General features: G+C 71.1%; 104 protein-coding genes and 4 pseudogenes (1 of these 108 cut by a window edge). 56 read left to right on the plus strand and 52 right to left on the minus strand.

Annotation, left to right across the window (positions count from 1 at the left end):
• Positions 1-461 carry the 5' end (the start) of an FAD-dependent monooxygenase gene (locus ACIQM3_RS27815; protein WP_401628777.1) on the minus strand. 715 nt of this gene lie to the left of the window's left edge, so the window shows 461 of its 1,176 coding nt (coding positions 1-461); its start codon is at positions 459-461; the stop codon falls past the left edge of the window.
• Between the two features lie 180 nt (positions 462-641).
• Positions 642-870 (minus strand): annotated as a pseudogene (locus ACIQM3_RS27820) (hypothetical protein); the annotation flags it as partial.
• Between the two features lie 20 nt (positions 871-890).
• Here ACIQM3_RS27820 and ACIQM3_RS27825 point away from each other — a divergent pair.
• Positions 891-1,067 (plus strand): hypothetical protein, encoded by a 177-nt coding sequence (locus ACIQM3_RS27825; protein ID WP_401628779.1) that lies wholly within the window; start codon positions 891-893, stop codon positions 1,065-1,067.
• Between the two features lie 97 nt (positions 1,068-1,164).
• Here ACIQM3_RS27825 and ACIQM3_RS27830 read toward each other — a convergent pair whose 3' ends face one another.
• Positions 1,165-1,932 (minus strand): chaplin, encoded by a 768-nt coding sequence (locus ACIQM3_RS27830; protein ID WP_401628782.1) that lies wholly within the window; start codon positions 1,930-1,932, stop codon positions 1,165-1,167.
• Positions 1,933-2,208: 276 nt separating this feature from the next.
• Between ACIQM3_RS27830 and ACIQM3_RS27835 the strand changes: the two genes are divergently transcribed.
• The 6 genes from ACIQM3_RS27835 (at position 2,209) to ACIQM3_RS27860 (ending at position 5,170) form a co-directional block, all read left to right on the plus strand.
• Positions 2,209-2,610 carry a rodlin gene (locus tag ACIQM3_RS27835; protein ID WP_401628784.1) on the plus strand — a complete coding sequence of 134 codons (402 nt, stop codon included), beginning with the start codon at positions 2,209-2,211 and terminating at the stop codon, positions 2,608-2,610.
• 221 nt (positions 2,611-2,831) lie between these two features.
• Complete coding sequence (locus tag ACIQM3_RS27840) at positions 2,832-3,065, plus strand: chaplin (protein ID WP_401628786.1); 234 nt, start codon at positions 2,832-2,834, stop codon at positions 3,063-3,065.
• A gap of 190 nt (positions 3,066-3,255) precedes the next feature.
• Positions 3,256-3,558, plus strand: a complete 303-nt coding sequence (locus ACIQM3_RS27845) for a hypothetical protein (RefSeq protein WP_401628789.1) — start codon at positions 3,256-3,258, stop codon at positions 3,556-3,558.
• A gap of 185 nt (positions 3,559-3,743) precedes the next feature.
• Entirely contained in the window at positions 3,744-4,154 is a 411-nt protein-coding gene (locus ACIQM3_RS27850) for a rodlin (RefSeq protein WP_401628792.1), read from the plus strand.
• Positions 4,155-4,421: 267 nt separating this feature from the next.
• Positions 4,422-4,646 (plus strand): hypothetical protein, encoded by a 225-nt coding sequence (locus tag ACIQM3_RS27855; RefSeq protein WP_401628795.1) that lies wholly within the window; start codon positions 4,422-4,424, stop codon positions 4,644-4,646.
• A gap of 116 nt (positions 4,647-4,762) precedes the next feature.
• A complete protein-coding gene (locus ACIQM3_RS27860; protein WP_401628797.1) occupies positions 4,763-5,170 on the plus strand; it encodes a rodlin in 408 nt (135 codons plus the stop codon).
• 131 nt (positions 5,171-5,301) lie between these two features.
• Here ACIQM3_RS27860 and ACIQM3_RS27865 read toward each other — a convergent pair whose 3' ends face one another.
• Positions 5,302-5,802, minus strand: a complete 501-nt coding sequence (locus ACIQM3_RS27865) for a DUF5949 family protein (protein ID WP_401628799.1) — start codon at positions 5,800-5,802, stop codon at positions 5,302-5,304.
• A gap of 316 nt (positions 5,803-6,118) precedes the next feature.
• Here ACIQM3_RS27865 and rsgA point away from each other — a divergent pair, with 316 nt between their 5' ends.
• Positions 6,119-7,282, plus strand: coding sequence for a ribosome small subunit-dependent GTPase A (rsgA, locus tag ACIQM3_RS27870; RefSeq protein ID WP_401628802.1), 1,164 nt, complete (start codon positions 6,119-6,121; stop codon positions 7,280-7,282).
• 55 nt (positions 7,283-7,337) lie between these two features.
• Here rsgA and ACIQM3_RS27875 read toward each other — a convergent pair whose 3' ends face one another.
• Both ACIQM3_RS27875 and ACIQM3_RS27880 read right to left on the minus strand, forming a co-directional pair.
• A complete protein-coding gene (locus tag ACIQM3_RS27875) occupies positions 7,338-7,820 on the minus strand; it encodes a DUF456 domain-containing protein (RefSeq protein ID WP_401628805.1) in 483 nt (160 codons plus the stop codon).
• A 70-nt stretch (positions 7,821-7,890) separates the two neighbouring features.
• Entirely contained in the window at positions 7,891-8,877 is a 987-nt protein-coding gene (locus ACIQM3_RS27880) for a helix-turn-helix domain-containing protein (RefSeq protein WP_401628807.1), read from the minus strand.
• 311 nt (positions 8,878-9,188) lie between these two features.
• Here ACIQM3_RS27880 and ACIQM3_RS27885 point away from each other — a divergent pair, with 311 nt between their 5' ends.
• Together ACIQM3_RS27885 and ACIQM3_RS27890 are read left to right on the plus strand one after the other, a co-directional pair.
• The gene (locus tag ACIQM3_RS27885; protein ID WP_401628809.1) at positions 9,189-10,565 is read left to right on the plus strand and encodes a protein phosphatase 2C domain-containing protein; all 1,377 of its coding nucleotides are present in this window, start codon (positions 9,189-9,191) and stop codon (positions 10,563-10,565) included.
• A gap of 60 nt (positions 10,566-10,625) precedes the next feature.
• Positions 10,626-12,368 (plus strand): pyruvate dehydrogenase, encoded by a 1,743-nt coding sequence (locus tag ACIQM3_RS27890; RefSeq protein WP_401628812.1) that lies wholly within the window; start codon positions 10,626-10,628, stop codon positions 12,366-12,368.
• A gap of 16 nt (positions 12,369-12,384) precedes the next feature.
• On the opposite strand, the gene ACIQM3_RS27895 is transcribed toward ACIQM3_RS27890, so the two are convergent.
• Positions 12,385-12,774 (minus strand): barstar family protein, encoded by a 390-nt coding sequence (locus ACIQM3_RS27895; RefSeq protein WP_401628816.1) that lies wholly within the window; start codon positions 12,772-12,774, stop codon positions 12,385-12,387.
• Positions 12,775-12,871: 97 nt separating this feature from the next.
• Positions 12,872-13,270: a ribonuclease domain-containing protein gene (locus tag ACIQM3_RS27900; RefSeq protein ID WP_401628819.1), complete on the minus strand. Its 399-nt coding sequence runs from the start codon at positions 13,268-13,270 to the stop codon at positions 12,872-12,874.
• Positions 13,271-13,523: 253 nt separating this feature from the next.
• Here ACIQM3_RS27900 and ACIQM3_RS27905 point away from each other — a divergent pair, with 253 nt between their 5' ends.
• Positions 13,524-13,934, plus strand: a complete 411-nt coding sequence (locus tag ACIQM3_RS27905; protein ID WP_401628822.1) for an ATP-binding protein — start codon at positions 13,524-13,526, stop codon at positions 13,932-13,934.
• A gap of 3 nt (positions 13,935-13,937) precedes the next feature.
• On the opposite strand, the gene ACIQM3_RS27910 is transcribed toward ACIQM3_RS27905, so the two are convergent.
• Positions 13,938-15,023 (minus strand): DUF2637 domain-containing protein, encoded by a 1,086-nt coding sequence (locus tag ACIQM3_RS27910; protein ID WP_401628824.1) that lies wholly within the window; start codon positions 15,021-15,023, stop codon positions 13,938-13,940.
• 204 nt (positions 15,024-15,227) lie between these two features.
• Positions 15,228-16,076, minus strand: a complete 849-nt coding sequence (locus ACIQM3_RS27915; RefSeq protein WP_401628826.1) for a (2Fe-2S)-binding protein — start codon at positions 16,074-16,076, stop codon at positions 15,228-15,230.
• 143 nt (positions 16,077-16,219) lie between these two features.
• Here ACIQM3_RS27915 and ACIQM3_RS27920 point away from each other — a divergent pair, with 143 nt between their 5' ends.
• Complete coding sequence (locus ACIQM3_RS27920; RefSeq protein WP_401628829.1) at positions 16,220-16,966, plus strand: GntR family transcriptional regulator; 747 nt, start codon at positions 16,220-16,222, stop codon at positions 16,964-16,966.
• Between the two features lie 8 nt (positions 16,967-16,974).
• Here ACIQM3_RS27920 and ACIQM3_RS27925 read toward each other — a convergent pair whose 3' ends face one another.
• Positions 16,975-17,760, minus strand: a complete 786-nt coding sequence (locus ACIQM3_RS27925) for a hypothetical protein (protein WP_401628832.1) — start codon at positions 17,758-17,760, stop codon at positions 16,975-16,977.
• A 194-nt stretch (positions 17,761-17,954) separates the two neighbouring features.
• Positions 17,955-19,670, minus strand: coding sequence for a PucR family transcriptional regulator (locus ACIQM3_RS27930; protein ID WP_401628834.1), 1,716 nt, complete (start codon positions 19,668-19,670; stop codon positions 17,955-17,957).
• Between the two features lie 271 nt (positions 19,671-19,941).
• Here ACIQM3_RS27930 and ACIQM3_RS27935 point away from each other — a divergent pair, with 271 nt between their 5' ends.
• The 6 genes from ACIQM3_RS27935 (at position 19,942) to ACIQM3_RS27960 (ending at position 30,557) form a co-directional block, all read left to right on the plus strand.
• A complete protein-coding gene (locus ACIQM3_RS27935) occupies positions 19,942-20,832 on the plus strand; it encodes an FAD binding domain-containing protein (protein ID WP_401628837.1) in 891 nt (296 codons plus the stop codon).
• A gap of 2 nt (positions 20,833-20,834) precedes the next feature.
• Positions 20,835-21,431 carry a (2Fe-2S)-binding protein gene (locus tag ACIQM3_RS27940; protein ID WP_401628839.1) on the plus strand — a complete coding sequence of 199 codons (597 nt, stop codon included), beginning with the start codon at positions 20,835-20,837 and terminating at the stop codon, positions 21,429-21,431.
• Positions 21,432-21,433: 2 nt separating this feature from the next.
• Positions 21,434-23,851: a xanthine dehydrogenase family protein molybdopterin-binding subunit gene (locus tag ACIQM3_RS27945; RefSeq protein WP_401628842.1), complete on the plus strand. Its 2,418-nt coding sequence runs from the start codon at positions 21,434-21,436 to the stop codon at positions 23,849-23,851.
• 215 nt (positions 23,852-24,066) lie between these two features.
• Complete coding sequence (locus tag ACIQM3_RS27950) at positions 24,067-25,524, plus strand: NCS2 family permease (RefSeq protein ID WP_401628845.1); 1,458 nt, start codon at positions 24,067-24,069, stop codon at positions 25,522-25,524.
• Positions 25,525-25,565: 41 nt separating this feature from the next.
• Positions 25,566-26,705, plus strand: a complete 1,140-nt coding sequence (locus ACIQM3_RS27955; protein ID WP_401628848.1) for an XdhC family protein — start codon at positions 25,566-25,568, stop codon at positions 26,703-26,705.
• 207 nt (positions 26,706-26,912) lie between these two features.
• On the plus strand, positions 26,913-30,557 hold the full coding sequence (locus ACIQM3_RS27960; protein ID WP_401629777.1) for a S8 family serine peptidase: 3,645 nt from the start codon (positions 26,913-26,915) through the stop codon (positions 30,555-30,557).
• An 84-nt stretch (positions 30,558-30,641) separates the two neighbouring features.
• Here ACIQM3_RS27960 and ACIQM3_RS27965 read toward each other — a convergent pair whose 3' ends face one another.
• The 6 genes from ACIQM3_RS27965 to ACIQM3_RS27990 all read right to left on the minus strand — a co-directional run bounded on the left by ACIQM3_RS27965 (position 30,642) and on the right by ACIQM3_RS27990 (position 35,382).
• On the minus strand, positions 30,642-31,475 hold the full coding sequence (locus tag ACIQM3_RS27965; protein WP_401628850.1) for a DUF3626 domain-containing protein: 834 nt from the start codon (positions 31,473-31,475) through the stop codon (positions 30,642-30,644).
• Positions 31,476-31,537: 62 nt separating this feature from the next.
• Positions 31,538-31,681 carry a hypothetical protein gene (locus ACIQM3_RS27970; RefSeq protein ID WP_401628852.1) on the minus strand — a complete coding sequence of 48 codons (144 nt, stop codon included), beginning with the start codon at positions 31,679-31,681 and terminating at the stop codon, positions 31,538-31,540.
• Between the two features lie 131 nt (positions 31,682-31,812).
• Positions 31,813-32,238 carry a DUF3291 domain-containing protein gene (locus ACIQM3_RS27975; RefSeq protein ID WP_401628855.1) on the minus strand — a complete coding sequence of 142 codons (426 nt, stop codon included), beginning with the start codon at positions 32,236-32,238 and terminating at the stop codon, positions 31,813-31,815.
• 163 nt (positions 32,239-32,401) lie between these two features.
• Positions 32,402-33,946, minus strand: coding sequence for a peptidoglycan-binding protein (locus ACIQM3_RS27980; RefSeq protein WP_401628857.1), 1,545 nt, complete (start codon positions 33,944-33,946; stop codon positions 32,402-32,404).
• A 214-nt stretch (positions 33,947-34,160) separates the two neighbouring features.
• The gene (locus tag ACIQM3_RS27985; RefSeq protein ID WP_401628860.1) at positions 34,161-34,892 is read right to left on the minus strand and encodes a nitroreductase family protein; all 732 of its coding nucleotides are present in this window, start codon (positions 34,890-34,892) and stop codon (positions 34,161-34,163) included.
• 76 nt (positions 34,893-34,968) lie between these two features.
• Complete coding sequence (locus ACIQM3_RS27990; protein ID WP_401629780.1) at positions 34,969-35,382, minus strand: nitroreductase family deazaflavin-dependent oxidoreductase; 414 nt, start codon at positions 35,380-35,382, stop codon at positions 34,969-34,971.
• A 269-nt stretch (positions 35,383-35,651) separates the two neighbouring features.
• Between ACIQM3_RS27990 and ACIQM3_RS27995 the strand changes: the two genes are divergently transcribed.
• The 3 genes from ACIQM3_RS27995 to ACIQM3_RS28005 are packed head-to-tail and all read left to right on the plus strand — an operon-like array spanning position 35,652 to position 38,113.
• The gene (locus tag ACIQM3_RS27995; protein ID WP_401628863.1) at positions 35,652-35,885 is read left to right on the plus strand and encodes an acyl carrier protein; all 234 of its coding nucleotides are present in this window, start codon (positions 35,652-35,654) and stop codon (positions 35,883-35,885) included.
• A gap of 41 nt (positions 35,886-35,926) precedes the next feature.
• On the plus strand, positions 35,927-37,156 hold the full coding sequence (locus ACIQM3_RS28000) for a beta-ketoacyl-[acyl-carrier-protein] synthase family protein (protein WP_401628866.1): 1,230 nt from the start codon (positions 35,927-35,929) through the stop codon (positions 37,154-37,156).
• Positions 37,157-37,174: 18 nt separating this feature from the next.
• Positions 37,175-38,113 (plus strand): alpha/beta fold hydrolase, encoded by a 939-nt coding sequence (locus ACIQM3_RS28005; protein ID WP_401628868.1) that lies wholly within the window; start codon positions 37,175-37,177, stop codon positions 38,111-38,113.
• Between the two features lie 45 nt (positions 38,114-38,158).
• Here ACIQM3_RS28005 and ACIQM3_RS28010 read toward each other — a convergent pair whose 3' ends face one another.
• The 3 genes from ACIQM3_RS28010 to ACIQM3_RS28020 form a co-directional block, all read right to left on the minus strand.
• Positions 38,159-40,573 carry an endonuclease/exonuclease/phosphatase family protein gene (locus ACIQM3_RS28010; RefSeq protein ID WP_401628870.1) on the minus strand — a complete coding sequence of 805 codons (2,415 nt, stop codon included), beginning with the start codon at positions 40,571-40,573 and terminating at the stop codon, positions 38,159-38,161.
• Positions 40,574-40,699: 126 nt separating this feature from the next.
• Positions 40,700-41,872: a DUF1266 domain-containing protein gene (locus ACIQM3_RS28015; protein WP_401628872.1), complete on the minus strand. Its 1,173-nt coding sequence runs from the start codon at positions 41,870-41,872 to the stop codon at positions 40,700-40,702.
• On the minus strand, positions 41,869-43,071 hold the full coding sequence (locus ACIQM3_RS28020; RefSeq protein WP_401628875.1) for a DUF1266 domain-containing protein: 1,203 nt from the start codon (positions 43,069-43,071) through the stop codon (positions 41,869-41,871). Before ACIQM3_RS28020 ends, ACIQM3_RS28015 begins: the two co-directional genes overlap by 4 nt.
• Before the next feature lie 413 nt (positions 43,072-43,484).
• Here ACIQM3_RS28020 and ACIQM3_RS28025 point away from each other — a divergent pair, with 413 nt between their 5' ends.
• The 7 genes from ACIQM3_RS28025 (at position 43,485) to ACIQM3_RS28055 (ending at position 50,776) form a co-directional block, all read left to right on the plus strand.
• Entirely contained in the window at positions 43,485-44,738 is a 1,254-nt protein-coding gene (locus tag ACIQM3_RS28025; RefSeq protein WP_401628878.1) for an ROK family protein, read from the plus strand.
• A gap of 343 nt (positions 44,739-45,081) precedes the next feature.
• On the plus strand, positions 45,082-45,639 hold the full coding sequence (locus ACIQM3_RS28030; protein WP_401628881.1) for a flavin reductase family protein: 558 nt from the start codon (positions 45,082-45,084) through the stop codon (positions 45,637-45,639).
• Between the two features lie 13 nt (positions 45,640-45,652).
• Positions 45,653-46,717, plus strand: coding sequence for an ABC transporter substrate-binding protein (locus ACIQM3_RS28035; RefSeq protein WP_401628884.1), 1,065 nt, complete (start codon positions 45,653-45,655; stop codon positions 46,715-46,717).
• Positions 46,714-47,598 carry an ABC transporter permease gene (locus ACIQM3_RS28040; protein WP_401628887.1) on the plus strand — a complete coding sequence of 295 codons (885 nt, stop codon included), beginning with the start codon at positions 46,714-46,716 and terminating at the stop codon, positions 47,596-47,598. Before ACIQM3_RS28035 ends, ACIQM3_RS28040 begins: the two co-directional genes overlap by 4 nt.
• Entirely contained in the window at positions 47,574-48,320 is a 747-nt protein-coding gene (locus ACIQM3_RS28045; protein WP_401628889.1) for an ABC transporter ATP-binding protein, read from the plus strand. Before ACIQM3_RS28040 ends, ACIQM3_RS28045 begins: the two co-directional genes overlap by 25 nt.
• 21 nt (positions 48,321-48,341) lie before the next feature.
• Positions 48,342-49,730 (plus strand): LLM class flavin-dependent oxidoreductase, encoded by a 1,389-nt coding sequence (locus ACIQM3_RS28050; RefSeq protein WP_401628891.1) that lies wholly within the window; start codon positions 48,342-48,344, stop codon positions 49,728-49,730.
• Positions 49,727-50,776 carry an aldo/keto reductase gene (locus ACIQM3_RS28055; RefSeq protein ID WP_401628893.1) on the plus strand — a complete coding sequence of 350 codons (1,050 nt, stop codon included), beginning with the start codon at positions 49,727-49,729 and terminating at the stop codon, positions 50,774-50,776. Before ACIQM3_RS28050 ends, ACIQM3_RS28055 begins: the two co-directional genes overlap by 4 nt.
• Here ACIQM3_RS28055 and ACIQM3_RS28060 read toward each other — a convergent pair.
• The gene (locus ACIQM3_RS28060; RefSeq protein ID WP_401628894.1) at positions 50,773-51,177 is read right to left on the minus strand and encodes a VOC family protein; all 405 of its coding nucleotides are present in this window, start codon (positions 51,175-51,177) and stop codon (positions 50,773-50,775) included. The two genes, ACIQM3_RS28055 and ACIQM3_RS28060, sit on opposite strands and share 4 nt — an antisense overlap.
• A gap of 130 nt (positions 51,178-51,307) precedes the next feature.
• On the opposite strand from ACIQM3_RS28060, the gene ACIQM3_RS28065 reads away from it, so the two are divergent.
• Entirely contained in the window at positions 51,308-52,804 is a 1,497-nt protein-coding gene (locus ACIQM3_RS28065) for an MFS transporter (RefSeq protein WP_401628897.1), read from the plus strand.
• Positions 52,801-53,832, plus strand: a complete 1,032-nt coding sequence (locus tag ACIQM3_RS28070) for a glutathione S-transferase family protein (RefSeq protein WP_401628900.1) — start codon at positions 52,801-52,803, stop codon at positions 53,830-53,832. The genes ACIQM3_RS28065 and ACIQM3_RS28070 overlap by 4 nt, the downstream gene beginning before the upstream one ends.
• Before the next feature lie 9 nt (positions 53,833-53,841).
• Here the strand turns inward: ACIQM3_RS28070 and ACIQM3_RS28075 are convergent, their stop codons facing one another.
• Positions 53,842-54,711 (minus strand): DMT family transporter, encoded by an 870-nt coding sequence (locus ACIQM3_RS28075; protein WP_401628903.1) that lies wholly within the window; start codon positions 54,709-54,711, stop codon positions 53,842-53,844.
• A 105-nt stretch (positions 54,712-54,816) separates the two neighbouring features.
• On the opposite strand from ACIQM3_RS28075, the gene ACIQM3_RS28080 reads away from it, so the two are divergent.
• The gene (locus ACIQM3_RS28080; protein ID WP_401628906.1) at positions 54,817-55,935 is read left to right on the plus strand and encodes a winged helix DNA-binding domain-containing protein; all 1,119 of its coding nucleotides are present in this window, start codon (positions 54,817-54,819) and stop codon (positions 55,933-55,935) included.
• Positions 55,936-55,959: 24 nt separating this feature from the next.
• Here the strand turns inward: ACIQM3_RS28080 and ACIQM3_RS28085 are convergent, their stop codons facing one another.
• Positions 55,960-56,811 (minus strand): response regulator transcription factor, encoded by an 852-nt coding sequence (locus ACIQM3_RS28085; RefSeq protein WP_401628909.1) that lies wholly within the window; start codon positions 56,809-56,811, stop codon positions 55,960-55,962.
• A 116-nt stretch (positions 56,812-56,927) separates the two neighbouring features.
• On the opposite strand from ACIQM3_RS28085, the gene ACIQM3_RS28090 reads away from it, so the two are divergent.
• Together ACIQM3_RS28090 and ACIQM3_RS28095 are read left to right on the plus strand one after the other, a co-directional pair.
• Positions 56,928-58,604, plus strand: a complete 1,677-nt coding sequence (locus ACIQM3_RS28090; RefSeq protein WP_401628912.1) for an AMP-binding protein — start codon at positions 56,928-56,930, stop codon at positions 58,602-58,604.
• Positions 58,601-60,208 carry an AMP-binding protein gene (locus ACIQM3_RS28095; protein WP_401628914.1) on the plus strand — a complete coding sequence of 536 codons (1,608 nt, stop codon included), beginning with the start codon at positions 58,601-58,603 and terminating at the stop codon, positions 60,206-60,208. Before ACIQM3_RS28090 ends, ACIQM3_RS28095 begins: the two co-directional genes overlap by 4 nt.
• A gap of 9 nt (positions 60,209-60,217) precedes the next feature.
• On the opposite strand, the gene ACIQM3_RS28100 is transcribed toward ACIQM3_RS28095, so the two are convergent.
• Together ACIQM3_RS28100 and ACIQM3_RS28105 are read right to left on the minus strand one after the other, a co-directional pair.
• On the minus strand, positions 60,218-60,439 hold the full coding sequence (locus ACIQM3_RS28100) for a hypothetical protein (protein ID WP_104784478.1): 222 nt from the start codon (positions 60,437-60,439) through the stop codon (positions 60,218-60,220).
• 71 nt (positions 60,440-60,510) lie between these two features.
• Positions 60,511-61,248 (minus strand): hypothetical protein, encoded by a 738-nt coding sequence (locus ACIQM3_RS28105; protein ID WP_401628917.1) that lies wholly within the window; start codon positions 61,246-61,248, stop codon positions 60,511-60,513.
• Between the two features lie 257 nt (positions 61,249-61,505).
• On the opposite strand from ACIQM3_RS28105, the gene gcl reads away from it, so the two are divergent.
• Complete coding sequence (gene gcl / locus ACIQM3_RS28110; RefSeq protein ID WP_401628919.1) at positions 61,506-63,290, plus strand: glyoxylate carboligase; 1,785 nt, start codon at positions 61,506-61,508, stop codon at positions 63,288-63,290.
• Between the two features lie 165 nt (positions 63,291-63,455).
• Positions 63,456-63,974, plus strand: coding sequence for a hypothetical protein (locus tag ACIQM3_RS28115; RefSeq protein ID WP_401628922.1), 519 nt, complete (start codon positions 63,456-63,458; stop codon positions 63,972-63,974).
• A 277-nt stretch (positions 63,975-64,251) separates the two neighbouring features.
• On the opposite strand, the gene ACIQM3_RS28120 is transcribed toward ACIQM3_RS28115, so the two are convergent.
• The 8 genes from ACIQM3_RS28120 to ACIQM3_RS28155 form a co-directional block, all read right to left on the minus strand.
• Positions 64,252-65,709, minus strand: a complete 1,458-nt coding sequence (locus ACIQM3_RS28120; RefSeq protein ID WP_401628924.1) for a catalase — start codon at positions 65,707-65,709, stop codon at positions 64,252-64,254.
• A 185-nt stretch (positions 65,710-65,894) separates the two neighbouring features.
• Entirely contained in the window at positions 65,895-66,788 is an 894-nt protein-coding gene (locus tag ACIQM3_RS28125) for a 2-hydroxy-3-oxopropionate reductase (protein ID WP_401628927.1), read from the minus strand.
• 44 nt (positions 66,789-66,832) lie between these two features.
• Positions 66,833-67,672 carry a TIM barrel protein gene (locus ACIQM3_RS28130; protein WP_401628929.1) on the minus strand — a complete coding sequence of 280 codons (840 nt, stop codon included), beginning with the start codon at positions 67,670-67,672 and terminating at the stop codon, positions 66,833-66,835.
• Between the two features lie 157 nt (positions 67,673-67,829).
• Positions 67,830-69,260 carry a cellulose binding domain-containing protein gene (locus tag ACIQM3_RS28135; RefSeq protein WP_401628932.1) on the minus strand — a complete coding sequence of 477 codons (1,431 nt, stop codon included), beginning with the start codon at positions 69,258-69,260 and terminating at the stop codon, positions 67,830-67,832.
• 34 nt (positions 69,261-69,294) lie between these two features.
• Entirely contained in the window at positions 69,295-70,857 is a 1,563-nt protein-coding gene (locus tag ACIQM3_RS28140; RefSeq protein WP_401628935.1) for a beta-N-acetylhexosaminidase, read from the minus strand.
• Positions 70,858-70,911: 54 nt separating this feature from the next.
• Entirely contained in the window at positions 70,912-71,751 is an 840-nt protein-coding gene (locus tag ACIQM3_RS28145; protein WP_401628938.1) for a carbohydrate ABC transporter permease, read from the minus strand.
• Entirely contained in the window at positions 71,748-72,716 is a 969-nt protein-coding gene (locus tag ACIQM3_RS28150) for a carbohydrate ABC transporter permease (protein ID WP_401628941.1), read from the minus strand. Before ACIQM3_RS28150 ends, ACIQM3_RS28145 begins: the two co-directional genes overlap by 4 nt.
• Positions 72,717-72,756: 40 nt before the next feature.
• On the minus strand, positions 72,757-74,022 hold the full coding sequence (locus ACIQM3_RS28155) for an extracellular solute-binding protein (RefSeq protein WP_401628944.1): 1,266 nt from the start codon (positions 74,020-74,022) through the stop codon (positions 72,757-72,759).
• A gap of 249 nt (positions 74,023-74,271) precedes the next feature.
• Here ACIQM3_RS28155 and ACIQM3_RS28160 point away from each other — a divergent pair, with 249 nt between their 5' ends.
• From ACIQM3_RS28160 to ACIQM3_RS28200, 9 genes are all read left to right on the plus strand, one after another.
• Positions 74,272-75,114 (plus strand): GntR family transcriptional regulator, encoded by an 843-nt coding sequence (locus ACIQM3_RS28160; RefSeq protein WP_401628947.1) that lies wholly within the window; start codon positions 74,272-74,274, stop codon positions 75,112-75,114.
• Between the two features lie 114 nt (positions 75,115-75,228).
• Positions 75,229-75,480 (plus strand): hypothetical protein, encoded by a 252-nt coding sequence (locus ACIQM3_RS28165; protein WP_401628950.1) that lies wholly within the window; start codon positions 75,229-75,231, stop codon positions 75,478-75,480.
• Positions 75,477-75,854, plus strand: a complete 378-nt coding sequence (locus tag ACIQM3_RS28170; RefSeq protein ID WP_401519506.1) for a helix-turn-helix domain-containing protein — start codon at positions 75,477-75,479, stop codon at positions 75,852-75,854. The genes ACIQM3_RS28165 and ACIQM3_RS28170 overlap by 4 nt, the downstream gene beginning before the upstream one ends.
• 155 nt (positions 75,855-76,009) lie before the next feature.
• Entirely contained in the window at positions 76,010-76,516 is a 507-nt protein-coding gene (gene uraD / locus ACIQM3_RS28175) for a 2-oxo-4-hydroxy-4-carboxy-5-ureidoimidazoline decarboxylase (RefSeq protein ID WP_401628953.1), read from the plus strand.
• 50 nt (positions 76,517-76,566) lie between these two features.
• The gene (gene uraH / locus ACIQM3_RS28180; RefSeq protein WP_356715292.1) at positions 76,567-76,959 is read left to right on the plus strand and encodes a hydroxyisourate hydrolase; all 393 of its coding nucleotides are present in this window, start codon (positions 76,567-76,569) and stop codon (positions 76,957-76,959) included.
• A 6-nt stretch (positions 76,960-76,965) separates the two neighbouring features.
• Positions 76,966-77,889 carry a factor-independent urate hydroxylase gene (gene pucL, locus ACIQM3_RS28185; protein WP_401628957.1) on the plus strand — a complete coding sequence of 308 codons (924 nt, stop codon included), beginning with the start codon at positions 76,966-76,968 and terminating at the stop codon, positions 77,887-77,889.
• A 64-nt stretch (positions 77,890-77,953) separates the two neighbouring features.
• Positions 77,954-79,354: a nucleobase:cation symporter-2 family protein gene (locus tag ACIQM3_RS28190; protein ID WP_401628960.1), complete on the plus strand. Its 1,401-nt coding sequence runs from the start codon at positions 77,954-77,956 to the stop codon at positions 79,352-79,354.
• Positions 79,355-79,399: 45 nt separating this feature from the next.
• Positions 79,400-80,788, plus strand: a complete 1,389-nt coding sequence (locus tag ACIQM3_RS28195; protein ID WP_401628963.1) for an 8-oxoguanine deaminase — start codon at positions 79,400-79,402, stop codon at positions 80,786-80,788.
• A 228-nt stretch (positions 80,789-81,016) separates the two neighbouring features.
• Complete coding sequence (locus ACIQM3_RS28200) at positions 81,017-82,471, plus strand: nucleobase:cation symporter-2 family protein (protein WP_401628966.1); 1,455 nt, start codon at positions 81,017-81,019, stop codon at positions 82,469-82,471.
• 67 nt (positions 82,472-82,538) lie between these two features.
• Here ACIQM3_RS28200 and ACIQM3_RS28205 read toward each other — a convergent pair whose 3' ends face one another.
• Positions 82,539-83,405: a chitosanase gene (locus ACIQM3_RS28205; RefSeq protein ID WP_401628968.1), complete on the minus strand. Its 867-nt coding sequence runs from the start codon at positions 83,403-83,405 to the stop codon at positions 82,539-82,541.
• A 106-nt stretch (positions 83,406-83,511) separates the two neighbouring features.
• Positions 83,512-84,315, minus strand: a complete 804-nt coding sequence (locus ACIQM3_RS28210) for a chitosanase (RefSeq protein WP_401628971.1) — start codon at positions 84,313-84,315, stop codon at positions 83,512-83,514.
• Positions 84,316-84,379: 64 nt separating this feature from the next.
• On the opposite strand from ACIQM3_RS28210, the gene ACIQM3_RS28215 reads away from it, so the two are divergent.
• Entirely contained in the window at positions 84,380-85,063 is a 684-nt protein-coding gene (locus ACIQM3_RS28215) for an alpha/beta fold hydrolase (RefSeq protein ID WP_401628973.1), read from the plus strand.
• 78 nt (positions 85,064-85,141) lie between these two features.
• Here the strand turns inward: ACIQM3_RS28215 and ACIQM3_RS28220 are convergent, their stop codons facing one another.
• The gene (locus ACIQM3_RS28220; protein ID WP_401628976.1) at positions 85,142-85,750 is read right to left on the minus strand and encodes a TIGR03086 family metal-binding protein; all 609 of its coding nucleotides are present in this window, start codon (positions 85,748-85,750) and stop codon (positions 85,142-85,144) included.
• 116 nt (positions 85,751-85,866) lie between these two features.
• Here ACIQM3_RS28220 and ACIQM3_RS28225 point away from each other — a divergent pair, with 116 nt between their 5' ends.
• Positions 85,867-86,859: a fibronectin type III domain-containing protein gene (locus ACIQM3_RS28225; protein WP_401628978.1), complete on the plus strand. Its 993-nt coding sequence runs from the start codon at positions 85,867-85,869 to the stop codon at positions 86,857-86,859.
• Positions 86,860-86,874: 15 nt separating this feature from the next.
• Here the strand turns inward: ACIQM3_RS28225 and ACIQM3_RS28230 are convergent, their stop codons facing one another.
• The gene (locus tag ACIQM3_RS28230; RefSeq protein WP_401628981.1) at positions 86,875-87,480 is read right to left on the minus strand and encodes a GPP34 family phosphoprotein; all 606 of its coding nucleotides are present in this window, start codon (positions 87,478-87,480) and stop codon (positions 86,875-86,877) included.
• A 168-nt stretch (positions 87,481-87,648) separates the two neighbouring features.
• On the opposite strand from ACIQM3_RS28230, the gene ACIQM3_RS28235 reads away from it, so the two are divergent.
• On the plus strand, positions 87,649-88,242 hold the full coding sequence (locus ACIQM3_RS28235; RefSeq protein WP_401628984.1) for a QsdR family transcriptional regulator: 594 nt from the start codon (positions 87,649-87,651) through the stop codon (positions 88,240-88,242).
• A gap of 91 nt (positions 88,243-88,333) precedes the next feature.
• A complete protein-coding gene (locus ACIQM3_RS28240; RefSeq protein ID WP_401628987.1) occupies positions 88,334-89,680 on the plus strand; it encodes a hypothetical protein in 1,347 nt (448 codons plus the stop codon).
• Between the two features lie 68 nt (positions 89,681-89,748).
• Here ACIQM3_RS28240 and ACIQM3_RS28245 read toward each other — a convergent pair whose 3' ends face one another.
• The 6 genes and pseudogenes from ACIQM3_RS28245 to ACIQM3_RS28270 form a co-directional block, all read right to left on the minus strand.
• Positions 89,749-90,411, minus strand: coding sequence for a lysophospholipid acyltransferase family protein (locus tag ACIQM3_RS28245; RefSeq protein ID WP_401628989.1), 663 nt, complete (start codon positions 90,409-90,411; stop codon positions 89,749-89,751).
• A gap of 134 nt (positions 90,412-90,545) precedes the next feature.
• Entirely contained in the window at positions 90,546-91,718 is a 1,173-nt protein-coding gene (locus ACIQM3_RS28250; protein WP_401628992.1) for a VWA-like domain-containing protein, read from the minus strand.
• Positions 91,711-92,952, minus strand: coding sequence for an AAA family ATPase (locus ACIQM3_RS28255; protein ID WP_401628994.1), 1,242 nt, complete (start codon positions 92,950-92,952; stop codon positions 91,711-91,713). Before ACIQM3_RS28255 ends, ACIQM3_RS28250 begins: the two co-directional genes overlap by 8 nt.
• The gene (locus tag ACIQM3_RS28260; RefSeq protein WP_401628996.1) at positions 92,916-94,655 is read right to left on the minus strand and encodes an ankyrin repeat domain-containing protein; all 1,740 of its coding nucleotides are present in this window, start codon (positions 94,653-94,655) and stop codon (positions 92,916-92,918) included. Before ACIQM3_RS28260 ends, ACIQM3_RS28255 begins: the two co-directional genes overlap by 37 nt.
• The gene (locus tag ACIQM3_RS28265; RefSeq protein WP_401628999.1) at positions 94,652-95,788 is read right to left on the minus strand and encodes a gala protein; all 1,137 of its coding nucleotides are present in this window, start codon (positions 95,786-95,788) and stop codon (positions 94,652-94,654) included. The genes ACIQM3_RS28260 and ACIQM3_RS28265 overlap by 4 nt, the downstream gene beginning before the upstream one ends.
• A gap of 94 nt (positions 95,789-95,882) precedes the next feature.
• Positions 95,883-95,958: pseudogene (locus tag ACIQM3_RS28270) on the minus strand.
• 542 nt (positions 95,959-96,500) lie between these two features.
• Between ACIQM3_RS28270 and ACIQM3_RS28275 the strand changes: the two are divergent.
• Both ACIQM3_RS28275 and ACIQM3_RS28280 read left to right on the plus strand, forming a co-directional pair.
• A pseudogene (locus ACIQM3_RS28275) lies at positions 96,501-96,722 on the plus strand (YqcI/YcgG family protein); the annotation flags it as partial.
• Positions 96,723-96,852: 130 nt separating this feature from the next.
• A complete protein-coding gene (locus ACIQM3_RS28280) occupies positions 96,853-96,996 on the plus strand; it encodes a hypothetical protein (RefSeq protein WP_401629782.1) in 144 nt (47 codons plus the stop codon).
• A 93-nt stretch (positions 96,997-97,089) separates the two neighbouring features.
• On the opposite strand, the gene ACIQM3_RS28285 is transcribed toward ACIQM3_RS28280, so the two are convergent.
• A complete protein-coding gene (locus ACIQM3_RS28285; protein ID WP_401629785.1) occupies positions 97,090-97,950 on the minus strand; it encodes an MBL fold metallo-hydrolase in 861 nt (286 codons plus the stop codon).
• 268 nt (positions 97,951-98,218) lie between these two features.
• Here ACIQM3_RS28285 and ACIQM3_RS28290 point away from each other — a divergent pair, with 268 nt between their 5' ends.
• On the plus strand, positions 98,219-101,002 hold the full coding sequence (locus ACIQM3_RS28290; RefSeq protein ID WP_401629001.1) for an AAA family ATPase: 2,784 nt from the start codon (positions 98,219-98,221) through the stop codon (positions 101,000-101,002).
• A 33-nt stretch (positions 101,003-101,035) separates the two neighbouring features.
• Here the strand turns inward: ACIQM3_RS28290 and aceB are convergent, their stop codons facing one another.
• A complete protein-coding gene (gene aceB / locus ACIQM3_RS28295; protein WP_401629004.1) occupies positions 101,036-102,655 on the minus strand; it encodes a malate synthase A in 1,620 nt (539 codons plus the stop codon).
• A gap of 255 nt (positions 102,656-102,910) precedes the next feature.
• On the minus strand, positions 102,911-103,516 hold the full coding sequence (locus ACIQM3_RS28300) for an NTP transferase domain-containing protein (protein ID WP_401629007.1): 606 nt from the start codon (positions 103,514-103,516) through the stop codon (positions 102,911-102,913).
• Positions 103,517-103,707: 191 nt separating this feature from the next.
• Between ACIQM3_RS28300 and ACIQM3_RS28305 the strand changes: the two genes are divergently transcribed.
• Entirely contained in the window at positions 103,708-104,028 is a 321-nt protein-coding gene (locus tag ACIQM3_RS28305) for a DUF5955 family protein (RefSeq protein ID WP_401629010.1), read from the plus strand.
• A gap of 169 nt (positions 104,029-104,197) precedes the next feature.
• On the opposite strand, the gene ACIQM3_RS28310 is transcribed toward ACIQM3_RS28305, so the two are convergent.
• The 4 genes from ACIQM3_RS28310 to ACIQM3_RS28325 all read right to left on the minus strand — a co-directional run bounded on the left by ACIQM3_RS28310 (position 104,198) and on the right by ACIQM3_RS28325 (position 107,354).
• On the minus strand, positions 104,198-104,875 hold the full coding sequence (locus tag ACIQM3_RS28310; RefSeq protein ID WP_401629013.1) for a hypothetical protein: 678 nt from the start codon (positions 104,873-104,875) through the stop codon (positions 104,198-104,200).
• A 4-nt stretch (positions 104,876-104,879) separates the two neighbouring features.
• Positions 104,880-106,403, minus strand: coding sequence for a hypothetical protein (locus ACIQM3_RS28315; protein ID WP_401629016.1), 1,524 nt, complete (start codon positions 106,401-106,403; stop codon positions 104,880-104,882).
• A gap of 19 nt (positions 106,404-106,422) precedes the next feature.
• On the minus strand, positions 106,423-107,046 hold the full coding sequence (locus ACIQM3_RS28320) for a hypothetical protein (RefSeq protein ID WP_401629019.1): 624 nt from the start codon (positions 107,044-107,046) through the stop codon (positions 106,423-106,425).
• 122 nt (positions 107,047-107,168) lie between these two features.
• Positions 107,169-107,354, minus strand: a complete 186-nt coding sequence (locus ACIQM3_RS28325) for a hypothetical protein (RefSeq protein WP_401629022.1) — start codon at positions 107,352-107,354, stop codon at positions 107,169-107,171.
• Positions 107,355-107,359: 5 nt separating this feature from the next.
• On the opposite strand from ACIQM3_RS28325, the pseudogene ACIQM3_RS28330 reads away from it, so the two are divergent.
• Positions 107,360-107,525, plus strand: a pseudogene (locus ACIQM3_RS28330) (ABC transporter ATP-binding protein); the annotation flags it as partial.
• A gap of 36 nt (positions 107,526-107,561) precedes the next feature.
• Here ACIQM3_RS28330 and ACIQM3_RS28335 read toward each other — a convergent pair.
• Entirely contained in the window at positions 107,562-108,365 is an 804-nt protein-coding gene (locus ACIQM3_RS28335; protein WP_401629024.1) for an IclR family transcriptional regulator, read from the minus strand.
• A 345-nt stretch (positions 108,366-108,710) separates the two neighbouring features.
• Here ACIQM3_RS28335 and allB point away from each other — a divergent pair, with 345 nt between their 5' ends.
• The 3 genes from allB (at position 108,711) to ACIQM3_RS28350 (ending at position 111,589) form a co-directional block, all read left to right on the plus strand.
• A complete protein-coding gene (gene allB / locus ACIQM3_RS28340) occupies positions 108,711-110,054 on the plus strand; it encodes an allantoinase AllB (RefSeq protein WP_401629027.1) in 1,344 nt (447 codons plus the stop codon).
• Between the two features lie 3 nt (positions 110,055-110,057).
• Entirely contained in the window at positions 110,058-111,173 is a 1,116-nt protein-coding gene (alc, locus tag ACIQM3_RS28345) for an allantoicase (RefSeq protein WP_401629030.1), read from the plus strand.
• A gap of 86 nt (positions 111,174-111,259) precedes the next feature.
• Complete coding sequence (locus ACIQM3_RS28350; protein WP_401629033.1) at positions 111,260-111,589, plus strand: putative quinol monooxygenase; 330 nt, start codon at positions 111,260-111,262, stop codon at positions 111,587-111,589.
• Positions 111,590-111,601 lie beyond the last annotated feature (12 nt).

Genomic DNA, 111,601 nt, shown 5'->3' on the forward strand with positions numbered 1-111,601 from the left:
GCACCCACGACGATGTCGTAGGTGTCCTCACTCCGTTCCGTACGGACGACGGCGCCGCCGCCGGAGGGCGCCCGCTCGACAGAGGTGACGGGGCGTCCGCGGTGGTGGCTCGCGCCGGCGGACGCGGTGCGCAGCGCCTGCCACAGCAGACCCCAGTTGCACGGGGTCACGGGGCTGGGCTGCCGGGCGAACTCGCGGGCCGAGCGGCCACCGGGGCCCCGGGTCAGCCAGACGCGGGTCACCACGGGTGCGGTGGGCATGGCGGCGTCGAGATAGCCCGTGGCGACCAGCCGCTCGTGCAGGGCGGGCGGGATGACGATGCCGAGCCCCCGGTCCTGGAGCGCGCCCGAGCTGCGCTCGTACACGGTGACGTCGGCCCCCGCCCGGAGACCCGCGACCGCCATCGCGCACCCGGCGATGCTTCCGCCGACGACGCCCATCCGTAAGCCTGTTGCCGCCATGCCGCTACCGCCCGTCCGTCGTCCCGCGTCAAGGGAGATGCCGTCCCCCATCGTCGCAGCCGGGGGGCGCGGACGGGGGAACAACACCCCCCCCGGGGACGGGGCGTCGATGTGGTCGGCGAAGCCGTCGGGCAGGAACGCCTCACCTGCCGGCCGGACTGCCGCTGTTGCGGCCGGCCGTCAAGGGTGGGGCGGCGCCGGGCCCCCGCCCCCGGGTTGGGGCGGGAGGCGCGGGACCCGCGGTCGGATCGGGTCCGCTCCGTGCGACCTGGCTCGGGTGATACGTCGCCTGACAGGTGCGTAGTGCTTGCCGAGCTTCCAGGAACGCGGTGGTGTCGCCCGCGCGGGCCGAATCCACGATGTTCTGGTGGGCGGTGCTCGTCGCCGCCTCGTCGGCGTGCGTGAATCCGTGGCCTGCCGGGAACCGCCGTGCCCGGCCTGGGCGATGGGGACCCGCACGGCTACGTCCGTCTGCGCGAGGCCGCCGGGCTGGGGCCCCAGGAGGGCCCTGATGCTGCTCGGCTCATCGCGACCGATGTGATGAGCCCGTCGATGCGCTGCCTGGACGCCGACGAGACGAAGGTGATCGCGGCGATCCTGGACTAGGCGGGCCTGTGCCGCGTCCGACACCGCGTCCCCGCACAGGAGGAGGGGCCGCCCGGCGGCAGAGATGCTGCCGGGCGGCCCCTCCTCCTGTGCCGGACTAGTTACGCGAACCGCGGGTGCGGCGCAGGAGCACCGCACCGCCCAGCAGCAGTGCGGCGCTGGCGCCTGCGGCCATGCCGATGTCACCCGCGCCGGTCTGGGCCAGCTGCGTGTCAGGCGTGTTCGGACCGGGGTTGCCGGCCGGCGGCTCCATGGCCGGGGGCTCCTCGGCCGGGGGCTCGACCGGCGGCTTCGAGGTGGGCGGCTCGACGGTGGGGGGCTCGACGGTCGGCGGCTCAACCACCGGCGGCTCGACCGGCGGGTGCTCGTAGCCACTGTCGTTGACGCAGGTGTTGCCGAAAGCCGGGTTCAGCAGGCCGACCACATCGACGCTGTTGCCACACGCGTTCACCGGGACGTGGACCGGGGCCTGGACCACGTTGCCGGACAGGACGCCGGGCGAGCCCACGGCCTGTGCGTCCGCGCTCGCGCCGGAGCCCTGGTGGCCGTGCCCGCCGCCGTACGCGTCGCCGTGCTCGTCACCGTAGGCGCCGCCGTGCTCCTCCTTGTGCTCGTCGCCCGAGCTGACATTCGCGCAGGTGTTGCCGAAGGCCGGGTTGAGCAGGGCGATCACGTTCACGGTGTTGCCGCAGAGGTTGACCGGAACGTGCACCGGGACCTGCACGGCGTTGCCCGAACCGACACCGGGGGAGTTCGCGGCGACACCGTCGGCCGAGGCGTCGGCGTGTGCGTAACCGCCCGCGGCGGTCAGGATGCCCGACGCCGCCGCCATGACGATCATGCTTTTGTTCAGAACCTGTCGCATTACATGCCCTTCTCCGGGAAATTCGCGTGGTCGGTGACCCTGATGGCGGTCATTCCATCGACGCGGACGCATCCATAACGACGCGGAGGATGCGGGGGAAACTTGGAGATCGGTGGAAATCGTGTAACCACCCGAAAGGGTCACGTACGCGTGTTCGTCCAGCAGCGGAGTTTCTGGCATTCGGGTGAACGCGGTGATCAGGGGGGAACCAAACGCCCGGAGGCGAGTTGATCAGGGTGCTCCGCTGCGGGGCACTCGGTACAAGAAGGGTTCATCGTGATCAAGAAGGTTCTGGCCACGGGCGCCGTCGCCGCCTCCATCCTCGGTCTCTCGGCGACCAGCGCCATGGCGATCGGTGACGACACGGGCACGACGTCGATCAACGGCAACGGCGCCGAGGCGGAGTACGGCAACAGCGAGACCAAGGGTGACCAGAGCCCGCAGCTCACGCTCGTCCAGGGCTCGCTCAACAAGCCTTGCGTCGCTCTGCCGGTGAAGGCCAACGTGGGCTCGCTGATCGGGCTCGTCCCGATCGCGGTCCAGGACGTCAACGTCCTGTCCAACCCGCAGAACCAGCAGTGCGCGGACAACTCCACCCAGGCCAAGGGCGACGAGCCGCTGTCGCACATCCTGTCGGACATTCCGGTTCTCTCCGGCAACGGTGCCGGCAACAGCTGACCGGGCCTCAACGACCGGCCCGGGCCGCCGACACTCCTCCATCGCGCGGCCCGGGCCTGCAGCATTCGGGCGGTTTTCCGAGAAACGGGTCCCATAGCGTTTCGATGTCGCCCGCCGATCGTTACGGATTACAGCTCCGGAGTTACGAGCGCATTCAGGTAATCGCTCGTGCGGCACGAAAGACGTGTCCGCCCAGGACTCCGCTGCAGAAAGGGATGAAAGTGAAGTACACCAAGGTTGCCGCCGTCGCCGCCGGAACCCTCATGGCGCTCGGTGCCGCCGCCCCGGCCATGGCTGACGCCGGCGCCGGTGCCGCTGCCGTCGGTTCCCCGGGCGTCCTGTCCGGCAACGTCGTGCAGGTTCCGGTCCACGTGCCGGTGAACGTCTGCGGCAACACGATCAACGTGATCGGTCTGCTCAACCCGGCCTTCGGCAACACCTGCGTCAACGACTGATCTTCTGTCGTTCGAGCCGACGGCTCGTCATGAGAAGGCCCCGGAGCGCATATGGCGCCCCGGGGCCTTCCCGCTTTTCCGTCCGGAGTCCGGAGGCGGAAAACCCGGCGCGCGCAGTTTCCCCGCGTGGGACTTGATCGTTGTCCCGTTCAGAGGCGGCGGACGCCGCCCGCAGAAGGGATTTGAGAAAGTGAAGTACGCGAAGACCGTCGCCGTTGTCGCAGGTTCCGTGGCCGCTCTCGGAGCGGCTGCTCCCGCCTTCGCCGCCACCACCCCCACGGCCCCCAAGCTCAGCCTCACCACCGGCGTGAACGAGCTGACGTCCACCGCGCCGCAGATCCCCGACCAGGTGGTGAACCCCGTGGTGGACGCGGTCGGGCAGACCGCCGAAGCAGTCAGCGAGGACGGGACGATCAGCAAGTCGGCCGACGCGGTGAACGGTGTGGCCGATGCGGCGGGGCCGCTCCTGGGCGGACTTCCGCTGGGCGGCTGAACCACCGCGTGACGCCTGGCCCGCCCCTTCACTCCGCACTGTTCCTATGACCGGATACCGCGCATTGCGCAACGGTCCGGCCGAGAAAATCGTTCGAGTGAAATGGCGCAACCATTCCCCCCGGGCGGAGTTGAACAGAATGCTCCGGACAGGCGGGCAACAGAAATACCAGAAGGGCACGTTTCATGATGAAGAAGATTCTGGCGTCGGCGGCAGTCGCCGCCTCCGTCGCCGGCGTTTCCGCCGCCGCGGCCCCCTCGGCCATGGCGATCGGCAACGACCACGGCACGACGTCGGTCAACGGCAACGGTGCCGACCAGTACTACGGCAACAGCAGCACGCACGGTGACATGAGCCCGCAGATCGGCCTGATCCAGGGCTCGTTCAACAAGCCCTGCATCGCGCTGCCCGCGAAGGCCAATATCGGCTCGCTCCTCGGGCTCGTCCCGATCTCGGTCCAGGACATCAACGTCCTGTCCTCCCCGCAGAACCAGCAGTGCACCGAGAACTCCACCCAGGCCAAGGGGGACGAGGCGCTGTCGCACATCCTCAACGACATTCCGGTGCTCTCGGGCAACGGCGCGGGCAACAACTGACACCCTGCGACTCCGGCTCCCCCTGCGCCATTCCGGCCAGGGTGCACCGTTTCCCGCCTCTTCGTAGTTCGTGAAGACACGTGGGGCTGTTCCGTCCATGCAGCTGCCGACCTCGGTCGGCCACAGGGACGGAGCGGCCCCGCGCGTCTGTCCGCGCCCGGCCGGCCTTCCGCCGGTCTGCACGTCGGGTAGCCCGATAGTGCGGGGATTGGGCCGGTTGCCTTACGCGCGGCCAACGCCGCACGCACGGCCGGGTAGATGCGCCTCATGGACCCGTACGACAGTCATCACGCCCCCGGCCGCGACCGGTTGCCCGAAAGCTCCACGCCCATCTACGACCGGCTGCTCGCCGAATGGCAGGAAGCGGCACGGCGCGATGCCGGGACGGCCCCGGTGGACGCGTCCACCGGTCCGCCGGTGACCGGGGGCTCCGCGCGACGCCGTAAGGCCGCGTTCGTCCCCGCCGCCCGTACGGAGGAGGGGCGCGGGTAGCTGCCGCGTCGACCGGGAACGTGATCCAACTCGTTCGAGTGGTGAAGCGGAACCAAACCCTCCGTTCTTGGTTAACAGTACGTTCCACAACGGGACGCTCCGAAAGGTGAAGCGCAATGAAGAAGATGACCGCCGCCGCCGCTGTGGCTGTGTCCCTTATCGGTCTTTCCGCCGCCGCGGCCCCCTCGGCCATGGCGATCGGCGACGACCACGGCACCACCACGGTCAACGGCAACGGTGCCGAGGCGGAGTACGGCAACAGCGAGACCAAGGGTGACCAGAGCCCGCAGCTCAGCCTCGTCCAGGGCTCGCTGAACAAGCCTTGCATCGCACTGCCGGTCAAGGCCAACGTGGGCTCGCTGATCGGTCTCGTTCCGATCGCGGTCCAGGACATCAACGTCCTGTCCAACCCGCAGAACCAGCAGTGCGCGGACAACTCCACCCAGGCCAAGGGTGACGAGCCGCTGTCGCACATCCTGAACGACATCCCGGTGCTCTCGGGCAACGGCGTCGGCAACAACTGACACCATCGAATGCGGGCGGCTCCCGGGCGTATCGCCTGAGGGCCGCCCGCATTCGGCTGTGTGGCGCACACGTCGGTGCCCACCACTCCACGGGGGGTGGTGGGCACCGTTCGTAGGCGAGGGGGGGCGGGTCAGCCCAGGCTACGTACCGGCATGAGGCAGTGCGCGGAGGTGCTGATGACCTCGGGGTCACCCACGAAGGACCGCAGCAGGTCCTCACCGACCGGCTGCCCGGGTACGGCCGCGGGCCAGGGGCGCGTGGCGAACATCCCGTGCACCTTGCCCTCCGACCGCGCCACGGCCAGCCACTCCGGCGGGACGGTGTACTGCGCCGTGAAATGAGGCAGCGTCAGGACGGCCTGGCCGGCCTGGATGAGCAGCTTCACCGGAAGGTTCGGCAGATCCGAGGCGTCCAGGGTCTCGCCCCCCACCCGCAGGCCGCTGCGCTCCAGTGCGGTGCGCATGGCCCTTTCGCCGGCCTCCGGTCCGCCCGGAGCGTCGCCGAGGGTGTAGGTGAGCAGGAAGGCGGTCTCACGCCCCGTTCCGGGATTCGACCCGCTCCAGCCGATCAGGATCTGGGTGCCCAACTGGGCAGGGGAGAAAGGGGCGGTGGGGGCTTTGGGTGAGGTCATGTCCGGCACCCTAACGGCCCGAGACCGGTCCTTGTGCACGCGTATCACCTGATCGGGGAATATCTCTGCCAACCCGGTCCAATCCGTCGCGCGCGGAGGGCTGTCCGGAAAACCCGTTGACCGCCCGGGGAGCCCCCGGGCTAAGGTGTGCGCAGTTGAAGGAACCAGGAGGTGAGGACATTGATGACTGTCGTCGCGGTGGGCGCTGCCCACGACCCGAAGTGCATCGTTCCCACCCCCGTGGCCGCCGGCTGACCTTCACTTTCCTCCGCGCCTGAAGGCGCGGTGCCGGGGCCGCCCTTGTGAAGGGTTTCCCTTGTCTCTCTCCATCTCTCAGGCCTCCACCCCGTCGCACCCGCTGGCCCCGTACGGCTGGGACGACGCATGGGCCGAGACCTTCGCACCGTACGCCGAGCAGGGTCTCCTGCCGGGACGCGTGGTGCGGGTCGACCGCGGTCAGTGCGACGTGGTCACTCCGGACGGCACCCTCAGGGCGGACACCGCCTTCGTGGTGCCCCGCGACCCGATGCGGATCGTCTGCACCGGGGACTGGGTGGCCGTCGATCCCGACGGTGACCCGCAGTTCGTCCGTACGCTCCTGCCCCGCCGCACCGCCTTCGTACGCTCGACGTCGTCGCAGCGCTCCGAGGGCCAGGTGCTCGCCACCAACATCGATCACATCGTCATCTGTGTCTCGCTCGCCGTCGAGCTGGACCTCGGACGGCTTGAACGGTTCCTGGCGCTGGCCATGTCCAGCACCGCCGGCGCCGCTCTGCTCGGCGACGCGCGCCGCCCCGCCGGTCACGAGGGGTACGAGGCGCACCCGCTCGTGCTGCTCACCAAGGCCGACCTCGTCCCCGACGTCACGACGCTGTCCCACCTCGTCGAGGACATCGAGCGCATCGCCCCCGGGGTCCAGGTGCTCCCCGTCAGCTCCGCCACGGGGGAGGGCGTGGACGTCTTCGGCGCGATCGTCGGCGGCGGTACGAGCGTGCTGCTCGGGACGTCCGGCGCCGGCAAGTCGACCCTCGCCAACACGCTGCTCGGCGAGGACGTGATGGATGTGCGGGCGGCGCGGGACGTGGACGGCAAGGGCCGCCACACCACCACCACGCGCAACCTCCTCGTGCTGCCGGGGGGCGGCGTCCTGATCGACACCCCCGGGCTTCGGGGGGTCGGTCTCTGGGACGCGGCGGTCGGCGTCGGCCAGGTCTTCTCGGAGATCGAGGACCTGGCCCGGCAGTGCCGTTTCCATGACTGCGCCCACGAGGCCGAGCCCGGCTGCGCCGTGCTCGGCGCCATCGAGGACGGGGCGCTGTCCGAGCGGCGTCTCGACAGCTACCGCAAGCTGCTCCGGGAGAACCACCGCATCGCGGCGAAGACGGACGCCCGGCTGCGCACCGAGACCCTGCGCGAGTGGAAGCGCAGGGGAGCTGAGGGACGGGCGGCCATGGCGATGAAGCGCGGCAGGACGCGTTAGCGAGAACGGCGGGAGGAGGCCGGGGCGGCGTCGCCGTTCCGGCCCCCTCCCGCCCTCAGCCCCAGATGACTGCACCCAGCCATGCCCCCACCGCCAGAAGACAGCAGAAGAGCTCCAGGAGCACCGAGTATCCCGTCGCCCGCATCACGGACCGGAGTGAGGTCCAGCCCGCCGCCCGGCTGCCGAGCCGCAGGCGTTCGGCGCCGTAGACCGCGCCCACGTATCCCAGGATCCCGCCCACCACCGGGATGACGAAGAAGCCGGCGATCGCCGCGAGGCCGCCGGCCATCAGCGTTCTGCGCGGCGCCCCCGACTCGCGGGGGCGCCGCGAGGGCAGCAGTGCCTTCAGCGCCTGGTTCAGCAGCAGGAGGCACGTCGCGCCGATCAGCACGCCCCAGGCGACCGGGGTCGGGTCCGTAAGCGCCCACCAGAGCACCGCGGCCCACACGATCGCCTGCCCGGGCACGCCCGGCACCAGGACGCCGACCAGGCCGAGCAGCATCACCGCCCCGACGGCAACGAGCTGCCACACACTCATTCGACCAGCGTGCCGGAGTACGCCGGGTCCCGCCCGTCAGCGCTGACCCCACGAGCGGCCGAAGCCGCGGTCAGCGTGGGGCGCGGGCCACCCAGCCACGTTCGTACGCGTGCCAGCCGAGCTGCAGCCGGGTGGTGACCCCGGTGAGCTCCATGAGCCCCTTCACCCGCCGCTGCACCGTCCGCAGCCCCAGGTCCAGCTGCTTCGCCACGCTCGCGTCCGTCAGACCCGCCAGCAGCAGCGAGAGGATCTCCAGGTCGGTCGGATCGGCGCCCGGTCCGTTCTCCTCGCGGATCCCGCTCCCGCCGAGCCGCAACGGCATCGCGTCCCGCCACACCGCCTCAAAGAGGCCCATCAGGGACTCCAGCAGCCCGCTGGCGTGGATCACCAGGGCGGCTGGCTCGGCCCCCCGGCCGGTCAGCGGCACCATGGCCAGGGCGGCGTCGGCGACCACCAGTTTCGTCGGCACCCGGTCGACCACCCTGCACTGCTCGTCGCGGCCCAGCGCCGCCGACAGCTCCACGATCCCGGACGGCAGTGAGAGCACGTCGCGCTCGACGACCACCCGGTAGGACACACCGCGCATCGCCGCCCGCTCCTCGGACTCGTTCTCCATCCCGGTGACCGCGATCGGCTTCCCGGTGACCAGCGCGCAGACCTCGGACGTGGCGCCCAGCTGCAGTTGGTGGAACCGGTGGGCCACCGCGCTCGCGCCGGTCACCACCTCCACCAGGTCGTGAACCGCGGGTTCGGCGGCCTCCGCCCGGTACTCCTCGGCGAGCAGCGCGGACGCCAGCTCCGCCTGTTCGAGCTCATGGCGCTGCTGGGTCAGCAGCGCGCCCAGGGCGACCCCGGGCGGCGCGGCGACCCAGCGGTCCGCCCGTGACGACGACTGGGCCACGAGTCCCTGCTGCTCCAGCCGGCGCAGCGCACGCTCGGTGTCCGCCTCCGGCAGGGCGAGCCGGCGCGCGAGGTCGGAGAGCTCCGCGGCGCCGGCCGCGACCAGTGTCCGGTAGGCCGCTTCCTGTCTTTCGTCGAGACCTATCGCTGACAGCATCCTCGGCCCTCCCCGGCTCCGTGCTCGCGCGTTCCCACGCCCGTCCGGCGGGGTGTGCGGTGGCGGGAAACAGCCACGGCGTAAACCCGCCGGGCCCATCATGCCCCGTCGCCCCCGTCTCTCTGACAATCTGGCGCCACCGCAGCAACGTCCGCGCCATGGGCGGCGGGCTGAGCACACGGACCGGCCCGCCGGGCGACCTTCCCGTGGGGGGTGGGGACGCCTGGCGGGTCACACCCCTCGGAGCCACTTCCGGGCCACTTTTCCGGATGAACCGGTTTCGTACGCCCTGATCGGTCGACAATACGGTCATGAGCCAGCAGGGGGAGAAGCCCGCCGCCCACGAGGACGACTGGTGGCGTGCGCTGTACGACGAGACCGCGCCGGACGCCGGGCCGAGCGGTGCGGCCGACAGTCTCGACGACCGCTTCGACTCCGCGTCGGACGCCGTGGGCGGGCCGGAGACCGACCCGGCGGAGCAGGTGGACCACCCGGTCAGGGTGGTGCCGCTGCCCGACCCGCGCCTACCGGAGGCGGACCTCGCGCCGGAGCCCCCGCGTCCCGCGACGGAGCCGCCCCCGCCTCCCGCGCCGGGGCCCTCGCCCGCGCGCACCGTCGCGGTCGGGCGCGCCCCCTGGGAACCTCCTGCCGGACCACCTGAGCCGCGGACCTTCGCGGTGCGGGCGCCCGCCGCCGGGCCATCCGCCGTGCCGGAGCCGGCCGGTGCCCCGCCCGTACGCCCCGCCGTCGGCCACATCGGGGACCGGCCCCCCACCTACGACGCCGAGCCCGCCGCACTGCCCGCCTCCGGCCCCGACGACCTCGACGCCCTCGTCCCCGACACGGTCCTCGACGGCGCCAGGTACGGGACGTACACCCTGCGGGCCGCGTCCGTACGCGGCGACTCGGCGCGCTTCCGGGGCGAGCCCCGCCGCGACGCCCTGCTCACCGCGCGCTTCGGCGCCGGGGACAGCGCCCTGGTCCTGGTCGTGGTGGCCGGCGGCGCCCGGGGCACGGAACAGACCCGCCTCGCCGCCGCGGACGCCTGTCGCTGGATCGGCGGATCCGTCGCCCGCAGTCATGCCCGGCTCTCCGACGACATAAGGGCAGGACGCAGGGGCGACCTCAAGTCGGGGCTGCAACGCCTCACCGACCGCACCTACGGCAAACTGCGCGGCCGGGCCGCCGAGCTCGGCCTCGAACCGTCCGCGTACAGCGCCGACCTGCGCTGTCTGCTGCTGTCCGCCGACCCCGAGTGCCGTACCCGGGTCTTCTTCGGCATCGGACCGGGCGGCCTCTTCCGCCTCCGCGACGGGGTCTGGCAGGACCTCGACCCCGTGCTCCCCGCGACCGGCGCGGAGGCGAGAGAGGAGAGCCCCGGCGGGGACCGGCTGACGATGGATCTGCAGATCACCTCGGCCCGGCCCCCGCACGCCGGGAGCCCGCCGCCACCGCCCGCGGAACCCTTCCGTTTCCGGGCCTCCGTGGCACGGTCCGGGGACACGCTGCTGCTCTGCGGAAACGGCCTGGCCGAACCCATGCGCGGGGAACCGGCGCTCGCCGAGGAGCTCGCGCGGCGCTGGACCGCCGACGGCCCGCCCGGGCTGCCCGCCTATCTGGCCGACACCCAGTTGAGGGTCAAGGGGTACGCCGACGACCGAACGAGCGCGGCGGTCTGGGAGGCGTAACCCGGCACGCCATGGGTTGATGGAGGCACGGACAGCCGGAGGCAGAGAGGGTGCGCACCCATGGCCAAGCAGAACGTGTCGGAACAGTTCGTCGACATCCTCGTGCGGGCGGGGGTCAAGCGGCTGTACGGCGTCGTGGGCGACAGCCTCAACCCCGTGGTCGACGCCGTCCGGCGTAATGCCGCGGTCGAGTGGGTCCAGGTCAGGCACGAGGAGACCGCCGCGTTCGCGGCCGGCGCCGAGGCCCAGATCACCGGCACCCTCGCGGCCTGCGCCGGCTCGTGCGGGCCGGGCAACCTCCACCTCATCAACGGCCTCTACGACGCCCACCGCTCCATGGCCCCGGTGCTCGCCCTCGCCTCGCACATCCCGTCGAGCGAGATCGGCCTCGGCTACTTCCAGGCGACGCACCCGGAGCTGCTCTTCCAGGAGTGCAGCCACTACAACGAGATGATCTCCAACCCGCAGCAGATGCCGCGGCTCCTCCAGACGGCGATCCAGCACGCGATCGGCCGAGGCGGGGTCAGCGTCGTGTCGATGCCGGGTGACATCGCCTCGCAGCCGGCCCCGGAGAAGTCGATCGAGCACGCCCTGGTCACCTCGCGGCCCTCCGTGAAGCCCGGTGACGAGGAGATCGAGAAGCTCTGCAGAATGATCGACAAGGCCAAACGGGTGACGCTGTTCTGCGGAAGCGGAACAGCGGGCGCGCACGCCGAGGTCATGGAGTTCGCCGAGCGGGTGAAGTCCCCGGTGGGCCACGCGCTGCGCGGCAAGGAGTGGATCCAGTACGACAACCCGTACGACGTGGGCATGAGCGGACTGCTCGGCTACGGCGCCGCCTACGAGGCCACCCACGAGTGCGATCTGCTGATCCTGCTGGGCACCGACTTCCCGTACAACGCGTTCCTCCCGGACGACGTGAAGATCGTCCAGGTCGACGTGCGCCCGGAGCACCTGGGCCGGCGGTCCAAGCTCGATCTGGCCGTCTGGGGCGATGTGCGCGAGACGTTGCGCTCCCTGACCCCGCGCGTGAAGGTCAAGACCGACCGCAAGTTCCTCGACCGGATGCTGAAGAAGCACGCCGACGCGCTCGAGGGCGTGGTCAAGGCGTACACCCGCAAGGTCGAGAAGCACGTACCGATCCATCCTGAGTACGTCGCCTCGGTCCTCGACGAACTCGCGGACGACGACGCCGTGTTCACCGTCGACACCGGCATGTGCAATGTGTGGGCCGCCCGCTATCTGACGCCCAACGGCAAGCGCAGGGTGATCGGTTCGTTCAGCCACGGCTCGATGGCCAACGCCCTGCCGCAGGCGATCGGAGCCCAGTTCACCGACCGGAACCGGCAGGTCGTGTCGATGTCCGGCGACGGTGGATTCACCATGCTGATGGGTGATTTCCTCACGCTCGTCCAGTACAACCTGCCGGTGAAGGTCGTCCTGTTCAACAACTCCTCGCTCGGCATGGTCGAGCTGGAGATGCTGGTCGCGGGGCTGCCCTCGTTCGGTACGACCAACAAGAACCCCGACTTCGCGGAGATCGCGCGGGCCGCCGGGGCCTACGGGGTTCGGGTCGAGAAGCCCAAGCAGCTGGAGAGCGCGCTCAAGGCCGCCTTCAGACACAAGGGCCCGGCGCTCGTCGACGTGGTCACCGACCCGAACGCCCTCTCCATCCCGCCGAAGATCAGTGCCGACATGGTCACCGGCTTCGCGCTCTCCGCCAGCAAGATCGTCCTGGACGGCGGGGTCGGCAGGATGCTCCAGATGGCCCGCTCCAACCTCCGTAACGTCCCGCGGCCCTGAGCGGGGCCAGGGCGGCTCACATCAGCCGTAGGGTCCCGGGCCCGGTCCGCTCCGTGATGATGTCGACCAGCTGGTCGAAGAGCGTCGGGCCCCGGCCCGCCCGGGCCTCGGCCAGTTCCCGTTCGACGCGCGCCCTGTTGGTGGGGTGGACCCGGGGGAGCAGACCGGCCAGCCGGCGGGCGGTCTCCTCGTGGCCCAGGGCGCGGGCGGAGCGGGTGTGGTCGTGCCACTCGATGACGAAGGACCCGTCGTCCGGCGTGCCGAAACCGCCGCCGAGGCAGTTCGCGAAGGCGTCGAGGCTACGGCCGAAGTAGCCGCCGGGGCCGTTCACCGCCTCGCCGACCGCATCCCAGAAGCCGTCCAGGCCGCTGATCCCGGAGCCGTCGATCACATAGGTCACGGTCATGCGTGGAGCGTACAAGCGCGTGCTCTCCCGACGCCGGTCCGGTGGTCCGCGCCGCAGGTGGGGGACTGCGGCGCGGACCGGTCCGTGGGTGTACGGCTCAGCAGTCGTGGTCGACCAGGTCGAAGGACTCGTAGTGGTCCGCGGTGTAGTAGTCCTCCTCGACCTCTTCGCCCGTCACGATCCGGCGGGCGCCGCGGTCCGGGGAGCCGGGCGTGATGACGGTGTACTCGTGGTAGTAGCCCGTGCTCCGACTGGGCAGCAGGGCCTCCCGGTTCTGGAAGACGGTGCCGTCCTGCTCGTACGGGAACGGGCCGCCCGCGTCGATGAGGTCGAGTGTGTCGTGGGCCTGGGACGGCAGCGCCGAGTAGCAGACGCTGCCGACCGCGGCGGTCGAGGGAGCCGTCGCGGCCGATGCGGTGACCGGCCCGCCGACGAAGAGGACGGACAGGAGGGCGGCGATGCCGCCGAGCGTGGTGAACCGTGGGGGGATTCGCATGCCCACCATGATGACGCGCGTAGATCCCCATCCGTCAACGCCAACACGAGTGAATTTTTGGGAAGTTAACGGTGAGTACGAAAAACGTGACGCGACGGCCGCCGATCGGAGGTCGCGTGACCGCCCGTTCATATGTTGATGCCTCGGGACGCGTGACCGCTGCCCTGTGGGGCATGCATCCCGTGACGGTGTTCGAGACATGACGTCATGAAACGGAACTCAGGGAGGCCGATTCAGCGTGCGTGCGGGGGACATGACGAAGCGACAGGAGAGCCCGCCCAGACGGCTGCACCGCAGACTCGGCCATGCCGATCTGTCGGCCGTGGGGGAGATACGTGGAGCGCTGCGGGAGTTCCTGCGCAGCCGAAGGCGGCCGCAGGAGACGGAGGTGGCGGAGCTTCTGCTCAGCGAGCTGGTGACCAACGCGCTCATCCACACGAGGAACGGCGCCGTGGTGACGGTGACCTCCGCGCCAGCGCGAGTGCGGGTGGAGGTGCGCGACTTCGAGACCGGACAGGAGCCCGCGCCGTACGTACCGAACGCCGACGACGGTACGCACGGCAGGGGACTGATCCTCGTCCAGAGCCTGGCCGACTCCTGGGGAGTCACGACGCAGGCGCTGGGCAAGGTGGTCTGGTTCGAGCTGAACGCCGGAATGGCCTGACGCTCAGCCGAACTGCTGCTCCAGGTCCTTCAGTTTCTGCTCCAGCGAATCGAGCCGGGGCAGGGCCTGGGTGTCGTCCTCGGCTGTGAGGTCGACGGTCGCGGGTTCACCGCTGGTGGTCTGTGCCGAAGTACTCCTGGAGTTCGAGCCGTTCACGGCTTGGAGGGATGGCCGGGGGCGCAGTGGCAGTTGCCCCGGTTCTGTTATTGCAGGCTCCGCGACGGCCGGTGGGCCGCCGCCCGGGGCCGGGGCGATCGCCTGGACGTCCACCTGGCGACCGGTCCGGCTGCCACGGCTCCAGACCCGGTTCTGCCGGTTCAGGGCCTTGATGTGGGCGCGGTCCAGCTTCGCCTGGTCCCTTCTGCGGTGCCGGTCCTGTTCCTTCTCCCGGCGGTCCTCACGAACCTCGTCGACCGCCTCGTCCAGGGTGCGTACGCCCTCGAGGAGCATCAGCGACCAGGCGCCGAAGGTCTCCCTCGGGGCGCGCAGCCACCGTACGATCCGGATCTGCGGCAGCGGGCGGGGCACCAGGCCCTGTTCACGCAGCGCCGCACGGCGGGTCTGCTTCAGCGCGCGGTCGAACAGCACCGCCGCCGAGAGCGACATCCCCGCGAAGAAGTGCGGGGCGCCCGCGTGGTCCATCCCGCGTGGCGCGTGCACCCAGTTGAACCAGGCGGCTGCGCCGGCGAACGTCCACACCAGCAGCCGGGAGCCGAGCGCGGCGTCCCCGTGGCTGGCCTCGCGCACCGCGAGCACCGAACAGAACATCGCGGCCCCGTCGAGGCCGAACGGCACGAGGTACTCCCAGCCCCCGGAGAGGCTGAGGTTTTGCCGGCCGAAGCCGACGAGCCCGTGGAAGGAGAGGGCGGCGGCGACCGCGGCACAGCAGAACAGCAGGACGTACGAGGCGGTGGCGTAGAGCGCCTCCTTGCGCCTGCGGCGCTCCTCGCTGCGTTCCCAGCTGTCGTCGGCCGCGGCCTTTCCAGCGGCGCGCTTGCCGCGCGCGACCACCGTCACCGCCGCCATGACCCCCACGAGCAGCACGGCGCCCGGAAGCAGCCAGTCAAGCGATATATCGGTCAGTCTCATGCGCGGTCCCTTGCGTCACGTAGGGCGTTTCGGGCGCCATCGTGGCGGAAATACTGCCGCGCTCAGGGGGTTTCGGGGCAAGTGGACGCGATTGGGGTGACCGGCCTCATCGTTGGGCGGAAACTTCTCGAACGCCCTCTCGTGAGAGCCGAGTTGCATTCGAATTCCGGTCGCCCGTCCGGGTGGTGCGGCTCGGAGTGTGTCTCAGACGGCCGGCGTCAGCTTCCGGACACGGTCGGCGTCGCAGGTGCGCGGGCAGGTCACGCAGGTGTCCTCGGGCCGCAGTGTGTAGAAGAGGCAGCAGCTGGCGCGGTCGCGCGTCGGGAGCGATTCGCCGTCGGGGCCCGTCAGTTCACGGAATCCGGCCGTGCCCACGTACGGCTTGGTGGTGCCCGGCAGCAGCAGCTCCAGCTCCTTCATCGCCCGGCTCTCCTCGCCGAGCAGATGGGCGATGTACCAGAGACCCTCGACGATCTCGTCGGTCGCCATGCCCCACAGGGCCCGCTTCCCGCGTCGCATGCGTGGCCGGAAGCCGTCCAGCACCGGGCCGAGGTGCTGGGCCACGGAGTCGAGGACCGCGGCCCGGAGCGCCGACTCGTCCGGGACGACCCGGGCGCCGGGCAGCCCTGCCGCCGGATCGTCGGGCAGGCAGGCGAACTCGCTCACGCGCAGGGTCAGATGGCCCAGGCCACGGTGGAAGGAGACGTCCTCGACGGGGATCCGCGGCACCCGGCGGTGCGTGAACCACGGCAGGGTCACCAGGAGGCAGGCCGGCCAGGCGTAGCGGTGCAGTCCGAAGCTCGCGATCACGTCGGGGCGGGCCCGGGTGCCGTAGTCCCTCAGTACCTGCGCCTCGTCCCAGGCCAGGAAGGCGTCCAGTGCGGCGCCTCCCGCCGCGAGCTCGGACGCGCCGACCCAGCCGTTGCCCGAGGGGGCCGCGACGTCGTCGGTGAGCACCTCGGCGCGCAGTCCGGGGAAGACCTCGGCCAGACGTTCGTACGCCGCCGTCAGTGGGGACGGGGCGGTGGCGGCGAGCAGAGCGGGCACGGTCATTCAGGGACCACCGAATCACGATCTTTTGCAGGTAAGCCTTACCTTACCCGAACTGATCGGTGTTTGAACTGAGGCCCGCTCCGCCTATCGTGCACAAGGGGCCGGACGCACGCGAGTCGGCCCGGCGGTGGGAGGAGGGTCCGGTGGAGCAGGGCGGAGCGCGTGAGAACGCGCGGCCGTACGCGTCCGCGGGCACCCCGCAGGACGTGCGCGTGCCCGAGCAGGCGCGCGGCGAGCACACCCACAGCGAGCCGCCCGCGCCCCGCGTGGTCCAGCGGCACTCCGTGCGTGGCCAGATCCTGGACGCCCTGCGGGCCGCTCTGGTCGGCGGGGAGCTGGCCCCCGGGGAGGTCTACTCCGCCCCGGCGCTCGGCGCCCGCTTCGGGGTGTCCGCGACCCCGGTGCGCGAGGCGATGCAGCAGCTGGCCGTCGAGGGCGCCGTCGAGGTCGTGCCGAACCGCGGTTTCCGGGTCAGCGAGCGGGGCCCCCGCGAGCTTGCGGAGCTCGCCGAGGTGCGCGCCCTGATCGAGGTGCCCGTCATGCTGCGGCTCGCCCGCGCCGTTCCCGCGTCCGGCTGGTGCGCGCTGCGGCCGCTCGCCGACGCCACCGTCGCGGCGGCCGCCGTCGGCGACCGCGCGGCGTACGCGGAGAGCGACCGCGCCTTCCACGGCGCCGTGCTCGCGCTGTCGGGCAACCAGCAGCTCGTCGCGGTCGCCGACGACCTGCACCGCCGGTCCCAGTGGCCCCTGGTCAACAGCCCCGCGGGCCGCCGGGCCGACCTGCTCGCCGACGCCTCGGAGCACACCGCGCTGCTGGACGCGCTCATCGCCCGGGACCTCACGGTGGTGCAGTCCCTCGTACGTGAACACTTCAACGGCGCGGACGTCTGACGGGGCGCTCAGTTCGCCTCGACGGTCTCCGGGGACGGCGGCTCCAGCCGGGGCGCGAGCCAGGTCGGAACGCCGCCGAGCAGCCGGAACAGCCGGCCCGCCTCGGCGCGCAGCCGGGCCGCCGCCTCGGGTTCCGGCTCGGCGTCCGCGAGGGAGATGAGCGCCGGAGCCGTGCCCACGAGATAGCCCAGCTCCTCCCTTATCCGCAGCGACTCCGCGAAGCCGTGCCGCGCCTCCGCCAGCTCACCCTCGCCCAGGGCGAGCGAGGCGAGGTGCCGCCAGGTGAAGGAGAGCAGGAGCTCGTCGCCCCGGGCCGTGGCACCGGCGTGCGCCCTGCGGTAGGCGGCGCGGGCGGACTGGGGGGAATCGGCGATGTTCTGGGCGATCAGGCCCCGGCGGAAGTCCAGCAGGGGGCGCCCGGCGGCCGAGGGGGAGAGCAGGGCGGCGGCTCTGCTGAGCGCCACGCTGGCCTCGTCGGCCCGGTCGCGCGCCCCCAGCAGGGTCGAGGCGTAGGCGAGGTAGCCGCGCTCGCAGGCGGCCGCCCCGCGCTCGGAGTCGTCCTGGGCGAGCGCCTCCGCGGTGCGCAGCGCGTCCTCGGCGTCCGTCCATCCGAGGCCGGTGTAGAGGCACCGCTCCGTCAGCAGCGAGGTCCGCTGGAGGGCTGCCGCGGGGTCGGTGGCCGCCCGGGGTTCGAGCAGCGCGGCCGCGTCCGTCCAGCAGGCTCGTGAGCGCAGCCGCCATACCGCGGTCTGGAGCGGCGGATCGTCATCTGCGGTCGTTCCGGAACCAGACATGGCGGTATGCGCCACGTTGCCCTCCCCGAGCGCGCCATCGAGCTGTGGAGGCCGGCCGGCGAGCGCCGGGGTCGGCCAGGGTCTGCGCGCATCTCAGCACGGAATGGCACGCCGGGCCAAGGGGTGGGATCAATGTCAGGTGAAAGATTTCACAATCACCTGGAGCCCGGGAGGGCGGTGATACGCCCGCGAAGTCAGCTCATGCGCAGGGCGAGGAAGAAGTCGAGCTTGTCCTCCAGGCGCGAAAGGTCACGTCCCGTCAACTGCTCGATACGTCCGACGCGATAGCGCAGTGTGTTGACGTGCAGGTGCAGCCGGGCCGCGCAGCGGGTCCAGGAACCGTCGCAGTCCAGGAAGGCCTCCAGCGTCTCGATCAGCTCCGCGCGGTGCCGCCGGTCGTAGTCCCGCAGCGGGTCCAGGAGCCGCGCGGTGAAGGCGCGGCGCACGTCGTCAGGGACGAAGGGCAGCAGCAGGACGTGCGAGGCGAGCTCGTGGTGGCCCGCCGCGCAGACCGGGCCCGGCCGCGCCGCGGCGACCCGGCGGGCGTGCCGGGCCTCCTCCAGCGCTCCGCGCAGCCCCTCGGCGGAATGCACGGCGGCGCTGACACCCAGTGTCAGGCGCCCGTCGTCCGCGAGGCCGGCCGAGAGCGGCGCGCGGACGGTGTCGAGCAGGGCGTCGGCGTGGAGCGCGGTGTCGTGCCGCTCCGGAGCCTCGGAGTCCCCGGACGCGTCGGACCCGTCGGTCCCCGCCGGGGGGAGGGCCGTCAGCGGTACGAGGGCGATGGCTTCCTCGCCGGTGTGCGCCACGGCGATCCGGTCCGCCGAGTCGGGGCCCGTCACCGCCGGGTCGACCAGGATCTCCTCCAGCAGGGCCTGGGCGGCCTGGCCGCCCGGCAGGTCCGTACCCTCGGCCGACCACTCGACCCGGGCCACCACGACCTGCCAGTGCGGTGCCGTGCCGAGGCCCGGCAGCAGGACCGGGGCGGCCACCCGCAGCCTCGCCGCGATCTCGGCCGGGGCGGCGCCCGTCTGGACCAGCTCCAGAACCTCCTGGGCGAGCCTGCGGCGTACCGCGCGGGCGGCGTCGCGGCGGTCCCGTTCGACGGCGATCAGCTGGGTGACGCCCTGGAGCAGGTCCAGGCGGGCCGCGGGCCAGTCGCCGGAGTCCGCCGCCACGGCCAGCAGCCAGTCCGAGAGCACGGACTCGCGCACATCGCGGGACGGGGCGGGCAGGGCTCCCCGGCCGGTGTTCCGGATCGGGAACAGCGAGTAGGCGGTGCCGTCCACCTCGGCGCGGTGCGGCCCCGGGCGTCCGGTGCGGGTCGCCGCGAGATGCCGGCCCGCCAGCTCCGCACCGACGCGCGGGAGCAGGGGCTCACCGGCCCCGGCGATCTGCCGGCCCGTCGGGGACAGGACCCAGGCGCGCAGGTCCAGGTCGGAGGTGAGCAGGTCGAGGACCACCTCGGGGCCGCCGCCCGCGGGGCCCGAGGTCATGAGCCGGCGGTGGCGGTCGACGACCGCGGCGAGGTCACCGGCACGCTCCCCGGAGACCTGGCGCACCACGTGCTCGGTGATCGTCGCGAACGCAACGGTTTCGTCGACCGCGAAGAGCGGGAGCCGGTGCCGCAGACACGCCTCGACCAGATCGTCGGGGACGGCCCCGAGCTCCGCCTCACCCGCGGCCAGGCCGGCCACGCCCGCGTTCGCCAGGATCCGTACGAACGGTTCCGTGTCCGACGCGTCCCGGCGCCACGCCAGACCCGTCAGGACCAGCTCACCGCCGGAGAGATAGCGGCTGGGGTCGCGCAGGTCGGTCGTCATGACGCCCCGGACCGAACGGTCCAGCTCGTCCTCGCCGCCGAGCAGCCGCAGGCCCATTACCTCGGTGTCCAGCAGTGCGCGCAGCCGCATCGTCGATTGCCGCCGATCTCTTCGTTGGTGCGGGGGAGGCGGAGGTCACCTGTGAGTTGCGGTGAGGTTACCGATACCCGCCATTCGTTCGAATCTACAAGACCGGGACGGGGACCAGCCAATTCCTTCATGGTTTCGGTGACTGCACCGAGTGGAGCAAGGCTTGTGTACTGGGCCACACACCGCGTGAACAACACATGAACGACCCGATCCAGGGCCGGCCGTCCCCCAGCCCAGCCGAACGACCCGATTGAGAAGAAGAGAGCCACTCATGGACTTCCTTCGCCCCGCCAGCTGGGAGGAGGCGCTCGCCGCCAAGGCCGAGCACCCGACGGCTGTGCCCATCGCGGGTGGAACCGACGTGATGGTCGAGATCAACTTCGACCACCGGCGGCCCGAGTACCTCATGGACCTCAACCGCATCGGTGAGCTGTCCGAGTGGCAGGTGGGCCCTGACGCCGTACGCCTCGGAGCCTCCGTGCCGTACAGCGCCGTCATGGACCACCTGCGGGCCGAGCTGCCCGGTCTCGCACTCGCCTCGCACACCGTCGCCTCGCCGCAGATCCGCAACCGCGGAGGCGTCGGCGGCAACCTGGGCACCGCCTCGCCCGCCGGTGACGCCCACCCGGCGCTGCTCGCCGCAGGAGCCGAGGTCGAAGCCGCGTCCGTACGGGGGACGCGGATGATCCCGATCGACGACTTCTACACCGGCGTCAAGCGCAACGCCCTCGCCCCGGACGAGCTGATCCGGGCCGTCCACATCAAGAAGGCCGACGGCCCGCAGCAGTACTCCAAGGTCGGCACCCGCAACGCGATGGTCATCGCCGTCTGCGCCTTCGGCCTCGCGCTCCACCCGGAGACCCGCACCGTGCGCACCGGCATCGGTTCCGCCGCTCCGACCCCGGTCCGGGCGAAGGAGGCGGAGGAGTTCCTGAACGCCGCGCTGGAGGAGGGCGGGTTCTGGGAGAGCGGAAAGATCATCACCCCTTCCGTGGCCAAGCAGTTCGCCCAGCTCGCCGCCGGGGCCTGCAACCCCATCGACGACGTACGGGGCACCGCCGCCTACCGCAGGCACGCCGTCGGCATCATGGCCCGCCGCACGCTGGGCTGGACCTGGGAGCAGTACCGCGGAGCGGGACGCACCCTCGAAGGAGCTGCTTAACCATGCGAGTGAATTTCACGGTCAACGGCCGGAAGCAGGAAGCCGACGACGTCTGGGAGGGCGAGTCCCTCCTGTACGTCCTGCGCGAGCGCATGGGCCTCCCCGGCTCCAAGAACGCCTGCGAACAGGGCGAGTGCGGCTCCTGCACGGTGCGCCTCGACGGCGTGCCGGTCTGTTCCTGTCTCGTCGCCGCGGGCCAGGCGGAGGGCCGCGAGATCGTCACCGTCGAAGGCCTGGCGGACTACGCGAGGCACCGCGACGACGCCCACCCCGGCACCGGCTGCGCCGCCGGCAGCTGCGGCACCTCACTGGACGCCGCCCAGCGCTGGCAGGCCAGGCCCACCGACGGGCAGAGTGCCGAGGCGGAGGAACTCTCCCCCGTCCAGCAGGCGTTCATCGACGCGGGCGCCGTGCAGTGCGGCTTCTGCACCCCCGGTCTGCTGGTCGCCGCCGACGAGCTGCTCGAGCAGCAGCCCTCCCCGTCCGACCAGGACATCCGCGAGGCCCTCTCCGGGAACCTCTGCCGATGCACCGGTTACGAGAAGATCCTCGACGCGGTCCGCCTCGCGGCCGCCCGTCAGGAAGAGGCGGTCCGATAGCCATGACGCTGCACCCACGAGCCGCGTCCGTACCGGCCGGCACCCCCACCAGGATCACCCAGGGCTCCGAGACCCGGGGCGGCATCGGCGAGTCCACCCTGCGCCCCGACGGCACGCTCAAGGTCACCGGTGAGTTCGCGTACTCCTCGGACATGTGGCACGAGGACATGCTGTGGGGCCACACGCTCCGCTCCACCGTCGCGCACGCCGAGATCCGCTCCATCGACATCGGCGAGGCCGTCGCCACCCCCGGCGTGTACGCCGTCCTGACCTACGACGACCTGCCCGCGGCGATGAAGAACTACGGGCTGGAGATCCAGGACACCCCCGTCCTCGCCCACGGCAAGGTCCGCCACCACGGTGAGCCCGTGGCGCTCGTCGCCGCCGACCACCCCGAGACCGCGCGCCGCGCCGCCGCCAAGATCAAGATCGACTACGCCGAACTGCCTGTGATCACGGACGAGGCGTCCGCCACGGCCCCCGACGCGATCCTGGTCCACGAGGGCCGCGACGACCACCACATCGGGCACGTCCCGCACCCCAACATCGTCCACCGCCAGCCCATCGTCCGCGGTGACGCGGACGCGGCCGCCGCGCGGGCCGACGTGATCGTCACCGGCGACTACGTCTTCGGCATGCAGGACCAGGCCTTCCTCGGCCCGGAGTCCGGCCTCGCCGTGCCGTCCGAGGACGGCGGCGTCGAGCTGTACGTCGCCACCCAGTGGCTGCACTCCGACCTCAAGCAGATCGCCCCCGTGCTCGGCCTCCCCGAGGACAAGGTCCGCATGACGCTCTCCGGCGTCGGCGGCGCCTTCGGCGGACGCGAGGACCTGTCGATGCAGATCCACGCCTGCCTGCTGGCGCTGCGCACCGGCAAGCCCGTCAAGATGGTCTACAACCGCTTCGAGTCCTTCTTCGGCCACGTCCACCGGCACCCCGCGAAGCTCCACTACGAGCACGGGGCCACCAAGGACGGCAAGCTCACCCACATGAAGTGCCGGATCGTGCTGGACGGCGGCGCCTACGCCTCCGCGTCCCCGGCCGTCGTCGGCAACGCCTCCTCGCTCGCGGTCGGACCGTACGTCGTCGAGGACGTCGACATCGAGGCGATCGCCCTCTACTCCAACAACCCGCCCTGCGGCGCCATGCGCGGCTTCGGCGCGGTCCAGGCGTGCTTCGCCTACGAGGCGCAGATGGACAAGCTCGCCACCGCCCTGGACATGGACCCGGTCGAACTGCGGCAGCTGAACGCCATGGAGCAGGGCACCCTGCTCCCCACCGGCCAGCGCGTCGACTCACCGGCTCCGGTCGCCGAACTGCTCCGCCGCGTCAAGGCGAGGCCCCTGCCGCCCGAGCAGCAGTGGCTCTCGGCCGACGCCGAGGGCAGCTCCGTCGACGTACGCGCCCTTCCCGGCGGGCTGTCCAACACGACCCACGGCGAAGGTGTGGTGCGCGGCGTCGGTTACGCCGTCGGGCTGAAGAACGTCGGCTTCTCCGAGGGCTTCGACGACTACTCCACCGCCCGGGTGCGGATGGAGGTCATCAACGGCGAACCGGTCGCCACCGTGCACACCGCGATGGCCGAGGTCGGACAGGGCGGGGTCACCGTCCACGCCCAGATCGCGCGTACCGAACTGGGCGTCAACCAGGTGACCATCCACCCGGCGGACACCCAGGTCGGCTCGGCCGGATCCACCTCGGCCTCACGGCAGACGTACGTCACCGGTGGCGCCGTGAAGAACTCCTGCGAGGCCGTCCGGGAACAGGTCCTGGAGATCGGCCGCCGCAAGTTCGGTACGTACCACCCCGCCTGGGCCACCGCCGAACTCCTCCTGGAGGGCGGCAAGGTCGTCACCGACGGCGGCGAGGTGCTCGCCGCGCTGGCCGATGTGCTGGAGGACGAGGCGGTCGACGTCGAGCTGGAGTGGCGCCACCGGCCCACCGAACCCTTCGACCTGCGCACCGGACAGGGCAACGGCCACGTCCAGTACTCCTTCGCCGCGCACCGCGCGGTCGTGGAGGTCGACACCGAACTCGGCCTGGTCAAGGTCATCGAGCTCGCGTGCGCCCAGGACGTCGGCAAGGCGCTCAACCCGCTGTCGGTCGTCGGCCAGATCCAGGGCGGCACCACCCAGGGGCTGGGTGTCGCCGTCATGGAGGAGATCATCGTCGACCCGAAGACGGCGAAGGTGCGCAACCCCTCCTTCACCGACTATCTGATCCCCACCATCCTCGACACCCCGACCATCCCGGTCGACGTGCTCGAACTCGCCGACGACCACGCCCCGTACGGGCTGCGCGGCATCGGCGAGGCCCCCACCCTCTCGTCCACCCCGGCCGTCCTCGCGGCGATCCGGAACGCGACGGGACTGGAGCTGAACAGGACGCCGGTGCGCCCCGAGCACATCACCGGCAGCTGACGGTTCCTCCAAGTCCCTCCGGGCGGTGCGTGCCTGCCGTGAACGTCACACTTCCCCGCGCCGCGCACCGTCCGGAGCCATCGCACAACCGCTCCATCTGCACGAAGAGTTCGTCTCGGGCCGTCCCCCGGGTCGTGCGCCTCGCAGTCATCCCAAATCCCGCAGTCTCCAGAGCTCCACGCGGGTGCCCCTGTGAACCTTGGGAGTCAGGCAACATGACCCAGCAGTCCGTGGAACCCAGGACGAGCGCGGAGGACGCGGGCCCCGGCTCGCGTGTCCCCGCCGGACGGTCCTGGCTCGACCGGTACTTCCACATATCCGAACGGGGATCGACCGTCGCGCGCGAAGTGCGCGGTGGCGTCACGACCTTCATGGCCATGGCGTACATCCTCCTGCTCAATCCGCTCATCCTGGGCGGCAAGGACGTCGACGGTCAGCTTCTCGGCCAGTCCGGGCTGATCACCGCCACCGCGCTCGCCGCGGCGGCCACCACCCTGCTGATGGGCTTCGTCGGCAAGGTGCCCCTCGCGCTCGCCGCCGGCCTCAGCGTCTCCGGGGTGCTCGCCTCACAGGTCGCGCCGGCCATGACCTGGCAGCAGGCCATGGGGATGTGCGTGATCTACGGTGTGATCATCTGCCTCCTGGTGGTCACCGGGCTCCGCGAGATGATCATGAACGCGATCCCGCTCGCGCTGAAGCACGGCATCACCATCGGGATCGGGCTCTTCATCGCCCTCATCGGCCTCGTCAAGGCCGGATTCGTCCACCAAGGCGTGGCGACCCCGCTGTCGCTCGGTCCCACCGGTGCGCTGACCGGGTGGCCGGTGCTCATCTTCGCCGCGACCCTGCTGCTCATCTTCATGTTGCAGGCGCGGAACGTCCCCGGGGCGATCCTCATCGGCATCGTCGTCGGAACCGTCATCGCGATCGTCGTCAACGCCGTCGGTGACATCGACCCCAAGGCCTGGAGCAGCGGCCCGCCCGAGCTGACCGGCAGTGCCGTCTCCTCCCCGGACTTCTCGCTCTTCGGCGACGTCGAGTTCGGCGGCTGGGGCGACGTCGGGGTGCTGACGGTCGGCATGATCGTCTTCACTCTGGTCCTGGCCGGCTTCTTCGACGCCATGGCCACCATCATCGGGGTGGGCACCGAGGCGAACCTCGCCGACGACAAGGGCCGGATGCCCGGTCTGTCGAAGGCGCTGTTCATCGACGGCGCGGGCGGGGCGATCGGCGGTGTCGCCGGAGGCTCCGGCCAGACCGTGTTCGTCGAGTCGGCGACCGGGGTCGGCGAGGGCGCCCGTACCGGTCTCGCCTCCGTCGTCACCGGGCTCTTCTTCGCGGCCTGCCTCTTCTTCACCCCCCTCACGGCGATCGTGCCGGCCGAGGTGGCCGCCGCCGCCCTGGTCGTCATCGGCGCCATGATGATGCAGAACGCCCGGCACGTGGACTGGGCGGACCGCTCGGTGGCCGTACCGGTCTTCCTCACCGTGGTCCTCATGCCGTTCACGTACACCATCACCACCGGTGTCGCCGCGGGTGTCATCTCGTACTCCGCCATCAAGCTCGCCCAGGGCAGGGCCCGCGAGGTCGGCGTCTTCATGTGGGTCCTGACGCTGGTCTTCATCGTGTACTTCGCCCTGCACCCCATCGAGAGCTGGCTGGGGGTCAGCTGACCCCCGCCGCGCCCCTCACCTCAGTAAGAAGGAGACACGCCATGCTGGACATCGCCGAAGAGCTCCACCGGTGGGTCGGGCAGGGACGCGCGTTCGCCGTGGCCACCGTGGTGGCCGTCGGCGGCAGCGCGCCCCGGCAGCCGGGCGCCGCCCTCGCCGTGGACAGCGACGGCACCGCCATCGGATCGGTCTCCGGCGGGTGTGTGGAGGGCGCGGTGTACGAGCTGTGCCGGCAGGCGCTCGAGGACGGCACCACCGTGCGCGAGCGCTTCGGCTACAGCGACGACGACGCCTTCGCGGTCGGCCTGACCTGCGGCGGCGTCATCGACATCCTGGTGACACCGGTGCGCGCGGACGATCCCGCGCGCCCGGTGTTCGCCGCCGCGTTCGCCGCGGCGGCGGAGGGCCGGGCGGCCGCGGTCGCCCGCGTCACCGAAGGGCCGGACGACCTCCTCGGCCGCCCTCTGCTCGTCCACCCCGACGGCAGCCACGAGGGCGGGCTCGGCGGACATCCCGAGCTGGACCGTACGGCCGGTGCCGAGGCCCGCGCGATGCTCGACGCCGGGCGTACGGGAGAGATCGTCATCGGCGCCGAAGGCTCCCGCTGCGGCAGCCCGGTCACCATGCTCGTCGAATCGAGCGTTCCGCCGCCACGGATGATCGTCTTCGGGGCCATCGACTTCGCCGCCGCCCTGGTGCGGGCCGGGCGCTTCCTCGGGTACCGCGTCACCGTCTGCGACGCCCGCCCCGTCTTCGCCACGGCCGCCCGCTTCCCCGACGCCGACGAGATCGTCGTCGACTGGCCGCACCGCTATCTCGCCACCACCGAGGTGGACGCGCGCACGGTGCTCTGCGTCCTCACGCACGACGCCAAGTTCGACATCCCGCTGCTGGAACTGGCGTTGCGGCTGCCGGTCGCCTACGTCGGCGCGATGGGCTCGCGCCGCACCCACCTGGAGCGCAACGAGCGGCTGCGCGAGGCCGGCGTCAGCGAGCGCCGACTGGCCGCGCTGCACTCGCCGATCGGGCTGGACCTCGGAGCCCGTACCCCGGAGGAGACGGCTCTGTCGATCGCCGCCGAGATCGTCGCGGTGCGGCGCGGCGGCAGCGGAATGCCGCTGAAGGGCGCCCACACCCCGATCCACCACGAGAGCGGCACCCCGCTGGCCTCGGTGGCCTGATCCGGACCATCGGCAGCTGATCACGGCGGGCGGGTTGCCGCCACGGCGGTTTCACGCCAGGGGTGAAGCCGTCCGCAGCCCGGGATTTACCGGTAGATCAGCTGCATGACATTTTCCCTCTCCTCCGTTTCCGGCCGGGCGAGACCCGCTCGCGCGGGACGCAGGGCTCTGCTCATAGCGACCTCGGTCGCCCTGGTGAGCGGCGTCATGCTCCCCGCAGCGGGTTCCGCCACCGCCGCCCCGAAGCCGTCGACCGCCGAGGACCGTCAAGGATCCGCGGCCCGCGACTACGACATCACGCTGGTCACCGGTGACGTCGTCCACTACGCGGACGGCGCGGGCGGTCAGGACACCGTCACTGTCGACCGCCCCGACGGTGCGCAGGGCGGCGTGCATGTGCAGCAGGCCGGGGAGGACATCTTCGTCATCCCCGACGAGGCGAGCGCCCTCATCGCCGCCGACAAGCTGGACCGGCGGCTGTTCAACATCTCGACGCTCGTCGACATGGGCTACGACGACACGCGTTCCGGTGGCATCCCGCTGATCGCCACCTACCCGGCGGGCACGGCGCGTTCGCTGCCCGCCGCCCCGCGCGGCAGCGAGACGGTCCGCCGGCTCGAGTCGGTGAACGGCGCCGCGCTGAAGACCGACAAGGACGACGCGCGCGCCTTCTGGAGCGACATCTCGCGTACGCAGAAGAGCCGTTCGCTGGACAACGGCATCGCCAAGCTGTGGCTCGACGGCAAGGTGGAGGCGGCGCTCAAGGACTCGGTGCCGCAGGTCAACGCCCCGCAGGCGTGGGCCGCCGGGTACGACGGCAAGGGCACCACGGTCGCCGTCCTCGACACCGGCATCGACGCGACGCACCCGGACGTCAAGGACCGCGTCACGCAGTCCAGGAGCTTCATCCCCGGTGAGGAGGTCGTCGACAGGAACGGCCACGGCACGCACGTCGCCTCAACCATCGCGGGTTCGGGCGCGGCATCGGACGGCGTCAACAAGGGTGTTGCCCCGGGCGCCGACCTGATCGTCGGCAAGGTCCTGAGCGACGAGGGATCCGGCGCGGACTCCGGCATCATCGAGGCCATGGAGTGGGCGAAGGCCGAAGGCGCCGACGTCGTCTCCATGAGCCTCGGATCCAGCATCCCGGACGACGGCACCGACCCGATGGCACAGGCCGTGAACGCGCTGTCCGCCGACGGCGGCCCGCTGTTCGTGATCGCCGCGGGCAACGCGTACGGCGCGGGCACCATCGGGTCGCCCGGGTCCGCCGCGAGCGCGCTCACCGTCGCGGCCGTCGACAAGAGCGACAGCCGCGCCGACTTCTCCTCCATGGGCCCGCTCGTCCGCTCCTACGGCCTGAAGCCGGACCTTTCCGCGCCCGGCGTCGGCATCAACGCCGCCGCTTCCCAGTCGGTGCCCGGCATCGAGGGCATGTACCAGTCGATGGACGGTACGTCGATGGCCACCCCGCACGTCGCGGGCGCCGCCGCCATCCTGAAGCAGCGTCACCCGGAGTGGTCCGGTGAGCGCGTCAAGAACGCCCTGATGAGCTCCTCCAAGGAGCTGGCCGGCTACACGCCGTACGAGCAGGGCACCGGCCGCCTCGACGTGAAGGCCGCGATCGACACGGCCATCGAGGCCACCGGCTCCGTCGAGGTCGCGTCGTACGACTGGCCGCACGCCGCGTCCGACCCGGTCGCCGAGCGCACGATCACCTACCGCAACACGGGTGACAACGACGTCACGCTGAACCTGGCGACCGGCACGGACTCCAAGGCGTACACGCTCTCCGCGTCCACGCTGACCGTCCCCGCGGGCTCCACCGCCGATGTGGTGCTGTCGCTGGATCCCTCCGCGGTCCCGAACGACACGCAGTTCTCCGGCCAGGTCATCGCCCGGGACGCGGCCGGCACGACCGTCGCGCACACGGGCTTCGCCCTGAACAAGGAGCAGGAGCTCTACGACCTGACGCTCCAGCTCCGCGACCGGTCCGGTGAGCCGATGGACGGCAACGTCGTCATCGCTCAGCTCGGCGACCCCAACCTGGGCGTCGTGGGGGTCCAGGGCGACACCACCCTGCGGCTGCCCCCGGGCAACTACACCGCCTGGACCTCCGCGGACATCGACGGTGACCGCGCGGACTCCAAGGCCGTCGCCTTCCTCGCGGCCCCGGAGACCATCCTGGACAAGCCCACCACGGTCACCTTGGACGCGTCGAAGGCCCGCAAGGTCGCCGTGCGCACGCCCAAGGAGACCGAGACCCGGCAGCTGCGGTACGACATGGCGCGCACCTCGCCCGACGGCGTCGTCCAGCGGGACGCCTTCCAGATCCCGCTGACCTACGACCAGCTGTGGGTCAGCCCGACGAAGAAGGTCACCCAGGGCAGCTTCAGCTTCCTCACCCGCTGGCGCCAGGGCGAGGAGCTGATCGACCTCACCGCCGACGGCCACGACGTCCCCGTCACGGTGCAGAACGGCTCGGCCGTCGCCGAGGACAGCGAGCAGAAGCTCACCGGCGTCTACGCCGGCAACGGAGCCGCGGCCGACTACGAGGGCCGCAGCGTCAAGGGCAAGGCCGTCGTCGTCACGCGCAGCGACGCTGTTCCCCCGGCCGAGCGGCTGGCCAACGCACTCGCGGCGGGCGCGAAGGCGCTCTTCGTCGTCAACGACGGGCGTGGAGTCTCGCTGGAGAGCTACGTGCCGTACGGCGAGGAGACCACCATCCCGGTGGCCTCGGCCCAGAAGATCGCGGGCGAGACGCTGATCAAGGCGGCCCAGCGCGGCAAGAAGCTCTCCGTCGACCAGAGGAAGTTCGCCTCGTACGTCTACGACCTGGTGGACCGTCACGACGGCACCATCCCGGACCGCTCGCTGGCCTTCGCCCCGTCGACCCGCCGGCTCGCGAAGGTGGAGAACACCTTCTACGGCCACAAGGCGATGCTCGGCGGCGGCTACCGCTACGACATCCCGGACTACGGCCCGGGCCTCGGCTTCGAGGAGTACGAGAAGTTCCCGGGTACCCGCACCGAGTGGGTCAACCCCCTTCCCGGCGACTCCTTCTGGTACGAGAACCACTCGGTCCTGAACGCCGACGCCTCCGACCGTGCGCACGAGATGCGCAGCGCCGATCTCGACTACACGGCGGGCCGGACCTACCGCGCCGACTGGTTCGCCCCGGTGACCGGCCCCCGTCTCGGTACCGCCTACTGGGGGCCGTTCCGTACGGCGTACAACGACATGCAGTTCAACATCACGCCGTGGACCGACTCGGGCGAGGGACACTCCGGTTCGATGGCGGACGAGTACGACACCACGTCCTACGCCTTCTACCAGGGGGACAACCTGATCAAGAAGGGTGCGGGCCGGGCCGGATACGCCGGGGACCTGTCGCCCGAGAAGGTGCCGTACCGCCTGGTCATCGATTCGGTGCGGGACGAGGCCACGTGGAAGACCTCCACGCGGACGCACTCCGAGTGGGGCTTCGTCTCGGGCGCTCTGCCCGAGGGCACGCCGCAGGCCGACATCCCCCTGCTGCAGCTGGCCTACGACGTGGACACCGACCTGGCGGGCGACGTCAAGGCCGGCAAGCAGGTCGAGGTCGGCATCGAGTCAGGCACGCAGGCCTGGCTGGAAGGCGCCGTGAAGGCGACCAAGGCCTCGCTGTCGGTCAGCTACGACGAGGGCAGGACCTGGAGCAAGGCGGAGCTGCGCAAGGACTCGTCGGGCGAGTGGACTGCGAAGTTCAGGACGCCGAAGCGCGCGGACTCCGTCTCGCTCAGGGCACACGCCGAGGGCCCGGGCGGCCTGGCCGTCGACCAGGAGATCATCAAGGCGTTCGGTCTGAAGTGACCTGCTGAACAGCCCGTACGAGGTGGTCCCGCATCCCGCGTGGGGGTGCGGGACCACCGCGTCGTGCGGCGGGTGCCGGCCCGCTCATCGCCCGAAGCGCGCCAGGCAGTGCCACACCCGCTTGAGGTCCTGCGGATCGTGCTGCCCTGTCCGGGCCGCCTCCCCGATGATCCGTGCGTCGAGCGACCCTCCGGCCGCGAGCGTGGCGCCCAACTCGACGTATTCGGGTCCCCGGTACTCCGGATGGCGCCTCAACTCCTCTGTGGCGAGTCGGAATCCACCGTGCCACTCGATGGGGCAGGGAAGCTTGCGCGCCGCCTTCTCCACAGCCGTGCCCTGGAAGCACGGGTCGAGCACGAGGGCCTCCACATGACGGTCGAGCCGGACGGGCCCGTGCATCTGTGCCTCGATGTAGTCGTCCAAGGCGTCCCGGTCGTCGGCCTCGGCGAGCGGAATGAGCCGGCCCCCGGTCGCCGCCACACCGAAGTCGGTGGGCTCCAGGAAGCTGTCCGGATAGCAGAAGGTCGCGTGGGGCAGTGTCTGGGCGGTGAGTCTGAAATGCGCCGAGCCGAAGCGGGGCGCCGCACCGTAGGGGGAACGGCGGAAGTCCAGCGCGCCGTAGACGGGCCGCTCCTGGGCGCTCGCGCCGTCGTAGGCGCCGCCGAAGATCCGACTCTCCCAGCGCCACCGGTCGCCGCCCGGGTGCGCGGTGAGACCGCCGTTGCTCGTGCCCGTGACGAACTGGGAGACGTACACGCCGTCCTCGGCCAGCCGTTCCACGACGGTGCGTCCACCGCTGACGCGGTCGGGGTGGAAATTCAGTGTCACGCGCAGGGAGGGCTCCAGGGGCGGCCCTGCGGACAGTGACGCCACGTGTCGCAGGGCACGCGCCCTGGCCTGCGGGTTGTCGGCGCTCATCGGCCCATACTGCACGGACGCCGGCCGTGGGTGCAGGAGATTTCACCGACGGCGGGCCACCCCTACCGCCCCTTGCGCCGTGCCACGGTGTAGTTCGACCAGTCGCCCCGGTGCCGGTCGCACCGGGAGGCGCCCTTCATCGCGAGCCGTTGGCAGCGCGTGCCCTTCTGGGTGAGTGCCCCGCATCTCGACTGCGTACGAGCCATGTCCGACCGTCCTCCGGGTCCCGTCGGCCGGGCGCCGACAGAGCCCAGGTTCGGGGGTGGGCGTGGTGCGGGGGAAGGCGCACCCGTGCCGTCCGGGTGCGCTCCGGAGCGCACGGGCGGCCGGGGCGGCGTCAGGCGGCCGCGTCCCCCGCGCCGGCGGTGTCCGTTTCCCGCTGTTCCTCGATGCGCCGCTTCGCCTCGTCCCATGTGATCGGCAGCTGTCCGACCGGTGCCTCCCAGAAGGTGAACGTGGAGGAGCGCATCGTGGGCTTGAGGGTGGTCATGATGGAGCGGTGCGGTTCCGTCCTGGCGAAGGCGTAGAGCGCGTCGCGGCTCTCCCATGCAGAGAGGGTGAAGAACACCCGCTTCGCCGGCTGGGCGACGAGCGAGGCGCCGAAGGCGCCCGGCGCGGAGCGCACCTGCTTCCACGCGACCATCGACTTCAGGAAGAAACGCGGCACGTCGAGCAGGGAACGGACCTCGAAGCGCGAGGCCATGACCACGGTCGTGCCTTCGGACGGAGGCGGCTGGGGAGTGACCCACGGCAGAGTCGGCATCGCACTACTCACCTTCGATATAGATAGTGGTGCTGTCTGCTTCCTATGTTAGAGAGTGCCACTCTCCAATGCCACCGGAATGCGCGTACGGGATGTCGGGGCCGGACCGCCCGTCGCCCGCCGCGCCGGAAGTCCGGCGCGGCGGGCGACCTGTGCGGGGGGATCAGCGTCCGGACTGCAGTGCCTTCCAGGTGTCCGGGCCGACGCTGCCGTCCACCGACAGCTTCCGTGCGCTCTGGTAGTCGCGGACGGCCTTGTCCGTGTTCGTGCCGAAGGCCCCGTCGACGGCCACGGTTCTGCCCAGCGCGGCGGTCAGTGCCCGCTGGAGCCGCTTCACCGCCTCACCCGAGGCGCCCGTGACGAGCGTCGGCGTCGTGCCGGCCGAGAGCAGCGCGGTCCAGGTCTTCGGGCCGACCGCCCCGTCGGGGTCGAGACCACGGGCGGTCTGGAACAACCGCACGGCGCTCTCCGTCTTCGCCCCGAAGACGCCGTCCTCGGTGCCCGCGTCGTAACCCTGCTTGTTGAGCAGTGTCTGGACGGCCTTGACCTGGGTGCCCGTCGAGCCCGTCTTCTGGGTCGTGTACGACGGGAAGCTCAGCCCGTCGGCCCCGCCGGCGGAGCCGCCGACGAGCTGCATGTAGTAGGTCCAGTTCCAGTTGGCGCCCGGGTCGGTGTGGTCGTTGCCGGGGGCCTCGCTGTGCCCGATGATGTGCGACCGGTCCTTGGGGATGCCGTACCGGTCGCACAGGTACGTCGTCAGCGCGGCCGAGGAGCGGTACATCGTGTCGGTGAACCACGACGGGTCGTCGACGAACCCCTCGTGCTCGATGCCGAGCGACGAGGCGTTGGCGCTCTTGGCGTGGTAGGCGGTGTCCGAGTCGCGCACCATCTGGGTGATCTGCCCGTCCGAGGAGCGGACGACGTAGTGGGAGCTGACCTTCGACGTCGCGTTCTGGAACCAGCTGATGGTCCCCGCGTACGAGCCCTGCGTGACGTGGATGACGACCTTGTCCACCGTCGCCGTGCGCCCCGCCGCGAAGTTGGCGGAGTTGGCGGCGACCCAGAGCGCCGCGGGGTAGTCCGGGCTCTTGGCCGTGACGTCGGCCTTCGCGAGAGGGCCCTTCTCGGGGGAGACGGGGCGGGAGGTGACCGTGACCAGTTCGCCCCCGGCCACGGCGGCCCGCAGACCCTGGGCGAGGAAGGTGTAGACCGTGTCGGCGTAGAGCGCGGCGACGGCGCCGTCGGTGCCGCTGTAGCGGGCCACGGCCGGGTACCAGGCGTCGATGTCCGCCCGTTCGGCCGTGTCCAGACCGAGCGCGTCGGCGTGGCTCCGCAGCACGGCCGCGCCGCCCAGGATGTTGGCCTCGGTGTCCTTGCGCAGCTCGGCCGTGGACTCACCCGTCAGCGCGGCGGCCTGCTCCAGGGAGTGGTTGACGGGGTTGCTCACGAGGTGCATGACGCCGTAGCCGTTGTCCTGGCTGGGGCGCCCGGAGTGCCCGTTCAGGTGCGTCTCGCCGTAGCCGACGGCGGCGAGCAGGTCACGCGGTACGCCGTACTCCTCGGCGGCCTGCTCGAAGGCCCGGTTCATCGGGTCCGTGTCCGCGGGAGCGGCGCCCGCCGGGTGGCCCGTGGCGACGAGTGCGGTGACGGTGAGAGAGGCCAGAACGGCTGCGCGGCCACGGGTGTGGCCGGCGGGACGTCGGGGCATACCTGCTCCAGGTCTGTGGGGGAGAGGGGGCCGCCGGTCCCGTGGGGGCGGGCCGAGGGCCGCTGAGTCCGCACAGGCTATACATCTGCCAAGGGCATGACAATGACGCCTCCGTGTGTCCAAATGCCGTTCACTCCAATGGAGTTGAGGGTTCCGCGGAGGGGCGGCCGGTAGGCCGTCACCCCCCGCGGAGGGTGACGGCGTGCGGGTGTCGTTACCAGCGGTTCCGGTGGATCACGTCGGCCACCGGGCGGCGGCGGACCGGCCCGAAGTTGCCCTGGGGCCACCCCACCGGAATGGCGGCGAAGGTGTGCGTGTCCGACGGGATCCCGAGGGCCTTCTTCCACTCCTGCTCCAGCATCAGATGCCAGATGGTGAGGTTGGCCGCGAGCCCCAGCGCCCGCGCCGCGAGCAGGATGTTCTGGACACCCGGATAGACGCAGGAGCCCTCCGCGAGCGCCTGGAAGCGGGTCTGCGTGTTCCCCATGTGCTCGAGACCCGCCGGGCCGAGCGACTCCGCGTAGACCCCCAGGCCCTCCTCGTCGAACTCCGGCTCCGGGAACCTGTAGCAGGGGATGATCAGCGCAGGGGTCTTTGCGAAGTGGTCGCGCTGGTGCTCGATCGCCGCGACCATCCGCCCGTACGCCGCGTCGTCCATGCCCTCCGGTGCGTGCTTGCCGGTCGTCGCGAGGTAGGCGTCCACGCACCGCTTCCAGAGCGGGGCCAGCTCGGCCATCACCGCGCGGTCGGTGACGACCACGTACTCGTAACACTGCATGTTGCCGCCGCTCGGCCCCCAGACGGCGGCCTGTATGAGCTGGTCGAGCGTCTCGTCGGGGACGGCGTCCGGCTTGAGGCGGCGCATGGCGCGCATGGTGGACATGGTCGGGAAGAGGGCGGGCCCGTCGGGGGCGGGTGCGTCGGCGTACACCGTTTCGAAGGTCATGATCGCGGAGTGTACGGCTCAAGGCCCGGCACGGGCAGTCTCGTTGAGTGCCCCGACCTCCCCTGCCCCGCGCAGGTCAGCGCCGTCGGAGCCGGACCACCGGAATGTCGCGGGCGGTCTTCGCCCGGTACTCGGCGTACCGGGGGAAGACCTCCACCAGATGGGGCCAGACCCGCTCCTTCTCCTCGGGGGAGAGCGTCTCGGCGAGGGCCGGGAAGCGTTCCGTGCCCACCCGTACGTCCACCGCGGGATCGGCCAGCAGATTCAGGTACCAGAGGGGGTGGTGGTCCGAGCCGCCGTTCGAACCGACGATCAGCCAGTCGTCGCCGTCCCGCCCGTACATCAGCACCGTCCGTCGCACGGCGCCGCTGCGCCGGCCGACGTAGTCCAGCAGCAGGCAGTCCACGCCGAGCTGTGTGGTGCCCTTCGTGCCGCCCGACGACTCGTACAACTCGGCCTGCGCCGCCACCCACTTGGCCGGGCTGGGCATGACCGCACCGTCGTTCCGCTCCGTCTCCACCGCTGCCTCGTCCTCCGTCAGGTCCTCATGTCCGTACGTCCGTGCCCATCGTGTCACCCGCCGCCGTGGCGCGCCGGAATCGCACACCTGGCCGTCCCCCCTCCTCACGGGGGAACGGGGTCGGGAACAGCGGCCACGACGGCGTATAAAGGGTCCCTCCGAGCAGCCGGCGTCCCCGATGGCCATCTCACCCCCCACGCGGCCGGCGTCACCGCGTACCGAGAGCGGAGGAGCGTCCCATGAGCACCTCGGAAGAGATCAGCGCCTTGCTCGTCAACAGGTTCGGAACCGATCCGGACGCCATCCGGCCCGAGGCGCCGCTCAGGCAGCTGAGGCTGGACTCGCTCGCCCTGGAGGAGCTCCGGCTCCTCATCGAGGACCGGATGGACATCGACCTGGAGGACGTCGTCCTGTCGTCGCGCGACACCCTGGGAAGTCTGGTCGCGGCCGTGCGCACCAAGGCCGGCGCGTGACAGGCCGGGGGCCGCTCGCGCGCAGGTCCGCCCGGCCTGGCATGGTGCCGTTCAGCGCCGCCGTTACCGGCGTCGGCCTCGTCACCGCAGCCGGAGTGGGGGTCGAGGACGGCTGGCGCGGCGTCTGCGACACGGCGGTCGCCCCCTCCGTGAAGCACCTGCCGGAACTACTCGGACTGCCCTGCGACTTCATGTACACCGTCGACGCCCTGGACACGAGGGCCGCACTGGGCGTGGCCGCGCAGCGGCTGATGGACCGCTTCTCGCAGCTCGCCGTCGTCGCCGCCCGTGAGGCCGTCGCGGACGCGGGGCTCGACCCCTCGGTCTGGGACAGCGGACGGGTCGCCGTCGTCATCGGCTCCGCCCACGGTGGCCTGCCGTTCTACGACGAGCAGCACACCACCCTCACCGAGCGCGGCGCGCGCCGTGTCTCCCCGAAGCTCGCCCCGCTGACCGTCGTCAACGGCGCCGCCAGCAGCGTCGCCATGGACCTGGGTGTGCACGGCCCGAGCCAGGCCGTCTCCACTGCCTGCTCCTCCGGCACCGTGGCCATCGGCACGGCCCACCAGATGCTCCGCACCGGGGCCTGCGACATCGTCGTCGCGGGCGGCGCCGAATCGGTCCGCTCCCGGCTCCTGATCGCCAGCGCCTGCCAGATGCGGGCCGTCTCCACACGCCGGGACGACCCCCAGGCCGCCTGCCGCCCCTTCGACACCCACCGCGACGGCTTCGTCGTCGGCGAGGGCGCCGGCCTCCTGGTCATGGAGCGCCCGGAGCACGCCCGGGCCCGGGGCGCCACCGTCCGCGCCCGTGTCGCGGGCTACGGGGCCTCCAGCGACGCCCACTCCGCCGTCGCCCCCGACCCCGACGGCCTCGGCATCGAGCGGGCCCTGCGCACGGCCCTCGCCGACGCCGGCATCGACGCCCTCGACGTCGGCCATGTCAACGCCCACGGGACGTCGACGGTCGCCAACGACCTCATCGAGGCGACCATGCTGCGGCGCGTCCTCGGCGAGCATCCCCTCGTCACCTCGACGAAGGCCATGACCGGGCACACCCTGGGCGCCGCGGGCGGCATCGAGACCGCGCTGACCGTGCTGGCGCTCCAGCACCAGCTCGTCCCGCCGACCGGCAACCTCGACGCCCCCGACCCGGCGATCCCCCTTGAGGTGGTGAGCAAGGAGGCCCGGCGCGCCGTGTTCGAGTGTGCCGTCAAGACCTCGCTCGGCTTCGGCGGCCACAACGCGGCGCTCGTGCTCACCAGGGCCTGACGGGAAGCGAGGAGCACCATGCCCGAGGAGATCATCCGGTCCCTCACCGTCGACGGACTGCGCTACGGCTATCGCCTCCTGCCCCGTGATCCGGCCGCCGGCGGAGACCGTGTCACCGAACCGGTCCTCGTGATCGGCGGCGCGCTGCAGGGCATGTTCGGCTGGCCGCAGATGGACGACCATCTGGGCCCGGTGGCCGACGTGGTGACGGCCGACCTGCCGGGCATGGGCTCCGCCGACCCCCTGCCGCCCGGCCCCAGCGCCCCGGTCCTGCGCGCGGCGGTCACCGGGATCATCGACGATCTGGGCGCCTCCCGGATCAACCTCTTCGGCTTCTCCTACGGCGCCGCCATCGCCTTCGGCTGCGCGCGGCACGATCCGGGGCGCATCGCCCGGCTGGTCCTCGGCGGCGTCCCCACCCACATCGGTGAGGACCGGCGGGTCTACTGGCAGCGGGCGACGCGGTCCCTGGCGGAAGGGGACACGGAGGGCTTCGCGGCGCTGGCCGCCGACGGGCTGATGTGCCTGGACCCGGAGCGCCCCGTGCACCGGAGGGAGCTCGCCCGGCGCTATGTGCGGCGCTCCTTCCTGCACGCGCTCGCGCACTCGGAGCACGCCGCCGACTCGTTGCGGCGGGCGCTGGGGGACCGGCCGGACTTCTCCGGCGGACTGTCGGGCGTACCGGCCCTGGTCTTCGCCGGGGAGCACGACACGGTGACCTCGCCGGAGCTCCAGCGGGAGTTCGCCGGGACCATCGAGGGGAGCCGCTTCCTCACCCTCCCGGAATCCGACCACTGGGTCGTGCTGGAGCGGTCCGACGAGGTCGCCGCCCTGGTGACCCGGTTCTTCACGGACCAGCCGCTCGAACCGGTCACGGCCCGGCTCCCGCATCAGACACGGGCCGGTGAGGCCGTACCTGTGGCTCCTCCGGAGCCCGGTTCCTACGCACCGCGGTGAGCCCCGTTGGTGGCGGCCCGCAGGGGGCCGCCACCAACGGTCGGGTCAGTGCCGGTGGCCCTGGCCCTTCACGTCGATCCGCACGATCTGCGGGTCGTGGTCGCTCGCCTGGTCGGCGAACTCCGCGTTGATGTGCACCACGTCGTAGTCGAAGCGGCGGATCGCGGGGCTGGTCAGGATGTGGTCCAGCGTCTGCGAGTTGCCGTCGTAGACGTAGCTGTACTGCTCGCCCTCAGGCAGCGTCGTGATGAGCGGCTTGAGCACCTTGCCACCGGTCAGCGCCTTCATCGTGGGGGAGAAGGCGAAGTCGTTCAGGTCGCCGAGCGTGACGACCCTCGCCGACCTGTCCGCCTTCAGCAGTGAGGTGACGAAGGTGTTGACCTCCGCCGCCTGCCGCACGCGCTGCGTCTCCGAGCTGCGCACCGGCTCCTGGTAGCGGCCGTGCAGGGACTGGTCGCCGCCCTTCGACGCGAAGTGGTTGGCGATGACGAAGACCGGCTCGCCCCGGAAGCGGAACTCGCCCACCAGCGGCTTGCGGCTGCTGTCCCAGGCCGTGCTCGTCGGGTTGATCCGGCCGGGCGAGACCGAGAGCGTGGCGCCCTTCTTCGTCTTCACCGCCTTCACGGCGGTGGTCGCGTCGCCGCCCGGACGGTCCACGAAATCGACCCGGTCGGGGTTGAAGAGGAAGACGTTACGGATGTTGCCACCGGGCTCGCCGCCGTCCTGGCCGTCGGCGGGCGCCACATAGCGCCACACGTAGCGGGGGCCGCCCGCCGCGACGATCGCGTCCGTGAAGCGCTTCAGCGTCGCCTCGGAGCCCACGGTGCCGTCGTTCACCGCACCGTTGTCGTCCTGGATCTCCTCCAGCGACACGATGTCCGGGGACGAGAGGCTGACCGCCACGCCCTGGGCGAGCGTGTCGAACTTGGCCTGCTCGTCGGCCGCGTCGAGGTTCTCCACGTTGTACGTGGCGACGGCGAGCTCCTTGCGCTTCTGCTTCCGCGTCACCTCGCGCTTCAGGCCGTTGTCCTTCAACGTGCCCAGTTCGGTGGCCTGCACGTTGTAGCCGCCGTACGACGCGTAGTCGACGACGCCCGTGGTGGAGCCGGACAGCACGTCGCCCACGTCCGCGACCGGGACGGGCCGCCCGGCGTCCAGCGACATCACCTTGAGGCGGCCGGTGTTCTGGTCCTCGTACGAGGCGTACAGCGTGCCGCCGCGCCGGGTGGGGTTCTCCCGCGGCTTCACCGTCACCCAGACCTCGTCGTACGCGGTCGTCGCGCCGGTCACCCGGGTGTCCGCCATCGTGACGCGGGCGCCCTCGAGCGACTCGTACAGGTCCAGGGCGTAGGCCGCCGGGTCGATGGCGAGGGCCTCGATCGAACCGCCGCCGGCTGTCGGCACGTAGGCGTCCGGCACCGAGGAGGCGTCGAGGACGACCGCCTCCGGCAGGGGGTTGCCCGAGGACAGGACCGTGGTCAGCGGGGCGGTGATCTGGGTGAGCGACTGGGCGCCGGTGGCCGGGTAGTACTCCGCGACCTTGCCGCTGACCAGCACCGAGTCGCCGACGGCGACGGCGGGGGCCGAGGATCCGGTGTAGACGAACAGGCCCTCGCTCGTACGGGAGTCGTCGTCCGGTGCCGTGTCCTGGATCCAGAAGCCGCGGGAACCCGTGGTCCGTACGCCGGTGACGACGCCCGGGACACCGGAGACCGGCTGCCCGGCGAGCGGGGAGAGACGGGTCGTGCCCTGGATGTCGTGCACCCGCACCGTGCCGGGCTCGGTCGGCCCGCCGGGCTCGCCCGGTCCGGAGCCGCCGGAGGTCTCACCGGCCGCGTTGACCGGCGTCGGGGCGCCGGCGGTCAGGTCGGCCGCGTTGTCGTCGGTGTCCGCCAGGGACGTGCCACGCGCCACCGAGGCGGTCGCGGAAGCGCCCGTCGCCGGGCCGCCGCCCTCGCGCACGACCGCGGAACCGTAGCCGACGAGGTCGACGATCCGGGTGTCGGCGGCACAGTCCGCCGCGGTCCTGCAGGTCAGCGGGGTGGTGCCGGAGACGAGCGCGACGGTGCCGCTGGCCGCGGACATCGGAGTCGTGCCGGTCGCGTCGGGAGAGGGCAGGGCCACCGTGCCGCCGGTGCCCGCGGCCTGCGCGACGAGGTAGCGGCCGCCGGGCGCGACGGCGCCGGACAGTGCGGAGACCTGCCACAGCGATCCGGCGGAGGGCGCCCCCGGGAGGTACTGGACGCTGAAGCCGGACAGCGCGAAGGACGTCCCGCCGCCATTGGCCAGCTCGATGTAGTCACGGGTGAGCGTCGCGCCGGAGTTGCCCCCGCCGCCGTACACCTCGGAGATGACGGCCGACGACGACGGTGCCGCGAAGGCGGCGGGCAGCGCGGTCACCGACAGGGTCACGGCGACGGCGGCGGCCAGCAGGGCGGAGCCGGGTCTGGCTATGTGCACGGGAACTGCCCCCAGTTGTGTAGTGAGGGGCCAAAAACTATGCGCGTAGAACGGCCGTGGCAAGAGACCGGAGGTTAATTCCGGGCGTCATCACGATCCTTCACCGCCCGGGGCGGCGGTACGGGTTCAGCGCCAGGGGATGTTCCGCCACGGGCTGCCCTCGCTCTCCGTCAGCAGACGGTGCGCCGTGACATTGCTCGTGTAGTACCTGCCGTAGTCCTCGCCGTCGAACCGCAGGACGCGGCCCAGGGCGTATCCCGCGGAGAAGTCCTCCCAGGACCGGTAGGCCGACTTGCTCAGCGCACCGGCGTACACGACGGCCTGCTCCGCCTCGTGAGGGAAGCAGAAACGGGCGGACAGCCCCCACCTGGCCAGGTTCACGGCGCGACCGTAGTCGTAGGCGACCGTCGTGCCGACCCGGCCGTCCGGCGGCAGCAGCCCGTCGGCGCGGAACCTGGCCTCGTACCTGAGGATGCGCCGTACCAGCGCCTCGATGTCGCTGACCGTGTCGTGGCCGACCCCGATGTCCTGGGCGTGCCCGGCGGCCGTCTCCCGCCACAGCTCCGCGGAGGGCTGCTCGCCGAGCCCGGCCGCGAGCTGCTCACGCACCCGCAGTACGAAGTCGGGTTCGGGCGGACTGTTGTGCGCGTCCAGCAGGATGTCCAACTGCTTTCGCCAGCCCGTCGGTTCGGTGATGCCCCAGGAGTCGCGGAGCTGCTCCCGCTCGCACGTGTACTCGTGGTAGACGGTGCCGACCTCGTTCCAGGGCACGCCGTTGCCGACCGCCAGATGTGCCCCGCAGGCCAGCCCGTAGGCCAGCGGGCCGTGGAGCGCCCCGTGGCGCAGCGCGACCAGCCGGTCGGTCCGGGAGCGGTCGTTCTCCGCGTGGTAGCGCAGCCACATCGCGCGGTGCGGGGGTGTGGCCGGGAAGAGCAGCGCGGCCGGTGTGCCCGGATTGACGGCCAGCAACTGGTTCGGGTCCCGCCAGCCGAACTCCGCGATCCACTTGAGCGAGACGGCGTGGAACACCCACTCCGGGTGCCAGGGCGGCAGCATGCCGCGGGTGAGCACCGGCCGGCAGCTCCGTCCGGCCTCGTCCCGGTGCGAGCGCCACGTGATCATGTCGGGCGCCGCGTCCACCTCGGCCTTCGGCGCGGCGATGAAGAGCTCCTCGCCCGCCAGCAGGCGGAGTTGGGCCTCCGCGTCACCGCGTTCTCCCGCCTCGTGCAGGAGGTGCTCCGTCATCGACGGCGGCGCCCAGGGGGCACCCTGGCCGGGATAGGGGGGCAGTTGATTCATGACCAGGCGATGTTCCGGTAGGGGCTGTCGGGGTCCTGGGTCAGGACGCGGTGCTGGGCGAGTGACTGCTCGTACTTCACCCCGGACGGATCGTCCTCGGCGAAGTGCATCACGCGGGTCAGCGAGTAGCCGAGGGAGAACTGCGCCCAGGAGCCGTAGGCCTGCCTGGCCAGTGCACCGATCCGCAGCACCGACTGTTCGGCCTCGTGTGGATCGCAGAGGCGGGCGCCCAGCGCGAGCCGTACGACGTTGACCGCCCGCCCGTAGTCGAAGGCGGCCAGGGTGTCGACCCGTTCGCCGGGGCCGAGAGCGCCGTCCGCACGGAACCGGTCCTCGTACGTGACGGCCAGCCGCAGTGCCTCATGGGCCTCGGCCGACTCCGACGGGGCGGACCGACGGCGCGCCAGCGCGTCGGTGAGCGCGGCGGACCACTCCGGGACGGTGGGGGTGCGACCCAGCCGCCCGGCAAGGGTGCGACGGATCCCGAGCACCGACTCGTACGTACGGCCCACGAGCTGGGTGGACAGCAGTGCTTCGAGTGTCCCGTGGTAGCCGGCGCGGTCCAGCACCCTCCAGGGATTACGGAGCCGGGCGCGATCCGTCCCGTACCCCTCGTAGGCGGCGCCCAGGTCGTTCCAGACGAGACCGTTGTGCACGGCGAGATGGGCGCCGAGGGCCAGGCCGTGCGCGAGCGGCCCGTGCAGCGGGCCCGCCCGGTGGGTCAGCAGCCGGCCGGCCTGAGGCCCGCCGGAGCGCGCGTGGGCCTTCAGCCACGCCCGGCGACGTCCCGGCCCGGCCTCCAGAGTGACGGCGTACGGTGTGCCCGGATTGACCGCCAGCCACTTCACGCCGTTCGGCCAGCGGCGCGCGAGATCGTCGAGAGCGGTGGCCTCGAACACCCAGTCGGGGTGCCAGGGAGGCAGCAGGCCGGACGTCAGCACCGCGACACACGTGTGGCCCTGCGTCGAGGGGTCGGGCTGCGTGGGGAGCGGGGGAGTGAAGCCGGGCGTGTCCGCGTGCAGCCTGGCGACGCGTACGAACAGCCTGCTCCGGGACAGCGCGGCCGGCAGCGCGTCCCGGCCGCCGGCCGCCGCGGCCTCGTGGAGAAGTCGTTCCGTCTCCGTCGGCGGCGCCCAGCCGGCCCCGGGCACACCGGCCCTCGGCGCCGCCGCCCCCGTCGTCCCTGTCCCCGTCGTCACGTTCGAATTCTACGGAACGCGTCCGACGGCCTGCGCGGCGACCTGCGATGCTCCGTGGAGCCGCGCACGGAGGAAGGCGGTTGGCCGACGGTGCGGGAGTCCACCATGCGGTCAGGTGTTTGACCGGCTCACGGCCTTCCGGATACGTTGCGTGACATGCAGCGATCCGCACACCTGACGACGCGAGGTCATGTCGACCTGAAGCGCGTGTGCTCCGCGGCGTGTCACCGGGTCTGAACACCCCGTAGTCCACGCGCCCCAGGAGGATCCGCCTCCTCCCCGGCCACGCGTGGGACACCCCGTCACGGCTCAGCGGGACGCCGGCCGGCACGATGCCGCCGGGTTCCGTCAGGAGGCCCCCGATCCGGGGCACTCACCTCCACGCCCGCTGCCATCGAGGACCTGGAAGACCTGTGACACGTCTGCCTGCGCCCACCCGCCGACCCCGGCCCCCGCGCCGCTCCGAGATCCCCTCGTCCGGACACGCCCGCCGTGCCCCCGGCACGGGATCCGTGCTGGGCGCGATCCTCGACCACGGACCGGTGGCCCGCTCCACCGTCGCCCGGCTCACCGGCCTCTCACCCGCCTCGGTGACGGGTCACGTGACGCAGCTCCTCTCCCGCGGTCTGGTCCGGGAGAGCGCCGAGACGACCGGACCGCGCGGTCTGGGGCGGCCTCATGTGCCCCTGGAGATCGACACCTCCCGTTTCCTGGTGGCCGGGGCCCACGTCGCGGTCGCCCACTCGACGGTCTCCCTGATGGACCTGCGTGGCCGGGTCGTGGCGGAGGACCGCAGACCGCACCTCGACACCGATCCGCGCCGGATCCTCGACGACCTGGCCGCCCGGCTGCCGCTGCTGACGGCGGCTCACGCCGCCGGCCGGGAGGTGCTCGCGCTGGGCTTCGCCACCGGGCACCGGGTGGACCCGGCCGCCGGAGTCGTCGTGGAGCATCCGCACCTCGGCTGGCGCGCCGTTCCCGTACGCGAGATCCTGTCCGCCGCCACCGGCCTTCCGGTCCATGTGGACAGCCACTCACGGGCGTTGGCGCGCGCGGAACAGATGTTCGGCGAGGTCTCGACCCGTCGCAGCACGGTACTGCTCTTCATCGGCGCGGTCGTCGACGGCGCCTTCGCCACCGCCGGTGAACTCCACCGGGGGCCGCGCTCCGGCGCCGGCAGCGTGGCCCATCTCCCCCTGGGATCGGGCGGATCGGGCGACGCGGAGCCCTGTAGCTGCGGACGTACCGGATGCCTGCAGTCCGAGGTGTCCGAACGGGCCATGATCCGCCGCGCCGCCGCACAGAGCCTCCACGTCAGCACCTTCCAGGAGCTGCTGGACCATGCCATGGCCCGGGAGCCGCGCGCCGTGGCACTGTTCCGCCGCCGCGCCCGGCTGGTGGGCAGGGCAGCGGCGCTCCTCCTGGACATGTTCGACCCCGAGTGCCTGGTGGTGGTCGAGCCCGGAGCGGGCCGCCTGCCCGAGTGCCTCGCCGACCTCCGCGAGGAGGTGGGCATGCGCTCCTGGGTCTGCGACGACCCCGAACGGGCCGTGGTGCCCAGCAGCTTCACCGGATCGGTGCTCGCCACGGCGGGCGGCGCGGTGGCGCTGGGCGCGCTCTACACCGACCCGCTGGGTCCGTGGCCCGCGCTGCCCGCGGTGTCCTGAACTCCGCCGATACCCGCTTTAATTCAGAACGTTGCATTGTTGACCCGGCCCCACCCCGACGGGAAGATGGATTCATGACCAGCCGACAGCGGAATTCGGAGAACGTGCCGACAACGGCACGCTCCTGCCGCGCGGCCGCGCCGTCGAGCGAATACGCCCGGCGCTCCTGTTGTCGCCCCTGACCGGGAAACCGATAACCCCCAGATGAATTTCCGGGCGGTCCGCATCCGTGCGTGATTCCTCTCCCGCCCGAATGTCCTCACGCCCGTACGCCTTCGCGTGCTCCCGCAGGCCTCGTGCGATTCCGCATGCCCGAATTCCACCCTCCGACCGGGGAGAGACATTGACCGTCACCGTGTCCTCGTACGCCGCCGTCCGCCCCTCCGAACCCGCCACGACCCCCGCCGCTCCCGGGATCGCGCCGGAGCGCTTCAAACAGGCCTTCCGCAGGTATCCGGCGGGTGTCGTCGTCGTCACCGCCGACGGCGGAGGCGGGCCGGTGGGATTCACCGCGACCTCGCTCAGCTCGCTGTCCCTGGACCCGCCGCTGGTCTCCTTCGGGATCGGCACCTCCACCTCGTCCTGGCCGCACATCGAGCGGGCCTCCACGGCGGTGGTGAACTTCCTCGGAGCCGAGCAGCAGCAGCTGGCCACCACGTTCGCCACCAGCGGCATCGACCGGTTCGCCGCCCCGACCCGCTGGCGCCGGCTGCCCGGCGGGGAACCCGTGCTCGACGGGGTGACCGGCTGGCTGCGGCTCACCTTCCAGAGCGTCGTCCCGGCCGGCGACCACCGCATCGTCGTCGCCAGGGCCGAGGAGTCCTGGCTGGACGAGGCTCGCAGCCCGCTGCTCTTCCACGACGGCTCCTACCACTCCATCCGCCCCGCGCCCGACCAGTGATCAGGAATTCACGATGACACGCCACGACAACAGGCGGGCCCTGGCCCGGAGGTCATTCCTCGCTCTCGCGGGAGGCACCGTACTGAGTCTCGCCGCCTGCTCGCCGCAGGTGAAATCCGTCGCCGACGCGGAACCCGCCGGCGCCCTTCCGTCCGGAGACCCGGCGTCCGGGACGAAACTGAAGATCGCCGCCCGTACGACACAGCTCCAGCTGGAGCCTGCGGGGCTGGCCGGGGAACTGCCCTTCGCCGTCGCCGAGTGGCCGAACCTCTCCGCCGGACCCGATGTCATTCAGGGATTCCGCGCGAAATCGATCGACCTCGCCACCAACGCGGGAATTCCGCCGATCCAGGCGCACGCCATCGGTGTCCAGGCGAAAATCGTGGCCGTCCAGGTCCGCCGGCACCCGATCTACACCTTTGCGACGGCCCCCGGATCGTCCATCAAGAAGGCCGAGGACTTCCGGGGGAAGAAGATCGGGTTCTCCCAGGGCCAGGCCCAGGGCGTCGTCGTCCTGCGAGCGCTCGAGGAGGCGGGACTGAAGAACTCCGACGTCCAACTGGTCGACCTGCCCAGCACCCAGTTCCTCACCGCCCTGCAGTCCGCGCAGGTCGACGTGGCCCCGCTGGGTGAGCCGACCCTGACGAAGTATCTCGACCAGTACGGCAAGGACGGCGCCCGTGGGGTGAAGACGAAGGTCGTCGACCTGCTGACCGTGCTCTGGGCGCCGAACGAGGTCCTCAACGACCCGGAGAAGGCGAAGGCCGTGCGCAGCTTCGTACCGCTGTGGGCGCGCGGTCAGGTATGGGCCTGGGAGAACCAGGAGGAGTGGATCGACACGTACTACGTGAAGGACCAGGGCGTGTCGAAGGAGGACGGCCGGCGCATCGTCGACTCCTATCAGAAGCCGCAGTTCCCGGTCAGCTGGGACGAGGCCCTCGACTGGGAGCAGAAGACCGCCGATCTGCTGGCCGAAGGGGGCTTCGTGCCGGAGCAGAAGGCCTCCGAACTGTTCGACCGCCGATTCGAAAGGCTGGCGGCCGACGCCGTGGCCGCCGAGTACCGGGAGGGGTCATGACCGACCTGCTGGCGAAAGCGCGGACGACCGGCACCCGGACGGCGGAGCCGCAGCCGGCCGGACCACCGGGCGGCGGGGGGACGGCACATGTCTCCCGGGGCACCCGCCGGCGTCTCGGCCCCGGCCGGGCGCTGCCCTTCGGACGGCTGATCGGCCCGGCGCTGCTCGTGCTCGCGTGGTGGGCGGCCTCGGCGTCCGGCTACCTCGATCCGCGGATCCTGTCCTCGCCCGGCACGGTGTTCGCCACCGCGGTCGACCTGGTCACCACGGGCCGTCTCCAGGACAACGTCCTGATCTCGCTCCAGCGCGCCGGACTCGGCCTGTTCTTCGGGGTGTCGGCCGGTGTGATCCTGGCCGTGGCGGCGGGGCTGAGCCGCACAGGTGAATACCTGCTGGACGGCCCGCTCCAGATCAAGCGTGCCATCCCGTCCCTGGCGATGCTCCCGCTGCTGATCCTCTGGCTCGGCATCGGCGAGCAGATGAAGGTCACCGTGATCGCTCTCGGCGTCGCGGTGAACATGTACATCAACACGTACGCCTCACTGACCGGCATCGACAGCAGGTACGTCGAACTCGCCGAGGGGCTCGACCTGAGCCGTGCGACGTTCATCCGCAAGGTCGTCGTGCCCGGCTCGCTGCCCGGCCTCTTCGTCGGCCTGCGGCTCGGCGTCACCTCGTCCTGGCTCGGCCTCATCGTGGTCGAGCAGATCAACGCCACCAGCGGCATCGGCTACATGATGTTCCAGGCCCAGCAGTACGCCCAGTCCGACGTGATCGTCGTGGGCCTGGTGGCCTACGGGATCTTCGGGTTCGCCTCGGACGCGGCGGTACGCGCAGTCGAAAGGAAGGTCCTGTCATGGCGACGCACACTGGCGGGCTGACGGAGACCCGGCCCGCGATCCGCACCTCCGGGCTGGTGCGGCGGTTCGGTGACCGGGACGTCCTTCAGAAGCTCGATCTGACCGTGGCACAGGGGGAGTTCACCGCGCTCCTCGGCCGAAGCGGCTCCGGTAAGTCCACCTTGCTGCGGGCCCTCGCCCGCCTCGACCACACCGTGGAGGGGTCCGGTGAACTCTCCGTACCCGACAGGGTCTCGCTGTCCTTCCAGGACTCCCGGCTGCTGCCCTGGCTGCGGGTGCTCGACAACGTCGTCCTCGGCCTGCGCGGCCCCGGGACCCGCGAGCGAGGTCTGACGGCGCTCGCCGAGGTCGGCCTGGAGGGCCGTGACGGTTCCTGGCCCCATGAGCTGTCCGGCGGCGAACAGCAGCGCGCCGCCCTGGCCCGCGCCCTCGTACGCGAACCCGAACTCCTCCTCGCGGACGAGCCGTTCGGCGCCCTCGACGCACTGACCCGGATCAAGATGCACGACCTGCTGCGCGAGCTGTACGAACGCCACCGCCCCGCGGTGCTGCTGGTCACCCACGACGTCGACGAGGCCGTGGAGCTGGCCGACCGTGTCCTCGTCCTGGAGGACGGCCTCATCTCCGTCGATCTCAGGATCGACCTGCCGTCCCCACGCTCCCGCCGCGAACCCCGCTTCCAGGAGTACCGAGACACCCTGCTCGCCGCCCTCGGCGTGGCACAGCCCCAGATCACGCACTGATCCTCCGAGGAGAAGACGCCCATGCCGCGCAAGCAGCTCCATCTGAACGCCTTCCTGATGTCCACCGGCCACCACGAGGCGTCCTGGCGGCTCCCCGAGAGCCACGCCGAGGCCAACTCGGACCTGGAGCACTACAAGACCCTGGCCCGCATCGCCGAACGCGGGCTCCTGGACTCCCTGTTCCTCGCCGACGGACCCGTCCTCATGGGCGACCCCGGCCGGCGGCCCGCCGCCAAGCTGGAACCCACCGTGCTGCTCACCGTGCTCGCCGGCGTCACCGAGCGCATCGGCCTGATCGCCACCGCCTCCACCAGCTACAACGAGCCGTACAACCTGGCCCGCCGGTTCGCCTCGCTCGACCACGTCTCCGGCGGCCGGGCCGGCTGGAACATCGTCACCACCGCCGGTGCCGACGCGGCCCGCAACTTCGGCCTCGACGACACACCCCTGCACCACGACCGCTACCGGCGCGCCGCCGAGTTCGTCGAGGTGTCCACGAAGCTCTGGGACAGCTGGGCGGACGACGCCGTCGTGGCCGACAAGGAGGCCGGCGTCCACGCGCTGGCCGACCGGGTCCGCGCCATCGCTCACACCGGTGAGTTCTTCCGGGTCGACGGCCCTCTCAACGTGCAACGGCCGCCCCAGGGCTACCCGTTGCTTGTGCAGGCGGGGTCCAGCGAGGACGGCAAGGACTTCGCGGCCCGTTACGCCGAGGCGGTGTTCACCGCGCAGCAGACCCTGGAGGAGGGCATCGCCTTCTACAAGGACGTCAAGCAGCGCGCCGAGGCGCTGGGCCGCAATCCCGACGGCATCAAGATCCTGCCCGGCATCGTCCCCGTCATCGGCGACACCGAGGCCGAGGCACTGGAACTGGACGCCGAACTCGACCGGCTCATCGTCCCCGAGTACGCCAAGCGCCAGCTCGCAAGGACGCTGAAGCTCGACCCGGCAGAGCTGCACCTCGACCGGGAGCTTCCCGAGAACCTTCCCGACGAGGACGAGATCGAGGGCGCCAAGAGCCGCTACACCCTGGTCGTGGAGCTCGCCCGGCGCGAGAGGCTGACGGTGCGACAGCTCATCGGGCGGCTCGGCGGCGGGCGCGGACACCGTACCTTCGCCGGAACGGCCGAGCAGGTCGCCGACACCATCGAGCACTGGTACGACAGCGGGGCGGCCGACGGCTTCAACATCATGCCCGCCGTGCTCCCCTCCGGGCTGGAGGTCTTCGTGGACCGGGTCGTCCCGATCCTCCAGGAGCGGGGCCTGTTCCGCACCGAGTACACCGGAGCCACCCTGCGCGAGCACTACGGCCTGCCGAGGCCGGCCAACCGGCTGTTCGACACCGTCGACACCGATGAGGGCCACACCGGAATCGGCCTCGCCGGACTCGTCGGGGTGAACGCGGGATGACGGAGTACCGCACCCTCGGGCGCACCGGCGTGAAGGTCAGCCCGCTGGCCCTCGGCACCATGATGTTCGGCCCCCGTGGCAATCCCGACCACGACGACAGCATCCGGATCATCCACCACGCGCTGGACTCGGGCATCAACTTCGTGGACACCGCCGACGTCTACTCCGCGGGCGAGTCCGAGACCATCGTCGGCAAGGCACTCGCCGGCGGCCGGCGCGACGACGTGGTGCTGGCGACCAAATTCCACGGCAGCCTGGGTGACGACCCGAACGAGCGGGGCAACAGCCGCCGATGGATCATCCGCGAGGTCGAAAACAGCCTCCGCAGGCTCGGCACCGACTGGATCGACCTCTACCAGGTGCACCGCCCCGAGCCGGACACCGACTTCGACGAGACCCTCGGCGCGCTCTCCGACCTGGTCCACCAGGGCAAGATCCGCTATATCGGCACCTCGACCTTCGAGCCGTCCGCGATCGTCGAGGGCCAGTGGCTCGCCGAACGCAGGGGCCGCGAACGCGTGGTCGCCGAACAGCCGCCGTACTCCCTGCTGGCACGGGGCGTCGAACGCGAGGTCCTGCCGGTCGTCCAGCGCTACGGGCTGGGGGTGCTGTCCTGGAGCCCGCTGGCCGGCGGCTGGCTCTCCGGCCGGTACCGCACGGGCGCCGAGCAGCCCGCGTCCAGCCGCGCCGACCGCCAGGCGGCACGCTTCGACGTCTCCGCACCGGAGAACGCCGCCAAGCTCGCCGCCGCCGAAGCCCTGGCCCGGCTCGCCGAGGAGGCCGGACTCACCCTCGTACAGCTCGCCCTGGCCTTCGTGCTCGAACACCCGGCCGTCACGTCGGCCATCATCGGCCCGCGTACCTTCGAACAACTGGACAGCCAGCTGGGCGCGGACAAGGTGAGGCTGAGCCGGGACGTCCTCGACCGGATCGACGAGATCGTCCCGCCCGGCACCAACCTCTCGGCACGCGACACCGGTTACACCCCGCCGTCACTCACCGACCCCGCGCTGCGCCGCCGCACGGACCGGGGGGTGACCGCCTAGCGGTTTTCCGGCTGACGGGCCGGATACACGGCCAGGGAGAACGAGTGCCCGGCCGGATCGTTGTAGACGCGGACATCACGGGGGCCGCTGTTGCTGTCCCCCGTGTCCACGGGCCGGGCGCCGAGGCCTATCGCCTCGCGCTCGGCCTCGTCCATGTCACCCGGGTCCACCAGGATGCGCAGATGCGCCTGCTGGGAGTCCTCCGGGCGCGGCCAGCTCGGCGGCGCGTAGCCGTGGTCACGGCGGACGGCCAGGTGCACACCGGTGTTGCCGACGATCTCGACGAAGTCGGGATCGCTCCCGATCTGCGTCTCCGCGCCGAGGAGGTTCGCATAGAAGTCCGCGAGCTCGACCGGCTCGCCGCAGTCCAGGACCAGAACGCTCGTTTTCCCGACAGTCATGCCCCACGGCTACCCCCGATGGGGCCGGGCAAGCCGCACCGGCGCCCTCCGGGGCTGACGGGGGCTCACCGCACCGCCGCACGGCGCGCCCGGGACGGGGACCGGGCGGACGCGAACTAGGGTGCGGGACATGGCAGAGAGCACGGAGCCCCAGGCCAAAGGCATGCCCGGCCCCGGCCCCTCCGACCCCCGTCGCTGGCGTGCCCTCGCCGTCTGTCTGGTGGCGGGCTTCATGACGCTGCTGGACGTCTCCATCGTCAACGTGGCGCTGCCGTCCATCAAGGAGGGCCTCGACACCCCGGAGTCAGACCTCCAGTGGGTGCTGTCCGGCTACGCGCTCGCCTTCGGCCTCGTCCTCATCCCGGGCGGTCGCCTCGGCGACGCACGGGGGCGGCGCGCGGTCTTCATGGCGGGGCTGGCCCTCTTCACCCTGGCCTCCGCGGCCTGCGGGGCCGCCCAGTCCAGTCTCTGGCTGGTCATCGCCCGGCTCCTCCAGGGTGCGGCGGGCGGGCTGCTGTCGCCCCAGATCTCCGCGCTGATCCAGCAGATGTTCTCCGGCCGCGAGCGGGGCCGCGCCTTCGGCATGTTCGGCACCGTGGTCGGCATCTCCACCGCCGTCGGACCGCTCCTGGGCGGCCTCCTGATCCAGGGGGCCGGAGCACAGGAGGGCTGGCGATGGGTGTTCTACGTCAACCTGCCGATCGGGGTGGTCTGCCTCCTGCTGGCCCGGCGGCTGCTCCCCGACACCCCGTCGGCGGGCCGCGTACGCCCGCGCGACCTGGACCCCGTCGGAGTCCTGCTGCTCGGGGCGGGAGTCCTCGCGCTGCTGCTGCCGTTCGTCCAGGCCCAGCAGTGGCCGGGCAACGCCAAGTGGCTGCTCGTGGCGGTGGCCGCCGTCCTCCTCGCGGCGTTCGTCGCCTGGGAGTCCCGCTGCGCGAGGCGGAACGTCCAGCCGGTGCTGAACCTGGCACTCTTCCGGCTCCGGTCCTTCTGGCTGGGCTGCCTGATGATCCTGCTGTACTTCGCGGGCTTCACCTCGATCTTCTTCATCAGCACGCTCTACCTGCAGTCCGGGCTGCACTACAGCGCACTGGAGGCCGGTCTCGCGATCACCCCGTTCGCCCTGGGCGCGGGCGCGTCGGCGAGCATCGGCGGCCGGCTGGTCGGCCGCTTCGGGCGGCCCCTCATCGTCGTGGGCCTCACCATGGTGGCCGTCGGGCTGGGGCTCACCGCACTGGCCGCGCACCTGGTGCCCGGCAGGGGTGCCGGGCTCGCGATGGCGGCCCCGCTGCTGCTGGCCGGCCTGGGCAGCGGACTCGTCATCGCACCCAACCAGACCCTCACCCTCTCCGAGGTGCCGGTGGAGAACGGGGGCAGCGCCGGCGGCACCCTCCAGACCAGCCAGCGCGTCGGCTCGTCCATCGGGATCGCCGCGGTGGGCTCGCTCTTCTTCGCCCAGCTGGGCGACGGCGACTGGGCGGCGGCCTACGACCACGGGCTCCTCGTCTCGGTCGCGTTCGTCCTCGCGGGGCTGATCGTGGCTCTGGCCGATGTCGCGGCGGGCAGACGGGGAAGGAGACATGACCAGACGTCCGACGCGACCGATGCCACGAGGAGAACACCATGAGCGGCACCGAGGACCGGGAGCCCGGCGGGAACACCTCGTACGGCCACAAGCCCTTCAAGCGCTCCCGCAGCCACTTCGCCGACCGCGTCACCGCCGACGGCCGGGACGGCTGGCCCGTCGAGGCCGGGCGCTACCGCCTGGTCGTCAGCCGGGCCTGCCCCTGGGCGAGCCGGGCGCTCGTCTCGCGGCGGCTGCTCGGACTGGAGAGCGCCCTCTCGCTGGCCGTCGCCGATCCCATCCAGGACGACCGCAGCTGGCGCTTCACCCTCGACGAGGGCGGCAAGGACCCGGTGCTCGGCATCGGCTACCTGAGCGAGGCCTACGACGCACGGGAACGCGGCTACCCGGGCGGGGTCAGCGTGCCCGCGATCGTCGACGTACCGACCCGGGCGCTGGTCACCAATGACTACCAGCAGATCACCCTGGACCTGGCCACCGAATGGACCGGCCTGCACCGCCCCGGCGCCCCCGACCTCTACCCGGAGCGGCTCCGCACCGAGATCGACGAGGTGATGGACGGCATCTACCGGGACGTCAACAACGGCGTCTACCGCGCCGGGTTCGCCGCCGAACAGGGGGAGTACGAGGCGGCGTACGTCGATGTGTTCCGCCGCCTGGACCTGGTCTCCGAACGCCTCGCCGGGCAGCGCTACCTGGTCGGCGACACGATCACCGAGGCCGACATCCGGCTGTTCACCACCCTCGTGCGCTTCGACGCCGTCTACCACGGCCACTTCAAGTGCAACCGCTCGAAGCTCGCCGAGGACCCCGTCCTGTGGGCGTACGTCCGTGACCTCTACCAGACCCCGGGCTTCGGGGACACCGTCGACTTCGACCACATCAAGCGGCACTACTACCAGGTGCACACCGGTATCAATCCGACCGGGATCGTGCCGCTCGGCCCCGACCTCTCGGGCTGGACGGCCCCGCACCACCGGGAGCAGCTGGGCGGCCGGCCGTTCGGCGACGGCACCCCGCCCGGACCGGTGCCGCCGGGCGAGGAGGTCCCGGCGCGAGGGCGGCCCTGACCGCCCCGGTCAGCTCACCCGCGGTGGCGGCGCCGGTTTCGCGGTCGCCAGCGGGGAGCGGGCGAGGGCGACACAGCCGACGGTGATCAGCGCCACCCCGATCAGCTGCGGCAGCAGCCACCACCCGGTCCGCAGCTCCTCCCCGAACAGGGTCACCCCGTAGCAGATGCTGATCAGCGCGTCCCCGAGCGTCAGCATCGGCTGCACCGCCACCAGTGAGCCGGCCTGGAGCGCGTTCTGGAGGAGGAACAGCGCGCCCACGCCGGCCACCGCGGTGGCGTACAGCTGCCAGGCCGTCAGCAGGCCGGCCACGCCGTCGGCGTCCAGCCGCGACATGGCGTCCTTCATCAGCGCGGCGGTGAGCGCGTACCCGCACGCCGCGGCCAGCCCCAGCAGCGCGGCCCGGGCGTTGCCGGAGGTACCGAGCGCCGCGGCGACGAGCGCCGCCTCGAAGATCCCGGTGGCCACCAGGGCCGGGATCCAGGCCGCCCCCTGCACGTATTCGCTGCCGCCGACCGGGGCGGCGGCAGCCATGCCGAGGGCCAGGCCCACGGTCACGGCGGCCACCCCCAGCCAGACCTGGCGCTCCACCCCGACCCGCATGACGAACCCGGCGACCACCAGCGTCGCGGGCAGCTCGATCACGAAGATCGGCTGGACCACGGCGATGGGGCCCGTGGCCAGAGCCACCGCCTGGCAGACGGCGGCGACGATCACGAGGCCGATCCCGGCCAGCCACACCTTCTGCCGCAGCAGATGCGCGATCAGCGACAGGCGCATCGCCTCGCTGTCGGGCACCTCGAGGGCGGCGCGGCGCTGCAGTACCGACGCGGTGCCGTTGCTGAGCGCGGTCAGAACGGCGAACAGGACGCTGATCACCGCCCCATCATGAGGGCCGACGCCCTCCCGGCAGCGGTGCCCCGCACCCGTGCGAGTGTCGCCCGTTCCGGGCCGGTGTCACAGGGCACGCGTAGTCTGCGGGCCATGGCCGCCAGATACGCTCCCGTGCTCTCGCCCCGCGCGCTCAACAGGGCAACGATGGACCGCCAGTTGCTGCTCCGCCGCACCGCCGTGCCGGTGAAGGACGCGGTCAGCCGTCTGGTCGGCCTGCAGGCGCAGAACACCAGGCCGCCGTACTTCCAGCTCTACTCCCGGCTGGAGGGCTTCGCCCCGGCCGCGCTATCGGAGCTGATGGAGTCCCGCGAGGTCGTCAGGATCGTCAGCCTGCGCTCCACCATCCACACCCACACCGCCGAGGACGCCCTCACGCTGCGCCCCCTGGTCCAGCCGGCGCGCGACCGGGAGCTGAACATGTTCCGCAGCGGGCTCACGGGCGTGGATCCGGACCGGCTCTCCGCGCTCGCCAGGGAGCTCGTCGAGGAACGGCCCCGCACCATGAAGGAACTGCGGGAGGAACTCCTTTTCCACTGGCCGGACGCCGACCCCCGGGCACTCGCGGTCGCAGCCCGCTGCCGGCTGCCGCTGGTCCAGGTGACCCCGCGCGGGCTGTGGGGGCGCAGCGGGCAGGTCGCCCTGACGACCGCCGAGCACTGGCTCGGCACCCCGTCGCAGCCGGCGGCCTCGCCCGACGGGACCGTGCTGCGCTACCTCGGGGCCTTCGGCCCGGCCTCGGTGAAGGACATGCAGATGTGGGCCGGACTCACCCGGATGCGCGAGGTCTTCGAACGTCTGCGGCCCCGGCTCGTCACCTTCCGCGACGAGAACGGCGTCGAACTCTTCGATCTGCCCGATGCCCCGCGCCCCGGCCCCGACACCCCCGCCCCGCCCCGCTTCCTCCCCGAGTTCGACAACATCCTGCTCGGCCACGCCGACCGGACCCGGGTGATCCCGCCCGCGTACAAGGGCCGCAACGGTGTGGGCAACCAGTCCTACGGGACCGTCCTGGCCGACGGCTTCCTCACCGCGCTCTGGCGGCTCGACGAGACCCGGGACACCGCGACCGTCACGGTGCAGGCCCTGGGCACGCTCGACCGGGCGACCCGCGAGGAGATCACCCAGGAGGCCGTGGAGATGCTGACGGTGATGTCCCCGGCGCCCGCCCACGACGTCCGGTTCGCCACGTTCGTCGACTTCGGGGACTGAGCCTCCCGGCCCGCACGGCCCGGCTCACGGCAGCAGCCCCGCGCGCCGGGCCGCCACCACCGTCTCCAGCCGGGTGTGCGCGCCCAGTTTCCGCATCGCGGACCGCAGATAGCTCTTCACGGTCTCCGGCCGCAGACCCAGCCGCTCGGCCGCCACGGCGTTCGTCGCACCCGACGCGACGCAGGCGATCACATCGACCTCGCGCGGCGCCAGCCGCACCCGCCCGGACGCCGGGAGCCGGTCCGCCCCCGCGGCCGACGCCAGCCTCCCGCACACCGCGAGCAGTTCACCGCGCAGCGCGGGGTCCACGATCTTCGGGGCGAGGGCGCGCAGCTCACGATGAGCCTCGCGGACGTCCTCCCAGGTGCCGGGGACCGCGCCCGGATCGGTGATCCGTACCCGGGTGGCCGCCAGGAGCTGCTGCACCTCGTCCCGTACGGCCAGGGCCTGCTCCACGTCGCGGGCCGCCGACGCCGCCGCGTCGAACGTACGGTCCCCGAGCGTGAGCGGCTCGCGCAGCGCCCCGTACAGCACACCGCGCACCGTCCGGCGTACGACGACGGGCACCGCGACGACGGAGCGCAGGCCCTCCGCCGCGACGGCCGCGTCGTACTCGTGGCTGATGTGGCGCGACGACGGGTAGTCCGTGACCGCGCACGGCCGCGACAGGGCGATCGCCTTTCCACCGAGCCCGCTGCCCGCCGAGATGACGAGCCCGCGCAGCGCGGGGGTCTGCGCCCCGCTCAGCTCGGCGATCCGGGCGTGGCGGGCGTCGGACAGGAGCCCGCCGAAGACCACGGGCAGCCCGCTCGTCCTGCGCAGCCTGAGCATGGCCGCCCGCAGCTCGGTCGCCTCGCCCGGTTCCGGTACGCCCATGACTCTCCGTTCCGTCGGAGCCCTCTCGGACCTACCCCCGTCCGGGGGTGGTGAGATCTGGGTCACTGTTTACATGATGTTACGGCCGAAGGACGGGTTCGCGACGAGGAGAGCACATGCCGGCAACGAATGCGACGGAGACGTTCCGGGCGGCCCGGGACTTCCTGATCGAGCACCGTGAGGACTACACCACGGCGTACGAGGGCTTCCGCTGGCCCCGCCCCGACGAATTCAACTGGGCGCTCGACTGGTTCGACGTCATCGCCGAGAACAACGACCGCACCGCTCTGCACATCGTCGAGGAGGACGGCGGCCGCACCGAGGTGTCGTTCGCCCGGATGGCCGCCCGCTCCAACCGGGCGGCCAACTGGCTGCGGGACCAGGGCGTGGCCGCGGGCGACCGGATCCTCGTCATGCTCGGCAACCAGACCGAGCTGTGGGAGACGGCACTGGCCGCGATGAAGCTGCGCGCCGTCGTCATCCCCGCCACCCCCCTGCTGGGGCCGGCCGACCTGCGCGACCGGGTCGAACGCGGCAGGGTGCGGCATGTACTCGTACGGTCGGCGGACACCGCCAAGTTCGATGAGGTACCCGGCGACTACACCCGGATCTCGGTCGGCACCGACGTCGAGGGCTGGACCTCCTACGGCGGGGCCGACGAGGCGCCGGAGACCTTCACCGCGGACCGAGGGACGGACGCCGATGAGCCCCTGATGCTCTACTTCACCTCGGGCACCACGGCCAGCCCCAAGCTCGTGGAGCACACCCATGTCTCGTACCCCGTGGGCCACTTGTCGACGATGTACTGGATCGGGCTCAAGCCCGGCGACGTCCATCTGAACATCTCCTCGCCCGGCTGGGCGAAGCACGCCTGGTCGAACCTCTTCGCGCCGTGGAGCGCCGAGGCCACCGTCTTCATCTTCAACTACACCCGGTTCGACGCCGCCCGGCTGATGGCGGAGATGGACCGCTCGGCCGTCACCAGCTTCTGTGCCCCGCCGACGGTCTGGCGGATGCTCATCCAGGCCGACCTCGCGCAGCTGAGGACGCCGCCGCGTGAGGTCGTCGCCGCCGGCGAGCCGCTCAACCCGGAGGTCATCGAGAGCGTCAGGCGCGCATGGGGTGTCACCATCCGCGACGGCTTCGGGCAGACGGAGACCGCGGTGCAGGTGGCCAACACCCCGGGGCAGCGGCTCAAGACCGGCTCCATGGGACGCCCCAGTCCCGGATTCAAGGTGGAGCTGCTGGACCCGGTCACCGGTGAACCGGGTGCGGCGGAGGGCGAGATCTCCCTCGATCTGGCCACGGCCCCCGTCGGCCTGATGACGGGCTACCACGGGGATCCGGAGCGCACGGCAGAGGCCATGGCCGGCGGCTACTACCGCACGGGTGACATCGGCGCACGGGACGAGGACGGCTACATCACCTATGTGGGCCGGTCCGACGACGTGTTCAAGGCCTCCGACTACAAGATCTCGCCGTTCGAGCTGGAGAGCGCCCTGCTGGAGCACGAGGCGGTGGCCGAGGCGGCGGTCGTCCCCGCCCCCGACCCGGTGCGGCTCGCCGTCCCGAAGGCGTACGTCGTGCTCGCCGCGGGCTGGGAGCCCGGCCCCGCCACCGCCAAGGTGCTGTTCGAGCACTCCCGGGCGGTCCTCGCCCCGTACAAGCGCATCCGCCGGCTGGAGTTCGCCGAGCTGCCCAAGACCGTCTCCGGGAAGATCCGCAGGATCGAGCTGCGTGAGCGCACCGCGCAGGGCACCGGCACCGAGTTCGACGAGGGGGACCTGCGATGAGCGGCCTTTCCTACGCACACGGCACCAGCGGCACGGAGCTGCTCGGCGACACCATCGGACGCAACCTGGACCGGGCGGTCGATGCCTACGGGGACCGGGAGGCACTCGTCGACGTGGTGTCCGGACGCCGGTGGACGTACGCCGAATTCGGGGCCGCGGTCGAGGAGCTGGCCCGCGGACTGATGGGTTGCGGGGTGGCCAAGGGCGACCGGGTCGGGATCTGGGCGGTCAACTGCCCCGAATGGGTCCTCGTCCAGTACGCCACGGCGCGGATCGGCGCGGTCATGGTCAACATCAACCCGTCCTACCGCGCGCACGAGCTGGAGTACGTGCTGAAGCAGGCCGGGATCTCCGTACTGGTCGCCTCGCTCGCCCACCGCACCAGCGACTACCGCGCACTCGTCGGCCAGGTCCGCGCGAACTGCCCCGCACTGCGGTCCGTCCACCACATCGGCGACCCGTCCTGGGACGAGCTGACCGCCGCGTCGGGGGCCGTGACGGCCGGGCAACTGGCAGAGCGTGAAGCGGAACTGTCGTGCGACGACCCGATCAACATCCAGTACACCTCCGGCACCACCGGGTTCCCCAAGGGCGCCACGCTCTCCCACCACAACATCCTCAACAACGGTTACTTCGTGGGGGAGATGGTCGCCTACACCGAACAGGACCGGGTCTGTCTGCCCGTGCCGTTCTACCACTGCTTCGGCATGGTCATGGGGAACCTCGGCATCACCTCGCACGGCGCCTGCATCGTGATCCCCGCGCCGTCCTTCGAGCCCGCCGCCGTGCTGGCCGCCGTCCAGCAGGAGCGCTGCACCTCGCTCTACGGCGTGCCCACCATGTTCATCGCGGAGCTCGGCCTGCCCGACTTCGCCTCGTACGACCTCTCCTCGCTGCGGACCGGGATCATGGCCGGGTCACCCTGCCCGGTCGAGGTGATGAAGCGGGTCGTCTCGCAGATGCACATGGAGGAGGTCTCCATCTGCTACGGGATGACGGAGACCTCACCGGTCTCCACCCAGACCCGGCGGGAGGACGACCTGGAGCGCCGCACCGGCACGGTGGGCCGGGTGATGCCGCACATCGAGGTGAAGGTCGTCGACCCGGTGACGGGCGTGACCCTCCCACGCGGTGAGGCCGGTGAGCTGTGCACCCGGGGGTACAGCGTGATGCTCGGCTACTGGGAGCAGCCGGACCGGACCGCCGAAGTCATCGACGCGGGGCGCTGGATGCACACGGGGGACCTCGCGACGATGCGGGAGGACGGTTACGTCCAGATCGTCGGCCGGATCAAGGACATGATCATCCGCGGGGGAGAGAACGTGTACCCGCGCGAGATCGAGGAGTTCCTCTACGGCCATCCGAAGATCGCCGACGTCCAGGTGGTCGGAGTGCCCGACGAGAAATACGGCGAGGAGATCCTGGCCTGCGTCATTCCGCGCGATCCGGCCGACCCGCCGACGCTCGACGAGGTGACGGCGTACTGCCGGGATCAGCTTGCGCACTACAAGATCCCGCGCGGGCTGCGCATCCTGGATGCGTTCCCCATGACCGTCAGCGGCAAGGTCCGCAAGGTCGAACTGCGGGAGGGGTACGGGGCGTAGCCCGCGGGGTCAGGCGGCCTCTATGACGCCGGAGCCTATGCCCTGGGTCGCCGCCGCCCACTCGATGAGCAGGATCTCGTACTCCGCGGCCTCCACCGGCGTCCAGTCCTGGCCGGCCCGTGAGTCGACGAGTGCGCGGATGGCGTCGTTGGCCTCGACGACGGACGGGTGGACGGGCTGGGTCAGGAAAACGGGAGCGGAGTGGGTGGGAAGCCGAGGAGTTAAGACCATGCCTTCACTCTACGTCCTCATTCTGACAACAGCTCGAACATATGCGGCTGGCAGGGCACAGGTGACCGAAATCATTCGGCGGGGGCCGGGCCGACGCTGATCAGTTCGTCGGCCGGGCCGTTCACCGGCTGCGGTGTGCCGGTGAGATCCAGGACGAACAGCGGGATGGCGAGGCCGTCGGCGCGTGATCGCGCCTCGTCCGTATAACCGGCCAGGGAGAACATCACGCCGGACACCGAGCTGTTCAGGGCGTTGAGCCAGAGGCACTCGACGTCACGCAGGGCGGTCGGGCGCGTGGTCGCGTCGACCTGCGCGATGAGACCGGCGGCCCTGAGGTCTATCCGGGAGCTGGGCCGTATCTCGGGCTGGACGACGTCGCGGAAACCCAGCCACCTCAGATAGAGCGCCGCGGTGTTCACCGCGTCCCGGGCCGTCCGTATCACCAGGGGTCTGAACGACGGCCGCGGGTGTGCGGCGGTGCGCGGCAGCGGTATGTGGGCCGGGCCGGGCGAACCTCCCGCCGTGGGAGGCGGCGTGGTCCCGCGCGTGCCCACCGGGCGGACGGGGATCCGCAGCACCGCGCCGCAGGGGCAGCAGAGTTCGGGGTGCGGCCACTGGTCGCGGCGTCCGCAGGAGTGGCACCGCACGCTCACCCAGTCGTCGTTCCAGGTGCGGTGCGTGATGAGCACGGCCGGCGCGCCGCGCATCAGCGGCGGGGCGGTGGGGGAGCCGCAGGGGCAGGGGTACACCGGCGTGATGTACGCGTGGTCCCGGCGGCAGGCCGGGCAGCGCACCGGTAGGGACTCCACGTGCTGCCCCCTTCTTCCGCCCCTGTGGCGGCGACTGCGTTCCGTACCTCCATCGTCCACCAGGAGCGACACCCCGGGGGGCGATTCGCGTACTTCGGGCCGATGGTCTCGGCCGCTTTCCCTGTCCTCCCTTGACGGCTGTCCCGGACCGCCCTAAATTGTTTTCACATAGCAGAAAGAAGTTTCCGTAATGTGGAATTAGTGCTCTCAGGTGGCGCGACAGAGCCCGACTCCACCAGGTCCGAGCAGGAGCACTCATGCCTCGTATGACCGCTGCCCGAGCGGCAGTTGAGATCCTCAAGCGCGAAGGCGTCAGCAACGCGTTCGGTGTGCCGGGTGCGGCGATCAACCCGTTCTACGCGGCTCTCAAGGCCTCCGGCGGGGTGCAGCACACCCTCGCCCGCCATGTCGAGGGCGCCTCCCACATGGCCGAGGGCTACACCCGTGCGAAGGCCGGGAACATCGGCGTCTGCATCGGTACGTCGGGGCCCGCCGGCACCGACATGATCACCGGTCTCTACTCGGCCATCGCCGACTCCGTGCCGATCCTCTGCATCACCGGCCAGGCGCCGACCGCCGTCCTGCACAAGGAGGACTTCCAGGCCGTCGACATCGCGTCGATCGCCGCGCCGGTGACCAAGGCCGCGACCACCGTCCTGGAGGCCGCGCAGGTCCCCGGCGTCTTCCAGCAGGCCTTCCACCTGATGCGCACGGGCCGGCCGGGGCCTGTTCTCATCGACCTGCCGATCGATGTGCAGCTCACCGAGATCGAGTTCGACCCCGAGCTGTACGAGCCGCTGTCCGTCCAGAAGCCCGCCGCGAGCCGCAAGCAGATCGAGCGGGCCGTCGAGATGCTCAACGCGTCGGAGCGCCCGCTGCTCGTCGCGGGTGGCGGCATCATCAACGCCGACGCCTCGGAACTCCTGGTGGAGTTCGCCGAGCTGACCGGCGTCCCGGTCGTCCCGACCCTGATGGGCTGGGGCATCCTCCCCGACGACCACGAGCTGAACGCGGGCATGGTCGGCCTGCAGACCTCGCACCGCTACGGCAACGCGAACTTCCTGGAGTCCGACTTCGTCCTCGGCATCGGCAACCGCTGGGCCAACCGCCACACCGGCAAGCTGGACGTCTACACCGAGGGCCGCACCTTCGTCCACGTCGACATCGAGCCCACCCAGCTGGGCAAGATCTTCGCCCCGGACCTCGGGATCGCCTCCGACGCGAAGGCGGCACTGGAGCTCTTCGTCGAGGTGGCGCGCGAGCTGAAGGACGCGGGCAAGCTGAAGAACCGCTCGCAGTGGGCGGCGTCCACGCAGGAGCGCCGAGCGACCCTGCAGCGCCGCACGCACTTCGACAACGTGCCGCTGAAGCCGCAGCGGGTGTACGAGGAGATGAACCGGGCGTTCGGCCCCGAGACCCGGTACGTGACGACGATCGGCCTCTCCCAGATCGCGGGCGCGCAGATGCTGCACGTCTACCGGCCGCGCCACTGGATCAACTGCGGCCAGGCCGGGCCGCTGGGCTGGACGATCCCCGCCGCGCTGGGCGTCGCCACCGCCGACCCGGACGGTTCGGTGGTCGCACTCTCCGGCGACTACGACTTCCAGTTCATGCTGGAGGAGCTCGCGGTCGGCGCGCAGCACCGCATCCCTTACGTCCATGTGCTGGTGAACAACTCCTACCTGGGGCTCATCCGGCAGGCGCAGCGCAACTTCGACATCGACTTCCAGGTCAACCTGGAGTTCGAGAACCTCAACTCACCGGAGCTGGGCGTCTACGGCGTGGACCACGTCAAGGTCGTCGAGGGCCTGGGCTGCAAGGCGATCCGCGTCACCGAGCCGGATCAGCTGCTGCCGGCCTTCGAGGAGGCCAAGAAGCTCGCGGCCGAGCACCGGGTCCCGGTCGTCGTCGAGGCGATCCTGGAGCGGGTCACGAACATCTCGATGAGCGGGACCGACATCGCGTCGGTCAACGAGTTCGAGGACGTCGCCTCCGAGCCCGGCCACGCACCCACGGCGGTCCTCCCGCTGACGGTGTCCTGACCCTGGCGTCCGGCCACTGACGCTCTCATCCCGGGATCCGCGGACACTGTTCCGCGGATCCCGGAGCTGTGTGCGGGGAGGGTGGGGCCCAGTCGGACCGGGCGCGGCACGTTCGCCTGTCGCTACCCTTTCCCCATGCCGTGGCCGTGGGGGACCGAAGTAGCAATGAGAAGGCTCGCGTGGTCGACCGAGGGCCTCGCCGCTCGGCTGGCCGGCGTGACCACGCTGACGCTCCTGGTGGCTGCCGGTCTCTGGCTGGCCCGTGACGACGCGACGCTGCAGATGTCGGTACTCGTCGTCAGCCTGTGGCTGACGGGCACCGCGGACAGCGTCCGCTGGTCGTTCAGCAACGGTGTGGGGTTCTTGCAGACGGTCCTCTGCGCGGTTGTCTTCGCTGTTCTCGCGTACGTCGCCCTGTCCGGGGTCCGGCACTCCCGTGGTCCGGACGCCTGGCAGCCCTGGCTCGTCACGAGCGGAGTGCTGCTCGGCGCGGCGTACGTCCTCGACCGCTACCGCAGCCCGGTCATGGCTCGCCTGTGGGATCTGGGGTTCATGTCAGGGCTGGCGGCCGGAGCAGTCGGCGGACTGTGGATCCTCGACAGCCACATCCACTGGCTGCCCTCGGCCGTGGCCGGCGTGTGGCTGGTCCATGTGGCCCGTGCCGTCCACTCCCACCGTGCCTGAACACGGCTGGTGCCGTTCGGTCCTGACGGTACGCCACCACGACGACCGGGGTGCGGTGCACGCCCCACGCGTGCACCGCACCCCGGTGATCTGTCACAGCGACCGCGACGGCGGGCTGCGGGCGGCGGCCGGCCCGGTTCCTTCAGGTCTGGACACGGGCCGGCCGGCCCTTCGCCACCGCACTGGCGTCGTCCGCCGCCGCGGTCCCGTCCTGCCGGTGCCGGGTACTACCCCTCATCCGGGTGCGCGGCACGGGCAGGGCCCTGGGAAGGGAGGCTCAGTCCTCGCGCAGGGCGCGGACGGCCTCCTCCACGCGCTTGCCGTAGTCGGCGTCGGCGGCGTGGAAGTGGGCGAGGTTCTTCTCGATCACGTCGTCGCGGGTGACCTGCGAGAGTCCGCCGGCGATGTTGGCGATCAGGCGGTCCTTCTCGTCGGCCGACATCAGCCGGTAGAGCTCGCCCGCCTGGAAGAAGTCGTCGTCCTTGGTGTGCAGGGGCGCCTCGTGCGTACCCGTCCAGCCGTGGACCGCGAGCGGGGAGGCGAGTGCCGCTCCGGTCTGCGCGGGGCCGGCGTACGAGTTGGGCTCGTAGTTCTTGTCCTGGCGCGAGCCGTACCGGGTGGCGTGCAGCCCGTCGCGGCCGTAGTTGTCGACGTCGGCGGCCTTCGGCGCGTTGACCGGGAGCTGGGTGTGGTTGATGCCCAGCCGGTAGCGCTGCGCGTCGGCGTAGGCGAACAGCCGGCCCTGGAGCATCTTGTCCGGCGAAGGACCGATGCCGGGCACGAAGTTGTTGGGCGAGAACGCCGCCTGCTCCACCTCGGCGAAGACGTTGTCCGGGTTGCGGTCCAGCACCAGCCGGCCGACGCGCTGGAGCGGGTAGTCGGCGTGCGGCCACACCTTCGTCACGTCGAACGGGTTGAAGCGGTAGTCAGCCGCCTCGGCGGCCGGCATCAGCTGCACGTGCAGCGTCCAGGACGGGTTGACCCCACGCTCGATGGCCTGGAGCAGGTCCGTCTGGTGCGAGTTGGCGTCCTTGCCGACCTGCTCGGCGGCCTGGTCTGCGGAGAGGGAGCGCACGCCCTGGTTGGTCTTGAAGTGGTACTTGACGAAGAAGGCCTCGCCCTTCGCGTTCGTCCACTGGTACGTGTGCGAGCCGAAGCCGTGCATGTGACGGTACGAGGCGGGGATTCCGCGGTCGCCCATCAGCCAGGTGATCTGGTGCGTCGCCTCGGGGGAGTTCGCCCAGAAGTCCCAGACGTTGTCCGGCTCCTGGCGGCCCGTGAACGGGTCCCGCTTCTGGGAGTGGATGAAGTCGGGGAACTTGATCGGGTCCTTGATGAAGAACACCGGGGTGTTGTTGCCGACGAGGTCGTAATTGCCCTCGTTCGTATAGAACTTGAGGGCGAAGCCACGCGGGTCGCGGACGGCGTCCGCGCCGCCCAGCGAATCGGCGACGGTCGAGAAGCGGATGAACGTCTCGGTGCGGCGGCCCACCTCGGAGAGGAAGTCGGCGCGGGTGAAGCCGGTGACGTCGTCCGTCACCTCGAAGTAGCCGTACGCGCCGGAGCCACGGGCGTGGACGACGCGCTCCGGGATGCGCTCACGGTTGAAGCGGGCGAGCTTCTCGAGCAGGTGCTGGTCCTGGACGAGGATCGGCCCGCCGGCGCCGGCCGTGGCGGAGTTCTGGTTGTCGGCGACCGGGGCGCCTGACTCGGTCGTGAGCACACGCTGGGACATGGAGGCCTTCCGTACGGGGCTGCTGACGGCCTCAGGAGCGTAGATTCGCCGATATCGAAGCGTCAACAGTTTGTTGAAATTGGAGGAGGAGGTTCCGGGCCGCGGCAGCGCCTGGGCGCGACAGGACAGGTGTCAGCGCCACCGCGACCCGGAGTTCATGGGGCCCCTGGGGAGGGCCGGGTGTGTCAGACCTGGGAGCCGGAGAGCCGCTCGACCGAGCGCAGCAGCGCGGAGTGGTCCAGGCCGCCGTCGCCCTGCGCGCGGAGGGACGCCACGAGCTGGGCCACGACGCCGCCGACGGGGAGTGCCGCGCCGACGTTGCGGGCGGCGTCCGTGACGATGCCCATGTCCTTGTGGTGCAGGTCGATCCGGAAGCCCGGAGCGAAGTCCCGCTTCAGGAAGTTGTCCTTCTTGCGGGTAAGGACGGTCGAGCCGGCGAGGCCGCCGTTCAGCACGTCGAGCGCGGCGGCGAGGTCGACGCCGGACTTCTCCAGGAAGACGACGGCCTCGGCACAGGCCTGGATGTTGACCGCGACGATCAGCTGGTTGGCCGCCTTCACCGTCTGGCCGGAGCCGTGCGGGCCGCACAGCACGATCGTCTTGCCGAGCGCGTCCAGCAGCGGCTTCGCGGCGTCGAAGTCGCTCTGCTCGCCGCCGACCATGATGGACAGGACGGCCTCGATCGCTCCGGCCTCACCGCCGGAGACCGGGGCGTCCAGCACGCGGATGCCCTTGTCCTTCGCGCTCGAAGCCAGGTCCACGGAGGTCTGCGGCGTGATGGAGGACATGTCGATCAGCAGGGCGCCCTGCCGGGCGTTCTCCAGGATGCCGTCGGGGCCGTACGCGATGGCCTCGACCTGCGGGGAGGCGGGGACCATGGTGACCACGACATCGGCGTCGCGAACCGCCTCCGCGATCGAGGCGGCCCCCTTGCCGCCTGCCGCGACCAGCCGGTCGATCTTGTCCTGCTCCAGGGTGTAGCCGGTCACCTGGTATCCGGCCTTGATCAGGTTCTCCGACATGGGCGAGCCCATGATGCCGAGCCCGATCCAGGCGACCTTGGGGAGATTGCTGCTCATGAGGGTTGCCTTCCGGTAAGCGTGTGTGCGAGAGGGGGCGGGCCTCAGCGGGCCGGCCGGTGCTCGGCGGGGAGCCAGTCGAAGGACTCCGCGCTCGGCCGGTCGCCAGGCTTGTACTCCAGGCCGACCCAGCCGTCGTAGCCGGCCTCGGTCAGCTCGTCGAGGAGACGCTCCAGCGGGAGCGAGCCGGTGCCGGGCGCGCCGCGCCCCGGGTTGTCGGCGATCTGGACGTGCCCGGTCTTCGCGGCGTACGCCTTGATCACCTGGCTGAGGTCCTCGCCGTTCATCGACAAGTGGTAGAGGTCCAGCAGGAACGTGGCGTTGGCCAGGCCGGTCGCCTCGTTGACACGGTCGACGACCTCGACGCCCGCCGGTGCGCTGACCAGGGGGTAGAGCGGCGACTCCGTGTTGTTGAGGGTCTCGATCAGGAGCGTCGCCCCGGCCCGGTGGGCCGCACGGGCGGCCAGGACCAGGTTCTCCAGGGCGAGTTCGTCCTGGACGGCCGGGTCCAAGCCCTCGACGCGGTTGCCGTAGAGCGCGTTGAGCGCCTTGCAGCCGACCGAGGCCGCGAAGTCCGCCGCCACGTCGATGTTGGCGCGGAAGCGGTCCGACTCCTCGCCGGGCAGCGAGAGCGCCCCGCGGTCGGGGCCCGGGAGGCGGCCCGCGTAGAAGTTCAGCCCCACCAGCTGCGTGCCCGCGTCGTCGAGCGCCTTCTTCAGGGCGTCGAGCTCGGCCTGCGCGGGGGTGGGGGTCTCGATCCAGGGCCACCAGAGCTCGACCGCCGTGAAGCCCGCGGCGGCGGCCGCCGCGGGGCGCTCCAGGAGCGGGAGTTCGGTGAAGAGGATCGAGAGGTTCACATCGAAGCGCTGGTCCGAGTAACCCATCATGCGCTCCTTCCGTATCGCGGAAGTTAGTTTCTGCTTAACGGAAGATTGCCTGGCGTGTGGTGAGGCTGTCAAGAGGTGAACCGAATTCCGGACACACGGGAGCGGGGTGGAGGGCTCCTCGCCCTCCACCCCGCTCCTCCTCACATCTGCCTGGTCAGGCGGCCGGCACCGTGTCCTGGAACGCCGTGCCCGCCGCGCGGTACCCGCTCACCAGCGCCGAGACCTGGGCGGGGGAGAGGACCTGGTCCTTCACGTGCAGGACGTAATCCACCTGCTGGTCGTACGAGCGCGGAGTCGTGCTGCTCTGGCCGGCCAGATCGATCAGCCACTGGTTGAAGTTGATCGACATCGGCCGCTCCGGGAGATAGGCCGCCCCGTGCGTGCCGAAGAGCTGACCGTCGACGTAGTACGTGATGGCGCTGTCGTCGATGGTCACCACCAGGTCGTGCCAGCCCGCGTAGCTCTGCCGCGCCTCGCTGTGCTGGTTGACCGCCTCCCACGGGTCGGGGCGGTAGGTCTCCCACGACGTGGTGTAGAGGATGTTGGCCGGCTCGCCCCAGCCGCCGTTGGGCAGGTACTCGAAGTCGTACTCGGCGTAGTCGTCCGCCATCGGCGCCTTGAGGTCGTTGATGGTGAAGAAGGTCTGGACGAGGTGGTCGCCGTCGGGACCCGACCTCGGCGCGTCGCTGAACTTCACCCGGGCCGCGTAGGTGCCGTTGCGGAACTTCGAGGACTTCGTGAGGATCTCCGTGTGCTCCGTCGAGGCACCCGTGCCCGCGGTGGACGTCTCCAGGTTCATCACGGAATTGCCGCTCTGGCTGCTGAAGGTCACGTTCTCGGGGGCCCAGACGGCGCCCGGCACACCGGGGCCGCCGGAGTTCGAGCGGACGCTCCAGCCGTTCGCGGCGATCCTCGGGTCCGTGTGACCGCTGTAGTCGAAGTCGTCGAACAGGCGGGGCCCGTCGGCCGGCGGGTCGGTGGGGGGATCGGTCGGGTCGGTCGGACCGTTGCCCTCGGGCGCCTCGCCCCAGGCAGTGACGGCGCCCACCTGCGCGGTGATCCTGGGCCAGTCCCCGTACGTGCTCCGTCCGGCGCCGAACGAGTAGTCGTCGCTCTGCCCCAGCGGCTGCCAGTCCGTGCGGTGGAAGCGCAGCTGCATGTCCCCGGTGTCCGCGCCAGGGGCCAGGGCGCCGGCGCCGGCGGTGAAGCCGATCTCCAGGTAGCGGTCGGCGGTCGCGGTCGGGTTCGGCAGGGTCCTGAAGGTGCCGGTGATGTTCGCACAGCCCTTCACCGCCCAGGAGCAGGCGAACCGGTAGGCCGCCGACGCCGAGTCGCCCTTGAAGTAGTAGCGAAGCTTGACGTCGGAGAGCGGCACGCTCGCGCTCCCGTTGTTGCGCACCTTCAGCCACGGCTCGCTCTGGTCGGCCGTCGCCCCGGACGCGCTCGTGCGGTACTGGACGACGAGCCCGCCGGCCGCCGCGGCACCGGCGGTCGTGGGCAGGGCGGCGAGGGCCGTGCAGCCCAGGGCCAGGGTGACGGCGGCGGCCGCCGCCGCGCGGATACGGCTCCTGCGGAATGTCCTCATGGCGGTGTTCCTCTCCGGAACGGTGGGGGATGAGTTACCGAGGGGGTCGCGCTGTACCTGCGGACGCGGTCGCCAGGGACCGCGTGGTGAGAGGCCGGTAGCGGACGCCGAGGGCGTCCAGCCGGGCGGTGTGGTCGCGCAGCCGCTCGACGAACCCGGCCCAGTCGCCGCGCCCGCCGGACCAGGCACGGTCCGCCAGGGCGCACAGCCGGGGGTAGGTGAGGTACTCGATCCGGTCCGGCGTCGTCACGTACTCGGTCCACAGCTGCGCCTGGGTGCCCAGGACGCGGGAGGCCTCGTCCGGCGCCCAGCCCGGCGGCACCGGCTCGTTCGTGTGGACCGCGTACAGGGGGACGGGGTCGCCTCGCTGGGTGGTGGGCTCGTCCGGATCGGTGGACTGGGCGTAGTCCAGATACGTGGCGCGGTGGTGCGCGGTCACCACCTGGTGGCCGCGCCGCGCGGCGGTGAGGGCGTGCGCGGGGTCGCGCCAGGTCATCACCGTGAATTCGGGCGGCAGTTCGCTGCCGGTCTCGGCCCAGCCGGTGGGCCGCCGGCCCTGCTCCACGAGGAACGAGCCGATCCTGCCCATGAACCATCCGTGCAGTTCTCGGGGGCCGTTCAGCCCCTCGGCCGTCGCACGGGCCAGGGCCGCCGGACTGTTCTCCCACTCGGTGACCGGGCACTCGTCGCCGCCGATGTGGACGTAGGGGGACGGGAAGACGTCCATGACCTCCTCCAGCACCGTCCGGCAGAAGTCGAACACCTCCTCGTGGACGCCGAACACCGTGTCGCAGACGCCCCACCGGGTCCACACGTCGAGGTGCCGCTCCGGGTGGTTGCCCAGGTGGGGGTAGGCGGCGAGCGCCGCGCGCACATGGCCCGGCATCTCGATCTCCGGCACGACGGTCACCCCCCGCTCCCGCGCGTGACGGACCAGGCCCCGCAGCTCCGCCCTGGTGTACGCCCCCGTGTGCGGCACGCCGTCGGACAGGGACTGGGCCCGGTGCGCGCCCACCGAGGTCAGCCGGGGGAACGCGTCGACCGGCATGCGCCAGCCCTGGTCGTCCGTGAGGTGCAGATGGAGGACGTTGAGCTTGTGCAGCGCCATGAGGTCCACGTAGCGGTGCAGATAGGAGACGGGCTGGAAGTGCCGGGCGACGTCGAGCATCGCGCCGCGCCACGGGTACCGCGGTACGTCGCTGATCTCGACGCACGGCAGCTCCCAGGAGATGCCCCGCGCACCGCCCGACAGGGCCTCGGGCGGCAGCAGTTGCCGGATCGTCTGGACGCCCCTGAGCAGCCCGTCCGGACGGGCCGCGCGCAGCAGGAGCGCCTCCGGTCCGACGGTCAGGCCGTACCCCTCGTCCCCCAGTCCGCCGAGCTGCGGGTCGAGCGCCAGGAGGACACGGCCGTCCGCCGAGGGTGGCAGAGGCAGGCCGGTCGTCGGTCCGAGGAGCGTGCGTAACAGGTCCGCCGCCCCTTCCGCACCCGGCAGGGCGCGTACGGAGGTGTCCTGGCCGAGGACGAAGCGGCCCGGGCGCGGCGAGACCTTGCCGGGCCGGGGTACGAGGGAGAGCTCGGGGCGTGGTGCGGGCACGGAGGGCCTCCGGGGCAGGGGGTTTCGGACGGTTCGCGAGTACGCCGGCGAGGCTCAGCCCTTGACGGCGCCGGCCGCGAAGCCGGAGGTCACATGGCGCTGGAGCAGCAGGAAGATCACGAGCGCGGGCAGCGCGAAGAGCGTCGAGGCGGCCATGGTGGCGCCCCAGTCGGTGCCGAAGGTGTTCTGGAAGGAGGAGAGCCAGACCGGCAGGGTGCGGTTGTCCTGCTGCTTGATGATCAGGAAGTTGGCGTACGCGAACTCGTTCCAGGCGGTGATGAATCCGAAGAGAGAGGTCGCCATCAGGCCGGGGGCGAGCAGCGGCAGCGCCACCCTGACGAAGGAGCCGGTCCGCGTGCAGCCGTCGACCTGGGCGGCCTCCTCCAGTTCGGGCGGGATGGTGGCGAGGAACCCCCTCAGCACCACGATCGTGAACGGCAGCGTGATCATGAAGTAGACGAGGGTCAGGGTCGGCAGCCGGTCGAGCATGTCCGTGTCGCGGGAGATGATGTAGATCGGGATGATCAGCGATTCCCAGGGCGCCATCTGGGCGACGAAGACCAGCAGCATGAACTGCCGCCGGCCCTTCCACCGCAGGCGCGCGACGGCGAACGACGCCCCGAGCGCCACGACGAGGGAGAGCAGCACGGCCCCCAGCGTGACCAGGACGCTGTTGCGCCAGAACAGTTCGAAGCCGTCCGCCTGCACGGCCCGGCGGAAGTGGTCCAGGGTCCACGTGTAGGGCACGAGCCGGGGCTCGGCGGACTGGATGTCCCGGGACGGCTTGAACGCGGTGGAGATCATCCAGTACACGGGGAACAGGCAGACCACGACGGTCACGACGGCGGCGGCGTTCAGCGGGATCCGCCGGACCCGGGGGCGCAGCAGGGTCATCCGAGATCGTCCTCCTGACGGAACATCTGACGGAAGTAGAGGACCAGCACCCCGGACATCAGGACCACGGTGATCATCGACGCGGCGGAACCCAGGTCGTAGCGCTGGCTGGAGAGCGCCGTCTGGACCGCGTACACGGGCAGGATGGTGGTGGCGTCGCCCGGGCCGCCGCGGGTCATCACCCAGATCTGGACGAACGCCTTGAAGGTCCAGATCACCTCCAGGGAGACGACCAGCATGAAGATCGGCCGAAGGATCGGGAAGGTGAGCGAGCGGAAGACGCGGGAGGCGGAAGCGCCGTCCAGGCGTGCCGACTCGTACAGCTCGGCGGGCACGGTCGTCAGCGCGGAGTAGAGGGTGACCGCCGCGAACGGCACGGACTGCCAGACGATCAGCAGGACCAGGATCGTGAAGGACGCCGTACCGTTCGCGAACCATGGGTAGCGGTCGAAGGACCCGAAGCCGAGCGCGGTCAGCAGCTGGTTGACGATGCCGAACTCGGAGTGGAACAGCCACTGGAAGACCGTCGTGGCCGCGACCACGGGCATGGCCCAGGCGAGCACCAGCGAGCAGAGCACGACCGTACGGCCGGCCCGGCGCAGCCGCTCCGTCATCAGCGCGACCAGGGTCGAGATGACCATGATCAGTACGACGTTGACCGCCATGAAGACGAAGGTGCGGCCGGTCACCTCCCAGAAGCGCGGGTCGGACAGCAGCGTCCGGTAGTTGCGCAGCCCCACGAACTCGGCGTCGCCGCTGATCAGCTGGCGGAGCCGGAAGTCCTGGAGGGAGATCACCACCGCCCGCACCAGCGGGTACACCAGCAGATAGAGCGTGCCGCCGATCGCGGGGGCGATCAGGGCGTACGGCCACAGGTCGCGCGGGGGCCGTCCCGGCCGCCGCCCCGGTGGCGCCTTCGGGGGGCGGTGGGCTCGGGGAGCGGGCCGTTCACGCACATCCGGCACGGCGGGCCTCCTCTCGGTGGTGGGAAACGGACGGGCCGGATCAGGAGCCGGCGTTCATGGCCCGGGTGATGTCCGCGGAGGCCTTGGCGGCCTCCTCGGCGGCGTCACCGCCGGTGAGGACGGCGGTCATGTAGTCCTTGACGGGGTTCTCGGCCTCGACCGCGGCCCAGCCCGGGGTGTTCGGCGTCGCGTGCCCGTTCGCCGCACCGACGGCCATCGCCGAGGCGCCCGGGTCGCCCGCCACGGCCGAGGCGAGGGTGGTCCGGTTGGGCACGTAGCTCATGGCCACCGCGAGCTTCTTCTGCCAGGCGTCGCCCGTGAGCTCCTTGATGAAGGTCACGGCCGCCTCGGGGTGACCGGACGCGGCGGGAACGACCAGGTCGGAACCGCCGGTGAACACCGCACCCGGAGTGCCGGCCGTCTTCCCCGGGATCGGGAAGAAGCCCAGCTTCCCCTTGAGCTCCGGATTGTTCTCGACGACCACGTTGGCCCCGCCAGGTGTGGAGATGACCTGTGCCACCTGCCCCTGCGCCATCACCTCGGCCTGCGGCGGATCGTCCTCGTCGGAGTCCTTGGGGCCCTTGCCGAGTGCCTGGAGCTGTGCGTAGAAGGCCATGCCCCGCTGCGCCTCGGGCGTGTCGAGCGCGCCCTTCCACGTGCCGCCGGACTCGGTGGCGAAGTCGCCGCCCTCGTCCCAGATGAAGCCGCCCAGCGCGTACCAGAGCTGGCCCGGCAGGTAGATGCCCTGCGTGCCGCCCTTGTTCAACTTCGTGGTGGCGTCGATCCACGCGTCGCGTGTGGTGATCCTCGTGGCGTCGACGCCGGCCTTCTCGAAGAGGTCCTTGCGGTAGATCACGACCCGGTTGGCGGCGTAGTACGGGATGCCGTACTGCTTCCCCTCGTACGCGCCGGGCTCGGCCAGCCCTTTCAGCCAGTCCGCGCCGTTCAGCTCGTCCTTCCTGTCGCTGAGGTCCAGCAGTCCGCCGCTCTCCGCGAACTGGGCGACCTGGGTGTTGCCCGCCTCGATCACGTCCGGGGCGTCGTTGCTCGCCAGGGCGGCGGTGATCTTCTGGCCGATGCCGTCCCACTCCTGGATCTGGATCCTGACGTCGATGTCGGGGTGCGCGGCCTCGAACCCCGCGGTGAACTCCTTCTGGAACGCGGCCGAGACGCTGTCGCGCATCAGCCAGACGTCGACCGTCGTCACGCCCCCGGCCTCGTCCGCGCCGTCCCCACCAGAACTGCAGGCACTGAGAGCGGCAGCCGTCACGAGCGCGGACACACCGGCAAGCAAGCGGTACTTCACGGTTCACCTCAACGGGAGCAGAGACCTGACCACCTGACCAGTGAAGCCCACTGGACAGCTCACCTCTTGATGGTGGATGAAGGTGGCATAGACCAATGAGGTCGTCAACCCCTCCTGTATGAAGGGATTTTGGGGAATCTGATCGCGATCTGCCTCTGTTCATGCCGACGAGGGTGGTTAGACTCTCCCTGACCAGTGACCATCGGTCGCTCAACTGGTAAAGGGAGCGGGACGCGCGAAGGGGAACGCATGAAAGCCGACGTACCGGGGACGGTGCTCAAGCGGGAGCGGGTACGCGACGCGGTCCTCGAGCTGATCGAGAGCCGTCGCCCCGGCGACGCCATCCCGTCCGAGCGGGCCCTCTGCGCCCTGCTCGGCGTCTCCCGGCCCACCCTGCGGGCCGCCGTCGACGAGCTGGTGGCCGCCGGTCTGCTCGTCCGCGAACACGGACGCGGAATGTTCGTCGCTCCGGAGAAGATCACCCAGGAGCTGGTCTCCGCCGACCTCGCCCTGAGCGTGCCGCAGGCGGCCGGGACGTGGTCGAGCAGGCTGCTGGAGTTCACGACCCTCCAGGCGGGCGCCCGGGTCGGCCGCAAGCTGCGGATGTCGCCCGCAGACGAGATCGTGTACGTCGCACGGCTGCGCCTGGTCGACGGCGCGCCCATGGCCATCGAGCACCTGCACATCAGGGCGGCGCTCGTCCCCGGCCTGTCGGCCCAGGAGCTGGAGGACGGCGACCTCTACGAGCACCTGCGCCACACCCACGGGGTGCACGTCCGTGAGGCGGTCCAGGCCATCGAGCCCACGGTCGTCACGAGGGCGGAGGCCCAGCTCCTGGAGGTCCCCGAGCTCTCCCCGGCCCTGCTCTTCGAGCGCCTGACCTCGGACACCGCCGGGCTGCCCGTGGAGTACGTCCACTCGCTCTACCGGGGCGACCGCTACCGGATCGTCTCGCGGCTCGCGCTCGGCCCGGCCGCCGCCACCGCCCCGCTGGTCAGGGACGGGCACCACCCGGGGATCCCGCCCGGAGACTTCGCCCACGGCGACCCGATCGCCTCGTCCACCCGGGGGGACATCCAGGCCGGACCCTGAGGCACGGTCCGTCCAGGAGGCCCCCATCGGGCCCTCCGGGCCCTGCGCCCCGTGCCTTAGGGTCGGGACGAGCCGTGCGAGCCGACGGACGCGGCGGGACATGAGGGAGGCACCGTGCGCTTGAGGGTGGAATTCACCACCGAGCCCTTCGATCTCGACGAGGCACCCGCCCACGCGGTGGTGGCCCGCGAGGTCATCCAGACCGCCGACCTGGACGCGGTGGACGTGGGCCCCTTCGGGAACACGGCCGAAGGGGGCGCGGACGAGGTGCTCACCGCCGTGGACTCCCTGCTGCGGAAGGCCCTGGCCTCGGGCGCCACCCGGGTCTCCCTCCAGCTCAACGTGATCGGGGAGGGCACCCCGTGACCGAACCGGCCGACCACCCCCTGGTCACCGCGGTGAAACCGCTCGTCGACGCCATGGGAGCGGAGCTGCTCGCCCCGGAGCAGGCCACCACCGAGGACGTGCTCCTCGCGTGGGAGGGGGCCGACGTCATAGCCGTACGGCTCCCACAGCTCTCCGAATCGCTCGACCACATCCTGTCCGCCATGGAGCGGCGGCACGGGATGCCACTGGCCGAGCTGGACCGGAAGGCCAAGCAGGGCGTCGTGCGCACCCTTGAGGCACGCGGTGCCTTCTCCGTGCGGCACGGGGTGGAGACCGTGGCGGGGGCGCTCGGCGTCAGCCGCTTCACCGTCTACAACTATCTGAACCGGGACAATGCCGCCAAGGGTGAGTAGCGGCGCGTAATGCGGTGCAATGCCGTCGTCCGGGAACTCGGGCGGCGGCATCACTTGTTCGTGGAATTTCAACAAACTGTTGACGTGGTGTTGTGGAGGGCGTTAGCTATCCGCAGCCCGACAACGCACAGCGAAAAAAAGCCACGGAGGCTCCCGTGACTACGAGCTCCACACCGGGCCTCGCCCGGTTCAACACCCTGGCGGCCGCGGAGGCCGCAGCCGCGCTGCACGAGGTGTGTGCCAGTGCGGCGTGGGGAAGCTCCGTCCTCGCCCACCGGCCCTACGCCTCCACGGAAGCCCTGTTCTCCGCGAGCGACGCCGCCACGGCCGCGCTCTCACCGGAGGACCTGGCCGAGGCCATGGCCGGCCACCCGCCGATCGGCCGCCCCAAGCCGGGGGACCCGGCCTCCGCCCGCGAGCAGCGGGGGATGGCCGGTGCGTCCGAGGAGCTCAAGGCGGAGATGCTCGAACTCAACCTGGCCTATCAGGAGCGGTTCGGACATGTCTTCCTGATCTGCGCCACCGGAGCCACCGGTGAACAGATGCGCGACGCGGTGAAGGCCCGGATCGGCAACTCGCCCGAGCAGGAACGCGAGATCGTCCGCACCGAGCTGGGCAAGATCAACCGCATCCGCCTGACCCGCCTCGTGCAGGACTCCTGAGGAGTCAGGCACCCCGTACAGCACTCTTGAGAGCAAGGAGCGTGACGGTCTTGAGCACCGACACCACCGCATCGGTGTCCACCCACATCCTGGACACCAGCGTCGGCCGTCCCGCCGAAGCCGTCACCGTCTCCCTGGCCGCCCGCAGCGGCGGCGACGCGCAGTATGTGACGCTCGGCGGATCCGCGACCGACGCGGACGGGCGCTGCAAAGACCTGCCGGCCCTGCCGGAAGGAACCACCCACGTACGGCTCGTCTTCGACACCGAGTCGTACTTCACCGCGAAGAAGCAAGCCGAGGCGCAGCAGGACGCCCCCCGCGTAAGGGACAGCGGCGCGTTCTTCCCGGAGGTGGCGATCGCATTCGCCGTCACCCCGGGCGAGCACTATCACGTACCGCTGCTGCTCAACCCGTTCGGCTACTCCGTTTACCGAGGGAGCTAGCAGACAATGCCCACGATTCTCGGCCAGAACCAGTACGGCAAAGCAGAGAACCGCGTCGTCAAGATCACGCGGGACGGCGACACCCACCACATCAAGGACCTCAACGTCTCGGTCGCCCTCTCCGGTGACATGGACGACGTCCACTACTCCGGCTCCAACGCAAACGTCCTGCCGACCGACACCACCAAGAACACGGTGTTCGCCTTCGCCAAGGAACACGGCATCGAGTCCGCCGAGCAGTTCGGCATCCACCTGGCGCGGCACTTCGTGACCTCGCAGGAGCCGATCAAGGTGGCGCGTATCAGGATCGAGGAGTACGGCTGGGAGCGCATCGCGACCTCCGACGGCAACTCCAAGTTCATCGGGGCCGATGAGGTCAAACACTCCTTCGTCCGCAAGGGCCAGGAGACGCGCACCACCCAGATCACCTTCGACGGTGAGAAGTGGGAGGTCATCTCGGGCCTCAAGGACCTCAGCGTCATGAACTCCACCAACTCGGAGTTCTGGGGCTACGTCAAGGACAAGTACACGACGCTGAAGGAGGCGTACGACCGCATCCTCGCGACCGACGTCTCCGCCAAGTGGCGGTACAACTGGACCAGCGACGAAGAGCGCATGCCCAACTGGGAGAAGTCCTACGAGCAGACGCGCAAGCACATGCTCCAGGCCTTCGCGGAGACGTACTCCCTCTCGCTCCAGCAGACCCTCTACCAGATGGGTTCGCGCATCATCAACAACCGCAGCGAGATCGACGAGATCCGCTTCTCGCTGCCGAACAACCACCACTTCCTCGTCGATCTGGAGCCGTTCGGGCTCAAGAACGACAACGAGGTGTACTTCGCCGCCGACCGTCCGTACGGCCTCATCGAGGCGACGGTTCTCCGGGACGGCGTCGAGCCGAAGATCCCGGTCGACATGACCAACCTCTGACGCGGTGCTGAACCGGCCCCCGCCCCGCTGTGGGCGGGGGCCGGTCATCCCGGAGGGAAATTCCATGGCACAGCCTGCAACGGGGCCGGCTAAAGGCCCGTGTAACGCACCACCGACCGCTGTCGGCACGGCAGTTCACCCGGTGGACGAGAAGCTTCCGCCCTCGCGGCTCGTTCCCGCCGCGCTCCAGCACATCGCCGCCATGTACGCGGGCGTCGTCACCCCTCCGCTCATCATCGGGCAGGCCGTCGGACTCGACGCGGCCGGCATGACCCGGCTGATCGCGGCGAGTCTCCTGATCGCCGGACTGGCCACCCTCCTCCAGACCCTCGGCGCCGGACGCTTCGCCGGGAACCGGCTGCCCTTCGTCAACGCGGCGTCCTCCGCCGGGATCGCGCCGATGCTCGCCATCGCGGAGACCAGCGCCCCCGGCCGTCAACTCCCCGCGATCTACGGGGCGGTACTGGTCGCAGGTGTCTTCTGCCTGGCCGTCGGCCCGTTCTTCGGGCGGCTGCTGCGCTTCTTCCCGCCGCTCGTCACCGGGGTCGTCATCACCCTCATCGGTGTCACGCTGATGCCGGTACCCGTCGGCTGGGCCCAGGGAGGCGACGCCACCGCCGACGACTTCGGCGCCATGAAGTATCTGGCGCTGGCCGCCTTCACTCTCGTCGTCATCCTGCTGATCCAGCGCTTCGGACGCGGCTTCGTCAAGCAAGTCGCCCTACTCGCAGGCATGTTCGTCGGCACGCTGGCCGCCATCCCGTTCGGACTCGCCGACTTCTCCGCGCTCGGCTCCGCGCCCGTCGCCGCCCTGCCCACCCCCTTCGCCTTCGGACCGCCCGAGTTCCAGCCCGCCGCGATCCTCTCCCTGTGCATCGTGATGCTGGTGCTGATGACGGAGTCGTCCGCCGGCATGCTGGCGCTCGGCGAGATCTGCGACCGGCGCACCGACGGCCCCACCATCACCCGCGGTCTGCGCACCGACGGCATCGCCACCCTCCTCGGGCCGGTCTTCGGGGGCTTCCCGACCAGCGCCTTCGCCCAGAACGTGGGCGTCGTGTCACTGACACGGGTGCGCAGCCGGTACGTGGTCGCCGCCGCGGGCGGTGCCCTGATCGTCCTGGGCGCCTTCCCCGTCCTCGGGGCGGTCGTCTCCCTCGTCCCGATGCCCGTGCTCGGCGGCGCCGGCATCGTCCTGTTCGGCTCGATCGCGGTGAGCGGCATCCGGACCCTCTCCGAGGCGGGACTCGACGACAGCTCCAACATCATCCTCGTGGCCGTGGCACTCGGCGCGGGCATCATCCCGCTCGCGGCACCCGGCTTCTACGCCGGATTCCCGTCCTGGGCGCAGACCGTGCTCGGCTCCGGGATCAGTGCGGGAGCGCTCGTCGCGGTCCTGCTCAACCTGTTCTTCCATCATCTCGGCACCCACAGCCGTAACGCTGTGGCACTCAAATCCTCCTAGGGTCCTGCCGTGCCCACACATCCCCGGAAAGAAGAAGGAAGCGCCATGGCAGCATCGGCAGACCCGCAGCGCATCGTCATCGAGAACTGTTCCATCGCCACGGTCGACGCCCACGACACCGAATACGCGTCCGGGCACGTCGTCGTGGCGGGCAACCGCATCGAGTCCGTCGGCGCGGGCAAGGCCCCGGAGGGCCTCGCCAACGTCGTACGGCGCGTCGACGGTACCGGCCATCTGGTCACGCCGGGCCTGGTCAACACCCACCACCACTTCTACCAGTGGATCACCCGGGGCCTGGCGACCGACCACAACCTCTTCGACTGGCTGGTCGCGCTGTACCCGACGTGGGCGCGCATCGACGAGCCGATGGCGCGCGCGGCCGCCCAGGGCTCGCTCGCGATGATGGCCCGCGGCGGGGTGACCACCGCGATGGACCACCACTACGTCTACCCCCGTGGCTCCGGCGACCTGTCCGGCGCGATCATCGGCGCCGCCCGTGACATGGGCGTACGGTTCACCCTCGCCCGCGGCTCCATGGACCGCAGCGAGAAGGACGGCGGGCTGCCGCCGGACTTCGCCGTGGAGACCCTCGACGGAGCGCTCGCCGCCACCGAGGCCACCATCGACGAGCACCACGACACCTCGTTCGGCGCGATGACGCAGATCGCGGTCGCCCCCTGCTCGCCCTTCTCCGTCTCCACCGAACTGATGCGCCAGGGAGCCGAGTTGGCCCGCCGTCGCGGCGTGCGCCTGCACACGCACGGTTCGGAGACCGTCGAGGAGGAGCAGTTCTGCAAGGAGCTGTTCGGGATGGGGCCGACGGACTACTTCGAGTCGACCGGCTGGCTCGGTGACGACGTGTGGATGGCGCACTGCGTCCACATGAACGACTCCGACATCGCCGCCTTCGCCCGCACCGGCACCGGCGTCGCGCACTGCCCGTCCTCCAACGCCCGCCTCGCCGCCGGCATCGCACGCGTCCCCGACATGCTCGCCGCCGGTGTCCCGGTCGGGCTCGGCGTCGACGGCACCGCGTCCAACGAGTCCGGCGAACTCCACACCGAACTGCGCAACGCCCTCCTCATCAACCGCCTCGGCGCCCACCGTGAGAAGGCCCTCGACGCGCGCCAGGCCCTGCGCCTCGGCACGTACGGTGGCGCGCAGGTCCTCGGCCGGGCCCAGGAGATCGGCTCGCTGGAACCGGGGAAGCTCGCCGACCTCGTGCTCTGGAAGCTGGACACCCTGGCCCACGCCTCCATCGCCGACCCCGTGACCGCCCTGGTCTTCGGCGCCGCGGCCCCCGTCACCCTCTCCCTCGTCAACGGCAGCACCGTCGTCGAGGACAACCGCCTCACCACCGTGGACGAGGACGCCATCGCCCGCGCGACCCGTGACGAGGCCAGGCGCCTCGCACAGATCGCCGCCGGCGCCTGACGCCCCGCACCCCCTGACAGGCCGGCCGAGGGGGACGGCCCTCGGCCGGCCGCCGTGGACCCATCAGGTTCACGGCAGCCTGTGCGGGTGCGCGTACGTCCCGTACGCGCACCCGCACAGGTGAGCTCCAAGCTGCCCGCACCAGCTGCACGACCTGCACCAACGCACCACTCAGCACCACCTCCCTGACACCCACGTCGCCCGACGTGTACCCGACCGGAGGAAGCCGTGGCAGCTAAGCCCAGGTTTCGCAAGAACGCAGTCGACGCAGACGCAGTAGCAGTAAGCGCAGGAGAAGGAGAACCGGACCGGAAGCACCCGGTCGACGAGAAGCTTCCGCCCCTCAGGATGTTCACCAGCGGCCTGCAGCACGTCGCCGCGATGTACGCGGGTGTGGTGGCCCCGCCCATGATCGTGGGGCCCGCCGTGGGTCTCAGCGCCAAGGAGACCGCCTTCCTCATGGGGGCGAGCCTCTTCACCGCGGGGATAGCCACCCTGCTCCAGACCCTCGGCTTCTGGCGAATAGGCGCCAAACTGCCGTTCGTCAACGGTGTCTCCTTCGCCGGAGTCACCCCGATGATCGCGATAGGCAAGGACCGCGGGCACGACGGCATCGCCGTCATCTTCGGCGCGATCATCGTCGCCGGCCTCCTCGGCTTCGTCCTCGCCCCGTACTTCTGCAAACTGGTGCGGTTCTTCCCGCCCGTCGTCACCGGCACCGTCATCACGCTGATCGGTGTCTCACTGCTCCCGGTCGCCTTCAACTGGTCGCAGGGCGGCAACGCGACCGCCGACGACTACGGCTCGATGACGAACATCACGATGGCCGCCGTCACGCTCGTGATCGTGCTTGCCCTGCGCAAGCTGCTGCGGGGCTTCCTCCAGCAGATCGCCATCCTGCTCGGCCTGGTCATCGGCACCCTGATCGCGATCCCCGCCGGCATCACCGACTTCGGGGCACTGGGCGACGCCGACGTGGTCGGTTTCCCGACGCCGTTCCACTTCGGCGCACCGCAGTTCGAGATCGCCGCCATCATCTCGATGTGCATCGTGATGCTGGTGTGCATGACCGAGTCGACCGCCGACATGCTGGCCCTCGGCAAGATCGTCGGCCGTCCCGCGGACGAGCGGACCATCGAGGGCGGACTGCGCGCCGACACCCTGGGCAGCGCCGTCAGCCCGCTCTTCAACGGCTTCATGTGCAGTGCGTTCGCCCAGAACATCGGGCTTGTCGCCATGACCAAGGTCCGCAGCCGGTTCGTCGTCGCAGCGGGCGGAGTCATCCTGGTGCTGCTCGGGCTGGTCCCCGTGGCCGCGTCCGTCATCGCCCTCGTGCCGCTCCCGGTCCTCGGCGGCGCCGGCATCGTGCTCTTCGGCTCGGTCGCCGCGAGCGGTGTCCAGACGCTGGCCACCGCCGCCCTGGAGAAGGGCGAGAACGCCCTGATCGTCGCGGCGGCCGTCGGCGTCGGCCTCATCCCGATCGCCGCGCCGGACTTCTACCACGCCTTCCCCGAGGACCTGCTCGTCGTCCTGGACTCGGGTATCTCCACCGGCTGCGTGGTGGCCATCGTGCTGAACCTGGCCTTCAACCACTGGGGCCGGACGCCGGACGCGGAACCGGAGACGGAAGCCGCGGACAGCGAACAGCCGAAGGACCCGATGGCCCTGCCCGTCGCCCACTGACACACCGGTGCGCGTACGTGCACTGTTCGAAGGGGACAGTGCGTACGCGCACCGGGTACGGCCCGCGTCAGGCGATGTGGAAGCTCTCGCCGTAGACCTGCCAGTCCAGCGGCGGATCGAGATTCAGATTGCCGTTCCGCAGGAACACCCGCTGGGCCGTGTCCACCCGGCTGGTGTCCGAGTGGGCCTCCTCCTGCTTCATCGCCCAGACCCGGGCGTCCAGGAACGCGTCGAGGTAGGCCACCTCGTCGCCGCCCTGCGACGGCGGGCTCGCCTGGGCCAGTGCCCTCTCCCGGATCGAGCCGAAGCTCGTGCTGTCGCTGCCGCCGCCGTGCATCACGATGGCGTCGTAGTACGTGAACTGGCCGAGCGTGCCGAGCCCGTCGGCCTTGCCCTGGCGCACCGCCGGGTCGAAGTAGACCCGGTCGCGCTCGTCGTTCTGCGCCTGCTGGAAGGCGGGGTCCGACGCGGCCTCGGCCCAGTGGCCGGTGAAGCCGGGGTCCAGCCCCTCGTGCGAATCCGTGCCGTCCACCGCCCGCAGGGCGGGCAGGTACGAGGCCAGGACGTTGCCCGGCTTCCGCTCGTCGTACAGCTCCACCAGGTCGAGCATGTCCCCGGTGCCGGAGCAGAATCCGATGATGCCGGCGGTGTAGCCGCGGCCGTCACCGATGTCCTCGATGTAGCCGTACTGGGCCTTCCAGTCGAGCGTGGAGTTCTCCGCGCTGGAGACCAGCTGCATCGCGATGTCCTTCTTCGCGGGGTCGTCCAGTCCGGTCGCGGCTGCCTCCAGGTGTGCGGCCGGCGGCGTGGGGGCGCCGGCGTGAGCGGTGGCCGGAACCGCCGTGAAGGTCAGCCCGAGGGCCAGCACGGCGAGTCCGGCGGTGCGGATGAATCGGGTGGTGCGACGCGAGGTGCTGTTGTGGGGGTGAGGCACCGGTCCTCCCTGGGGAGTTCGTCGTTCCGATGTTCTGTTAGGAAGCTTTCCTATCAGGCTTCGGAGCGGGCCGTAACCCCTTGGCACCCGGTTGGCCGGAGGCTGTTCAGCCGCCGTCGATGCGGAAACTCTCCCCGTAGACCCTCCACGCCAACGGGGTCTCCAGCTGGAGCCTCCCCTCGCGTACGAAGACGCGTTGGGCGGTCTCCACCCGGCTGATGTCGCTGTGCGAGGGCTCCTTGCGGATCGCGGCCACCCGGGCGTCCAGGAAGGCGTCGAGATAGGCCTCCTCGTCGCCACCCTCGGAGGGCGGGTCGTTCTCGGCGAGGGCCTGGGCGCGTATCGTCCGGAAGCCGACCGTGCCGTCCGTATCGGCGTATCCGTGCATCACATAGGCGTCGTAGTAGATGAACTGCCCCAGGGCGCTGAGCCCGTCGCCCTCGGCGCGCTCCACCGCCGGGTCGAAGTACGAGCTGTCCCGCTCCGCGTCCTGCGCCGACCGGAAGGCCGGGTCGGCCGCGGCCTCGGACCAGGCCCCGGTGAAGGCGTCGCCCAGCCCCTCGTGCGAGTCGCTGCCGTTCACCGCGCGCAGCGCCGGCAGGAAGTCCTGGAGCGCGTTTCCCGGACGCTCCGCCGTGTAGCGCTCGACGACCTTCAGCAGATCGCCCGTGCCGGAGCAGAATCCGATGATGCCGGCGGTGTAGCCGCGGCCGTCGCCGATGTCCTCGACGTAGGAGTACTGGGCCTTCCAGTCCAGGGTCGAGTTCTCCGCGCTGGACACGAGCCGCATCGCGATGTCCTTCTTCGCCGGGTCGTCGAGCCCCTTCTCGGGGGAGCCGGAACCGGACCCGGAGCAGCCGGTCAGGACGAGGGCCGCGACGGCGGCGAGGGCGAGACGTCTGTGCTTCACGCACCAAGCGTGCCAGGCCGGGGGGCGGCGCCGGCCGGGGCGGGGCGCCTGTAGCGTTCGGGATATGGAAGATCAGTCTGTTGTGGATGTCGGCGAAGTACGGCTGGCGTACCGGACCTGGGGCGACCCCTTCGGGTCGCCCGTCGTCCTCTTGCACGGCCTCGGCGGCTCGTCCCTGAGCTGGGAGGCCGTCGGCACCCTGCTCGGCGAGGAGTGGCGGGTGTACGCCATCGATCTGCGCGGCCACGGCGAGAGCGACTGGCCCGACGAGTACGGCTTTGAGCAGATGCGGGACGACGTCCTGGAGTTCCTCGACGCCTGCGAGCTCGACCGGGTCGGTCTCGTCGGCCACTCGATGGGCGGGGTGGTCGCCTATCTGCTCGCCGAGGAGCACGCGGACCGGGTGGAGCGCCTGGTGCTGGTCGAGACCCCGCCGCCGTTCCCGGGGCAGCTGGTCGACGACAGCCGGTCCACGGGCCCGGTGGACTACGACGAGAACGTCGTGCCGGCCGTCCGGGCCCAGGTGGCCGAGCCGGACCCCCGGTGGGAGCAGGAGCTGGGGCAGATCGTCGCCCCGACGCTGATGATCGCCGGGGGCCCGGAGAGCAGCATGCCGCAGGGGAGGCTGGCCGACATGGCCTCGCTCATCCCCGACTGCCGGCTGCTCACCCTGGGCGGCGGCCACCATGTGCACAAGAAGCACGCGGACCAGGTGGCCCAGCAGATCACCGAGTTCTTCACCAGCTGAGCGGCCCCGGACCCCTGTTCGCCGGCCGCCCGCTCGACGCCGGCCGCCCGCTCGACGCCGGCCCCACGCGCGACGCCGTCAGTCGCCGGGCCGCCAGTCGGGCCGACGCCCGCTCAGTGCGATCACCCGGTCGGCCAGGGGCGCGTCGGCCGGGACGGGGACCGGCGGGCCGAAGATCGCGTCAGGACCGGACCTGTCGTCGTCCCCAGGTGCCAGCATCGCCTCCGACGAGCGCAGGCTCCCCTCGTCCGCCCGGAACTCCTGCCCCGTCGCCCTGGCCAGATCCCAGCCGTGCACGACCAGTTCGTTGAGGGCGACCATGCCGGCGACCTGCCCGGGAAGATCCACCCCGCCCGCCCGGGTCATGCCCTCCAGTGCGGCCGGCGAGCGCCAGGCCGCGACCAGCTCGTCCAGCAGGGGCGGCAGCGCCGTGCGCCAGTCGGCGGGCAGTGCGGGCAGGGCCGAGTCCGGCGGGGTACCGGTCGTCGGGCCCGATTTCTTGTGTGCCGCGTCGCGGAAGGCGACGGTGAGGCCCAGCAGGTGCCCGATCAGCTCCCGTACCGCGTAGTCGGGGCACGGGGTCGGACCGTCCAGCTGACGGTCGTCCACGGCGCGGATCAGCTCCTGGACCTGCCGCGCCGCCGGTCCGAGATCGATGCCGGGCGCGGTCGCGCTGTTCGTTTCCATACTCTTCGGACCCTTCCCGCGCCCGGAACTCATCGGGACATCGCGGAACGTTCCGGTCCGCCCTCTTGTCGGCGGCCCCGTCGGCATGGCATATAGGTCTGGACCATTGCTGTCGGATGGAAGGCATCACCGTGCAACGCCCCCACGCACGCACCGCGTTGGCCTGTTCTGCCACGCTGCTCCTCGCCGGTCTCACCGCCTGCGGCGGACCTGCGGAAGCGGACACCAAGAACCCGACAGCCCCCAGGGGAGTGACAGCCCAGGCCGGCAGCGCCTCCTCCGCGCACGTCATGTGGGAACGGGCCTCCGACAACGAGGGGATCACCGGCTACGACGTCTACCGCGAGGGGAAGAAGGCCGCCTCGGTGGACGCGACGAAGCTGATGACCGACATCGACGGTCTGACCGCGTCCACGGCCTACACCTTCACCGTCCGGGCCCGCGACGCCGCCGGAAACCTCTCCACCCCGAGCGCCGCGGCCGCCGTGACCACGCCCGCCGCCGCGCCCGCCGACGAGGAAGCGCCGACCGGACCGACGAAGCTGCGGGGCACGGCGGACAGCGGCCGGACGGTCACCCTGTCCTGGGGCGGCTCCACGGACGACGTGGGCGTCACCTCGTACGACATCTACCAGGAGGATTCCAGGATCCACAGCGTCCCGGGCGCGCGGACCACGGCCCGGCTCACCGGCCTGCGCCCCGGCACCGTCTACACCTTCACCGTCCGCGCCCGCGACGCCGCCGACCGTTCCTCGCCGGACAGCAACGCGCTCGACCTCACCACCCCGTCCGCACCGGGCGCCCCCGCGACCACGGCACCCACCGGACTGCGGACGGCGACGAAGGCGCAGGGTGAGGAGTACCTCGTCGACCTCTCCTGGGACCAGCCGGACACCGGCGGCACGATTCCCGCGTACCAGCTCTTCCTGAACGGAAAGCTGACCACCACGATCGTCTGGGGCGGCACACCGCCCGAGGGCCGGGCGACGTACCGGCTCACCCTGACCGACCCGCCCGGCACCCGGTACTCGCTCAAGCTCCGGCCCAAGCTCCCCGACGGGACATGGGGCGACTTCTCGGCCCAGCGCACGGTGGTGCTGCGCGGCTGACCGGAGGCCGGTCGCTCACGGTCCGCGCCAGAGGTTGGCGAAGGCCGCGTTCTCGATGGTCCTCCTCTGGCGTACGGCCTCCAGCTCCATCACCGCGTCGTGGACGGCGGCCACCACGGTCGTCACCGCCTCGTCGTCAAGACCGGGCTCGTCATCGGACCGGCCACCGTCGATGCCCACGGCGGAGGCGAGGGCGGCCAGCACGGGTTCCCTCGCGTCCCGGCGGTCGGCCGCCCGGCGGCGGCCCGGCGTATCGGCCGGTTCGACGCGTTCCGACCCGAAGGGCGACCGGCCGCTTCGCTTCCGCGTCAGCTCGCCGTCCTTCTCCAGACCGGCCTGGTACGCGGCCGAGAGGTCCTGGCCCCGGCGCCACAGCCAGTCGTCGATCCGCTCGTAGGGCGGTTGCCGGGTGAGTCCTGCCGCCGCGTCGCCGAGGAGCGCGTCGTCCGGCGTCCGCGGCTCACCCGGCACGATGCGGTCACCGTCCACGGTGACGGCCCCCGCACCGATGAGATCGATCAGCTCGGCCCCCGCGAGCGCGAGCGACAGGTCACCCTGCCCCACGGCGTGCTCCGGCCGCGGGTCCATGGTGATGATGAACAGGTCCTTCGCCGTGGTCATGAACGGCTCCCCTCGGAGGCATCGACAGAAGTACGTCCCCACCGGCCCCGTCCGGAGCTGGTGCGCGGCGAGGCGACCGTCACGATCAGTATCGCCCCCCAGGGGGCCAGCACGCTAAGGTACCGGCCCCCGGCGGCGGTGCCGGAGTCGGCGGAGGAGGCGGTCGGCATGAGAGGTGCGCGGGCTTCCCGGCGTGTGGTCACCCGGGGCCATGTCGTGCAGGGGGCCTGCGGGTTCTTCCTGCGGCACGGCACGGTGGACATGGACGCGCTCGCCCAGGACCTCGCGGTCAGCCGGGCCACCCTCTACCGCGTGGTCGGCAGCCGGGACGCGCTCCTGGCCGATGTGCTGTGGGAGCTGGCCGAACACCTCCTGGACCGGGCGCGGCGCCGGCGGACCCGGGCGGGTGTGGACGGTGTCCTGGAGATCACCCGCTACTTCGTCACGGCTCTGCGCGGCTCCGCCCCCTTCGAGGGCTTCCTGCGTGAAGAACCCGAGACGGCGCGGCGCCTGCTGACCGGCGGCTGCGTACACCGGCGGGCCGTCCTGGCCCAGCGCGGCATCCTCCTCGAAGCGGGGGAGAGGGACCGGCTCTGGCCCCGTTCCGGCATCGACGACCTGGCCTACCTCTATGTCAGGGTTGTCGAATCCACCCTGTACGCCGAGTTGCTGAGCAGCCGCCGGCCGGACCTCGCCCTGGCCGAACGCACTGCCCGCGCCGTACTCCAGCAAACCCGCCGAGCGTCACCGGGCGCGATCTGAGACCGCTGTCTCACCCTCGGTCCGGCCACTGGTGGGCCCGCCGGCACCGGCCGTAGTTTCCGACTCCGACGACGGCAACCCGGAGGACACGATGACCCGCTCCCAGCCGGCCCGGACGGGCCGGGCGACCTTACTCGCGGTGCTTCTCGCACTCGTCGGAACACTCGCCGCCCTGACGGCCCCGACGCAGGCCGCGACCGCCCCGCGCGCCACGGTCAATCCCGTGATCTTCGTACACGGCCAGGAGGGTTCGGCCCAGCAGTGGCAGTCCCAGGCCAAGCGGTTCTCCAGCAACGGCTACCGCGACGACCTGCTGTACGTCCACGAGTACGACACCTCCGTGGCGACCGACGACCACGCGGTCGCGGGGCTGGAGGCCTTGGTCGACTCGGTCCGGGCGCGCACAGGCGCGCAGAAGGTCGACATCCTGGCCCACTCGCGTGGCACGCGTGTGATGCACGCCTACCTCTCCGTGCCGGAGCGGGCGGCGGAAGTCGCCAAGTACGTGAACCTGGACGGCCGTACGGCCGCCGCCCAGCCGGGCGGGGTGCCCACCCTCGCCATCTGGAGCAGCCTCCAGCCGAACGGGTCGATCGGCGGGGCGCTCAACGTCCACGAGCCGGAAGCGAGCCACACGGAGAGCGCCACCTCCGCCGAGAGCTTCGCCCACATCTACGCGTTCCTCCGTGGCAGGCCGCCGCTCACCACCCGGGTGCTGCCCGAGCCGCACGCCTCCGTGGAGATCGCCGGGCGCGCCGTGCACTTCCCGCAGAACAAGGGGCTCGCGGGCCGCCTCGAGGTGTGGCGGCTCGACCCCGCCACCGGCGCCAGGGCCGGCCTCCTCCCGCAGCACGTCGTGCGGATCGGTGCGGACGGAGCCTTCGGACCGCTGGGAGTGAGCGGACGCGGACACTACGAGCTGGCGTTCATCCGCTCCGGCGAACGCACCAACCACTTCTACTTCGAACCCTTCGAGCGCGGCGACCGCTTCGTGCGCCTGCTCGTCTCCCCGCCGGGCGGCGTCGCCGACTCCATCGACACCTGCCCCGCGCACACGGCGCTCACCATCGTCCGCGCACGTGAGTGGCGGGCCGGAACGGCCGAGGACGACCGGCTCCGCATCGCCGGGACCGATGTCCTCAACGCGGCGGTCTCACCACAACTGCGCCAGATTCTGGGTCTGTTCGCGTTCGACAAGGGGTGCGACGGAGCCAGCCACCTCGACGCGGCGCTGCCACCCTTCGACCGCGTCCCCTTCCTGACGGCCACCGACCTCTCCCTTCCGGCCGACGCGCAGGCCCGTGGAACGATCCCCGTGACGGCGACGATGCGCGGGACCGGTGTGGACGAGACCATCGCCGTGCCCAACTGGCCCTCCGACAGCCACACCGTGTCGCTGCTCTTCAAGGACTACGCGGACATCCCGTCCGGCGGGTGAGCCGACAGGCCGTACGACGGTGAGCCGTAACCGGACCACCCGGCCCGGGAGCGGCGCACCGCCGTTTGTCAGGCGGCGAGCGCCGCCGGCTCTCCGAGCCGTGCGGCCGCCGTCCGCCAGGCGGCCGTCACCGCGCTGCGGGCCTGTTCGGTCCGGGCGGGACCATCCGCCGTCAACTCGACCGGCGCTCCGACGTGTACGTGCAGCTCCGGGCGGCGCAGCGGGGCCGTGAACAGCCCCGCCAGCTGCTTGGCCGTGCTCCCCGAGGTGACCCGGCGTGCGCCGGCCTGGCCCACGGGAACCACCGGGGCTCCGCTGCGCCGGACCAGCCGGGACAAGCCGCTGCGGAAGGCTTCGGGTGCCGCTTCCGCGGCGTCCGTCCGGTGCGGGAGGCCGCCCTCGGCGTAGATCAGGACCAGGCGCCCGCGCCCGAGCGCCTCCACGGCTCCGTCCAGGGCGTCCGCCGCACGCCGGTCGCCCCGGTGGACCGGGATGTGCCCTTCGAGGGCGAGCGCACGGCCGAGCACCGGGACGCGCCACAGTCCGGCGGTCGCCATGACGACCGGACGGACCCCGAGGCGGTGCAGCGCGGCGAGCACGACGGCGGGGTCGGCGAGCGACGTGTGGTTGGCGACGATGATGCTGCCGGGGGCGAGTTCGGCGCCCGCGTCGGTGGTGATCGTGAGGCGGCCGACGGCGGGCACCAGGGTGTCGGCGAGGCGGCTGAGCATGTCCGGTCTCCTGAGCTCGACGATGTCGATCCCCATCCTCGGCGGTGGGAGCGCCACGAGCCTGAGTAGCCGCACTCATCTTCCGCGGCCGGGTGCTCAGGGGCGGTCCGCGGCCCGCTGTCGTCCACCAGGGCTCAGCCCGCGACGTGCACCGTCTCGACCCACGGGGGAGGGGCCGGGGCGGACGGGCCGATGAGGGCGGCGACGAGCCGGCACGCCGGGGTCTCGTCCGGCCACGGCGTGAGACCGTCCGTCAGGACGACGATCACGTCCGGGCGTTCACGTGCCCCCAGCGCCGCCGTGATCCCGACCCGCATGTCGGTGCCACCCCCGCCGCCGAGCGTGACCTGTTCGGCGGACGTCACCCGGGAGACGGCCTGGACATCGGCGTCGCAGGCCAGGACCGCCACCCGGTCGCCCCGGATCCCCACCTCGCGCAGCACACCGGTGACCTCGGCGAGCGAGGCGGCGATCTCCGCCTCGCCCATCGACCCCGAGGTGTCGATCACGACCGCGACCCTGGGCAGCGGCCGCCGCAGACTGGGCAGCACGACGCCGCGCAGCGCCGCGCTCCGGCGGGACGGGCGGCGGTAGGTGTAGTCGACCGCCCCGGCGGCCCAGGCGGCCGCTTCCCGTACGGCGCCCGCGAGTACCTGCCGCCAGTCGACCGTGGGCTCGAGGATCCCGTCCGCCCAGCGCTGCCAGCCACCGGGCAGGGCGCCCCTGGCACGCACATGGGCGCGCATGGCCTCCGCCGTCGCGCGCCTCAGCGCCTCCGCCTCGACCGGCCCGACCACCGTCGCCTCCGTACGCCCGCCCGACTCCCAGGGGGACGGCTGCCCATGGGCTCCCGACCCGCAGTCGTGGGTGGCGGGGAAGGGCGGCAGGGCGGACAGGTAAGCCTCGAAGAGCTGCCCCTCCGGAAGGCCGAAGAGGCGCGGCTCCAGCCGCCCCGCGGGCAGGGGCAGTCCGTCGGCGATCAGGTCGTCGTTGATCTCGCAGTCCTGTGCGACGTTCACCCGGTGCCGGTCACGCTGCTCCGCCGCCGGCAGCAGCTCAGCCCGCCCGTGGTGGTCGCGCAGCAGGTGCGCCACCTCGTGCACCCACACCGCCGCGAGCTCGGCCACGGGCGTCCGCTCGACGAAGCGGGGCGAGACATAGCAGCGCCAGTGCCGGTCCACGCCCATGGTCGGCACCTCGGCGCTCTCCACCACGGTCAGGGCGTAGAGCGCCGACGCGAGGTAGGGGCGGTCCGTGGCTGCCCGGTATCGCGCCGCGAGCAGCTTCGTGGTGTCCAGGTCAACCACCGTGCGGCAGGGCGCCGGACTGCCGCAGCAGGTCCAGGAATCCGTCGATGCCGGGCGGTACCGGCCAGTCGAGGCTGCGCATACCCGCCAGGTCGACCGCGGCCCGGGCGGCCACGTCGGGCACACCCGCGTCCACGGCCTTCGCCAGCACGGCCCACCCCGCCTCCCAGCGCTCACGGGTGAGATCACCCTGGACCGCGGCGACGACCGCGATCAGGAAGGCGAGCTGCCGGTCCCCACGCCCGGGCAGCGAGAACGCGTCAGGGTCGGCGAGTACGCGATCGGGGTCGGGCAGGTCCAGGTGCTCCAGGTAGGACAGCAGCTCGATGCCGGCACCGTCCCCGACCGCACCGGTGAGCACGGCCGCGACAGCCTCCCGCCCCGCCCCCGCCGCGTAGCCCGTGGCCAGCAGCCGCAGGGCCATGTCCCAGGTCCTCGGGGACGGCCATGCCCGGCCCCTGCTCTCCGCGTCGGCCGGGATGTGGTGGACCAGGCCCGGCCGCGCCGTCAGGAACCCGGACACCGCACCCCGGGCCCGCGCCGCCGCGCCCGGCACCCTGGCAGGATCGACGACCGGCACATTCAGGTCGGGCCATGTCCCCGCCATGCCGCGGGCGACGGTGCGCGGGTCGTGCGTCCACCGCAGATGGACGAAGCGGTTGGCGAGCGGCGGGCTGAGATGCCAGCCGTCCGCCGCGCTCGACGGAGGGTTGGCCGCCGCCACGACGCGTACGGCTTCCGGCAACCGCAGGCTGCCCACCCGCCGTTCGAGCACGACCCGCAGGAGGGCCGCCTGCACCGCGGGAGGCGCCGACGACAACTCGTCGAAGAACAGCAGGCCCCGGCCGGCGCGGGCGAGCCGGACCGCCCAGTCGGGTGGCGCCATCGGTACACCCGTCACCGCCGGATCGTCCCCCACGACCGGCAGCCCGGCGAAGTCCGACGGCTCGTGGACGCTCGCGATGACCGTCTCGAGCTCCAGGCCGAGACCGGCGGCGAGCTGCTCCATCCCGGCGGACTTGCCGATCCCGGGCTCGCCCCACAGAAGTACCGGCTGATTGGCCGTCACAGCCAGCGCGAGCGCCTCCAGTTGCGGACTGTCGGAGGGCTCGGTGCGGGTGGTGCGCAGCCGCCGGTTGAGCTCGTCGGCCGCGTCCAGCGGTCCGGGGGCGACGGGGGCGGGCCGGGCGGTGGTGGTCACTGTTCCTCGTCCTTCTCGGCGTTCTCGATCCATTTGGCGTACCACGCCGACCCGATGCCCGGGTGCTCGGCGACCACCCGCTCGCGCAGGAAGTCGAGCTCCCCGCGCTTGTACCTCCGGATCATCTGGGCCAGCGAGAGCTCCGTCGCGTCGGTCACGTCGATCCGGGCACCGGCGTCGAGCAGGGCCCGCACCAGCGCGGTGGAGCCCCGCTCGCTCACCGCGACGGCCAACGGGGTGCGCTCCATGTGGTCACGGGCCTCCAGGTCGAGTCCCGCCGCCAGCAGCCGGGGCAACAGAGCCTCGTGATCGAGCAGGGGCAGGACGTGCAGCAGGCTCCGCCGTCTGCCGTCCTTCACCCGGAGGTCCACGCCCGCGGCCAGCATCTCGAGAACTCCTGCGGTGTCCCCGTGCTGGGCCCGCTGGAACAGCTCCTGGCGCTGCTCCCGCAGCGCCCTCGGGAGCCGCCCCGTTCCCGACGTGACGGAGTGCTCCGCCGCGAAGCAGCCGGCGACAGCGCCTCCGAACGCCCGCATGGCACTCTCGCGTTGCCGCTCCTCCTCGGTGTGCGGGGACCGGAGCGCGCCGTCCCGGAAGGCGACTTCGTGCCACTCACCGCGGCACCTCACCCGCACGGGACGCGGCGCGGAGGGGCCCGGCGGGCCGAACGGCCCTTCGAGGGAGGGGAACAGAGCACGCGCGACCAGCGGATGCAGCCACCCCGGCGGCATGGCGCCGACCCGCAGCAGGTCGAGGTCGGGGAGACGGCGCCAGGCCGCCTCCGGGAGGGAGGGGGGCTCCGCGGCCGGCCTCCTCGACTCGACGACGCGGGCCCGGAGCCGTCCGCCGCCGCTGTGGTCCGTGAGGTCCAGCAGGATGTACCCCCGGTAGAAGTTCGCGATCAGGAAGCGCTCCCTGCCGCTCGCGGCTGTGGCGCGCCGCACGGCGGACTCCAGCCGGGGGATGTCGATCGCCGTCCGGCGGACGATCTCCTCGCCGTCCACGTGCCGCCACGATCGCTCGGACGACGGCAGGGCGGGATCCCAGTCGACACCCGCGGCGGCGAACGCCTCGGAGACCTTGCCCTCCTGGTGAAGCAGAGTGACCCGTTCCGCCCGGGCCGCCGCGTCGTTACCGGGTGCGGCGAGTTCCTCGGGGGTGAGCGGCGTGCCGTCGTCGTGGAAGAAGGGGATCCGGCCGCCGCCACCGACCGCGGCCCGGAGACCGTCCGTGTGCCGCGCGTCCCACAGGTGGCGGACCGACCGCCAGTCCTCGACACGGACGGCGAACACACCCGGAGAGGTCTCGCCGGGCACGGCACCGAAGCGCAGTGCGAGCCGCTGCGGGCCGTCGGCCATCGGAGGCGTACGCAGATGGAGATACGGCGCCACGGACAGCCCGGCCCCGTAACCCGCCAGGACGATGGTGCGGTCGGTGTCGATCGTCGAGCGGCCCCCGAGGATCCGGGGCAGGTGCCAGCGCACCAGGTCGGGCACGAGGTGGTGCAGGTCCGACACGAGGGACGCGGCCACGACGCTCCCGTACGAGGCGGCCACCTCGGCCGGGTCGAAGGCCACGTCGACCCCTGCCACCGCGAGAGCACCCCGCCAGTCACCGGCCAGCCGCCGTTCCGTGGCCCGCTCGATCACCCGGCGGGGCACGGCGTACCGACGGACCCGCCGCAGGCCGGCCACCTCCTCACTGGAGATGAACCGCTTCTCGGGACCACGCCTCACCGGTAGACGCTCCGTATCGCGCGGAGATCCGCGTGGGCGCCGGCATCGGGACGCAGGCGCGCGGTGAAGGACCGCTTCACCTTGCGGGGGAGTCCGGGGCCGAGGCCCACGTACTCCAGCCGGGAGTCCGCGCCGACAGCGCCCAGCAGTTCCTTCGCACCCCGGCCGGTCAGTCCCGTGTGCGCCAGTTCGAGGCGTCGCAGCGGGCTGCCGGGGAGGGCGGCGGCCAGCGCGTGGGCCCCCGCGTCGCCGGTCGCGTTGCCGGTCGCCCCGAGGCTGCGCTGCGACAGCGGGCGTCCCAGGTCGAGTGCCTCGATCCCGCCGAGCGCGTCGGCCAGGGCTGACGCCCCGGCAGGCCCGATCCCGTTGCCGCCGAGGCCGAGCCGCACCGGGCGCGCCGGGTCGGCCGCGGTGGCGAGCTCGGCGGCCCCGGCGTCGCCGAGGTGGTTGGCCGGCAGGTACAGCTCCCGCACCCCAGTCTCACGGATCAGCGCGGCAAGAAGCGGTGCGGACTCCGCACCGAGCCCGTTGCCGCCGAGGAACAGCCTCTCCAGGGGCTGTTCCCGGGTCCGGAGCACGTCGAGCAGGACCTCCAGCGCGGCGGCAGTGATCCCGCTGTTGACGAGGTCCAGGGTGCGCAGGACGGTGTTGCGGGCCAGCATCGGCGCGAGCGCCCGTACACCCGCGTCACCCAGCGGATTGCGCTTCAGCCAGAGGGCCCGGACGGTGCTGTCCGGGCCGAGCGCCCCGGCGAGCACGGCGGCGCCCTCGGCCCCGATGCGATTGCAGCCGAGATAGACGGTCCGCAGCCCGTGCCCGCCCAGCCGCAGTGCGTCCGCGACCGAGCGCGCGCCTTCGTCCCCGAGGGAGTTGGTGCCGAGGAGGACATGCGTGGCGTGCGGCGACCGCGCGAGCGCGGGCATCACCCTGGCCGCACCGGAGGCCCCGAGCCCCTGCTTGCAGAGATCGACACGCCCGTCGCCGCGCAGGGTCCCCAGCGGGAACACTTCGTCCGCCCCGACCGGCGGCTCCGCGGCGAGGCGCGTCACCAGCGGATCCAGCAGCGCCGTGTCGGCGAGCGGGATGTCAGGGTGTTCGATCGCCGGGCAGCGCACGGGCATCGGCTGCGACATCACAACTCTCCAGTCCCTCGCCGGCTCACCCGGCCGGAGCGGACACCGCGTCCCCCGCCGCCCGGCATGCCGACGCCATCACTCCAAAAACAGGTGGCAAGACCGGCCGGATTCGAACCGGCGTCCTCCAGCTCGATGCGTGGGCGCGACGACCTCTGCGCTACAGCCTTGCCGTGCGTGATCATAACGGCGCCCGGTTCGGCGTCGCACGCCGGTACGTGGTGCCTCGAACTCGCCACACAGTTAGGCCGGAGGCCGCACCCACGGAGCGAAGCGCTGACCAGGGGCCGCGTCGTCCCGCCAGTATCTGAGGACGGTCCCGGGCACGATCTCGACGGCGCCGTCCTGCTCGGCCATGCCCAGTCCGTCCAGCGTCAGCGGCGTGTGCTCATCGGCAGTCGAGATCTGTCTCGCCGCGCCACCACCACGAAGCCGTACTGGGCCACCGGCAGGGCCGGTCTCTAGTGCGAGCCGACACGAGAATCAGCTGAGCCTGGGTGACGAGGCAGGACGGATTTTCGATGGCGGCAGCCGTCCCCCACAATCAGGCAGCGATCTCCCCTCGTGGCACCACGGGCCCGTCATGCCCGCTTCAGGCCGTCACCGCCACAGCCCGCAGGGCCGGGGCCGCAGGCATGAGGGCGACGCTATAGGAAGCACACAGGAACCATCTCCCTGTCGAGGAGGCACGTAGTTGGAAGGAAGGCTGGCCATGACGGTCGAAGCGCGCGGCGAGGTCGAAGAGTTCATCCTGGGGGATCGGTTCTCCTGCCTGGCGGGACGGTCCGTCTGGCGGCGTGGTGGCATTGCCCATCGGCACCACGACATCCTCGGGGGAGAGGAGTCCGCCCGGCTCATGGCGCTCGACCTTGCCGAGTTCGTGGAATCTGCGGACTGGAGTGCTCGGACGTTCAGCAGTTTCATCGCGACCTTCGAGCAGCCTCGCGGAGTGGACGAGGAGCAGTTCGAGGCACTCCTCTGGACACAGCCGCAGTATGTAGGACCGGCTGGCGGACAGAGTACGGAAACAGGACATCAAGCTGCAGGGCGACATCAACCCCAACCTGCACGAGTACGAACAGGTCTCCGAAGCCCGTCGCTACTCCGGCCGCGCCAAGCCGGCCGACTGGGAGTGCCCCTTCGCCGCCCACGCGCCCGAGTCGCAGCAGTCGGAGCGAGAGCTGACGGTCTCGGGCTCGGGCGCCTGAGGGGCAACGCGCGCTGATCGAGAGGGTGTACGCCGACGACGGCCCGCATGGCGCACTCGCCGGCGGGCCGTCCGAAGGCCTTGACGCCGTACGTCAGGTGCGGGAGAACGGCGCCCAGCCGGCGATCTCGAAGCCGCTACCCTTACGGCGCATTTCGAACGCACCGTGACCGGGCAGGTGTGCGGGGAGCACGAGCGCGTTGTGATCGGCCGCGTGCGCGAACATCCGGGCCCGGCTGGCGCGGGCGCCGTCCTCGTCCTCCTCGAAGCAGCTGTTGATGTGCGGCTCGTGGACCTGGATGGCGCCGTGCAGCAGGTCGCCGGCGAAGATCGCACGGTCGCCGGCGGATTCCAGATGAATGATTGAGGAGCCCGGAGTGTGCCCGGGGGCGAGTGCCAGGCGGAGGTTGGAGTCGATGGTGTGGGACTCGTCCCACGTCTTGACCAGTCCGGCGTCGATCACCGGGTCGACGCTGTCCTCGTAGACGTTCTGGTTGCCGCGGCCGAACATGGTGTTGGGCAGGTTCTCCGGCCTCCAGTACTCGAAGTCACGCAGCGGCATGAGGTAAGTGGCATTGGGGAAGGTGGGCACCCAGTCCCGGCCCTCCAGGCGCGTGTTCCACCCGACGTGGTCGTCGTGGAGATGTGTGTTGATGACGATGTCGACGTCCTCGGGTCGGACGCCCGCCGCCGCGAGATTGGCCAGGTAGCCGGTGTCCAAATAGGACCAGATCTGCTGATAAGGCCGGTACTTTGCGTTGCCCGCGCCCGTATCGATCAGGATGACCCTGCCCTCGCTGCGCAGTACCCAGCTCTGGGTCGCGGCCCGGGTCAGATCGCTCTCGGCGTCCCAGTGGTGCGGGTCCAGCAGGGCCCCGTGGCGCTGCCACTCCTCCCGCTTGCTGTTGGGGAAGAAGACGTCGCTGGTCATGGGCGTGGTGTCCGAGAACTCCATGACGCGGGAGATCTCGACGTCACCGAGTTCGATGGTGGTGACACGCGGAGCGGAGGAACTGTCTGCCTGCGGCGACCCGGGCAGAGGTGTGGTGGACATGCGGCTCCTTCGAAATGGTTTCCGGCGGCTCCCAGCTTCGGCTCGGTGGGGCGGAAGCGGTATCGGACACCTGACTGAAGTCCACGCCCGGTCCTCAGCGACGGTATGTAGCATTGCGCCGTGTCCGGAGGGGGCGGCCGACAACAGACACCAGCGGCTCGGAGATGTGATGGACGGACTCGCCCAGGGCTCAGGTGACAGCGGTCGAGCGTCGTATGCACCTTTCGCGGATGCCGCTCACCCATCGGAACTACGTGAGATCGCCGAGGCGGTCACCGGCCCCGGCCCCGGGACGACGATCCTCCTGAGCGGGATGCCGGGGATCGGCAAGTCCACGCTCCTGGAGCAGGCCGCACAGCATGCGCGGGCTGCCGGTCACCGAGTGCTGCGGGCGGTCGCCGGCCCCGCGGAAGCCGCCCTTCCTTTCGCCACTCTTCACCAGCTGCTGCGCCCGGTCCGTGACGCGGTCACCGAGCTTCCGGTGCGGCAGCGCGCGGCCCTTCAGGGAGCTTTCGGCCTGGGGGAGACGGGCGATCCGCCCGACCCGATGCTCCTCGGTGTCGCTGTCCTCACTCTCCTGTCCGAGCTCGCCACCGAGGCGCCGGTCCTGGCGCTCCTGGACGACGCACAGTGGGCGGACCGCGCCTCGCTCGATGTGCTCGCCTTCGTGGCCCGGCGGATCGGCGAGGAACGCGTGTCGCTGCTGATCGCCGCCGAGAACGGGGACTCGCTCACCGGCTTCGACGCCCACCGGTCGGCCCTCGAGCTCGGGCCCGTCGAGCCCGCGGTCGCGGAACGGCTGCTGGACCGACAGCCCCGGCCGCCGGTCGGTGAGGCGCGCAAGCGCGTTCTCGACGAGAGCGAAGGCAACCCGCTGGCCCTCGTGGAACTCGCAGGCACGGTCGCCTCCGAGGGCGAGCCGGGGGCCGGCGGCGCCGCGCCGGCCATCGCGACCCGGCTGGTGCGCCGGTGGGGGGACCGGCTGACGGAGGTGGGGCGGCCCGCCCGGCACTGTCTGCTGGTGCTGGCGCTCTCCGCCGCCGACCCCGCTGAGCCCGTTCTGGCTCTCCTGCCCGAGGCGAGCGACCAGATGTGGGCGACAGCGGAGAGTGCCGGTCTCATCCACCGCACCGGCGGAGGCATCTCCTTCCGGCATCCCCTGGTCCGCTCGGCCGTCCACCAGGCAGCGTCCTTCGACGAGCGACGTGCCGCCCATCTGGCCCTGGCGGACGCGTTGAAGGAGGACCCCGACAGACGAGCCTGGCACCTGGCGGCCATCACGACAGGGCCCGACAAGGACGTGTCGGCGGCACTGGAACACGGCGCACACAGAGCGCGGCGCCGAGGCGGCTACGCCGAAGCCGCGCGCGCACTGGAGCGTGCCGCCGAGCTCAGCGTCGATCGTGCGGACCATGTCCGGCTGATCGCCTCCGCGACGGAAATGGCGGTCATGACGGGGCAGCTGGCCTGGGTGGAACGGCTGGCCGCGCTGACCCGCGTCTGGACCGATGACCCGGTCCCACTGGCCGTGGCCGCGCTCCAGACCGGGCGGATCATGGCTTTCACCACCTCTCACACCGCGGCGTTCCGACAGCTGATCGCAGCAGCACGGCAGTTGACGGCCGACCATGCCGAAGGCGCGCTGCAGGCACTCTCCGCAGCGGCCGTGGTTCGCTTCTACTCGGGTGAGGAATCCCAGCGCGACGAGATCGAAACCCTCCTGCCCGGCATATTGGACGGCTCGCCCGCCGACTCGCTCCCGTTCACCGCTCGCTGGCTCACGACGGTGGCCGGCACCCTCGACAGCGCCGGCCTGGGACCAGAACTGCCTCATCTGATCGCTACTGCTGAGCAACAGCCCGAGCGCTTGCATCTGTTGGGAGTCGCGGCGTGGATGCTGGATGAAACCGGTCTCGCGATCCGGAGCTTCGACGCGTCGTTCGCACTCTGGTCGTCGAGAGGTCCCCTGCCCGACGGCCTGGGCGGCGTGGCCGCCATGACCTACCTCGAACACGGCCGTTGGGTACGAGCCCAGGCGCTCTGTGCCGAACTGGCCGCTGTCGCGGACACCTACGGACTCGACCACGCCGCCGCGTGCGCGGCCTCCGTGGACGCCATGGCGCTGGCTCTGCGCGGGGACACCGCGCGTGCACGCGAACAAGCCGCCCGCGCGTGGTCGCTGATCGATCCCTCGGAGAGCCGGGCAGTCGCGGTCCACACACATCGCGCTCTGGGAATCGCGGCAACCGCCGCAGGGGATCACGAAGGCGCCTACGCCCACTTCCGCGCAGCGTTCGAAGCCGACGGCAGACCGGTGCATTACCAGGCTTCCACGGCCGCACTGCCGGAACTCGCGGCGGCGGCTGTGCGCAGCGGACACCACAGGCAGGCAGCCGACGTCATCGAGTACGCGACCCGCTCGGCAGACAGCCGGTCCACACGGGCCCGGGCGCTCCTGCTTCACAGTCGGGCACTGCTCGCCGACCCGGACCAAGCGAAGACGCACTTCCGGGCGGCCTTGGCGCTTTCCACACCTTCCGACCGGCCCTTCGAACATGCGCGGATCCTGCTCGACTACGCGGAGTGGCTGCGCCGCCGCCGTCGCATCGCGGAGGCCCGCCCGTTGCTGACCGAGTCCCTCGACGTCTTCCGTCGGCTGGGCGCCCGTCCCTGGGCGGCACGGGCCCAGGCCGAACTACGGGCGACCGGCACACAGGTGGCCGCGGCGGAGCCGGATGCCTTCCTCGACCTCACGCCGCAGCAACAGCAGATCGCCCACCTGGCGGCGCGGGGCCTGACCAACCGTGAGATCGGCGAAATGATCTTCCTGTCGCCCCGCACGGTCGGCTCACATCTGTACCGGGCATTTCCCAAACTCGGGATCACCGCACGCTCCCAACTGCGGGACGTGCTCCTCCCCACGCGCGGCAAGCGCCGGCTCCCGGACCGGTGAGGCCCGGGGGCCGGCGCTCTGTCCCGGTTCGGCTCAGCCCAGCTGCTCGTACGCCGGCAGCGTCAGGAAGTCCGCGTAGTCCTCGTCCAGCGAGACCGTGAGCAGCAGGTCGTGGGCCTGCTGCCACTTGCCGGACTCGAAGATCTCGTCGCCGATCTCCGCGCGGATGGCGTCCAGTTCCTCGGCGGCGACCTTGCGGGCCAGGTCGGCGGTGGCGTGTTCGCCGTTCTCGAAGACCACGTCCGCGTTGATCCACTGCCAGATCTGCGAGCGCGAGATCTCGGCGGTGGCCGCGTCCTCCATCAGGTTGAAGATGGCGACCGCGCCCATGCCCCGCAGCCACGCCTCGATGTAGCGGATGCCGACCGCGACCGCGTTGCGCAGGCCGTCGTACGAGGGCTTCGCGTCCAGCGTGTCGATGGCGATCAGGTCGCCGGCCGCCACGGAGACGTCCTCGCGCAGGCGGTCCTTCTGGTTCGGCCTGTCGCCGAGGACCGCGTCGAAGGACGCCATCGCGATCGGGACCAGGTCCGGGTGCGCGACCCAGGAGCCGTCGAAGCCGTCGCCGGCCTCACGGTCCTTGTCGGCCTTGACCTTCTCGAAGGCCACCTTGTTGACCTCGGCGTCGCGCCTCGACGGGATGAAGGCCGCCATGCCGCCGATGGCGTGCGCGCCGCGCTTGTGGCAGGTGCGGACCAGGAGTTCGGTGTACGCCCGCATGAACGGGGCGGTCATCGTGACCAGGTTGCGGTCCGGCAGGACGAACTTCGAGCCGCCGTCGCGGAAGTTCTTGACGATGGAGAAGAGGTAGTCCCAGCGGCCCGCGTTGAGCCCGGAGGCGTGGTCGCGGAGCTCGTAGAGGATCTCCTCCATCTCGTACGCGGCGGTGATCGTCTCGATCAGGACGGTCGCGCGGACCGTTCCCTGCGGGATGCCGACGTAGTCCTGGGCGAAGACGAAGATCTCGTTCCAGAGGCGTGCCTCCAGGTACGACTCGGTCTTCGGCAGGTAGAAGTACGGGCCCTTGCCGAGATCGATCAGACGCTGCGCGTTGTGGAAGAAGTAGAGGCCGAAGTCGACCAGCGCGCCGGGCACCGGGGTGCCGTCGAGCTGGAGGTGGCGCTCGTTCAGGTGCCAGCCGCGCGGGCGCGTGACGACGGTCGCGAGTTCCTCGGCGGGCTTGAGGGCGTACGACTTGCCCGACTTCGGGTCGGTGAAGTCGATGTTCCGGGTGTACGCGTCGATCAGGTTGAGCTGGCCGGTGATCACGTTCTCCCACGTGGGGGCGGACGCGTCCTCGAAGTCGGCGAGCCAGACCTTCGCGCCCGAGTTCAGGGCGTTGATGGTCATCTTGCGGTCGGTCGGACCGGTGATCTCCACCCGGCGGTCGTCCAGCGCGGCCGGGGCCGGCGCGACCTTCCAGGTGTCGTCCACACGGACCGCTTCCGTCTCCGGCAGGAAGTCCAGTGTGGAGGTGCGGGCGATCTCGGCGCGGCGCTCGCCTCGGCGGGCGAGCAGCTCGTCACGCCGGGGCGTGAACCGCCGATGGAGCTCGGCCACGAACGCGAGGGCCGCATCGGTCAGGACCTCGTCCTGCCTCGGCAGGGGCTCGGCGTCGACGATGGCCAGCGGGGACGGCGCTGGTGCGGACATGAGCTGTCACTCCTTCAGCGGGTGGTACGGCGGCATCCCACGGCCGCCGGGACGCCCAGGACGGCACGGGGTGCCAGGGCTCCGAGATACGGCCATGGGTACCGCCGAGGAACCGGAAGCGGAACCATGGGCTTCTGATCAGTGGATATTAGTTTCCTCATGGTGGAAGTTCAATGGTTTGTTGATGTCGAGATTCTCCGGGTCGACAGACGTGCCGCTCCGGCGGCGCGGCGTGCCAGGTCCGGTACGGTCCGTTCACTCCAGGTGCGTCAGGTCCTCCGCCGTGTCGATGTCGTACGCCTGAGCCACATCCGAACACTCGACGAGCGTGATCGCATCGCGATGCGCCCGCAGGTACGCCCGCGCCCCCTGATCACCTACCGCGGCCGCGGAGATGTCCGCCCACCGGTCCGCCCCGAACAGCACGGGATGGCCGCGCTCCCCGTCGTACGCCGCAGCCGCCAGCGACGCCCGGGAGCGGTACGCGGAGCGCACGCGCGCCACCGCCTCCGTCCCGATGCCCGGCTGGTCGACCAGGAGCACGAGGGCCGCGTCCACGTCCGAACCGACGAGGGCGCCCAGGCCTGCCCGGAGCGAGGAACCCATTCCCTCCTCCCATGACGGGTTAACCGTCACCGCGCACGCCGAGAGGTCCGCCAATGCCTGCACCTCCTCGGCCGCGGCCCCCAGGACGACACGGACGGGTCCGCACCCGCCGTTACGCAGCGACCGCACCGCGTGCTCGACAAGGGGGCGCCCGCGGTGTTCCAGCAGGGCCTTCGGCCGGCCGCCGAGGCGACGGCCACCGCCGGCGGCGAGCAGCACTCCGGCGATTACGGGGATCGGATGTGTGTGAGCCATGTGCCCTGGATACCACTGAGACATGTGTACCGGCGGAGTGGCTGTCACACCCCGGAGGTAGCCTGATTCCTTGTCCGCACAGTGGCGCCCGCCACCTCCGGTGGCGTTAACTTGCGGACGGCCCCAGGCACTTGACCGCCGCCCGGGGCCAGGTCGACACACCGGCACAATGATGTGCGAGGGGGAGTGCTTTGTTGCGAAGCGTGGGGCAGGAGCGGTTGACCGGGAGCGGCGAGGACCCGAGGGTGACGGAGCTGCGTACGGCCGTCTCCCGGCTCCGCCGCGAACTCGCCGGACATCCCGCCGAGTTCCCGGACCGGGGTATCGCCGAGGACGAGCTGGCCGCGCTGGACGCCATGGCAGGCAGCGGTAGGCCGGAGATACCCAGGCTGCGCCGTTCGCTGCTGCTGGTCGCGGGGGCGATCGGTTCGGTCAGCGCGCTGGCCCCGGGCCTCCGGGATGTACGGGTCGCCGTCGAGCTCTTCGGGGAGCCGCCGCGCCGCCACCCGTGACGCCGGGGGCGCGCTCCCGCCGCTGCCGCTCCTTCGCCGCCTGGATCTCCAGCTCCTCCCGGATGCGGCGCTCGGTCTGTCCGACCTGCCGGCGCAGCCAGTCCAGTAGCACCCGGGTCTTCTCCGAGTCGCTGATGCTGTCGGAGTGCGGGGTGCCGTCGGGCTGTGCTCAGTCCTCCCGGTCCCAGGTCCGGAGGACCGCCAAAGCGTACGCGACGCGGATGTCCAGGCTCGGGGCGACGTAGCGGTAGGTCCTGCTGATGCCCCGGTAGTCCAGGACCGTGCCCGCGCCCGCGGTGCGCCAGCGGGTTCGGGCCGGGCTCCGGAAGGTGTTGTCGTCCGCGGTGCCGTCGAAAAGCGAAAAGACCATCATGCAGAGCGCGAAGAGGAGCCAGATCGGAGCGGTCACCACGTAGAACAGCCACGCGCACCAGGTGCCGACCTGACCTGTCACCGACCGAGGCGAACCGGTGAACCGTGCCGACCACCGGACGCGCCGGGGCCAGGGCAGGATGCGGGCGCCGCGGCGCTCGACGCGTGCTGCGGAGGAGCCATCGGCCGAGCAGACCTCGTACACGTCCGGGGCGACTGGACGGACCGAACACCACAGGCTGCCGTCCAGTCCGTGGTGTATCCAGAATGGCGGGGCGGGTGCCCGGCTGCCGGAGCGTTCGGCGGCACGGGAGGCGCACACCCGCGCGAGCGGAGCGTCCTCGGGCCGCGGCGCTGTGGACAGCCGGATCGTTGCGATCATGTCTGCGTCGGGCGGCAGGTGGGCCGGTCGCGGTTCCGGCACGGGAACGGGGTTGACCCTGGAGACCAGGAACGTGTGTGTCGTGTTGTCCACGGTGTTATCCAAACGGGTTGACGTCGGAGAGGTGACCGAGCACGTCGCCGGCCGACTCCCGCGCCTTGTCGATTTTTTCGTGGATCTTCTCCGACCCGTACTCGATCGGGTCGGAGGCCAGGCGCACGCCTTCCTTGTACAGATTTTTGGCGCCGGTGACCGCCTCGTAACCGCGCGCTGTCCAGGACCGGGGGTCTATGTAGCGGCCGACCGTCTCACCGGCGTCGTCCACGATCGGCCGGACGGAATCCGCGAGCGCGGGTATGCGCCCCAGCGGAGTGCTTTCGATCAAGTGAGGCATGACCTTCTGAAAGCCGATGTCCGTCAGTCCCGCGCCGGCCCTGTACAGGTTGCGGTCACCGAACTCCTTGGCCACAGCTACCTGGAACCGATCCGCCAGGGTGTCCGCGGTGACGTGGATCGCGTGCGCTTTGCTGCCGAGAGCGCTCACGTTCCGCATCGCCCACTCCTCGGCGTCGTCGCCGAGTTTCGCCGTTCTTCCGACGTGCGCGATGACGTCGCCCGCCCGTTTCCAGGAGTCGGCCGCCTTCGCTCCGAAGTCCAGCACGTTCATCGGGATTTTGACGCCCTTCAAGGCTCCCTTGCCGAGCTTACCGACCCTGAGAAGGTCACCGAACGGAACGAAGCCGACCAGGTCGAGGCCGATGTCCAGAGCGTTGCCCTTTTTCGCACCGGCGGCCCAGCCGACGCCATGGGCGGCGAGGGCGCCGGCGTTGAGCGCCATGCCGATTCCCTCGAAGACGATGGCGCCGACGATGGTCTCGGAGAATACGACGGCGAGGATGTCGCACGCGGCGCTGGCGTAACCGAGCCAGTCCCCGATCTTGTAAATCGTGTCCGCGTGCTCCTTGACCCAGTTCCAGAGGTCGTCGGCCAGGCTCTTGATCTTGTCGCCGAGGCCAGCAAGGAGGTCGCCGAGCTTGTCGAGCAAGGACTGGTCGGGCGCGATCTCGGCGGCTTTGCGGATGATCGCAGCGGCTGCGCGGGCCCTCTCGTCGTGAGAGGTCAGCAGATCCCGCGCCTTCTTGATGACGACGCCCAGTGCCGCTCGGGCGTCGGTCACTCGCTTCGCCGCGTGATCCAGACGCTCTTGTGCGTTGCGCAGCTCCGCCGGCGTGTCGAAGGTTTGGCCCACTAGTTGCAAGTCGGGGCTGCTCTGCGCCTGCGCCAGGGTCTTCCGGGCGTCTGCGGCCTCCTCTTCGTACCTGCGTGCGAGAACTTGGAAGTCTCGCAGGTGTGAGTCCCAGGTCTTCAGCGCGTGCGCGGCGTCCGTCAGCGAGGTGTGTCCGTCGGCGAGGTACTTCGGCAGGGTGCCGGTCTTCTTGGCAAAGGCGGACGCGGCATCGCCAACCCAGGCTCCGTCTGCCTTGCCCAGCCGGGTCAAGGTGCTGTGGGCGTCGTGGAGTTGCCTGCTGGCTCTGCTGAGCGAGGTGACCAGTTGATGCACCGAGGAGGGCGCACCGGGAGCAGGATCAAAGCCGAGCGCGTCGTACGTCTGGGTACTCATGGGGGGCTCCTCGACGCGGTCAGTAGGCACTGAAGGGGGAAGGGGCGGAGAGCACAGTCGTCTCGGCTGCCTCCGGCTGATTGCTCGCTCCGAAGACCACGGTGTCGGCGATGTCTGCGAGAACTGCCTGGTAGAAGTGGAGGTCCTGGACATCGGCCGTACTCAGGCAAAGCAGGAGCAGTCGGTCGTCATCGGGGAATGGCAGCCAGACCTCGATGCGGACGAAGAAGCACTCCTGTTCTCCGTCAGGCAGGTCCCACGCGGCGCGAGACCCGGCTATGCGTACGACAGCGGGTCCGGCGGGCAGGGACACGGGCTGGGTTTCGGCACTCTCATCGTTTCCTGCCGCCTTGTCCAGCGACTCCGCGATGCCCGCGGCGGTGAGGTGCGGGTGAGGGTTGGCCAATTCGCGGACGCTGACGGTGAGCGTCGCGCGGCTGTGGCGTTCGGGCGGCTGGAAACCGTCGGCAGTGCCGCCGATCGGAAACACGCCGCAGGCGTTGTAGACCGTGCCCCCCTCGACGAGGGTCTGCGCGTTTGCCGCGTACATGACCGTGGTCAATCGGCGCAAACCCTCCAGGTCCTCGCGCTCACCCCAGTAATCTCGCGCGAACTCCCGCAGTCGCTCATGGAAGGCTTCCACGTCCTCACCGAGACTCAGTGGGACAACGTGGAACTCGGGCTGGACGTGGAAGCCGAATGCCTGAGGTGCTGGGGCAGGTCCGTCCTGGCCGGTATCCGCTGCAGGGGAACCGTGCGGGAGCGTCACAGCTCTCCCTGCCCGGTCCGGTCGATCTGCACGGACCGGAGGAGCGCGGCGATCTCGTCCTCCTGGTGTTGGAACAGCCGGCCTGACTCGGCAACCCTCTCGGTGAGTCCGGTTGTGGCATCAGCGATCAGCTTGATGCCGTATCCCCACTTGTCCTGGAAGTCGTCACAGGCTGCCTCCAACGCGCGAACCGGCGGTGCTGTCCGTCGACGAGCCGACCAGCGCGCTCGACCACGGACGCGGCGGTACTCGACCTGTTGCTCGGGCTGACCCGGGAGCGCTCAACGGCCGCGGTCATGGTCACCCACGACCGGGCGCACCTGGGCCGGGTGGGCACCACGGTGAGCATGGAGGGTGCCCTCCCTGGCCTGAGGGACCGCGCCCGGGGCTCAGCCCGTCGGGCCGCCGCTGCTGGCCAGTGCCTCCGAGAGCTCCTTCGCGATCTGCTGCAGGATCGGCACGATCCGCTCGGTCGCCGTCTCCGTCACCCGGCCCGCGGGCCCGGAGATGGAGATGGCCGCCGAGGTGGGGGAGTCAGGCACCGAGACCGCGAGACAGCGGACCCCGATCTCCTGCTCGTTGTCGTCCACCGCGTAGCCCGCCCTCCGTACCTGTTCGAGCGCGTCGAGGAAGCCGTCCGGAGTGGTGATCGTCTTCTCGGTGGCCGCCGGCATGCCCGTGCGGGCCAGCAGGGCCCGCACCTCGTCCGCCGGGGTGTGCGCGAGGAGGGCCTTGCCCACGCCGGTGGAGTGGGGGAGCACCCGCCGGCCGACCTCGGTGAACATCCGCATCGAGTGCTTGGAGGGCACCTGGGCGACGTACACGATCTCGTCCCCGTCGAGCAGTGCCATGTTCGCCGTCTCGCCGGTCTCCTCGACCAGTCGCTGGAGGTAAGGCCGCGCCCATGTGCCCAGCAGGCGGGCAGAGGACTCGCCGAGGCGGATCAGGCGGGGGCCCAGCGCGTAACGCCGGTTGGGCTGCTGGCGCACGTAGCCGCAGACGACCAGGGTGCGCATCAGCCGGTGGATCGTCGGGAGGGGGAGTCCGCTGCTCGCGGAGAGCTCGCTGAGCCCGACCTCGCCCCCGGCGTCCGCCATGCGCTCCAGCAGATCGAAGGCGCGCTCGAGGGACTGCACGCCGCCGCTGGGACCGGCGGGCTTGGAGTCGGATGTGCTGGCGTGGGACGGCGGCACGTCAACGGTCCTTTCGAAGCGGAGGCAAGGCAGCAGCCTACCGGGCTGTTCCCGATCGGCCCACTGCTCCCGGTGCGGCGTCCTTGCCGGTCAGGACCTGTTTTGTCCTGGTGTCGGCGGTCCGGGACGCGTTCGGCCCGAAGCGCGGTGGTGCCGCTCCTGGTCTATTCTACGTTCCGCCTGTCGAAAATGAACTTTTACTTCGTGGAAATGTCCAATCGGCGCCATGGGCGTTCCATCGGCCCGTCCACGGGGAAGCCCGAGGGGCAGGAGGGGTCTTGACGGGCCGCTTTCCCGAGTGAAGACTCCTTCAACAAATCGTTGAAATCTGCGTGAGGAGCACAGGTGTCCGGAGTGGACAAGAAGCAGGTACTCCGCTCGACGCGCGTGGTCACCCCCGAGGGAACCCGCGCCGCGGCGGTCCTCGTCGCCGGCGGGGAGATCGAGGCGGTCCTGCCGTACGACACCGAGGTGCCCGACGGCGCCCACGTCGAGGACTTCGGGGACGACGTCCTGCTGCCCGGCCTCGTCGACACCCATGTCCATGTGAACGACCCCGGCCGCACCGAGTGGGAGGGCTTCTGGACCGCCACCCGCGCCGCGGCGGCCGGCGGCATCACGACCCTCCTCGACATGCCGCTCAACTCCCTCCCGCCGACCACCACCGTCGAGCACCTGCGCGTCAAGCAGGGCGTGGCCGCCCCCAAGGCGCATATCGACACCGGCTTCTGGGGCGGTGCGATCCCCTCCAACACGAAGGACCTGCGCCCGCTGTACGAAGCCGGGGTCTTCGGCTTCAAGTGCTTCCTCTCGCCCTCCGGCGTCGAGGAGTTCCCCGAGCTGGACCAGGAGCAGCTGGCCCGCTCGATGGCCGAGATCGCCGGCTTCGGCGGGCTCCTGATCGTGCACGCGGAGGACCCCCACCACCTGGCCGAGGCTCCGCAGAAGAGCGGGGAGAAGTACACCGACTTCCTCGCCTCCCGCCCCCGCGACGCGGAGAACGCCGCCATCGAGGGCCTCATCGCCCACGCGAAGCGGCTGAACGCCCGCGTGCACGTCCTGCACCTCTCCTCCAGCGACGCCCTGCCGCTGATCGCCGCCGCCAAGCGCGAGGGCGTACGCGTCACCGTCGAGTCGTGCCCGCACTTCCTCACCCTGACCGCCGAGGAAGTCCCTGACGGGGCGACCGAGTTCAAGTGCTGCCCGCCCATCCGGGAGGCCGCGAACCAGGACGCGCTCTGGGCCGGGCTCGCCGACGGCACGATCGACTGCATCGTCTCCGACCACTCGCCCTGCACCACGGACCTGAAGACCCCCGACTTCGCCTCCGCGTGGGGAGGGATCTCCTCGCTCCAGCTGGGCCTGCCCGCCATCTGGACCGAGGCGCGCCGGCGCGGCCACACCCTCGACGACGTGGCCCGCTGGATGTCCGCCGCCCCCGCCGGCCTCGCCGGGCTCAGCCGCAAGGGCGCCATCGAGGCCGGACGGGACGCGGACTTCGCGGTTCTCGCCCCCGACGAGACCTTCACCGTCGATCCGGCCGGACTCTTCCACCGCAACCAGGTCACCGCCTACGCGGGGAAGACCCTGCACGGCGTCGTCAGGTCCACCTGGCTGCGCGGCACGCGGATCGCGGCCGACGGCGTACTCGCCGAGCCCACCGGCCGCCTCCTCGAAAGGAACCGCTGACCCATGACCGCGACACCGCACTTCACCGGCGACGCGAGCCCGTACGGGGGAGGCGACCCGTACGCCGACTACCGCACCGCCGACTTCCCCTTCACCCACCTCGTGGACCTCGCCGACCGGCGTCTCGGCGCAGGGGTCATCGCCGCCAACGACGAGTTCTTCGCCGAGCGGGAGAACCTGCTGAAGCCGGAACCCGCGGAGTTCGATCCCGAGCGGTTCGGACACAAGGGCAAGATCATGGACGGCTGGGAGACCCGCCGTCGGCGCGGTACGGGCGCCGCCGAGCCGCACCCCACCGACGAGGACCACGACTGGGCCCTCGTACGCCTCGGTGCTCCTGGTGTGGTGCGCGGACTGATCGTCGACACAGCGCACTTCCGTGGCAACTACCCGCAGTCCGTCTCCGTCGAGGCGACCTCGCTGCCCGGCTCCCCGTCGCCCGAGGACCTCCTCTCGCCCGGCGTGAAGTGGACGACCCTCGTCCCCCGTACGGCCGTCGGCGGTCACGCGGCCAACGGCTTCACCGTCGACTCGGGGCAGCGGTTCACCCACCTCCGGGTCAACCAGCACCCCGACGGAGGCATAGCCCGGCTGCGCGTTCACGGCGAGGTGGCTCCCGACCCGGCATGGCTCACCGCACTCGGTACGTTCGACCTGGCGGCCCTGGAGAACGGCGGCCAGGTGGAGGACGCCTCCGACCGCTTCTACTCCCCGGCCACCAACACCATCGCGCCGGGCCGCTCCCACAAGATGGACGACGGCTGGGAGACCCGCCGCCGGCGCGACAAGGGCAACGACTGGATCCGCTACCGGCTGGCGGAGCAGTCGGAGATCCGGGCGGTCGAGATCGACACGGCCTACCTCAAGGGCAACGCGGCGGGCTGGGCGGAGATCTCGGTCAGTGACGGCGAGGACGGCGAGTGGTCGGAGATCCTGCCCCGCACCCGGCTCCAGCCCGACACGAACCACCGGTTCGTCCTGCCGGAGCCCGTGCGCTCCACGCGCGTCCGGATCGACATCTTCCCGGACGGCGGGATCTCCCGGCTGCGGCTCCTTGGCTCGCTCACCGAGGAGGGGGCGGCTCGGCTGACCGCCCGTCACGAGGCGCTCGGCGGCTGACGGCCCGGGGCTGGTGTGCCGGTTCAGGCCCGGCCTGTGCGGATATGGGACCCTGGTCGGGACGCCGCCCCCGACCAGGAGTCGCCATGATCTTCATCGCCGTCAAGTTCACCGTGCGTACCGCCGAGCGGGACAACTGGCTCCCGGCCGTCGAGGACTTCACCCTCGCCACCCGTCAGGAGCCGGGCAACCTCTTCTTCGACTGGTCCTACAGCGTCGAGAACCCGGACCAGTTCGTCCTGCTCGAGGCGTTCGCCTCGGAGGAGGCGGGGGTGGCGCATGTGAACTCCGAGCACTTCAAGAAGGCGATCGACACCATGTCGGAGCTCGTCAGCGAGGTACCGGAGATCATCAACGTCGAGGTGCCCGGGGACGACTGGTCCCGGATGTCGGAGGTCACCCCGCGCAACCGGTGACCGTGGCAGCCC

Origin of the sequence: Streptomyces sp. NPDC091271 (genome assembly GCF_044757505.1) — a bacterium.
Classification (GTDB): Bacteria; Actinomycetota; Actinomycetes; order Streptomycetales; family Streptomycetaceae; genus Streptomyces.

Coding starts and splice junctions, on each gene's coding strand:
- ACIQM3_RS28080 (WP_401628906.1), top strand. CDS start 54,817: ATGGCCGCCAGATACGCTCCCGTGCTCTCGCCCCGCGCGCTCAACAGG.
- ACIQM3_RS27960 (WP_401629777.1), top strand. CDS start 26,913: ATGCTCCCCGCAGCGGGTTCCGCCACCGCCGCCCCGAAGCCGTCGACC.
- ACIQM3_RS28265 (WP_401628999.1), bottom strand. CDS start 95,788: ATGTCGCAGCCGATGCCCGTGCGCTGCCCGGCGATCGAACACCCTGAC.
- ACIQM3_RS27935 (WP_401628837.1), top strand. CDS start 19,942: ATGGACTTCCTTCGCCCCGCCAGCTGGGAGGAGGCGCTCGCCGCCAAG.
- ACIQM3_RS27995 (WP_401628863.1), top strand. CDS start 35,652: ATGAGCACCTCGGAAGAGATCAGCGCCTTGCTCGTCAACAGGTTCGGA.
- ACIQM3_RS27860 (WP_401628797.1), top strand. CDS start 4,763: ATGAAGAAGATGACCGCCGCCGCCGCTGTGGCTGTGTCCCTTATCGGT.
- ACIQM3_RS27945 (WP_401628842.1), top strand. CDS start 21,434: ATGACGCTGCACCCACGAGCCGCGTCCGTACCGGCCGGCACCCCCACC.
- ACIQM3_RS28090 (WP_401628912.1), top strand. CDS start 56,928: ATGCCGGCAACGAATGCGACGGAGACGTTCCGGGCGGCCCGGGACTTC.
- ACIQM3_RS28040 (WP_401628887.1), top strand. CDS start 46,714: ATGACCGACCTGCTGGCGAAAGCGCGGACGACCGGCACCCGGACGGCG.
- ACIQM3_RS27980 (WP_401628857.1), bottom strand. CDS start 33,946: ATGCCCCGACGTCCCGCCGGCCACACCCGTGGCCGCGCAGCCGTTCTG.
- ACIQM3_RS28060 (WP_401628894.1), bottom strand. CDS start 51,177: ATGACTGTCGGGAAAACGAGCGTTCTGGTCCTGGACTGCGGCGAGCCG.
- ACIQM3_RS27925 (WP_401628832.1), bottom strand. CDS start 17,760: ATGTCTGGTTCCGGAACGACCGCAGATGACGATCCGCCGCTCCAGACC.
- ACIQM3_RS28095 (WP_401628914.1), top strand. CDS start 58,601: ATGAGCGGCCTTTCCTACGCACACGGCACCAGCGGCACGGAGCTGCTC.
- ACIQM3_RS28000 (WP_401628866.1), top strand. CDS start 35,927: ATGGTGCCGTTCAGCGCCGCCGTTACCGGCGTCGGCCTCGTCACCGCA.
- ACIQM3_RS27955 (WP_401628848.1), top strand. CDS start 25,566: ATGCTGGACATCGCCGAAGAGCTCCACCGGTGGGTCGGGCAGGGACGC.
- ACIQM3_RS28215 (WP_401628973.1), top strand. CDS start 84,380: ATGGAAGATCAGTCTGTTGTGGATGTCGGCGAAGTACGGCTGGCGTAC.
- ACIQM3_RS28195 (WP_401628963.1), top strand. CDS start 79,400: ATGGCAGCATCGGCAGACCCGCAGCGCATCGTCATCGAGAACTGTTCC.
- ACIQM3_RS27890 (WP_401628812.1), top strand. CDS start 10,626: ATGGCCAAGCAGAACGTGTCGGAACAGTTCGTCGACATCCTCGTGCGG.
- ACIQM3_RS28160 (WP_401628947.1), top strand. CDS start 74,272: ATGAAAGCCGACGTACCGGGGACGGTGCTCAAGCGGGAGCGGGTACGC.
- ACIQM3_RS28285 (WP_401629785.1), bottom strand. CDS start 97,950: ATGGAGTTCTCGGACACCACGCCCATGACCAGCGACGTCTTCTTCCCC.
- ACIQM3_RS28300 (WP_401629007.1), bottom strand. CDS start 103,516: ATGGCTCACACACATCCGATCCCCGTAATCGCCGGAGTGCTGCTCGCC.
- ACIQM3_RS27830 (WP_401628782.1), bottom strand. CDS start 1,932: ATGCGACAGGTTCTGAACAAAAGCATGATCGTCATGGCGGCGGCGTCG.
- ACIQM3_RS28120 (WP_401628924.1), bottom strand. CDS start 65,709: ATGTCCCAGCGTGTGCTCACGACCGAGTCAGGCGCCCCGGTCGCCGAC.
- ACIQM3_RS27865 (WP_401628799.1), bottom strand. CDS start 5,802: ATGACCTCACCCAAAGCCCCCACCGCCCCTTTCTCCCCTGCCCAGTTG.
- gcl (WP_401628919.1), top strand. CDS start 61,506: ATGCCTCGTATGACCGCTGCCCGAGCGGCAGTTGAGATCCTCAAGCGC.
- ACIQM3_RS27850 (WP_401628792.1), top strand. CDS start 3,744: ATGATGAAGAAGATTCTGGCGTCGGCGGCAGTCGCCGCCTCCGTCGCC.
- ACIQM3_RS27990 (WP_401629780.1), bottom strand. CDS start 35,382: ATGCCCAGCCCGGCCAAGTGGGTGGCGGCGCAGGCCGAGTTGTACGAG.
- ACIQM3_RS27895 (WP_401628816.1), bottom strand. CDS start 12,774: ATGACCGTGACCTATGTGATCGACGGCTCCGGGATCAGCGGCCTGGAC.
- ACIQM3_RS28070 (WP_401628900.1), top strand. CDS start 52,801: ATGAGCGGCACCGAGGACCGGGAGCCCGGCGGGAACACCTCGTACGGC.
- ACIQM3_RS27885 (WP_401628809.1), top strand. CDS start 9,189: ATGAGCCAGCAGGGGGAGAAGCCCGCCGCCCACGAGGACGACTGGTGG.
- alc (WP_401629030.1), top strand. CDS start 110,058: ATGACCGCGACACCGCACTTCACCGGCGACGCGAGCCCGTACGGGGGA.
- ACIQM3_RS27905 (WP_401628822.1), top strand. CDS start 13,524: ATGACGAAGCGACAGGAGAGCCCGCCCAGACGGCTGCACCGCAGACTC.
- ACIQM3_RS27855 (WP_401628795.1), top strand. CDS start 4,422: ATGGACCCGTACGACAGTCATCACGCCCCCGGCCGCGACCGGTTGCCC.
- pucL (WP_401628957.1), top strand. CDS start 76,966: ATGCCCACGATTCTCGGCCAGAACCAGTACGGCAAAGCAGAGAACCGC.
- ACIQM3_RS27985 (WP_401628860.1), bottom strand. CDS start 34,892: ATGACCTTCGAAACGGTGTACGCCGACGCACCCGCCCCCGACGGGCCC.
- ACIQM3_RS28255 (WP_401628994.1), bottom strand. CDS start 92,952: ATGGATCGAGAACGCCGAGAAGGACGAGGAACAGTGACCACCACCGCC.
- ACIQM3_RS28230 (WP_401628981.1), bottom strand. CDS start 87,480: ATGACCACGGCGAAGGACCTGTTCATCATCACCATGGACCCGCGGCCG.
- ACIQM3_RS28290 (WP_401629001.1), top strand. CDS start 98,219: ATGGACGGACTCGCCCAGGGCTCAGGTGACAGCGGTCGAGCGTCGTAT.
- ACIQM3_RS28235 (WP_401628984.1), top strand. CDS start 87,649: ATGAGAGGTGCGCGGGCTTCCCGGCGTGTGGTCACCCGGGGCCATGTC.
- ACIQM3_RS27950 (WP_401628845.1), top strand. CDS start 24,067: ATGACCCAGCAGTCCGTGGAACCCAGGACGAGCGCGGAGGACGCGGGC.
- ACIQM3_RS28125 (WP_401628927.1), bottom strand. CDS start 66,788: ATGAGCAGCAATCTCCCCAAGGTCGCCTGGATCGGGCTCGGCATCATG.
- ACIQM3_RS27965 (WP_401628850.1), bottom strand. CDS start 31,475: ATGAGCGCCGACAACCCGCAGGCCAGGGCGCGTGCCCTGCGACACGTG.
- ACIQM3_RS28145 (WP_401628938.1), bottom strand. CDS start 71,751: ATGACCCTGCTGCGCCCCCGGGTCCGGCGGATCCCGCTGAACGCCGCC.
- ACIQM3_RS28240 (WP_401628987.1), top strand. CDS start 88,334: ATGACCCGCTCCCAGCCGGCCCGGACGGGCCGGGCGACCTTACTCGCG.
- ACIQM3_RS28115 (WP_401628922.1), top strand. CDS start 63,456: ATGAGAAGGCTCGCGTGGTCGACCGAGGGCCTCGCCGCTCGGCTGGCC.
- ACIQM3_RS28015 (WP_401628872.1), bottom strand. CDS start 41,872: ATGAATCAACTGCCCCCCTATCCCGGCCAGGGTGCCCCCTGGGCGCCG.
- aceB (WP_401629004.1), bottom strand. CDS start 102,655: ATGTCCGCACCAGCGCCGTCCCCGCTGGCCATCGTCGACGCCGAGCCC.
- ACIQM3_RS28190 (WP_401628960.1), top strand. CDS start 77,954: ATGGCACAGCCTGCAACGGGGCCGGCTAAAGGCCCGTGTAACGCACCA.
- ACIQM3_RS28350 (WP_401629033.1), top strand. CDS start 111,260: ATGATCTTCATCGCCGTCAAGTTCACCGTGCGTACCGCCGAGCGGGAC.
- ACIQM3_RS27915 (WP_401628826.1), bottom strand. CDS start 16,076: ATGACCGTGCCCGCTCTGCTCGCCGCCACCGCCCCGTCCCCACTGACG.
- ACIQM3_RS27940 (WP_401628839.1), top strand. CDS start 20,835: ATGCGAGTGAATTTCACGGTCAACGGCCGGAAGCAGGAAGCCGACGAC.
- ACIQM3_RS28050 (WP_401628891.1), top strand. CDS start 48,342: ATGCCGCGCAAGCAGCTCCATCTGAACGCCTTCCTGATGTCCACCGGC.
- ACIQM3_RS28065 (WP_401628897.1), top strand. CDS start 51,308: ATGGCAGAGAGCACGGAGCCCCAGGCCAAAGGCATGCCCGGCCCCGGC.
- ACIQM3_RS28100 (WP_104784478.1), bottom strand. CDS start 60,439: ATGGTCTTAACTCCTCGGCTTCCCACCCACTCCGCTCCCGTTTTCCTG.
- ACIQM3_RS28315 (WP_401629016.1), bottom strand. CDS start 106,403: ATGAGTACCCAGACGTACGACGCGCTCGGCTTTGATCCTGCTCCCGGT.
- ACIQM3_RS28085 (WP_401628909.1), bottom strand. CDS start 56,811: ATGGGCGTACCGGAACCGGGCGAGGCGACCGAGCTGCGGGCGGCCATG.
- ACIQM3_RS28220 (WP_401628976.1), bottom strand. CDS start 85,750: ATGGAAACGAACAGCGCGACCGCGCCCGGCATCGATCTCGGACCGGCG.
- ACIQM3_RS28055 (WP_401628893.1), top strand. CDS start 49,727: ATGACGGAGTACCGCACCCTCGGGCGCACCGGCGTGAAGGTCAGCCCG.
- ACIQM3_RS28135 (WP_401628932.1), bottom strand. CDS start 69,260: ATGAGGACATTCCGCAGGAGCCGTATCCGCGCGGCGGCGGCCGCCGCC.
- ACIQM3_RS28045 (WP_401628889.1), top strand. CDS start 47,574: ATGGCGACGCACACTGGCGGGCTGACGGAGACCCGGCCCGCGATCCGC.
- ACIQM3_RS28225 (WP_401628978.1), top strand. CDS start 85,867: ATGGAAGGCATCACCGTGCAACGCCCCCACGCACGCACCGCGTTGGCC.
- ACIQM3_RS27880 (WP_401628807.1), bottom strand. CDS start 8,877: ATGCTGTCAGCGATAGGTCTCGACGAAAGACAGGAAGCGGCCTACCGG.
- ACIQM3_RS28245 (WP_401628989.1), bottom strand. CDS start 90,411: ATGCTCAGCCGCCTCGCCGACACCCTGGTGCCCGCCGTCGGCCGCCTC.
- ACIQM3_RS28035 (WP_401628884.1), top strand. CDS start 45,653: ATGACACGCCACGACAACAGGCGGGCCCTGGCCCGGAGGTCATTCCTC.
- ACIQM3_RS27900 (WP_401628819.1), bottom strand. CDS start 13,270: ATGCGAATCCCCCCACGGTTCACCACGCTCGGCGGCATCGCCGCCCTC.
- ACIQM3_RS28130 (WP_401628929.1), bottom strand. CDS start 67,672: ATGGGTTACTCGGACCAGCGCTTCGATGTGAACCTCTCGATCCTCTTC.
- ACIQM3_RS28005 (WP_401628868.1), top strand. CDS start 37,175: ATGCCCGAGGAGATCATCCGGTCCCTCACCGTCGACGGACTGCGCTAC.
- ACIQM3_RS27875 (WP_401628805.1), bottom strand. CDS start 7,820: ATGAGTGTGTGGCAGCTCGTTGCCGTCGGGGCGGTGATGCTGCTCGGC.
- ACIQM3_RS27910 (WP_401628824.1), bottom strand. CDS start 15,023: ATGAGACTGACCGATATATCGCTTGACTGGCTGCTTCCGGGCGCCGTG.
- ACIQM3_RS27970 (WP_401628852.1), bottom strand. CDS start 31,681: ATGGCTCGTACGCAGTCGAGATGCGGGGCACTCACCCAGAAGGGCACG.
- ACIQM3_RS27930 (WP_401628834.1), bottom strand. CDS start 19,670: ATGCGGCTGCGCGCACTGCTGGACACCGAGGTAATGGGCCTGCGGCTG.
- ACIQM3_RS27975 (WP_401628855.1), bottom strand. CDS start 32,238: ATGCCGACTCTGCCGTGGGTCACTCCCCAGCCGCCTCCGTCCGAAGGC.